Below are 105195 nucleotides of genomic sequence, written 5' to 3'. Positions count from 1 at the left end.
GTTGTCGGTCATCGGTATTGCGCTTGGCGTGGCGGCGCTGATCGTGGTGCTGTCGGTGATGAACGGTTTCCAGCAGGAAATTCGCGGCCGCATGCTGTCGGTGGTGTCACACCTGGAGGTCTCCAGCTACGACGGCCGCATCGGCGGCTGGCAACCGTTGGCCGCCACGCTGGCAAAACAGCCACATGTGCTGGCGGCAGCGCCGTATGTCAGCGCCCAGGGGCTGCTGTCCAGCGGCGGTAATGTGCGCGGTGCCATGGTGCGCGGTATCGACCCTGCGGCCGAGAGCCAGGTGGTGACGCTGGGCAAGCAGATGCTGCGCGGCAAGCTGGCGTCGCTGCAGGGCGGTGACTTCAATATCGTGCTGGGGGTGGAACTGGCGCGCGCGCTGGGGGTGGAAGTCGGCGACAAGGTGACGCTGATTACGCCGCAAGGCAATGTCACGCCGGCCGGCATGATGCCGCGGCTGAAGCAGTTCACCGTCAGCGGTATTTTCAAGGCCGGCATGTTCGAGTACGACGCCTCGCTGGCGATGATCTCGCTGCGCGATGCTCAGGTGCTGTTCCGCCTGGGGCAGGATGTGTCCGGCGTGCGCCTCAAGCTGGATGACCCGATGCTGGCGCCGCAGATGAAAGTCGCGCTGGCGCCGGTGCTGACGGCCAACCAGGTGGCCACCGACTGGACCGACATGAATGCCAACTACTTCCGCGCGGTGCAGATCGAAAAACGCATGATGTTCATCATCCTGACGCTGATCGTGGCGGTGGCTGCCTTCAACCTGGTGTCCACACTGGTGATGGTGGTCACCGACAAGCAGGCCGATATCGCCATCCTGCGGACGCTGGGTGCCAGCCCTGGCAGCATCATGAAGATATTCGTGATCCAGGGCTCGGTGGCGGGGGTGATGGGCACCATTGCCGGTGTCGCCGGCGGCCTGTTGCTGTCGTTCAACCTGGGCACAGTGCAGCATGCGATCGAAAGCGTTATCGGTGCGCGGCTGCTGTCCAGCGATGTGTACATGATCGATTTCCTGCCGGTGGACGTGCAGCCTAACGATGTCATCACCATTGCGGTGATTTCCCTGTTGCTGTCGTTGCTGGCCACGCTGTACCCCAGCTGGCGTGCGGCACGTACCCGTCCGGCGGAGGCATTGCGCTATGAGTGAAGAAGTATTGTCCTGCCGCCAGCTGTCGCGGCGTTACCGCGAAGGCGAGCTGGACGTGGAAGTGCTGCGCGGCATCGACCTCAACGTTGGCCGCGGCGAGCGGCTGGCGATCGTCGGTGCCTCCGGCAGCGGCAAGAGTACGCTGCTGCATCTGCTCGGCGGGCTGGATACGCCCAGCGGTGGCGATGTCCGTCTGATGGGCCAGCCGCTGGCCGACATGTCCGAAGTCGCGCTGGGGCAGTTGCGCAACCGCCATCTGGGCTTCGTCTACCAGTTCCACCACCTGCTGCCGGAATTCAGTGCGCTGGAAAACGTGATGATGCCGTTGCTGATCCGCCGCCTGCCGCGGCACGAGGCGGCGGCGCAGGCCAGCACCATGCTGCAGCAGGTCGGGCTGGGCGCGCGGTTGCAGCACAAGCCGGGCGAGTTATCCGGTGGCGAGCGCCAGCGCGCCGCCATTGCCCGCGCGCTGGTGACCAAGCCGGATTGCCTGCTGGCCGACGAGCCGACCGGCAACCTCGACCGCGGCAATGCCGACGCGGTGTTCCAGCTGATGCTGGAGCTGAATGCCACGCTGGGCACCAGCCTGATCATCGTGACTCACGACCACGAGCTGGCCAGCAAGGTTGGCCGCGTGCTGACACTGGGGCCGGATGGCTTGTCCGCCAGCCATTGAACCCGTACTGACAAGGAAACTACATGCTGGGGCACGGTACCGAACCGCTGACTTTTGATCGCCTGATGGATGCGCTGCAAGGGCCGACCGGCTGGCTGGAGCTGGTTATTGCCGCCGTCTGCGTGTTGCTGTCCTATGTGCTGTCACGCCGTATCTATCGCCGCTATTTCGGCGCGGCCCCGGACAGCTGGGGCTTCGGCAAATATCTTGCTTACCGGCTGGTGTTCCCGCTGTCGGCACAGCTGATGACGCAGCTGGCCGGCCTTGGCTGGCATCTGCAGCAGCACGGCAAGTCGCAACTGCTGGTGGTCATCGCCACGCTGCTGTTCTGGCTGTCGCTGATCCGGGTGCTGACCGCGGTGGTGCGCCATGCGCTGCCGGCCGGCAAGTTCGAACGCAACGGCGAGAACTTTGTCGCCATGCTGTTGTGGCTGGGTTTTGCCAGCTGGGCGACCGGCTTCGACGTGGTGGTGCTGGACTGGCTGGAGTCCATCGACTTCCGGGTCGGCAAAACCGAAATCAATCTGTTGATGATCCTGTCGGCGCTGGTGTGGGTATCTGTGATCATGGTTGGCGCACTGTGGGTCAGCAAGCTCATCGAAGGCAAGGTGATGCGGCTGTCCGAGGTGGATCTCAACCTGCGGCTGGTGTTCATCAAGCTGGCGCGTACCCTGCTGATCATTGCCGCGGTGCTGATCGCGCTGCCGCTGGTCGGCATCGATCTCACCGTGCTGTCGGTATTTGGCGGCGCGCTGGGCGTAGGCCTGGGTTTCGGCCTGCAGAAGATCGCCAGTAACTATGTGTCGGGCTTCATCATCCTGCTGGATCGTTCCATCCGCATCGGCGACCGGCTGATGGTGGAAAACCGTACCGGTTATGTCAGCAAGATCACCTCGCGCTATGTGGTGCTGAAAACCGCCGATGGCTCGGAGGCGCTGGTGCCGAACGAAATGCTGATCGCGAATACCGTGGTCAACCAGTCGTACTCGGACAAGTCGCTGTGGATCAGCCTGCCGGTACAGGTTGCCTACGGCACCGATCTGCCGCAGGCACTGGCACTGCTGCGCCAGGCTGCCGATCATCCGCGGGTGAAGAAAGACCCGGCGCCGGCGGCGTTTGTGGTCACCTTTGCCGATTCCGGTATCAATCTGGAGTTGGGTATCTGGGTGGTAGATCCGGAAAACGGCATGCTGGGGCTGCGCTCCGACATCAATTTGCGGATCTGGCAGCTGTTTGGCGAGCATGGTATCGAGATCCCCTTCCCGCAGCGCGAGGTGCGCCTGCTGGGTGGCTCGGCAGCCGGAGAGGTATGACATGCAACGACTGGCGGTAATCGATGATGATCTGGCGGTGCGGCAGTCACTGCTGTGGTTGCTGGAGTCGCCTAGTCTTGGCGTCAGCGGCTACGACAGCGCCGAAGCATTTCTGGACGGCGCGGAGGCGGCCAACTTCAATTGCCTGATTGTCGATCTGCGCATGGGCGGCATGAGCGGCATCATGCTGCTGGAAAAACTGGCCAGCCAGGACTATTGCCCGCCGGTATTGATGCTGACCGCACATGGTGACGTGCCGCACGCGGTGGCGGCATTCAAACTGGGGGTGGTGGATTTCCTGGAAAAACCATTCGATGACCGTCACCTGCTGAAACTGGTCGAGGAATGTCTGGCGCGAGATACCGAGGCGCGGGGGCGTTTTCTGCGCCGCCGCCAGGTCGCCGATGCGTTGCAGACGCTGACCGAGCGCGAGCGCGAAGTCATGCAGCACATCCTGGCCGGCTTGCTGAACAAGCAGATTGCCGAGGTGCTGAGCATCAGCATGAAGACCGTGGAAGTGCACCGTGCCCGGGTATTCGAGAAAATGGGCGTCAAATCGGCGGTGGAGCTGGCCGGTCTGATTGGCGTGCTGGAAGACAAGGGCGGCAAGTCGTGAAGCCTGCCAAACAGCCGGTATCGGTACTGGTGGTGATTCACACGCCGGATTTGCAGGTGCTGCTGATCGAGCGGGCCGACCGTCCGGGTTTCTGGCAATCGGTGACCGGCAGCCGCGAAGGTGACGAGCAGCTGATCGACACCGCCCGCCGCGAGGTGGCCGAGGAAACCGGCATCGATGCGGCCAACCTGTGTGACTGGCAGCAGCAGAACGTCTACGAAATCTACCCGCACTGGCGCCATCGCTATGCGCCGGGCGTCACCCACAACACCGAGCACGTCTTCAGTCTGGAACTGCCTGCCCCGCAGCCGGTGAAGTTGGCTGCGGGCGAGCACCTCGCCTGGCAGTGGCTGCCGTGGCAACAGGCGGCAGAGCTGGTGTTTTCGCCATCCAATGCTGTTGCCATACGACAACTAGCTAGTCGGTGTTGATTCATTCTTGATTGCTAACAATTCTTGCGGCGATTAATTAGCGCTACCATCATGTAGTAGCGAGTTACGCTTCCGGAAGAATGATGACTATCAATTTCGACAAGCTGCATGTGCTGGTGGTCGATGACCAGCTGCTGGTCCGCACACTGCTTGTCAAGGCACTGCGCGAGATGGGCGTGCGCGACGAGAATATCTACCAGGCTGTCGATGGTGCCACCGCCAAGCGGGCGCTGGATGCCAAGACGGTGGATGTCGTGCTGTGCGATCTGCAGATGGAACCGATCAACGGCATGGATCTGCTGAAGGAAATCCGTTGCGGCATGACCATGAACGTCTCCACGCTGCCGTTCGTCTTCCTGTCCGGTCATGCCGAAAAAACCAATATCGTGTTGGCCGCACGGCTGCATGCCGACGGCTTCATCATCAAGCCGCCCAAGCCGGTGGAGCTGGAACGGCACCTGCTGGAGGCGCTGAACCGGCAGCGGCCGGAGGCCGACCCGTTTGCCTACTGCAACATTCCCACCGGTACCCGTCACGACAAGCACCTGTTCGGCGAAATGATTGCCGAGGCGGCGCTGCGCATGGACGAGAACCAGACACCGGTGGAGAGTGTCGCGCTGGCCGATGTCAAGCCGGGGCGGATTCTGGGGGCGGATCTGCGCAGCCAGAGCGGCCACCTGCTGTTGCAACGCGGTGCCAGCATTACCCGCACCCAGTTGCGGGTATTGCGTGAGTTTTCCGATCGTTTTGGCGTCAGCAGCATCGTGCTGACCCAGCCTGGCGACGAATAAGCTTGCCGCAGTCTGGCAGCGGGGGAGAGGGCATGGATACGCTACCAAGTGGGGGGAACCAGACCGCCGCGATAGGCCGTGCCATCCGCTTGACCGTGCTGGTGCTGGGCGGTTTGCAGTTGCTGGTATCCATGTTATTGCTGTTGTCCGGTTTTCACGGTTACCGCAAGGCCAGCGAGCATGAAGCGCTGAATACGGCCAACCAGGCACTGTTCAGTGCCGGCCAGCAACTGGAGCGGGAAAACAACCAGACGCTGGCGCTATTGCTGGCCGCCACGCCACCGACCGCGGATGCGCTGGCGGAGCTGGCAGCGACCCGGAGCAAAACCGACCGGCTGCTGCAGCAGCAGTTGCAGGACGGAGGTGCGGCACGGCAGCCGGCTGCCGGTGCAATGCTGGCGCGGCTCCAGCAGCATCTTGTCACCCTGCAGAAGCGGCGCCAGCAAGTAGACCAGGACTTGCGGCAACGGCCCTATGTTTTTGACGAAAATGCGCTGTCGTCGTGGAAGCTGACGATCGGCCCGCTGTTCGACACCCTGGACAACCTTCTGGAGCAGGACTCCTTCTGGCTGGTGGACGAGTCCGATCCTGCGCTCAACCGCATGGCGGCGATGAAGTACCAGGTCTGGCAACTGGGCACCATGCTGCAGGCCGAATCCAATGCCTTGCTGCAACGGGCGTATTTCGCCCGGCCACTCAACAGTACCGACGAATACGAATTACTGCGCAAGCAGGAGCAGGGGCAGCTGCTGCTGGGTAACTTGCGTGGTGGCATCCGCTTCCTGGGCGATGCGCAGCTGCAGCAGCAACTGTATCGAGTCAGCGATCTGGTCTGGCGGCTGCGCAGCAGCAGCGAGCAGCAACACAGCCTGTTGCAGCGGGAGGCGGTCGGGCAGTTGCCGGTACAGCAGTACCGGCAGCTGCACCGCGAGGCCCGGCTGCAGCTGGGAGCGCTGTTCAAGGTGCTGACCGATGTCATGGCAACACGGGTAGTCGACTACAAGGCCAATTACCGCCGCGAGCTGATTACCAATGCCGGTATCGCCTTGCTGGCGCTGGGGCTGTACCTGTACTTGCAGCTGCGCATGCGTCACAGCATCCTGCAGCCATTGCAGCGTATGCAGCGACTACTGGATGCCGCTGTCGATGCCATTGTTACCGTCGATGGCGAGCAAAGAATCCGGGTGGCCAACCGTGGTGCCATCGGCATGTTCGGTTATGGCCGCAACGAGCTGCAGGACATGCCGATCTCGCGGTTGCTGCGGTGCGAAGCGCTGCAGCAGCTATGGCACAGCGACAGTACCGGACAGCCTCCACCAATGAGCGGTTACGGCATTCATGCGGATGGCCGCCGCTTTTATGCCACGATCGCGCTCAGCCGCCTGCCCGCCAGTGACGATGGCGGTGAGCGCTATATGCTGATCATCCGCAACGAGCAGGAGCGGCATGAGGCCGAGGAGTCGCTGGCGCACAGCATGCAGTTACTGGGCGCCATCCACCATGTGGAAAGCCTGTTGCTGGCGCGCAGCGCACGGCGCACGGTGTACCACGAAGTGCTGTTCAGCCTGCTGCAGTACTGCGGTTGCAGTGATGGCGTCATTCTGGCGCTGCAAAGCGGTCACGACGGACAGGACTTGTTCCTGCAGCAGGCCAGCATCGGCAGCGCGCCGCGGCCGGCATGGGTCGATGACTTCCTGGCATTGCCGGTGGTGCAGGCGATGCAGCTGGGGCAGCAACACAGCGTATTGCAGCAGGATGGCTGGTGTTTTCTGCTGGTGCACGTCGACAGCCGCACGGTAATGGTGGCCGGACTTGCGGCCAACCTCGATGCCCTGCAACAGGTGGAATTACAGCCCTTGCTGGCAGCCGGCAGCAGCATTGTGCGCTTCTATGCCGAAGAGGACCGCCGCTGGGCGTCGGAGCACCATCTGCGCGAAGTGCTGCAAATGGAGGAGGCCATTTACAGCGCCTCGCCGGTAGGTTTGCTGCGGCTGGACAGTCACTACGACATCGTGCGCGCCAATACGGCCGGCTGCAGCTTGTTCGGCGTGGCCGATGGCGGCCTGCATGGTGTCGGCTTGCGGCAATTGCTGGCCGATGACAGCGGCTGGCAGCAGGTACTGGCCAAGCTGCAGCTGGCCGAGCAGCAAAACAGCCAGATCAGCCTGGAAGTGGAATGCCGGCATTACAGCGGGCAGCATATCTGGGTGCTGGTCAGTGGCCAGTTGCTGCTGCCGGAGATGCCGCAGCAGGGGCTGATCCTGGCCTGTCTGGACATTACCGAGCGCCGTGCCGCGCGCGACGCCCTGAGCCAGGCGCACGACCAGGCGGCAGCCGCCCGCCAGCAACTGGAGGTCGCCATCGAGTCGCTGGAAGAGGCCTTTGCCTTCTTCGATACCGCCGACCGGCTGGTATTGTGCAACCGTCGCTATGCCGAGCTGATCGGCGCCGGCCTGCCGCCTACCGGCCTGCAAGGCTGGCATTTCGAGCAGCTGCTGCGTACCGGGCTGCAGAACCATGAACATCCGGATGACCCGTTCGCCATCGATGACTGGGTGGCCGAGCGCCTGCGCCGCCATGCCAGCGGACAGGCATCGTTCCAGCTCAATATCGGCGAGCGCTGGTACCAGCTCAGCGACCATGCCATTGCCGGCGGCGGCTCGGTCTGTATCTATGCCGATGTCACCGGCCTCAAGCAACAGGAGATGGATTTGCTGCTGGCGCGCGATCAGGCCGAGCAGGCCAACCGTGCCAAGAGCGCCTTCCTTGCCACCATCAGTCACGAAATCCGCACCCCGATGAATGGCGTGCTGGGCATGCTGGAGCTGCTGGCGCTGACACCGCTGGATGCCGGACAGCGTGACAGCATCGACACCATCCAGGATTCGGCACAGACCCTGTTGCGGCTGATCGACGACATCCTCGACTTCTCCAAGATCGAGGCCGGCAAACTGGATATCCAGCCGGAGCCGGCATCGGTCGCCAAGCTGATGCACAAGGTCCACCAGCTATACAGCGACATGGCGCAGCGCAAGGGGTTGGCATTCACGCTGCAAGTCGACCCGACGGTAGTCGGCACGCTGCTGGTGGATCCGATACGGCTGCGGCAGATCCTGCAGAATTTCTGCAGCAACGCGGTAAAGTTCACCGAGCGCGGCGAGATCGTACTGCGCGTGCAGTGTCTGGAGGACAGCGACAACAGCCAGACATTGCGTTTCGATGTGGTCGATAGCGGCATCGGTATCGCCGCAGAGAACCTGTCACGACTGTTCGAGCCGTTTACCCAGGCCGAAAGCACCACCACGCGGCGCTTTGGCGGCAGCGGGCTGGGGCTGGCCATCTGTCGCAGCCTGGCGCGGCTGATGGGCGGGCAGGTGGCGCTGGCGAGCGTGCCGGGCGAGGGCACCACGGCGACGCTGCAGCTGACGCTGGCCAAGACCGATGCCGTGGCCGTACCGGCAGTGCCAGCACCGCAAACGCTGCGGCAGCCGTCCGTGCGGCAACAGCTGCCGGTACTGTTTGTCGAGGACAACCCCACCAACCGCAAGCTCACCATCAAGCAGTTCGGCATGCTGGGCTACCCGCTGGAAGTGGCGGAAAACGGTGTCGAGGCCATGCATTGCTGGCAGCGGCAAGCGTACGCGCTGATCCTCACCGATTGCCACATGCCGCAGATGGATGGCTACGAGCTGGCGCGGACCATCCGCTACTACGAGTCGGCGCTGGACGATGCGCGGCATATCCCGATCATTGCCTGCACCGCCAACACCTCGCAGGAAGAGGTGGAGAAAACTCGCGAAGCCGGCATGGACGACTTCTTGCCCAAGCCGCTGGGGCTGGAGGCGCTGGCGGCCATGCTGGAGAAGTGGCTGCACCATGCCTGGTCACCGGCGGCCGCCCCTGTCAGCCAGGAACAGGTGGCGACGGCCAGCGCGCCGGCGCCAGACATGGAATCACAACCGCTGGATCGCAGCGTGCTGGCGGTATACAGCAGTGGCGACTGGTCGGTGGAGCGCGACATCCTGGACGACTTCCTGCATGGCAACGATGAAGACATGGCGGCATTGCAGCAGGCTGTCAGCGAGGCCAATCCGGAGCGGATTGTGTGGGCGGCGCACCGCATCAAGGGGGCCAGCCGGATGGTAGGCGCCAACCGGCTGGGCGAAGCCGCTGCCGCGCTGGAGGCCGCGGCACATGCCGGCGACCAGTCGCAGATGGCGGCCGCCTGGCCGGCACTACAGCAGTCGCTGCAGCAATTGCGGGACTGGCTACAGGCGCAGCCGGCTTGAGCCGGGCGGTCGAAAGCTTGTGTTGGGTCAGCCGGCGGTGCACGGCGGCATCATGCGGCGCCAGCGCTGGCGTAGACTGCAAGAGAGGACCGGCGTTGGCCGCATAGGCCGCCAGGAACTGTTGCCACGCGTTCAGGCAAGCGCGGCTGCCGGCAAAACCCGCAGCACAAAATGGATGACCATGAAATCAATCTCGGTGGTGACCTACAACCTGCACAAAGGCATGTCGCCGTTGGGACGGCGCGCGCTGATGCCGGAAATTGCCGGCGCCCTGCAGGGGCTGGACCCGGACGTGCTGTTCCTGCAGGAGGTGCAGGGTCGCCATCTGGCACGCGAGCGGCAGCATCGGGGTTGGCCGCAGCACGATTTTCTGGCCGGCGCGTTGGCGCACCACGCCAGCTACGGCATGAACGCGCGTTACGATCATGGTCATCATGGCAACGCGGTGCTGTCTCGCTTCCCGATTGATGCTGCGGCCAACCACGATCTGACCGTCAACCGCCTGGAACAGCGAGGCCTGCTGCATACCCTGATCCAGCCACAAGGTTGGCCGCAGCCGGTAGCCTGCCTGTGCGGCCACTTCAATCTGCTGGCGCGCGACCGCCGCCGCCAGTATCAGGTGCTGCTGCGCTATATCCGCCAGCATATTCCGTCGGACATGCCGTTGATCCTGGCTGGCGACTTCAACGACTGGCAGCGTGAGGCAGACGAACACCTGAAGGCGGCCACCGGTCTCACCGAGGCCTTCGTCAGCCACACCGGCCGCCACGCGCGCAGCTTTCCGGCGCGGCTGCCGCTGTTGTCGCTGGATCGCATATACCTGCGCGGACTGGAGGTGGAGTCGGTGGCGGTATGTCACGGCCAACCATGGTCGCACTTGTCCGATCACCTGCCGTTGCTGGCGCGGGTGCGCTTGCGCAGCCGGCATTGATCGCCGCCAAACACGACGCCCGCCGCAGCAGATCCGGCGGGCGTCGTGTTTTCTGGCGGTTTGATCTGGCGCGTGCAGGTGCAATCCATGCGCTGCGCATGAAACCGATTCCGGGCGTCAAGGCGGGTTCCCTTGTAGCGAAAAGGGCTTTGGGAGGCAGGTGCTGCAAATTGCATAATTTCACCCGAAAAATGCCATTGGTTTTGCCTTTGGGCTGAAAAACCGGCCGGAAACGGCAGGCTGTAACTCCTTGTCGCTTTTTCGTATCGACAATTCTGGCGGATGTCGCCAAGGTGTCGCACCCCCGCAAGCGGGGAGAAAGCGCACACACATGGAGAAAAATAAATGAACACCTCTTACGGTGAAAACGGGCTGCGGCGCGAACTGAAAGCCCGCCACCTGTCGATGATCGCCATTGGCGGCTCCATCGGCACGGGTCTGTTCCTGGCCTCCGGCGCCACTGTCGCCACCGCCGGCCCCGGCACGGCGCTGCTGGCCTACGGCATCATCGGCCTGATGGTGTACTTCCTGATGACCAGCCTGGGCGAAATGGCCGCCTACCTGCCGGTATCCGGCTCGTTCCAGGTCTACGGCTCGCGGTTTGTCGATCCGGCGTTCGGCTTTGCGCTGGGCTGGAACTACTGGTTCAGCTGGGCGGTTACCGTGGCGGTAGAGTTGGCCGCCGCGGCGATCATCATGGGTTACTGGTTCCCGGGCGTGCCGGGCCTGGTATGGAGCGCGGCGTTTCTCGGCGTGGTGTTCCTGTTCAATTACATCTCGGTGAAAGGCTTTGGCGAGTCGGAATACTGGTTCTCGCTGCTCAAGGTCATCACCATCATCGCCTTTATCGTCACCGGCACGCTGATGATTTTCGGCATCATGCACGGCGATCGCCCGGCGGCGTTCGAGCCGGGGCTGGCGGTGTTCGAGACCGGCGATGCGCCGTTTGTCGGCGGCCTGCCGGCCTTCATCTCCGCCGCCATGGTGGTGGGTTTCTCGTTCATGGGCACCGAGCTGATCGGCGTGGCCGCCGGCGAATCCGCCGACCCGGCCAAAACCATTCCGCGCGCGGTGAAGCAGGTGTTCTGGCGCATCCTGATGTTCTACGTGCTGGCGATCCTGATCATCGGCCTGATCCTGCCGTACAACGACCCGTCGCTGCTGAAGACCGGCATGGAAGACGTCGGCGCCAGCCCGTTCACGCTGGTGTTCAAGCGCGCCGGCTTCGCGCTGGCCGCCGGCATGATGAACACGGTGATCCTGACCGCCATCCTGTCGGCCGGTAACTCCGGGCTGTATGCCTCCACCCGCATGCTGCACAACATGGCGCTGCATGGCATGGCGCCGCGCTGGCTGGGCAAGCTGTCGGCGGGTGGCGTGCCGCGCCGCGCGCTGATCGCCACCACGGTGGTGGCCTCGCTGTGCTTCCTGACCTCGCTGGTGGACGAAAAGGGCGTCTACCTGTGGCTGCTCAACGCTTCCGGCATGACCGGCTTCATCGCCTGGCTGGGAATCGCGGTGTGCCACATCCGTTTCCGCCGCGCCTATCTGCATCAGGGTGGCGAGCTGCACGAGCTGCCGTATCGCGCGCGCTGGTTCCCGCTGGGACCGTTGCTGGCCTTTGGCATCTGCATGGTGGTGATGCTGGGGCAGAACTACGGGGCCTTTGGCGGTGAGCACGTCGACTGGATGGGGCTGACGGCTACCTATATTGGCATCCCGCTGTTCCTGGTGTTCTGGCTGGGCTACAAGTGGCGTCACCGCACCCGTGTCGTGGCATTGCACGAAGTCGATCTGGTGACCGGCCGGGTATAAACCGGTATCCGCTAGCAGTGCTATGCGGCCAACCTTGCGGGGTTGGCCGTTTTTATTTCATGCAATGCCATGTCATTTAAAAGGTGAATTATCAAGCTGGTGACATAGACTGATGGAAGGATGGCGGGCGCCAGCAACCCGCCTGCCGACGTAGTTTCCGGGGTGTTCTGGCGGCGAGGAGACAATGATGCGAATCAGACCGGGTAGCTGGGCGCGCACTTGCCTGTGCGGACTGGCGCTGCTGCTATGCCAGCAGGCACTGGCCGATATTGCGGGTATCGGCACCATCAAGACGATTACCGGCGAGGTACAGGTACAACGTGGCGCGGCCACGCTGACGCCGGTTCCCGGCTTCGAGCTGCAGGAACAGGACGTGGTGCGGACCGGTGCTGCCAGCACGGTGGGCATCGTGATGCGCGACAAGACCATCCTGTCGGCCGGTGCTTCGTCCGAGCTGCGGCTGGACAAGTTCAATTTCGATAACAAGACCCAGACCGGCGCCATGCAGACCACGCTGCGCAAGGGGCGGCTGTCGGCGATCTCCGGCGCCATCGTCAAGCATTCGCCGGAAGCGGTGCAGTTCAAGACCTCCACCATGACGCTGGGCGTGCGCGGCACCGAGTTCATCATCGAAACCGAAGGCGGGGGGAGCTAGGTCATGGAAGCAGCCATCTTTGCCATTGCCGTCGGTCTGGCGGCCCTGCTGTACCAGCCGGCGCCGGATAAGGTCGTGTTGCTGCCTGGGCCGGACGGGGCGGTAGGGCGGGTAATCGTCACCACGCCGAAAGGCGAGCAGGAAATCTCGCACGCCTATGAAACCGCCGCGGTGCAGCAGAACGGCCGCGTGGAAACCGGCAGCGCCAGTGCCGAAAGCGTGGCTGAACGCTACGGTGCGCTGCTGCAGGCCCGTCCGGCACGCCCCGCCAGCTACCTGCTGTACTTTGTCAGCGGCAGCGACGAGCTGACGCCGGAATCGCAAACCGCGCTGGCGGCGCTGAAGCAGGATGTCGCCACCCGGCCGGTGCCGGAAATCCTGGTGATCGGCCACACCGACCGGGTCGGCGCCGCCGAAGCCAACGAAGCGTTATCGCTGCAGCGGGCGCAGATGGTGGCCGATTTGCTGCGCCAGCTGGGAGTGCAGCCCAAGTCGCTGGATGTCACCGGCCGCGGCGAGCGCGATCCGCTGGTGCCGTCTGCCGATGGCGTGGACGAGCCGCGCAACCGGCGCGTCGAGGTGTCGGTACGCTAAGCCGGCCCTGTGCGCCGGCTGCCTGATTAACCCCCCATCTGCCGGGTGACACGGTTTGGCGATCCAATTTCCGGGCATCGAACAATCACAGAACTGGCTGCGGCGCTGGCTGGTCGGCTCGCGCGGCCAACCTGTCGCCGCCTTGCTGCTGGTGGCGGTGTTGTTGCTGCAACTCGGTTCCGAGCTGCCGCTGTCCTGGCAACAACGCCTGCCGGCACCGGTACTGCAGACCGTGCAGCTGCTGGCTTCTCCCTTGTCGGCCGCGCGCGGCTGGCTGTTTGACAGCTACCAGCTGCTGTCGCCACGGCAGCCGCGCAGCCAGCCGGTCACCATCGTCGCCATCGACGAGAAAAGCCTGAAGCAGCTGGGGCAATGGCCGTGGCCGCGCGACAGGTTGGCCGCACTGGTGCGCAGTATCAATGCCGGCCAGCCGGCCGCGATCGGGCTGGATATCTACATGCCAGAGGCGGACCAGAGCTCACCGGCACAGTTGGCCGCACGGCTTCCGGCCGCGCAGCAGGCACTGGGCAAGGCGCTGCGCGCCTTGCCCGACAACGACCAGCTGCTGGCTGAGGCGCTGCGCCAGGCGCCGGCGGTGCTGGGCGCGGCCGGTTTCGATTACCGCGCCTATACCACCCGCGAAGGGCTGCATAGCGTGCCCTTGCTGGTGCAGGGTAACGACCCGCTGCCGTATGTCCGCAACTATCCGCACGTACTGGCCAGCCTGCCTGTGCTGCAGGCTGCCGGCCAGGGGCAGGCGTTGCTGAGCATGGAGGCGCATAACGGCAGCGTGCGCCGGCTGGCGCTGCTGGCCGGTGTCAGCGGGCAGCTGGTGCCGTCGATGGCGCTGGAGATGTTCCGCGTCGGCAGCGGCGCCTCCCGTATCGGCGTGCAGAGCGGGCCGCATGGCATCCGCGCGTTACAGGTGGCCGATCTCACCATCCCCACGCTGGGTAACGGCGAAATCTATCTACACTACGCGCCGCTGGCGGCCGGCATGCAGCGCTACGTCTCGGCGGTAGATGTGCTGAACGGACAGGTGGATGCGGCGATGCTGCGCGGCAAGCTGGTGCTGCTCGGCTTGACCGGCTCCGGCCTCAACGACATGCACTACACCGCGTTGCAGGAGCTGGTGCCCGGCACCGAAATCCAGGCGCAGTTGATGGAAGCGCTGTTTGATGGCGACTTCCTGCAGCGGCCGTGGTGGTTCATCTGGGGCGAGGTGGCGCTGGCGTGGCTGCTGGGTGGTCTGCTGTTGTGGCAGATGCCGCGCGAGGACCGGGCGCTGGTGCGGCAGCTCAAGCTGCGCCCGCAGCTGGCATTCGGGCTGGTATTGCTGCTGGCGCTGCTGTTGGCCGCAGCCGGGCTGGCGCTGTTCCACTTTGCCGGCCTGCTGTTCGATGCGGTCGGGGTCAGCATCGCCGTCGCACTGGTGATGATCACGCTGATCCTCAGCAATATGATCGCCAGCCTGGCCGACGCCCGCATGAAGCTGGCCAGCCTGGTGGAAAGCGGCATCGCCCAGGGCAAGCTGCACCAGCGGGCGGCGCTGCTGCGCACCACGCTGGAAGCCGGCTGCGAGATTACTTGCTGCGATGGTGCCGCGGTGCTGTTGAAGGACGCACACAACAACCTGCACTTTGCCCAGCACACCTATCCGGCCGCGTTGCCGGAGCAGGCGCTGCCACTGTCCGGCGATGCCGGTCGCACGGTGCCCGGCGAGGTGGTCAGTCGCGGGCAGTCGCTGTTTATCGACGATCTGGCCAGCGAGTCGGGCGCGCTGGCGGCCAATACCCGCGAGCTGCTGGCCACCGCCGGCATCCGCGCGCATGCCACGCTGGCGGTGCCGATGCGGCTCAGCGAGGGTGACATCATCGGCGTGATGCTGCTGTTCAATGCCCGCGACACCTACAGCAAGGCGCTGATCCCGTTTGACCGCAAGCTGCTGCCGTTCATGGAGGCGCTGGCGGCGCAGGCGGCGGTGGCGATCGAGAACCAGAACCTGGTCGAGGCACAGAAGAACCTGATGGATGCGATGATCAAGATCATCGCCGGTGCCATCGATACCAAGAGCCCCTACACCGGCGGCCACTGCGAGCGGGTGCCGGAGCTGGCCATCATGCTGGCGCAGGCGGCGTGCGAGCAAAATGAAGGGCCGCTGGCCGATTTCAACTTCCGCAACGACGACGAATGGCGCGAGTTCCACATCGGCGCCTGGCTGCACGACTGCGGCAAGGTGACCACGCCGGAATACGTGGTGGACAAGGCGACCAAGCTGGAAACCATCTACAACCGGCTGCACGAAATCCGCACCCGCTTTGAAGTGCTGCTGCGGGATGCCCGGCTGGAGCGCTGGCAGGCCATCTACCTGTACGGCGAGCAGCCCTCCGCTGCCGATGCGCGGCTGGCAGCGCGCGAGGCGCAGCTGCAGGACGACTTCGCCTTTATTGCCGAGTGCAATCAGGGGGGCGAATTCATGGCGCCGGAGCGGGTGGCGCGGCTGCAGCAGCTGGCGGAGCAGACCTGGGTGCGCCATTTCGACGACCGCCTGGGCTTGTCGGCAGAAGAGCAGCTGCGCTGCGCCAATGTGCCGCCGTCGCCTCTGCCTGCCGAGGAAAAGCTGCTGGCCGACAAGCCGCAGCACCTGTTCGAGCGCCTGCCCAGCAAGGCATTCGATGCCCATTACGGCTTCAAGCTCACCGTGCCGCAGTATCTGTATAACCAGGGCGAGGTCTACAACCTCTGCGTCAGCCGCGGCACGCTGACCGAAGAAGAACGCTTCAAGATCAACGAGCACATCATCCAGACCATCGTGATGCTGGAGCAGATGCCGCTGCCCAAGTACCTGAAGCGGGTGCCGGAATACGCCGGCACCCACCACGAAACCCTGATCGGTACCGGTTATCCGCGCCAGCTGGCCGGGGACGAGCTGTCGGTACCGGCGCGCATCATGGCCATCGCCGACATCTTCGAGGCGCTTACCGCCTCCGACCGGCCGTACAAGCCGGCCAAGACGCTGTCCGAGGCCATCCAGATCCTCAGCGGTTTCAAGCAGCGCCAGCACATCGACCCGGTGCTGTTCGACTTGTTTCTCACCTCCGGCGTGTACCTGCAGTATGCGCGGCGCTTCCTGCAGCCGGAGCAAATCGACGAAGTCGACATTGCCCGCTATCTGGGCTAGGTCCACGTTGGCCGTAGCCTCGCCGCCAGGCCGCGGCATTTGACCTGTGTCATGGAGATTGCCGCTATAACACCTAGAGTGAAGAAGCCTCGGCCGGGGTGTGCAACCCGGCAAGGCGGGCAGCAGGGAAAAACCGCAGGTGCCGGCAGGGAACAGGCATCCGGATGCCCGCCGCAGGCTTGCTGGTGATGCCGTGACTTGAGCGGCTTTTGGGCAGGGGGACAGTGTCAGACTCCGGAAAGGAAAGAACATGAAACCCCCGCTTGTTATCTCTGCCATGCTGCTTGCCGGCCTGGCGCTTGGCAGTGGCATCAGCCGTGCCGATACCCTGCAGAAAATCGCCGCCAGCAACCGCATGACCGTTTCCTACCGCGAGGCGGCGGTACCGTTCAGCTACGTGGTGGGTGGCGATCACATCATGGGTTTTGCCGTTGATCTGACCCAGGCGGTGATCGACGATGTGCGCAAACAGCTGGGGCGGCCGGACCTGCCGGTGGCCTATATCCCGGTGACCGGCCAGAACCGCATCCCGCTACTGGTGAACGGCAGCTATGACCTGGAATGCGGCTCCACCACCAATAATGTGGCGCGCAACAAGGAAGTGGCGTTCTCCATCAACTATTTCTATGCCGGCACCCGCGTGCTGGTGAACAAGGCGGCCAACATCCGCAGCTATGCCGATCTGGCCGGCAAAGCGGTCGCCACCACCGCCGGCAGCACCAACGAAAAAGTGATCCGCCAGTACAGCGAGCAGCACGCGCTGGGCATGCAATGGTTGCCGGCCAAGGACTATGCCGACTCGCTGGCCTTGCTGGAAAGCGGCCGCGCTGCCGCGGTGGCGCTGGACGACATCCTGCTGTACGGTCTGCGCGCCAATGCGGCCAACCCTGCGGCGCTGGAAGTGGTCGGCGACACGCTGCAGGTCGAGCCGTACGCCTGCATGCTGCGCAAGGATGATCCGGCCTTCAAGGCGCTGGTGGATGGCGCCATCGCCAAACTGATGCAGTCCGGCCGCTTTGCCCGCCTGTACCACTACTGGTTCGAGACAGCGATTCCGCCCAAGGGCACGGTGCTGGCAATGCCGATGAGCGACGCGCTGAAGGCCAATCTCAAGACCATGAGCGACAAGCCGGAGCGCTAGTTCCGGGGTGGGAGTGGAAGCAACGACAAAGGGGGCCAATGCCCCCTTTGTCGTTGCGGAGCTAGTCCTGGTCGCCGTCCTTGAACCATAGCGCGTCCGGCAGCTGGCCGAACACGCTGCGCAGCCCTTCGCCCCAGCCCTGCCGTAGCGCCAGAAAGTACGGGTCGTCCTCGGTGACGCGGTGGCGTGGCGCAAAGTCGAAGTTGTCACGCAGCTGCCACAACAAATCAATCGGCAGCCCCACCGACAGGTTGGAGCGGATGGTGGAATCGAACGAGATCAGCGTGCACTTGATCGCCTGCGCCAGCGGCGTGTCGTGGCGGATCACGCGGTCGATGATCGGTTTGCCGTACTTGGCCTCGCCGATCTGCAGGTACGGCGTGTCCGGCGTCGCCTCGATGAAGTTGCCCTGCGGGTAGACCTGGAACAGCCGCGGCGGCTCGCCCCTGATCTGGCCGCCGATCAGAAAGCTGCAGCCGTAGTCCACGCCTTGCGACTGGGTCTGGCCGTCGCCGTCGCGGGCGATGACCTCGCGCACGGTGTGGCCGACCAGCTCGGCGGCCTGGTACAGGCTGGTCACGGTATGCAGGTTGGCCGCATCGTGGGTCAGCCGGCTTTTCAGCAGGCTGACCACGCTTTGGGTGGTGGCCAGGTTACCGGCATTGAGCAGCACGATCTGCCGCTCGCCCGGCACCGCAATCACGTTCATTTTGCGGAAGGTGGCGACGTGATCCACCCCCGCATTGGTGCGCGAGTCCGACGCAAAGATCAGCCCGTCGTCCAGCACCATGCCGACACAGTAGGTCATTGCTGGTCTGCCTCCGTTACCCGTGCATGTGCCTGCAGCGCCTCGCTGCCGCCGCCGCGGCGCACGCCGCGTACCGGGCTAGCGTCGGTGTAGTCCAGCCCCACCGCCAGTTTCAGGTGATGGCGATCCGGCAGCATGCGGTTGCTGATGTCGAAGCCCAGCCAGCGGTCGCCGGCATAGACCTCGGCCCAGGCATGGCTGGCGACATGGGCGTCACGGTCGGTCAGCAGATAGCCGCTGACATAGCGCGCCGGCAGCCCCAGGCTGCGGCAGGCGGCGATGAACACGTGGCTGTGGTCCTGGCACACACCGGCACCGAGCGCGAACGCCTGCGCGGCGGTGGTTTCCGCCACCGTGGCGCCGCTGGTGTAGGGCATGGCATCGGCGATGGCCAGCATCAGTGCGCTGAGGCCAGTCTCGGGCTTGGCCGCAATGGCGGCGGCGTGGCTGGCGGCCAGCGCGCGGATGGCGTCGCTGGGCTCGGTCAGTGTGCTGCCGCGCAGGAATACCGCCGCCGGCAGCGCCTCGCTGTCGTCCTCCCTGTCGTCGCAGGTTTCCACTACGCCGTGGGCGCGCAGGCGGATTTCGCTGTGCGGGGTGTCCAGGGTGAGCACGTGCAGGATGTTGCCGTAGGCATCGGTGCTTTCGCTGGCGGCCACCGGCAGCTCCAGCTGCCAGGACAGGATGCGCTGGTGGCTGCTGTCCGGCGGCGTCAGGCGCAGATACTGGGTGCTGTGGCTGACAACGTCGTCGTAGCGGTAGACGGTTTCGTGGTCGATGGTCAGTTGCATGCTGCCTCCTGCGGAGTGTTTAACAGTAATTGCCAGTACACCATGTCCAGCCAGCGGCCGAACTTGCGGCCAACCTGCTGGTAGTGCGCCACCTTGCTGAAGTTGAATGCCTCGTGCAGCCGGTTGCTGGCGTCGTTGGGTTGCGCCACGCCGCTGATCACGGTGTGGATGTTCATGCTGCCCAGCCGCGCCAGCAGCTCGCGGTACAGCAGCTTGCCCAGTCCCTGGCCGACGGCTGCCTGGCGCAGGTAGATGCTGCTTTCTACCGCGTAGCGGTAGGCGCTGCGCTCGCGCCAGCGGGTGGCATAGGCGTAGCCGATCAGCTCGCCGTCCTCGGTTTCCGCCACCAGCCACGGCAGGCCCAGCACCTGCACCTTGGCGATGCGCTCCACCATGCTGGCGGCGCTGACCGGCTGCTCCTCGAACGACACGGTGGTGTACTCGATATACGGGTTGTAGATGGCGCAGATGGCGTCGGCATCGGCCGGGCTTGCCTCGCGGATGATCAGTTCGCTCATGCCGCCTCCAGATAGGCGCCGTGTACTGCATCGCCCAGCGCATGGATCTGGCTGAGGAATTGCGCCAGATAGCTGTGCAGTCCACCCGCGAGAATGTTGTCGATCTGGTCGTAGCTCAGCTCGGCGTGCAGGGTGGCGGCCAACCTTTTGGCGCGGTGGCCGGTGTCGCCCTGGATGCGCGGCAGCAGCTCGGCGATTTCGTCGACGCAGGCGCGCAGCGAGCGCGGCACGTCAGGGCGCAGGATCAGCAGCTCGGCCACGCGCCGCGCGCTGAGGGTGTCGCGGTACAGCTCGTGATAGGCCTCGAAGGCGCCCAGCGAGCGCAGCAGCGCACCCCACAGGTAGAAGTCGGCGGCGCTGTCGTCCAGCTCGTGGCCGATCAGGTGCGATTTCACGTCGATCAGCCGCGCGGTGTTGTCGGCGCGCTCCAGGAAGGTGCCAAGGCGAATGAAAGAAAACGCGTCGTTGCGCTGGATGGTGCCGTAGGTGGTGCCGCGAAACAGGTGCGAGCGCTCCTTCACCCAGTCGAAGAAGCCGGCCAGCGGGCGGCCTTCGCTGGCCATCTGCCGTGCCTCCAGCCAGCTGGCATTGATGCTTTCCCACATCTCGCCGGTGATCTTGCCGCGCACGGCGTGGGCGTTTTCGCGCGCGTATTTCAGGCAGCTGATGATGCTGGCCGGGTTGGCCGCATCGAAGGTCATGAAGTGCAGCACGTCGCTGGCGGCCAGCGCCGGATGGCGCGCGCGGCAGGCGTCCAGCGCGCCGGTAGTAGCCAGCGCGGCGGCAATGTCGGCGCCGCCGCGGGATTGCGGCAACAGCGACAGGCTGTGGGTGACATCCAGCAGGCGGGCCAGGTTTTCTGCCCGCTCCATGTAGCGGCTCATCCAGTACAACTGGGCCGCAGTGCGCGAAAGCATCATCATCAATCCTCCAGAATCCAGGTGTCCTTGGTGCCGCCGCCCTGCGACGAATTCACCACCAGCGAGCCCTCTTTCAGCGCCACGCGGGTCAGTCCGCCGGCCACCATGCTGATCTCGCGGCCGGACAGCACGAACGGGCGCAGGTCGATGTGGCGTGGCGCAATGCCGGCTTCGACGAAGGTGGGGCAGGACGACAGGCACAGCGTCGGTTGCGCGATGTAGTTGGCCGGGTCGGCGAGGATGCGCTGGCGGAAGTCCTCGATCTCGGCACTGCTGGCGGCCGGGCCGATCAGCATGCCGTAGCCGCCGGCGCCGTGGACTTCCTTCACCACCAGCTCGGCCAGGTTGGCCAGCACATGCTCCAGCTCCTTGGGGCGGCGGCACATCCAGGTCGGCACGTTCTGCAGCAGCGGCTCCTCGCTCAGGTAGAAGCGGATCATGTCCGGCACATAGGGGTAGATGGATTTGTCGTCGGCCACGCCGGTGCCTATGGCATTGGCCAGGATCACGCCGCCGCTGCGGTACACCGATAGCAACCCCGGCACGCCCAGCATGCTGTCGGCGCGGAAGGCCAGCGGGTCGAGGAAGGCGTCGTCGATGCGGCGGTAGATCACGTCCACCTGCTTGTGGCCGGCAGTGGTGCGCATGTACACGCGGTTGTGCTTCACGAACAGGTCCTGGCCTTCCACCAGCTCCACCCCCATCTGCTGCGCCAGGAAGGCGTGCTCGAAATAGGCGCTGTTGTGGTGGCCGGGGGTGAGCACCACCACGGTGGGGTTTTCCGCCAGGCTGGCGTGGCGCAGGGTGTTGAGCAGCAGGGTGGGGTAGTGCTGCACCGGTGCCACCGCGTGGCTGGCGAACAGCTCCGGGAACAGCCGCATCATCATCTTGCGGTTTTCCAGCATGTAGGACACGCCGGAGGGCACGCGCAGATTGTCTTCCAGCACGTAGAAGTTGCCGTCGTTGTGGCGGATCACGTCCACGCCGGTGATGTGCGCATAGATGCGGTGCGGCAGGTCCAGCCCCTGCATCGCCGGCTGGTACTGGCTGTTGGAAAACACCTGCTCGGCCGGGATGATGCCGGCCTGCACGATGTGTTGCTCGTGGTAGATGTCGTGCAGGAAGGCGTTCAGCGCGGTGACGCGCTGGCGCATGCCGGCTTCCAGCGTTTGCCAGTCGCTGGCGGGAATGATGCGCGGCACGCTGTCGAAGGGAATCAGCCGCTCGGCGCCGGAATCGTCGCCGTACACGGCGAAGGTGATGCCGACGCGGTGGAACATCAGGTCGGCTTCGGCGCGCTTGCGCGCCAGGGTCTGCGGCGACTGCGAGTGCAGCCAGTGAGCAAAGTCGCGGTAGTGCGGGCGGATACCACCGCTGGCGAGCAGCATTTCGTCGTAGTGGTGCGCTTCGGGCAAGGTCAGGGCATGCATGGCGCGTTCTCCTGCTGTTCATCGTCAGGAATGATTCAGCAAGGGCTGTGCCAGTGGCGGACAGGAAAAAACAATTCAAGTTATGCGGGTTTCGCCCCGAAATAAGGCATGGTTCAGCCCGTCTTTAACGCGGGCGTCATAGTGGTGCGGCATGCCCCCGTTTGGGGCTGCGGATTTGGCCGGTGAGACAGCTTGCCGCGTCAGTTTCCTTCAACGTATATTGATCAAATCCAATTATCGAAATGCCGGCCCATGCTTTCAGCGACCACCGATAGTTCATTACGCGATCAGACTGCGCGGCCAACCGGCTTGTACCAGCCGCTGCCGCTGTCGGCATTGCTGGATGCATCGGTGGGGGCGGCGCGCTGGCAGCTGTTGCTGGCGTGGCTGCTGTCCTTGGCGGCTTGCCTGTGGCTGGCGGTATACGAGCTGAATGCCGGCTGGTACGGCTTTCAGACCCATATCGGCGAGCTGTCCTTCACGCTCAGCATCTACCCGCCGTTGACCATCACCACGCTGTGGGTGCTGTGGTTCGGCTATGCCTGGGGTGCGCCGATGGCGTACCTGTCCACTTTCATCGTCGGCGTGATCTCCGGGCTGTCGCCCGGCTGGTGTGCGTTGTTTGCCTTTGCCAACCCGCTGGGATTGCTGGTGATGACGCTGGTGTACCAGCATGTGCAAGTGCGCTACACACCACGAACCCTGCCGACTTTGCTGTTCTTCATCACCATCTGCTTCATCTCCGGCGTGGCCAGCGCTACCGGTTCTTTCATCTGGAGCTACAGCAACAAACTGTCGGCGCTGGGGGCGTTCCAGGCCTGGCAGGGCTGGTGGACCGGCAACTTTCTGCAGACCGTGGTTAGCTGTGGCCCCTTGTTGCTGCTGTTTTCCGCGCCGGTGCAGCGCTGGCGCCAGCGGCGTTGGCCGCAGCGTGGCGATGCGCGGCCGCTGGAACGGCGCTGGGCCTTGCTGGTGGCGCTGTCGTCGCTGGCGGGGGTGCTTGCCTTCTTGTGGCTGTCGTTTGTGCTGGCGGATCGCAGCGTGTTGACGCTGGGCGGGGATAGCTCCGGAGCCTGGCAGATGCGGGCGATGCTGTACCGCGATTCGGCCATGTCGGTGTATTGGGTGCTGTCGGTGCTGCTGTTCGCGCTGGTGTTCCTCGGCTACCGCTTTTTTACCCTGCGTACCAAGCAGTTGCGCCAGGCGGCAGAGCGGGTGGTGTTCGAGCGCGATCTGGCCTTGCGCCGCCAGGGCGAGGCCGAGGTGGCGCGCAATGCGCTGCACCAGCTGAATCTGGAGTTGGCCGCCCGGATGAGCGAAGTCGAGCAGCTGCAAGCCCAGCTGCGCGAACAGGCTACCCGCGATCCGCTGACCGGGCTGTATAACCGCCGCTATCTGCACCAGCGGCTGCCGCAGCTGTTGCAGCGCGCTCAGCGCAACGGACAGGCGTTGAGCCTGGTGCTGATCGATCTGGATTTCTTCAAGGCGGTCAATGACCAGCACGGCCATGCCTGTGGCGATGCGGTGCTCAAGCTGTTTTCCGGCCTGTTTGCCGGCTTGCTGCGGCCGGAGGATATCGTGGCGCGCTATGGCGGCGAGGAGTTTTGCCTGGTGCTGCCGCAGCGCACGGCGGAAGAGGTGGATGTCCTGCTGCGCGCGCTGCAGGCGAGCTACACCGGCAGTTGTCTGGCGTTTGGCGGTAGCGAGCTGCGCGGGCTGACTTTTTCTGCCGGCATTACCATGGTGCAAGGCGGGCAGGAGAGCGAGGACACCTTGCTGCAGCAGGCGGATACAGCGCTGTACAGTGCCAAGGCTGCGGGCCGCAATTGCTGGCGCGAGTATCAGCCGCTGATGGCCTGAGTCGCGCCGCAAGGCATGGCATCAACCCGCTGCAATCGCCGCGGGTTTTGTTTTTTCTGCGCTACAAGGTTGGCCGCAGCCACAAAAATGCCCCGCACGGGCGGGGCACAAACAGACAGAGAAGAGACGGGGCGGCAGAAGAAACTCTGCCGCGGCAATCACATCAGGCGGCGGCGATGGCGGCCTTGGCGGCAGCCAGTGCGGCTTCGCGGGCGTCACCACCCATGGCCACGCCTTCGGCGCGGATGAACTGCACATCGCTGATGCCGAGGAAGCCCAGTACGGTCTTCAGGTAGTCTTCCTGGAAGTCCATCTGCTGGCCCTGCTCGTTGCTGTATACGCCGCCACGGGACGACACCACATACACTTTCTTGCCGCCGGCCAGGCCGACCGGGCCATTCTCGGTGTACTTGAAGGTGCGGCCGGCTACTGCCACGCGGTCGATCCACGCCTTCAGCTGCGACGGGATGGAGAAGTTGTACATCGGGGCGCCGATGATCAGGATTTCGGCGGCCAGGAATTCGCCGATCAGCTGTTCGCTGCGGGCGGCTTCGGTGCGTTGCAGCTCGCTCCAGTCGGCCTGTTCGGTAAAGGCGGCGCCGAGGATTTCGCCGGACAGATGCGGAATTTCCTGCTGTGCCAGATCGTAGCGGATCACTTCGGTCTTGCCGTGTTTGCTTTGCAGGGCGTCGACCAGGGCCTGGGTCAGACCACGGGATACCGAGTTGGCGGCGAGGATGCTGGAATCAATGTGCAGGATTTTCATGGTGCGGCTCCGTTGGGGGTGATGTGCCGCGCACTGCGGCGATGGGTGTACTGTAAATCCGCTACCAATTCGCCACTAGACGGCTAAAATCGGATTCATTGTTCTACTGGTGGGATAATCTTCATGCAGGACCTCAACGATTTGCTGTTCTTTGCCAAAGTGGTGGAGCACGGTGGCTTCAATGCCGCCAGCCGCCAGCTGGGCATCCCCAAGTCGCGGTTATCGCGGCGGGTGGCGGAACTGGAAGCGCGTATCGGCGTGCGGCTGTTACAGCGCACCACGCGGCGGCTGGCGCTGACCGAGGTGGGCGCGCAGTACTACCAGCATTGCCAGGCGATGCTGGCCGAGGCCGAGGCGGCGGCAGAAACCATCGCCCGCCACACCGCCGAGCCGCGCGGGCTGGTGCGGGTCAGCTGTCCGGAGCTGCTGGCCAAGTCGCTGCTCTCCAGTGTGCTGCCGGAATTCATGGCGCGATTCCCGCAGGTGCGCATCGTGCTGGAAGTAACCGGCCGGCGCGTCGATCTGATCAACGATGGCATCGACGTGGCGCTGCGGGTGCGGCAGAAGCTGGACGACAGCGCCAGCGTAGTGGCGCGGCCGCTATCGCAAAGCGAAAGCGCGCTGGTGGCCAGCCCGGCGCTGGTGGCGCAGCTGGGCGCGCCGCAACAGCCGGGGGCGCTCACCAGTTGGCCGGCACTGGTGATGAGCCGCCCGGATGGCCGTGCCGAGTGGCCGCTGCTGGATGAGGTAGGGCAGCTGTACAAGGTGGATATTCCGGAACCGCGGCTGATGACCGACGACTTGCTGGTGCTGCGCGAGGCGGCGATTGCCGGCAGCGGGGTGGCATTGCTGCCGTTGATGGTATGCCACGACGCGTTGGCCGATGGCCGGCTGCTGCGATTGTTGCCCGGCTACAGTACGCCGGACGGCATCCTGCACCTGGCCTTTACCGGCCGGCGTCACCTGATACCCGCGGTACGTGCCTTTATCGACTATCTGGTCGATGTGGTGCCGTCACGGCTGGCCAGCAGCATGGTGCAGGTGACGGCCTGTCCGCAGTAGCCGGTTGGCTGTCTCTTGGCGGATGTCCGGGTTGGGCGATTGTCTGTAGTGGGCTGGCATTCTTGCCCTATCATGAATATGACAATTCTTGATTGAGCCTTTTACAAATCGGGTGTGGGGCGGGTGGCGGCAAAGTTGGCCGCATCAGTACATCGCAGCCATGCCGGCATTCAATTGGTGTTCGTGATGAACATGGTGTCTTTACAGAATCTTGCGGATTACTGGTCGCTGCAAATGGTGACCACCAATCTGATTGTGTTTCTGAATCTGCTGGGCGCGTTGTTGCTTGGCATGATCGTCGGCTACGAGCGTACCTATCACGGCCGGGCGGCGGGGATGCGTACCTATGGCCTGGTGTGCATGGCGGCCGCAGCCTTGACCTCGATTGCCGGCTTTCCGGAGCTGTGGTTCGGCGGTCACGCGCCCAATGTTGCCACGGCAGATCCGACCCGCGTCATCCAGGGCATTGTCACCGGCATCGGCTTTCTCGGCGCCGGCATGATCATGAAGGATGGACTCAACATCAGCGGGCTGACTACCGCCGCCTCGATCTGGGCATCGTCAGCCATCGGTGTGCTGGTCGGGGTCGGTTTTTATGCTTCAGCCATGCTGCTGACCGGTTTGTCGGTGGTGTGCATGATGTGGATGTCGCGCCTGGAGCAGTGGCTGCCAACGCACCAGGCGGTGTCGATCGGTATCGCGTTCCGCAGCAACTATATCCCGCGGCGGGAAGCGCTCGAAGAAACCATGCGCGAGCTGGGCTATGGCATTGCCTGGGGCTCGCTGACCATCAAATGCGAAGAAGACTGCACGGAGTGGCACTTTGTCGCCGTGGCGCATGGCAAGGATAGTTGTCGTCCCTTGCCGGATATTTCCCGGGCACTGACCGGCCATCAGGCGGTGGAGCGGTTCTCCTTGTCCTATGCGCGCAACTGAAAGTGCGTGTTCTATGGCTGAAGTGGCCGATGGCCGGCCCGCGGTATGGCGATTATTGGCTGGTAGCTGATAGCCCCGATGTCCGCCGCCTTCCCTGATAAGGCCTGATCAGGCAAACGGCGAAACAAGAGGGGAAGGTCGCTTACTCGGCAAAGTAAAACACCTGTGGCGGTTGCTGGTATGCCCCGACGGATACCTTCCGGCTTTGCTGTTGCCCTTCAAACATCGCCGTCACTTTGTAGTTGCCGGCGGGCAGGCGGGCATAGAGGAAGGGGCCATTGGCCACGGTGTCCAGCACGCTGTTTTGCTTGCTATCCGTAATCATTACCCGGACATCTGCCAGGTATTCGCCGCTTTTCGGGCGGGCGAAGGTCAGCCGCAGGTTGTAGCCGCTTTGCACGGCGCTCATGGCCTGTTGTTGCTCATGGCCGATGCCGCCGGCGATGAAGCGGACGCCGGCAGCCGTCGTCTGCGAGCGGGGCAGGTCCGGCATGCTTTCCTGGGCAAACGCGGGCAGGGAAAGTACGCCCACGATAAGAGCGGACAAGATTCTTTGGGCAGGTTTCATGGTGATCTCCTTTGTGCGGACGGGGTCCGTATTCACATCGGTGATGCGTCTCCTAGCTATCGAAGCATAGTTCATGTTTTATGCAAGCGTTTGCGCTGCTGTTGTCGCCAGTAGCCGGCAAGACTGTGCCGGTCGCCGCTGGATGGCCGGTATTTGCTTGTTTTCGCGCCGGAGATGACTTGTGCTGGCTGGCTAAGGATGAAGGCTGTGCGGGGTGGTGTTTGTCGTAGTGGACAGTTGCGGCCAACCTTGCCAAACCCGGGATCGGGCGGTACAACAGCCGTCTTCTTGCTCTTGCTCCGGAAACATCATGCACGCCGACGCCATTCGTTCTGCCGCCATTACCCTTGCTGCCCGTCGCCTGAGTGGCGAGTGCGGCCCATTGCTGCAAGCCGATGCCGCGCCGCAGACTCTGGACGATGCGCTGGCGATTCAGCAGGCGGTGAGTGATCTGCTTGGCAATAGCGTGGGTGGCTGGAAGTGCGGCTTGCCGGATACTGGCAAGCTGGTGCTGGCACCGATCTACAGCAGCACGGTGGCGGAGGTGTCGCCCTGTCCGGCGTGGGTTCGTCATGGTGTGGTGCGCACCGAACCGGAGCTTGCCTTCGTGTTTGCCGAGGGATTGCCGGCGCGCGGCCAACCTTATCGCCGCGACGAGGTGCTGGCGGCCATCAGTGCTGTGCGCCTGGCGCTGGAATTGATCGACAGTCGTTACCATGCCGATCCCAAACCGTCGTTTCTGCAATCGCTGGCCGATGGACTGGTGAACCAGGGGCTGTGGCTGGGGCCGGTGGTGGACAAGGCGCAGGCGTTGGCAGCGGACAAGCTGGCCATCCGCGTGCAGCAGGGCGGGCGTGATGAAATGCTGGCCGGGGTGCATCCGGCGGGTGATCCATTGGCGCCGCTGCTGTGGCTGGTGGAGTTTCTGCGCCAGCGTGGCGAGGGTCTGTTGCCGGGGCAGGTAGTGATCACCGGCTCCTACGCTGGTGTGGTCGAGCTGCAGCCGGGTTCACCGGCGATGCTGCAATTTGGCGAACTGGGCACGCTGGAGGTGAGTTTTTCCGCCCGTTGAGTCGTTTCTGGCGATGCCGGTTGCTGGCTCGGTCGCCAGGTTGGCCGCAGTGCCGGCACTTATTCTGTATACAGTATTTAAATAGCAGAAAATTCTATAAGCCAGATGCTTTACCTTTGGCTGTTATATGGATACTATTTGTCCATTGCAGCGATTGACATAAACGAACAAATACTGTTCAATTGTGATCAATTACTTGATTTAACGCCGATTTGATACAGCTTGCGGGCGTAAAACAGCTAAAGCGTGGGGATTGTCACTAGTGATGATCTACAGCATTTTCGAATTCGAAGATTCCATGCCTTAAAGCCCGCCAGCTCAGCAACGGCGGGCTTTATTGCTTTGGAGTCCCGGATGATTCACCTCAAGAATGTGCACAAACGCTTCAAGAAGCCGGATGGTGGCTGGTTTGATGCCGTGCGTGACACCACTCTCCACATCAAGGAAGGGGAGATTTTCGGCCTGATCGGTTTTTCCGGCGCCGGCAAATCCACCCTGCTGCGACTGATCAATCTGCTGGAGCGCCCGGATAGCGGCGAAGTGAATGTCGATGGCCAGGATCTGACTGTGCTGTCGGCCCGCGAGCTGCGTCGTGCCCGCCAAAACATCGGCATGGTGTTCCAGCAATTCAACCTGATGGCCAACCGCACCGTGGCCGACAACGTGGCATTCCCGCTGGAGATTGCTGGCTGGAGCCGCGCCGAGATCGAACGGCGTGTTGCCGAATGCCTGGACATCGTCGGCCTGGCCGATCGTGCCGGCCACTACCCGGCGCAGCTGTCCGGTGGCCAGAAGCAGCGCGTCGGCATCGCCCGCGCCCTGGCGCCACGCCCGCACGTGATTCTGGCTGACGAGCCGACCTCGGCGCTGGACCCGAAAACCACGCAATCCATTCTCGACTGTCTGCAGGACATCAATGCCCGCTTTGGCGTCACCGTGGTGATCGTTACCCACGAGATGCACGTGGTGCGCTCTATCTGCCATCGCGCGGCCTTGCTGAATGCCGGTGAGGTGGTGGAAACCCTGCTGGTGGACAACAAGACAGTGGCGGCCACGTCCGAGCTCGCCAAGTCGTTGCTGGAGGCTGCGTAAATGGAAGAGCTGACTTTTGCCCAGGCGCTGAGCAATGTGCTGGAAATGTCGCCGGAAATCTGGCAGGCCTGCCTGGAAACCGCGCTGATGCTGGCGATCGGCCTGAGTGCCGCCATTTTCCTGGGTGGCCCGCTGGGGGTGTTGCTGTATCTGACCCGGCCGGGGCAGCTGTTTGCGCATCGCGCCGTGAATGGCGTGCTGGACTGGCTGGTGAACCTGGTGCGTTCCTTCCCGTTCATCATCCTGATGGTGTCGCTGGTGCCGCTGACGCGTGTGCTGGTGGGCTCCACCATCGGCCCGGTGGCGGCCGCGGTGCCGTTGTCGTTTGCCGCTATCCCGTACTTTGCCCGTCTGGTCGAGCAGACTCTGCGCGAGATTCCGCGCGGCGTGGTGGAGGCGGCCGAGGCGATGGGCGCCAGCCCGGCGCAGATCATTTGCAAGGTGCTGATCAACGAGGCGCGCGCCGGCCTGATTTCCAGTCTCACCATCCTGACCATCAGCTTCCTCAGTTACTCCGCCGTGGCGGGCGTGGTGGGCGGTGGCGGTATCGGTGACTTGGCCATCCGCTACGGTTACTACCGTTTCCAGACCGAAGTGATGGTGGCCATGGTGCTGCTGCTGGTGGTGATCGTGCAGATCATCCAGCTGGTTGGTAACCGTTTGGCGGCACGGCTGGATAAACGTTAACCCCCCGACCGGGGCGGGTAGATGCGCCCCACTACAAAGAGATCACTCTCACAAGGAGCTAATAATGCGTCGTTTTGTTCTGAAATCGCTGGCGGTTGCCGCCCTGGGTCTGACTGTTGCGGCCAACGTGCAGGCGGCCGATCCGGCCAAGAAAGAAATCGTGATCGGCACCACCGTGGGCGATTTTGGCGACATGGTGAAGCAATCCATCAAGCCGATTCTGGAAAAGCAGGGTTACAGCGTAAAACTGGTTGAGTTTACCGACTATGTGCGCCCGAACCTGGCGCTGCAGGAAGGCTCGCTGGACGTGAACGTATTCCAGCACAAGCCGTACCTGGACAACTTTGCCAAAGAGCACAAGCTGAGCCTGAAAGAAGTGTTCCAGGTGCCGACCGCACCACTGGGTATCTACGCCGGCAAGCTGAAGGCGCTGAAGGATGTAAAGCCGGGTAGCACCGTTTCCGCCCCGAACGACCCGTCCAATTTTGCCCGCGCACTGGTGATGTTCAGCGATCTGGGCTGGATCAAGCTGAAGAAGGGTATCAATCCGCTGACTGCTTCCGAGCGTGACATCGACGTGAACGTGAAGCAGATCAAGATCGTGCCGCTGGAAGCTGCCCAGCTGCCGCGCTCGCGCAATGACGTGGACTTTGCGGTCATCAACGGCAATTACGCTACCAGCTCCGGTATCAAGCTGACTGAAGCTGTGTTCCAGGAAAAGAGCTATGCCTATGTGAACTGGGGTGTGGTGCGTGCCGCTGACGTGGCCAAGCCGTGGGCCAAGGATGTGATTGCTGCCTACAACTCCAAGGACTTCCGTGCCTGGGCAACCCAGAAGTACGCCGGTTACAAGCTGCCGGCAGCCTGGAAGTAAGTCTTTCCTGCATGGCCGGGCGGGCGGGGTGTACGCAGCGTACAACAGGGACTCTGCCCGCCGGTTGTGCCGGCCGCTTGCGGCCAACCTTTTCCTTGAAACACTCCTGGCATTCAAGGCTTCTCCGCGGACTCTGGTCCGCTTTTTTTTGCCTGCCGATTTTGCGGTGGGTAATAAAAAAGCCCGCAGTGGCGGGCTTGGTGGATGCTGGCGGTTGTCAGGCTTTGACTTCGGCATCGCGCAGTGCGCGGCGCAGAATTTTGCCGACGTTGGTCTTGGGCAACTCGTCGCGGAATTCGACAAACTTTGGCACCTTGTAGCCGGTGAGGTTTTCGCGGCAGTGGTGAATGATGTCTTTTTCGGTAAGCGACGGGTCCTTCCGTACTACGAAGACTTTTACGACTTCGCCTGACTTGTCGTCCGGAATGCCGATGCAGGCGACTTCCAGTACGCCCGGGTGCAGGGCGATCACGTCTTCGATTTCGTTCGGGTACACGTTGAAGCCGGACACCAGGATCATGTCCTTCTTGCGGTCCACCAGCTTGACGTAGCCTTCCGGCGTCAGCATGGCCATGTCGCCGGTGGCGAGGAAGCCCTGGCTGTCGATGACCTTGGCGGTTTCGTCCGGGCGCTGCCAGTAACCCTTCATCACCTGCGGGCCACGGATGCACAGCTCGCCGGATTCGCCGATGGCAACCGGCTGGCCGTTGCTGTCACGGATCTCGATGTCGGTGGATGGAATCGGCAGGCCGATGGTGCCGTTGTATTCCTTCATGTCCAGCGGGTTGATGCAGGCGGCGGGGCTGGTTTCGGTTAGGCCGTAGGCTTCAACCAGCGTGGAGCCGGTAGTCTGTTTCCACTTTTCCGCTACCGCGCGCTGAACCGCCATGCCGCCGCCCAGTGCTAGGCGCCAGGTAGAGAAATCCACGGTCTTGAATTCGGGGTTGTTGAGCAGGGCGTTGAACAGGGTGTTGACGCCGGTAATGGCGGTTACCTTGTATTTTTTCAGCTCCTTGATGAAGCCTGGAATGTCGCGAGGATTGGTGATCAGCACGCTCATGGCGCCAATTTCAGTGAAAACCATCAAATTGGCGGTCAGGCAGAAGATGTGGTAAAGCGGCAGTGCGGTGACGATAACTTCCTGGCCTTCGCGCACGCCGAGCTTGATCCACTCGCCGGCCTGCAGCATGTTGGCGACGATGTTCTTGTGGGTCAGCATGGCGCCTTTGGAGACGCCGGTGGTGCCGCCGGTGTATTGCAGGAAGGCGATATCGTCGTGGCCGAGTTTTACCGGGCTGTACGGTTTGCTGGCGCCAAGCTTCAGGGTGTCGTTAAAGCGAATGTGTCCGGCTATGTGCCACGGCGGCACCATTTTTTTCAGCCTGCGCACTACGAAGTTGACGATCTGTGCTTTGGGGAATCCCAGCATGTCGCCAATGCTGGCGATGATGACATTCTTGACCGGGGTGCGCGGCAGAACCTGCTCTAGCACGTTGGCGAAGTTCTCCAGGATCAGGATGGTGTTGCAGCCCGCGTCTTTGAGCTGGTGCTCCAGTTCGCGCGGCGTGTACAGCGGGTTGACGTTCACTACGGTGCAACCGGCACGAAGGATGCCGAACACGGCGACCGGGTATTGCAGCAGGTTTGGCATCATGACCGCGACGCGGCTGCCTTTTTCCAGTTTTAGCGCGTGTTGCAGGTAGGAGGCAAACTGGGCGGACAGGGTGTCCAGCTCGCCATAGCTGAGGATCTTGTCCATGCAGGCAAGTGCCGGACGGTCGCGGAATTTGGCCGCGCTGCGCTCGAAAACTTCGGTGACCGACTGGAATTCGTTAACGTCGATCTCGTGGGCAATGCCAGGCTGGTAATTCTTAAGCCAGATTTTTTCCATGGCGTTTGGCTTCTCCGTCGTGTTGGATTCGTTGCCGCCCTCTCTGTTTTGGTGAACCGGTTGCGGAGGGTGGTCAGGATTACTATAGGTAATTCTTTTAAAACGCTCGTTTGTCGTGAGCGGGACAACTCTACCCGATGTCGACATTGGTGCAAAGTACGCTCCGAGAGTGCCCCGGGAGTCAGGTTTCCTTTTGCCGTAGAGTGGTTTATAATCGCGGCATTTTAGGGATGGGCGGGTTTCGCCCATTTTTTATTTCTGGAATTGATGCCCATGGATGTACGTTTGCTGCTCGAGAACACGCTGCCCGGTATGGGCTATGAGCTTGTGGATTTTGAACTGACCCCTGGTGGTGGTTTTCGCGTGTTCATGGACAAGCCGGGCGGCATTACCGTTGAAGACTGCGTAGCGGTGAGCAATCACCTGACGCGCCTGTTCATGGTCGAGAACGTCGATTACGACCGACTTGAAGTGTCCTCGCCCGGTCTTGACCGTCCGCTGAAAAAAGAAGCGGATTATGTCCGTTTCAGCGGCAGTCTGGCCAAGATCCGTACCCGTTTGCCCATCGACAACCAGAAGCGTTTCATGGGCCGGATCGTCGGCTTTGCTGATGGCGTGGTGTCGCTTGAGGTGGACGGTCGTACTGTTGCCATTCCCCTGTCGAATATCGACAAGGCCCGGCTGGAGCCGGAGTTCTGATCGTCAGGACGTTGGCCGCATAAAAAAGAATACGAAATTCGGAGGATTGAATGAGTCGCGAGATTTTGTTGTTGGTTGATGCGCTGGCAAGCGAGAAGAACGTCAGCCGCGAGGTGGTTTTTTCTGCACTGGAACTGGCGCTGGCTTCGGCTACCAAGAAGAAATTCAACGATGAGGAAATCGATGTTCGCGTAGAGATCGATCGCCACAATGGCCAATACCAGAGCTTCCGTCGCTGGACGGTGGTAGATGCCGAAGCGCTGGAGTTCGAGGATCGCGAGCTGAGCCTGGAAGATGCTCGCGAACGTGACCCGCGTGCAGAGCTTGGCGGCGTGATCGAAGAGCCGATGGAAGCGGTCGAGTTCGGTCGCATCGGTGCGCAGGCTGCCAAGCAGGTCATTCTGCAGAAAATCCGTGATGCAGAGCGCGAACAGGTGCTGAACGAGTTTCTGCAGCGTCGCGAGAGCCTGATTACCGGCACCATCAAGCGCATCGAACGCGGCAATGCCATCGTTGAGTGCGGCAAGCTGGAAGCCGTGTTGCCACGCGACCAGATGATTCCGAAAGAAAATTTGCGTGTTGGTGACCGTGTCAAAGCATGCTTGCTGCGCATTGACCGCCTGGGTCGTGGCCCGCAACTTATCCTGTCGCGTACTTCGCGCGATTTCCTGGTGAAGCTGTTCGAACAGGAAGTGCCGGAAATCGAAGACGGCATGCTGGACATCAAGGAAGCTGCCCGTGACCCGGGTATGCGCGCCAAGATGGCAGTCAAGTCCAATGACCCGCGCTTGGATCCGCAAGGTACCTGCATCGGTGTGCGTGGTTCCCGCGTGCAGTCGGTAACCCAGGAGCTGGCGGGCGAGCGTATCGATATCGTGCTGTGGGCACCGGACCCGGCACAGTTTGTGATCAATGCGCTGTCTCCGGCAGAAGTTAACCGCATCATGGTGGACGAGGATACCCACACCATGGACGTGGTGGTGGAAGAAGACCAGCTTGCACTGGCGATTGGTCGTGGTGGTCAGAACGTGAAGCTTGCTGCCGAGCTGACTGGCTGGAATTTGAACATCCTGACCGTAACCGAGGCGGAAGAGAAGCACCTGGAAGAAGACGCCAAGCTGCGTGATCACTTCATGCAGCATCTGGGCGTGGACGAGGATATTGCCTTCTCGCTGGTGCAGGAAGGTTTCGCCACACTGGAAGAAGTGGCGTATGTACCTATTGCCGAAATGCTGGAAATTGAAGGTTTTGACGAAGCTCTGGTGAACGAGCTGCGTAGTCGTGCACGTGATGCCATCCTGACTCTGGCGATTGCCTCGGAAGAGAAGGTCGAGGAAGTTTCCGAAGACCTGAAGAGTATGGACGGTCTGGATAGCGAGCTTGTACGCAAACTGGCCGAAAACGGCGTGACCACCCGTGACGACCTGGCGGATCTCGCCGTAGATGACTTGGTCGACATGACCGGCATGGAAGCCGAAGCGGCCCGCGCCTTGATCATGAAAGCGCGCGAACACTGGTTTAACTAACCGGCCGCATATGGAAGATTGCTAGAAGGAATTAGGAATACGCATGGTTTTGACGAATGTAAAACAGTTTGCGAGCGAGCTGAACTTGTCCCCGGAACGGTTGCTGGAGCAATTGAGCAATGCCGGTGTGGGCAAGCGCAGTCTGGACGACGCGCTCACCGAGCAGGATAAGAAACAACTGCTGGACTATCTGAAGTCCTCCCATGGTGCGCGTGATGAAGGAAAAATTACCCTGACTCGCAAGCAAACCAGCGAAATCCATACTGCTGCAGGTAGCACCGTGAAGGTGGAGACCCGCAAGAAGCGTGTGTTTGTACGTCCGGAAGATGATGCCCAGAAACCGGTTGTATCTGCCCCGGTTGTTGCTGAGGCTGCACCGGTGGCGGAAGTGAAGCCGGAGCCAGTAGTGGCGAGCGAGCCTGCCAAAGTAGACGCACCGAAAGTCGCAGAGACCAAACCGGTTGAAGCCAAGCCGGTGGCGGCCAAGGTGGAAAAGCCGGTGGAGGCTAAGGCCCAAGAAGCGAAGGTTGAAGTCAAGGCTGCAGCCGAGGCGCCAGTTGCACCGGTTAAACAGCCGACGTTGAGTCGCCCGGCTTCCATCTTGTCGGATGCGGAAATGGCTTCCCGTGCCGCAGAAGAAGCCCGTCAGGCCGAGTTCCGTGCCCGTCAGCAGGCGCTGTTGCGTGAAAAACAGGAGCGTGAAGCTCGCCGCCTGGCGGCGCGTGCCGAAGCGGCAGCGCCGAAGCCGGTTGCGGCCCCGGCCCCGGCCAAGACCGAAGACCTGCCGCGTTCGGCCAAACCGACTCAGCCGCGTATGCAACCGGCGGATGGTTCTGCTCCGGCGCGCGAACAGGGCGCACGAGATGGTAACCGTTCTGCACGTCCAGGTTCTGCCGGCCCGCGTCCGGCAGGTGGTGCGCCGGCTCGTCCGGGTGCCGCACCGGCTGCGGCACCTGCTCCGGCTGGTGATCGCCCGGGCGATAAGCGTGGTGGCGCAGGCAAGAAAGGCCCAGGCGGTCGTGACAGCTGGAACGATGGCAAGAAGGGCAAGGGTCTGAAGACCCGTGGCGGCGATGCCAGCAACGACTGGAAATCCCGCAAGGGCGGCAAGCACAAGGGCGGCAACAACCAGCATGCCTTCCAGGCGCCGACCGAGCCTATCGTGCACGAAGTACTGGTGCCGGAAACCGTCACCGTTGGCGATCTGGCTCACAAGATGGCCGTGAAGGCCGCCGAAGTGATCAAGACCCTGATGAAGATGGGCATGATGGTGACCATCAACCAGGTGCTGGACCAGGAAACCGCGCTGATCGTGGTCGAGGAAATGGGTCACGTTGGCAAGGCTGCACAGGCGGACGATCCGGAAGCCTACCTGGGTGACGATGCTGCGCTGAGCACTGGTGAAGCGCTGCCGCGTCCGCCGGTGGTAACCGTGATGGGTCACGTTGACCACGGTAAGACCTCGCTGCTGGACTACATCCGTCGCGCCAAAGTGGCGGCAGGCGAAGCCGGCGGCATTACCCAGCACATCGGTGCCTACCACGTGGAAACTCCACGCGGCATGATCACTTTCCTGGATACCCCGGGTCACGAGGCGTTTACCGCCATGCGTGCCCGTGGTGCCAAGGCCACCGACATCGTAGTGCTGGTGGTGGCGGCCGACGACGGTGTGATGCCGCAGACCATCGAGGCGGTGCACCATGCCAAAGCTGCTGGCGTGCCGATCGTGGTGGCCGTGAACAAGATCGACAAGCAGGGTGCCAACCCGGAACGTATCCGTCAGGAACTGGTCGCTCACGAAGTGGTACCGGAAGACTGGGGTGGTGATACCCAGTTCATCGAAGTGTCGGCCAAAATGGGCCTGAACATCGATGCGCTGCTGGAAGCGATTCTGCTGCAGGCCGAAGTGCTGGAACTGACCGCACCGGTAGCGGCACCGGCCAAGGGCATCATCGTGGAGGCGCGCCTGGACAAGGGTCGTGGTCCGGTAGCGACGCTGCTGGTGCAGAGCGGTACCCTGAAGAAGGGCGACATCGTGCTGGCGGGCACCGCCTTCGGTCGCGTGCGTGCCATGATCGACGAAAACGGCAAGGCTATCGACGAAGCCGGTCCGGCTATCCCGGTGGAAATCCTGGGTCTGTCCGACGTGCCGTCTGCTGGTGAAGACGCCATGGTGCTGGCTGACGAGAAGAAGGCGCGCGAAATCGCCCTGTTCCGTGCCGGCAAGTTCCGCGACGTGCGTCTGGCCAAGCAGCAGGCTGCCAAGCTGGAAAACATGTTCGCCCAGATGTCCGAAGGCGAAGTGCAGAGCATGTCGGTTATCATCAAGGCCGACGTGCAGGGTTCCTACGAAGCGCTGGCTGGCAGCTTGCAGAAGCTGTCTACCGATGAGGTTCGCGTCAACATCCTGCACTCCGGTGTCGGTGGCATTACCGAGTCCGACATCAACCTGGCGATCGCTTCCAAGGCCATCGTGGTTGGCTTCAACGTGCGTGCCGATGCCGCCGCCCGCAAGCTGGCGGAAGGCGAGGGCGTGGAAATCCGCTACTACAACATCATTTACGACGTGGTAGATGACGTGAAGGCAGCCATGTCCGGCATGCTGGCGCCGGAGAAGAAAGAGCAGATACTGGGTACCGTGGAGATCCGTCAGGTGATCACTGTGTCCAAGGTGGGCAACATCGCAGGTTGTATGGTGACCGACGGTATGGTGAAACGCAGCGCCTCGGTACGCCTGATCCGCCACAACGTGGTGGTGCATACCGGCGAACTGGACTCGCTGAAGCGCTTCAAGGATGACGTGAAGGAAGTGAAGCAGGGCTACGAATGTGGTCTGATGCTGAAGAACTACAACGACATCCAGGAAGGCGACCAGCTGGAAGTGTTCGAGATCGTAGAAGTGGCCCGCTCGCTGTAAGCGGGGGTCATGCAGGCGAGCGTGTCCGGGTGCCCGGGCGCGCTCGCCTTTGTCATTTGAAACAGGAAACCAGACATGGCAAAAGCCAAAAAGGGCTTCTCCCGCGCAGACCGTATCTCCGAGCAGATTCAGCGCGAGTTGGCCGAACTGATTCGCAAGGGCCTGAAAGACCCGCGCGTAGGCTGGGTCACTATTACTGCGGTTGAAGTCACTCGTGACTATTCGCATGCCAAGGTGTTTTACACCGTGATGGATGACAGTAAGCGCGAAATCACCCAGGAGGCACTGGAAAGTGCCGCTGGCTATCTGCGCAATGGCATCGGCCGTGTGCTGCAGATTTTCACTACTCCGCAATTGCACTTCGTGTACGACGACTCTATTGCTCGTGGCGTGTACATGAGCCGGTTGATTGATGACGTAGTTGGCAATGTGGCCAAGCCGGAAGCCGATGCAGCCGAAGCTGCTGATGAAGATCAGGATGAGGACGCGGATAAGGCATGAGCGCGCCGCGTCGCATCAAGTTGAATATCAATGGCGTGCTGCTGCTGGACAAGCCTTATGGCGCCAGCTCCAATGGTGCGCTGCAAAAGGCACGCTGGCTGTATAGCGCAGCCAAGGCTGGCCACACCGGGGTGCTGGATCCGCTGGCGACCGGCTTGTTACCGGTGTGTTTTGGCGAGGCCACCAAGTTTTCTTCCTACCTGCTGGATGCCGACAAGGGGTATCGCGCCACGATCAAGTTCGGTGCGGTGACGACGACGGGGGATGTGGAAGGCGAGGTGGTGTTGCAACGGCCGGTAACGTTTGACCGCGTCGCGCTGGAGCGGGCCATCGTGGCACACACTGGCGCGATCAGTCAGGTGCCGCCGATGTATTCGGCGCTCAAGCATCAGGGCAAGGCGTTGTACGAATATGCCCGTGAGGGTATAGAGATCGAGCGTGCGGCACGGGAGGTCACGATTCACCGCATCGACCTGGTCGAGTTTGCCGGTGACTGTGCGGTGATTGATGTGCTGTGCAGCAAGGGCACCTATATCCGTACGCTGGCGCAAGATGTCGGCGAAATGCTGGGCTGCGGTGCCCATCTGACCGGTTTGCGGCGCACTACTACCGGCGGCTTCCGTCTGGAGGATGCGCATACGCTGGAGGCCATCGAGGCAATGCCGGTGGCGGAGCGGAGTGCCTTTCTGCTGCCGGTGGATGTGCTGGTCGGTCATTTTCCGCTGGCAACGTTGGCCGCAACCGAAGCTGTGCGTTTTTGTCACGGGCAGGCGGTGCATGCATTGGAAAAGTGTGAGACAATGCTGCGCTTTCGCGTATACCACGCGGATACACAGGAATTCCTCGGGTTGGCCGATGCGACGCCGCAAGGCCTGCTGCAGCCGGTCCGGGTAATGGCAGCGCAAGCTGCAAACTAGCGAAGTGTGGATGGGTTGGCGCCGGTAACGGCGCAGGCTCGCTGCACTTGTCGGGTGCCACTCTGACGGGTGGTGGCCCTAAACCGATATTGGAGTATTTCCAAATGGCAATGACCGCCGAACAAAAAGCACAGATCGTTCAAGACTTCCAGCGCAAGGAAGGCGATACCGGTTCTTCCGAAGTTCAGGTTGCTCTGCTGACCGCTCGCATCAACGACCTCACCCCGCACTTCAAAGCTAACACCAAAGACCATCACAGCCGTCGTGGTCTGCTGAAGCTGGTGAGCCGTCGTCGTCGTCTGCTTGATTACCTCAAGCGCACCGATGCTGACAGCTATCGCGCCCTGATCACTCGCCTGGGTCTGCGCAAGTAATCGGTTTGAATACGGAAAAGTCGCAGCTAGTCTGCGACTTTTCCGTTTCTGCTTCTGCACGTTCTTTATTGTCACAACGGGGGGGAGCCTCTACGAGCTGGCATTGGTCACAGTGACCGCTACGTAGGGGTTCCCGTTGTAATCCAAATGTTCTGTACGAAGGACCTCCATGTTTAACAAGATCACCAAATCGTTCCAGTACGGTCGTCATACCGTGACTCTGGAAACCGGCGAAGTTGCCCGTCAGGCATCCGGCGCCGTCCTCGTTTCCGTTGAAGACACCGTGGTACTGGTGTCGGTTGTCGGCTCCAAGAACGTAAAACCGGGTCAGGACTTCTTCCCGCTGACCGTTGATTACCTGGAGCGTACCTACGCTGCCGGCAAGATCCCGGGCGGTTTCTTCAAGCGCGAAGGCAAACAGTCCGAAAAAGAAATCCTGACCAGCCGCCTGATCGATCGTCCGATCCGTCCGCTGTTCCCGGAAGGCTTCTACCATGACGTGCAGATCGTCGCTACCGTGATGTCGCTGAACCCGGAAGTGGATTCCGACATTCCGGCCATGATCGGTGCCTCCGCGGCACTGGCCATCTCCGGCCTGCCGTTCAACGGCCCGATCGGTGCTGCCCGCGTGGGCTACGCCAACGGCGAATACATCCTGAACCCGACCAAGACCGAGCTGGAAACCTCGGAAATGGATCTGGTGGTTGCCGGTACCGAGCGTGCCGTGCTGATGGTGGAATCCGAAGCCAAAGAGCTGTCCGAAGCCGTGATGCTGGGTGCCGTGGTATACGGTCACGAGCAGATGCAGGCTGCCATCAATGCCATCAACGCCTTCGCCGACGAAGTAAACCCGGTAATGTGGGACTGGGAGGCGCCGGCCAAGAATGAAGCGCTGATCGCCCAGATACGCGACATCTCCGGCGAAGCCATCGCCAACGCTTTCCGCATCCGCCAGAAAGGCGCCCGTTCCGAAGCGCTGAACGCCGCCTGGGCTGCAGTGAAGGCCGCACTGATCACCGAAGACACCGACACCCTGGTGGCCAACGAGATCAAGGGCATCTTCAAGTCGCTGGAAGCCGAAATCGTTCGTGGCCAGATCCTGAACGGCGAGCCGCGCATCGACGGTCGCGATACCCGCACCGTACGTCCTATCGCCATCCGTACCGGCGTACTGCCGCGCGTACACGGCTCCGCGCTGTTCACCCGTGGCGAAACCCAGGCCATCGTGACCGCTACCCTGGGCACCAAGCGCGATGAGCAGATCATCGATGCGCTGGCCGGTGAGTACACCGACCGCTTCATGCTGCACTACAACTTCCCGCCGTACTCCACCGGTGAAGCTGGCCGCATGGGCCCGCCGAAGCGCCGCGAAATCGGCCACGGCCGTCTGGCCAAGCGCGCGCTGGCGCAGGTACTGCCGTCGGAAGCCGACTTCGGCTACACCATGCGCGTGGTGTCCGAGATCACCGAATCCAACGGCTCTTCGTCGATGGCTTCCGTGTGCGGTGGCTGCCTGTCGCTGCTGTCCGCCGGTGTACCGCTGAAGGCCCACGTGGCCGGTATCGCCATGGGCCTGATCCTGGAAGGCAACCGTTTTGCCGTGCTGACCGACATCCTGGGCGATGAAGATCACCTGGGCGACATGGACTTCAAGGTGGCCGGTACTGCCGCAGGCGTGACCGCACTGCAGATGGACATCAAGATCCAGGGCATCACCAAGGACATCATGCAGATCGCACTGGAACAGGCCAAGGAAGGCCGTGTTCACATCCTCGGTCACATGAAAGAAGCGATCGAAGGCCCGCAAGAGCTGTCGACCCACGCTCCGCGTCTATATGTGATGAAGATCAACCCGGAGAAAATCCGCGAAGTGATCGGCAAAGGTGGCGAGACCATCCGTACCATCACCAAGGACACCGGTTGCGAGATCAACATCGAGGAAGATGGCACCATCACCATCGCCTCCGTGTCGAACGAAGGCGCCGAAGCGGCCAAGCAGCGTATCGAAGAGATCACTGCCGAAGTGGAAGTGGGCAAGGTGTACGAAGGTCCGGTGGTGAAGATCCTGGACAACAACGTCGGCGCCATCGTATCCATCATGCCGGGTAAAGACGGCCTGGTGCACATCTCCCAGATCGCCCACGAACGCATCAAGAACGTGAGCGACTACCTGCAGGAAGGCCAGATCGTCAAAGTGAAGGCCATCGAGATGGATGACCGCGGTCGCGTGCGTCTGTCCATCAAGGCGCTGCTGGAAAACCCGGCTGCTGCCGCTCCGGCCGCGGCCCAGGGTGAATCCTCCTTCGGTCTGAAGAACTAAGCCGGCGCCGGATTGATCCGGCTAGTGCGGACAACGCCCGTAGCGCAAGCTGCGGGCGTTTTGTTTTATGGCGTGCGGCCAATGTTGGCCGCAAAAAAAACGCCCCGCCGAAGCGGGGCAGAGCGGGGAATGATGTGACAGCCGGGCCGGCGTCACAGATCGCTGCTCCGCCGCTACCGGGTCATCGCCAACACCCCTGTTGAGATGCGACGACTCCGGCGGCAACGGAACAAACTCGGGGTGGCTACTCGATGGCAGCCGCGGCGTTGGTCTGCTGGCGCAGCAGGAATTTCTGGATTTTGCCGGTGGAGGTCTTGGGAATCGGCCCGAAGATGATGCGCTTCGGCACCTTGAAGCGCGCCAGGTGGGCGCGGCAGTGCTCGATCACCGCAGCTTCGTCACCGGCAATGCCGTCTTTCAGTTCCAGGAAGGCGCACGGCACCTCGCCCCATTTCGGGTCCGGTAGTGCCACCACCGCGGCGGTAATCACGCCGGGGAAGCGGCACAGCACGTCTTCCACTTCCAGCGACGAGATGTTCTCGCCACCGGAGATGATGATGTCCTTGCTGCGGTCCTTGATCTTCACGTAGCCGTCGGGCTGGATCACTGCCAGGTCGCCGGTGTGGAACCAGCCGCCGGCCAGCGACTCCTGCGTTGCCGTCGGATTCTTCAGGTAACCCTTCATCACCAGATTGCCGCGGAACATGATTTCGCCCATGGTCTCGCCGTCGTGCGGTACCTCGGTCATGGAGGCCGGGTCCATCACCGTCATGCCCTGCTGCATGGTGTAGCGCACGCCCTGGCGGCCGTTGCGCTCGGTGCGGCCGCCAATGTCCATGTCGGCCCATTCGTCCTGCTTGGCGCATACCGCCGCCGGGCCATAGGTTTCGGTCAGGCCGTAGACGTGGGTGATGTTGAAGCCCAGTTTCTCCATGCCCTCGATCACCGCCGACGGTGGCGCCGCACCGGCCACCAGGCAGTTCACCTGATGTTCGATGCCCTGTTTGCAGTCGTCCGGCGCGTTGATCAGCATGTTGTGCACGATGGGTGCGCCGCAGTAGTGACTCACCTTGTGTTGCTTGATGAGGTCGAAGATCAATCGCGGGTCGACGCGGCGCAGGCAGACATTGCTGCCGACGTTGGCCGCCATGGTCCACGGGAAGCACCAGCCGTTGCAGTGGAACATCGGCAGCGTCCACAGGTAAGTGGCATGGCGCGGCATACCCCATTCCAGAATGTTGCACACCGCGTTCAGATAGGCGCCGCGGTGGTGGTAGACCACGCCCTTGGGGTTGCCGGTGGTGCCGGAGGTGTAGTTCAGCGCAATGGCGTCCCATTCGTCGGCCGGCAGCTGCCAGTCGTAGTCTTCGTCGCCGCCGGCGATAAAGGCTTCGTATTCGGTACTGCCCAGCAATTCGCCGGGGCCGGCGTATTCCGGGTCGTCCACGTCGATTACCAGCGGCGGGTTGTCCAGCAGCGCCAGCGCCGGGGCGATGGTGAAGGAGAACTCGCGGTCGGTGATCAGCCCCTTGGCCTCGCCGTGGCGCAGCATGAAGGCGACCGCCTCCGGGTCCAGCCGGGTGTTGAGGGTGTTGAGCACCGCGCCGCACATCGGCACGCCAAAATGGCAGTCGAACATCGCCGGGATGTTGGGCAGCATCACCGCCACGGTGTCGCCGCGGGCGATGCCGGCCTTGGAGAGCGCCGATGCCAGCCGGCGGCTGCGGGCGTAGGCTTCGGCCCAGCTGTAGCGGATGGCACCGTGAATCACCGCCGGCCGGTTCGGATAGACGTTGGCCGCACGCTCGATGAAGGTCAGTGGCGACAGGGCCACGAAGTTGGCCGCGGTTTGCGGCAGGTCTTGCTGGTATGCCTGCAGTGACATGCTCTGCTTCTCCTCTGTGTTGTCGCCGTGCCTTGCTGGCCGGTCGCTGCTGTCGTGCTCTCTGTTATGTCATCGATGATTGCCGGCCAACCTTGCACAACTATGTGGCAAATGTAACGAATGATTGCAATGCACCTTGCCGGGGCAGGCTTGCCCTAGAATCGGACTTTTCCGTGCTGTCATCCGGAGGTCATGGCTGTCATGTCCGAAGCGTTTGTTGCCGCAACCGATCCCTCGCCACGGGCGATGCTGCTGTATGGTCTTGACCTGCTGGACCAGGGGGTGACGGTATTCGATGCCGAGCTCAAGCTGGTGGCCTGCAATCTGCGCTTCCTGCAGCTGCTGGATTTTCCTGAGGCGCTGGGGCAGGTCGGCACCCCGTTCGAGGCCTTTATCCGTTATAACGCCGAGCGCGGCGAATATGGCCCCGGTGATGCCGGCCAGCAGGTGGCAGAACGGGTGGCGCTGGCGCGCCGCTTCGAGCCGCACGATACCGAGCGCATCCGCCCGGATGGCTCGGTGCTGCGCGTGCGTGGCGAGCCGCTGCCGGGCGGCGGTTTCATTTCGCTGTACACCGACAAGACCGAGCAGCAGGCGTACGAGCAGCTTTTGCAGCAGCAGAAGCAAGACCTGGAGTGGCATGTGCGCGAGCGTACTGCCGAACTGGAGGCGGCCAACCGCCAGTTGCGCGAGGCGGTAGCGGCCAATGCGCAGATCACCGCCGCGCTCAGCCGCAGCGAGGAGCGGTTGCGGCTGATCACCGATACCATTCCGGCGCTGATCGCCTATTTCGACCGCGACCACATCTACCGCTATGCCAACCGAGGTTACGCCGACTGGTTCGGTCGCCGCAATGAGCACATCGTTGGCCGCCATATCGAGGCGGCGCTGGGCAGCAAGTTCTACGCCGCGGTGGTGGATTATGTGAACGAGGCGTTGTCCGGCAAGCAGGTCACCTACGAATACTCGATGGACAAGGATGACGGCAGCACCATCTTTGCGCGCAGCACGCTGGTGCCTGAAATCGCGCCAGATGGTCAGGTGCTGGGCTGCTTCGTGCTGTCGTTCGATATCACCGAACAGACCCAGACCCAGGCAGCCTTGGTGCAGGCGCAGAAAATGGAAGCGGTCGGGCAGCTGTCAGGTGGGCTGGCGCATGACTTCAACAATATGCTCACCGTGGTGATCGGCAACCTGGCCGAGCTGCGCTATCGCTGCCAGCAGCAAGATGAGGTGCTGGATTATCTGGACCCGGCGTTGCAGGCGGCCGAACGCGGCGTGGCGCTGGTGCGCCGGCTGCTGACCTTTGCCCGTCAGCAGCCGCTGGCGCCGCGCGCGGTGAACATCGCCAGCCTGCTGCAGGACATGCTGCAGCTGATCCGCCGCTCGCTGCCGGAGAATATCGCGCTGCATACCGCGCTGCCGGCCGAGCCTCTGCACGCGCTGGCCGATCCGCACCAACTGGAAAGCGCCATCCTCAACCTGGTACTGAATGCCCGCGACGCTTACATCCCACGCCCACCACCAAGTTCCACACACCGCATTCCGCCGGCCGCCCAAGTTGTGTATAAGAGACGGGTGCAGAAGCGTTTTACCGCCGATGCCGCCCACCAGCTGCGTACGCCGCTGACGCTGCTGAAAACCCAGGCCGAAGTGACGCTGCGCATGGACGATCCGGCCGAGCAGCGCGCCGGGTTGGCCGCACTGGTGCGCGCCACCGACCAGGTGATCCGCCTCGCCAACCAGTTGCTGGCGCTGTCGCGCGCCGAGCCGGGACCCAACCGCCACGACACCCGCGAGCTGGATCTGGCCGAGCTGGCGCGCGCGGTGACGCTGGATTTTGTCACCGTGGCGCTGGGCAAGGCGCTGGACCTCGGCTACGAGGGCGACGAGCACGCCATGCTGTGCGGCCAACCTTTGCTGCTGCGCGAGATGCTGTCCAATCTGGTGGACAACGCGGTGCGCTACACCCCGGCCGGTGGCGAGATCACCGTGTCCGCCTATGGCCGTGGCGACGAGGTGGAGCTGGTGGTCGCCGACAGCGGCCCGGGCATTGCCGCGGCAGAACGCACGCTGGTGTTCGAGCGCTTCTATCGCGGCCAGCAGGCCGGCGGCGATGGTTGCGGACTGGGGCTGGCCATCGTGCGCGAGATCGTGCGCGGCCACGGCGGGCAGATCCGGCTGGAAAACGGCAGTGCCGGTGGCCTGCGGGTGGTCATCACTCTGCCGCGCCACGCCGTGCCGGCGGCGGTCGCCGCGACCTGAGCGGCAGCGCCGGCTGCGGCCAACTACACGCGGATCACGTCGTTTTTCAGCGAATACAGGATCGCCACCACCTCGCCACGGCTGGCATCGTCCACGCCGTGTTTTTGCAGCGCGGCGACGATGTCGTCCATCACGGACAGGTATTCCTGCTCGCTGATATTCATGCCCTGGTGCGCGCTGCGCATGTCCTTGCCTTGGTAATTGTTGGGCCCGCCGCTGCCCATGCAGAAGAACTGGCAGGCCATTTCCTTGAGGTGGTCCAGATCCTTGACGTGCCGGAAGCGGGCGTTGACTTGCGGATTGGCCAGGTGGTTGGCGACGACATCGTCGACGATGCGACGGATGCCCTGCTCGGCACCGAGGCGTTCATACAGGCTAGACATGGTGGACTCCCGATCGGGGTGGGCGCCGCAGGCTGCGGCCATCGGGTCGTCGGGGTGCGGCTGGGACAGGCGCTGCCCGCGGGGGGCGGTGCCAGCTAGTCTTTACCTTAGTCCGCGCTGGCGGGGAGTCAATCGCCGGCTGGCAGCACGTTGCGTGCTAGCAGCAAAAACGCCACCGCACAGGCGGTGGCGTTGTCGGTGTGGCAAGGTTGGCCGCTTAGCGGTTGCCGACCACGATGTCCTTGCTGAATACCTTCTCGCAGTATTTGCACTTCATCTTGGTGTCGTGCTCGGTGACGCGCACGCGGAAGTGGCTCTTGACCGGCTCGACGTGCGACACGCAGTTGGAGTTGGCGCAGGAGAAGATGCCGGTGACTTCTTCCGGAATCGCCAGCTTCTGCTTGCGCACCACCTCGAAGTCCTCGATCACGCTGACAGTGCACTTCGGCGCCAGCAGCGCCAGCTCGTTGGCCTGCTCCTCGCTCAGCACCAGGTTTTCCACCTTGATCAGGTCCTTGGCGCCCATGTGGCCGCTGGACAGGTTGAGGCCGACGGTGACGCGCTCGCCGTACTCGGTGAGCTTGAACAGGTGCAGGATGCGCAGCCCCATGCCGGCCGGAATGTGGTCGATCACGGTGCCGTTTTTCAGGGCCTCGACATTGCGGGCGTAGACTTTTTCGCTCATGGCTTTTCCTTTCACACCGTTTCGTTCAGTACCAGCGACAGCAGTGCCTGCCGTGCGAACACGCCGTTCTTGGCCTGTTCGAAGTAGTAGGCGTGCGGGGTGCTGTCGACATCGGGGGTGATCTCGTCCACGCGCGGCAGCGGGTGCAGGATCTTCATGTTCGGGCGGGCATTGCGCAGCATGTCGGCGCGCAGCACGAACTGGCCCTGGATTTTCTTGTACTCGGCCTCGTCGAAGCGCTCGCGCTGCACGCGGGTCATGTACAGGATGTCGATGTGCGGAATCACTTCCTCGATGGTGGCGGCGATGGTGTAGCTGATGCCGCGCTCGTCCAGCTCTTCGCACAGGTAGTCCGGCATCGCCAGTGCTTCCGGGCCGACGAAGTAGAACTTGGCGCCGAACAGCGACAGCGCCTGCGCCAGCGAGTGCACGGTGCGGCCGTATTTCAGGTCGCCGACAAAGGCCACGGTGAGGTTATCCAGCCGGCCCTGGGTTTCGCGCAGGGTGAACAGGTCCAGCAGGGTCTGCGACGGGTGCTGGTTGGCACCGTCGCCACCGTTGATGATCGGTACGGCGGAGAACTCGCTGGCCACGCGCGCGGCGCCTTCCTTGGGATGGCGCATCACGATGGCATCGGTGTAGCTGCTGATGATGCGCACGGTGTCGGCCAGGGTTTCGCCCTTCTTGGTGGAGGTGCTGGCGGCGTCGGAGAAGCCGATCACATTGCCGCCCAGGCGCTGCACTGCGGTCTCGAACGACAGGCGGGTGCGGGTGGACGGTTCGAAGAAGCAGGTGGCGATCAGGCGGTCCTGCAGCAGGTCGGCACGCGGGCTGGCTTTCAGGCGCGCGGCGGGTTCCACTACCAGTTCCAGTTCTTCACGGCTGAAGTCCGGAATGGAAATGATGTGCTTGCGGTAAAGCGGATTGGCCATGGGATATCGCTCCGGCAATGATGAAACTTAAAAAAAAGCGCCTGAACGGGTCAGGCGCTTTTTTCACAAAAACGGCGAGTCCAGGCCACGCCGCGGCCGCGCTTGGCAATAGCAGCGACACGTACGGCTCGGGCGCACGGTGCTGGCTGGCAAGGGCTGGCGGGCATGGGGTATCTCGCGGACAAAACCGCGGGATTATACGAAATTCGCCCGCCGCGCGGTAGGGCCGCGCCGGCCGCTGCGGCCAACGTTGGCCGCAAAAAAAAACGCCACCTTGCGGTGGCGTGCGGTGCTGCCCGCTGGTTTACAGCCGGAAGTTGCCGACCAGCCGCTCCAGGTTGGCCGACAGTTCGCGCAGCTGTTCCACCTCGCTGCGCACTTCACTGGCGATGTGGCTGTTGTTTTGCGCCATGCTGCTGATGCGCTCCACGTTCTGCGCGATCTCCGAGGCGGCGCTGGACTGTTCGCGGGTCGAGGCGGCAATGTCGCCGATGCCCAGCACCAGCTCGTTGCTCTTGTCGCGCACCTGCTGCATCGCCTGGTTGGCTTCCTCGGCAATGCCGACGCTGACTGCCACCAGCTCGCTGGATTTCTTCACGTTGCTGACCGCTTCGCCGGTCTCGCTGCTGATGGCATTGACGATGCGGCTGATCTCGATGGTCGCCTCGGCGGTGCGGCTGGCCAGGTGGCGCACCTCGTCGGCTACCACCGCGAAACCGCGGCCCATCTCGCCGGCGCGTGCCGCCTCGATGGCGGCGTTCAGCGCCAGCAGGTTGGTCTGGTCGGCAATGTCCTTGATCACGTTGACGATGGTGGTGACCTCGTTGGAGCGTTTACCCAGCGCCTCCATGCGCGTGGCCAGCGCCTGCATGGTGCTGGTCATGCGGGCGATCTCGGCGGTGACTTTTTCCACCGTCGCCACGCTCTGCTCGGTGAGCGTACCGGTGGTGCGTGCCGCCGTTTCGGCATCCTGCGCGGTATTGGCGATGTGGTGCACGCTGACGGTGACCTGTTCCACGCCGGCGGCGGTGGCGCTGGCGGCATCCGATTGCTGCGTCGAGGCCTGCTCTACCTGCACGGCCGATTCGGCCAGCTGCCCGGCGGTGCGGCTGACCGCCAGGCTTTGTTCGCGCACCTCCACGAACATGTCGCGCAGGCTGTCGATGAACTGGTTGAAGGCGGCAGCGGTATGGCCGATCTCGTCGCGGTTGGCCACCTTGATGCGCACGGTCAGGTCACCCTTGCCGGAGGCCAGCTGTTCCATGGTGTCGGCCAGGGTGTTCAGCGGCCGCGTCAGGGTGCGCACCACGGTGGTGAGCACCAGCAGGATGACGACCAGAGCCACTACGCCGATCAGGATCGCCATATTGCGCTGGCTGGCGGCGTCGCTGGTGATGGCGGCGGTGGGGATGGAGACGCCGGCCGACCAGAACTGGCCGGTATCACCGACCTTGATCGGGTAGAAGAAATGGGTGAAGCCGCCGTCCTCGTAGCTGAAGCTTTCGCCCTTCTTGATCTTGTCGAGGTTGGCCGCCAGCGGGTCTTCCTTGGCGATCGGCTTGCCGACCTGGGCGACATCCGGGTTCACCACGTACAGACCGCCTTCGGACACCATGCGCACGTAGCCGGTGTCGTACAGCTTCACGCTGCCGTAGTGTTTTTGCAGCGTATCCAGTGCCAGGTCGGTTGCGGCCAGGCCGATGAATTTGCCGCTGGCATCCTTGATGGCGACCGCCAGCGAGCTTTCCAGTACCTGCTTGCCCTGCACTTCGTACGGGAAGGGTTCGGTGATGGTGTCGCGGTTGCGGCTCTTGGGCACATAGTAGAAATCACCCCAGCCGCTTTTCTCGTAGTCCGGCACGTATTCGGTGAGCTTGTCTTTCCACTCCGGGAATTTTTCCACGCGGTCGGAAGACATCATCACGTCCTGCTGCGCCTTGCCGTCGCTGCCGCGGGTCATGTACGGGGTGTAGCGCCCGGTCGGATCATGATGCGGCCAGTCGAGGCGGAAGTCGTTGTCCTTGCCGTCCAGTGCGTTCGGCTCGTAGATCATCCACAGGCCGATGGCCTGTTTCTCGGCGTCCAGGATGCTGAGTAGGGTGTTGTTGACCACCTTGCGATCCACTGTGCCGGCACGCTGCATGCCGGCCACGCTTTCCGCCAGCAATCGCGGAATGGCAAAGCCGCGGTCCAGGTCACCGGTGACCGAGTCGGCAAAGCGCCCCGCCTGCTCCGATGCCAGCTTGTAGCCCTGCGCCTCGGCGGAGCGATAGCTTTGCCAGGCAATCAGCGAAATCATGCTGGCAAAACCGATAGCGATGGCGATACCAGCCACCAGAATGATGCGGTTACTGAGGTGTCCCCACCTTGCGGTTTGTGCCATGACTGGCTCCCTGTTGTGATCGTTAGCCCGCTTTCAATTTAGGCGCAGCATCGTAGTTTTACGTAGTACTGCCAATGACCTTACTGCGCTGTCGAGCTTCCGGATAGTCGCAGGCAGGCAATTCAGCTATGTGGCAGCTAGGGTTGCATCGGAAACACCACACTCATTCGTATAATGACATCGTCTTTGATGGCCGCTACCGTTGGCCGGCGGGATTGCGGGTCGTCAACATTTTGTACACTTTGCGGACGCTCATCTTGCAGCGGCGTATCATGCGCTTTGTGCAACGGTTTTAGCTGTGTTTTGGCGTTAAGTGGCAACTTCATGATCAAATGTATTGATGTCAGTGACCTCAAGGTCGGGATGTTTATTGAAGACCTGAACTGCGACTGGTCATCACACCCTTTTTTCCGCAAGAGCTTCCTGCTCAAAAGCGAACAGGAAATCGAAAAAATCGTCGCGGCCGGTATCCATGAGATTTACATCGATACCAGCAAGGGCCTGGACGTAAAGCACGCCCGCACCGAGGAAGAAGTGCGGGTCAAGCTCGAGCAGGAAATGATCGAAGTCGTCAGTATGGAACCCGCCATCGATCTGCGGGTGTCCATTGCCGACGAAATGGCTCGTGCCGCACGCATCAAGAACCAGGCCCACGAGCTGGTGAAAACCGTGATGCAAGATGTGCGCCTGGGCAAGGCGGTGGAGCTGGAAAAAGTGGATCCGATGATCGAGGCGATCACCGAATCGGTGCTGCGCAATGGCGGCGCACTGCTGACCCTGCTGCGCATCAAGCACAAGGACGACTACACCTTCCTGCATTCGGTCAGCGTGGGCACGTTGATGATCGCCTTCTGCCGGTCGGTGGGGCTGGACCGCGACACCATCCACCTGGCCGGCATGGGCGGTCTGCTGCACGACACCGGCAAGGCGCTGGTGCCGGACGAGGTGCTGAACAAGCCGGGACGGCTGAGCGAGGAAGAATTCGACATTATCAAGCGTCACCCGCGCGATGGTTTCGACATCCTGTGCCGCACCGAGGGCATCGGCGAGATCCCGCTCGACATCACCCTGCACCACCACGAGCGCATCGACGGCAGCGGTTATCCGCATAACCTCAAGGGCGACACCATCAGCACGCTGGCCAAGATGGCGGCGATTGTCGATGTCTACGATGCCATTACCGCCGACCGCTGCTACCACAAGGGCATGTCGGCCACCGACGCGCTACGCAAGATCTACGAGTGGTCGAAGTACCACTTCGACCCCAAGCTGGTGCAGGCCTTCATGCGCTGTGTCGGCATCTACCCGGTCGGTACGCTGGTGCGGCTGGAGTCCGGCAAGCTGGGGGTGGTGGTGGAGCAGAACGAGGGCAGCCTGTTGCAGCCCAAGATCAAGACCTTCTTCAGCACCAAGAGCGGCGTGTACCTGACGCCGGAGATTGTCGATCTGTCCAAACCGTTGGGTTTTGGCGGCGGTGACAAGATCGTCAGCCACGAGAACCCGGAGAAGTGGCAGATCAACCCGTTGCGTTTCATGTGAAACCGCGGCGCGACAGCAAAAACCAAGCGGCCAACCCGTAACAGGTTGGCCGCTTGGTTTTTGCGCTTCGGTGTTACAGCCGGATCAGCTCGCGGTCGTTGCCGCCGCGCCGTTTGGCGCTGTGCATGGTGCTGACGGCTTGCGGCAGCAGCGCTGGCGGCATGCCGCTGCCGGTACCGAACATCACGATGCCGACTGAAATGCCAAGCTGGTTCGGGAGCGGCAGGCCGTCCAGCGGCGGGCACAGCGCCGCGATCACCTTGCCGGCCACCGCGCGCGCGCCGCTGTCGTTGCTGTTCTCCAGCAGGATGGCGAATTCGTCGCCGCCGGCATGCAGCAGCAGGTCACTGATGCGCACCGCGCTGCGCAAGCGTTGCGCCACCAGCGCCAGCACGCGGTCGCCGACCACATGGCCGTGGGCATCGTTGATGGCGCGGAAACCATCCAGATTGGCATACAGCAGTGCGTAATGGCGCGAGACGCGATCCTTGGCCAGCGTTTCCAGCTTCAGTTCCAGGTAGCGGCGGTTGGGCAGATTGGTCAGCGGGTCGCGGTGGGCCAGCTCGGTCAGCTGCCCCTGCAGCAATTGCAGCCGCTGCTCTTCCTGCTTGCGCGCGGTGACATCGTGGTGGGTTTCCAGCAGCCCTTCCAGCTGGCCATCCTCGCCGAACAGCGGTGCCACGGTGATCTCGACAAAGCGGCCGTTGTGCTGGATGTCACGGCGGAACGGCACGCGGCTGATGGTGCTGCCGCCGGCTTTGGCCTGCTGCAGCAGACAGGGTTGGCCGTCGTGGCAGGGCTGCTCGTTGCCGAGGGTGTAATGGTGGCAACTGACATCCGGCGCCGGGTTGCCGAGCTGCTGGCGCGCGGCGCTATTGGCGAAATCGACGCGGCCATCCGGACGGAACAGCATCACCGGTTGCGGCAACAGATCCAGAATCTGCTGCAGGCGGCGGCTGGCCGGGTTGCTGATTGCGCCGTCGTGAGTGAGGGAGTGTTCCGGATGCGTCATGGCTACCAGGAAAATGTTTGAAAATAAGATGTTAGCAGTTGCTTTAAAACCATGCTTCAAGCATTGCCAATGCCATTGGCTTTTGCGGTTGCGGCTGTTTGCTGATCGGATATTTCAATAAATAACGGCAGCAAATGGCGGCGTATCGGTTTGTTTGCGTCACCATCGCCCGCGCCGTGGCGGCGGCAGGGGCGCGTGTTCAGGCGGCCGGTGGCGGATATTTCTGCGCGTTCTTGGCCAGCTTGTCGCGGGCGGCGGCATCGAGATCGACACCGCAGACATCGGCCAGCCGCACCAGGTACATCAGCACGTCGGCCAGCTCTTCCTGCAGGTGGGTGAACTCGGCGGGGTTGGCCGCCATGCTGGCGGCCTCGGCATCGGTTTTCCACTGGAAAATCTCGGCCAGCTCGCCCACTTCGCCGGCCAGCGCCAGCATCAGGTTGCGCGGCGTGTGATACGGCTGCCAGTCGCGGACCGCGGCGAAATCGCGCTGGGCGGCGATCAGGCCGTCCACGTCTACCAGTTTGCTCATGGCGTGCTCCTGCAAGGTGAAACGGCGATGCTGCCAGAAAGCAAAACACCCCGCACGTGCGGGGTGTGTCGCGGCAGGCGGCTGCTTACAGCAGGCCTTCTTCCTGCATCGCGCGCATCACCGCCGGGCGCTCGCCGATGCGGCCAACGTAGGCCTGCAGCACCGGCCAGGCGTCCAGGCTGCGGTTCAGGTACTTGGTCCACGACAGGCAGGTGAACAGGTAGCCGTCGGCCACGCTGTAGCTGTCGCCCAGCAGGTAGTCCTGCTTGGCCAGCACTTGCGCCAGCATGTCGAAACGGGTGGTCAGTTGCTGCCAGGCCGCCTCTTTCACGGTGTCATCCTGGCTACGGAACAGCGGCGCAAAGCCCTTGTGTACCTCGGTGGACAGGAAGTTGAGCATTTCCTGCAGCCGGTAGCGCGCCATGGTGCCGTTGGCCGGCACCAGCTGACGTTCCGGCACCTGATCGGCGATGTATTGCAGCAGCGCCGGGCCTTCGGTGAGGAACTCGCCATTGTCCAGCTGCAGCGCCGGCACATAGCCTTTCGGGTTCAGCGCGCGGTAATCGGCACCGCTTTCGGTCAGGCGCGGCTCGGCGCGCAGGTTCACCTTCTCGAAGGTGTACGGCAGGCCGGATTCGGCCAGGGCGATATGCGGGGACAGCGAGCAGGCACCGGGGGAGTAATACAGTTTCATCGCGACTCCATGCTGAATGTCGGCGAAGAGCCGAGTCCGGCGTGATGGCCGCCGGGTCGGATCGTCAACGGTTGGGATGGCCTCCGGTTGGGAGGTTCCCGCTGCACATGGTGCCGGATTATGCGTTTTGCAAGAGGCTAGGAACGGCTTTTGCCGGCAAACAGCACGCGGGGTGCCGGGCCACGGGGAGTCGCCGCCGGCTTGGGGCTGACCATGCGCAGGTACAGCGCCTCCACCTGTTCGCGCGCCCACGGTGTCCGGCGCAGGAAGGTCAGGCTGGACTTGATGCTGGGGTCGCTGTTGAAGCAGCGGATTTTCACCAGCTGGCCCAGCTGCGGCCAACCATAGTGGCGCACCAGCTCGGTGAGCTGCGCCTCCAGCGTGATGCCGTGCAGCGGGTTGTTGGCCTGTTTGTCAGTCATGCGTGGCTACCTTGCGGCCATGCGCCGGATTGCGGCGATAGGCGCAATAGCCCGGGCGCGGGCCGATCTTGGGATGGTTGCGACAGGTGTTCGGCCGCTGTTCGTAGATGGTGCACAAGCGGGACTTGGCATCCAGGTACAGGCAGTCGCCATTGGAACGCTGCGCCAGGGTAAACACCCCGTGCTTGAAGTTGAAATGCTGGATGATGCGCTGTTTTTCCAGCCGTTTGGCGATGTTCTTGATCGGTTCATCCAGCTCGAACTCGTCGACCACGCCGATGCGCACCAGGTCCGGCAGCTTGACTTCCACCGGCATGGTGCAGCAGGAGGCCATGCAGTCGCTGCACAGCCCGTTCTTGTACTTGATCCAGGTATCGAGGCGGTCGATATCGGCCACGGCTATCCCTAACGCATTGAATTGGCAACAAATTCCGCCAAAAAAGCGGAAGCCGCGCATTCTACGGGCAGCCGCCAGCGGAAGCAAGCCGCGGCTCAGGCGGTACCGGCACCGGCCACCGGCGGCGGAAACGGCCGCGCGTAGCTGAATGCCCCGGCCGACGGGCCATCACGGCGCAGCTGCGCCAGTTTGTCGGCCGCTTCCTGCAGCGTCGGGATATGTCCGGCCGGCACCCACCACAGCACGCTGGCGGCCTCGGCCATGCGGCTGAACCACTCGCGGCGGCGGCGGAAGAAATCCACGTGCTCGCTGCGGTAGACGAAGTCGCCCAGTGCCTCGAGGCTGTACCACAGCGACATATTCACGATCACCTCGTCGCCGAACGGACGCAGCGCGGTGGCATCGCCGGCTTCGTCCTGCAGCCGCCAGACAAAGCCGGGCGCGCTCTCGCCCAGGCTGTTGATGCGCTGCAGGTTGGCGACGAAATCGGCCAGCTGCGGCGAATCCAGTGGTGCCAGCAGGGTGGCGATATTCAGTTGCGCGAGGTGATAGGCGGACATGGCGAGTTCCTGTGCGGGTGGCTGTCCGCCACAGGTGGAGATGACGTTGGCAAAATGCAAGCGGCCAACTTGTCGAGGTTGGCCGCAGCGAGACACTGCCAGCGGGCTATTGCATGGAATGCAGACCGAAGCTGTTGCCGTCCGGGTCCTGCCCCAGCGCGATGAAGCCGTATTCGCCGATGGCCATCTTGGCCTGCAACAGCTTGCCGCCGCCCGCTTCGATACGGCCCGCTTCTTCGGCGCAGTCGCCGCAGCTGAAATACACCATTACGCTATTGCCGCCGGAGGCGCGGCCCGCCATGTGCACCAGTGCGCCGGAGGCACCCTTGCCATCCGGCAGCATCGGGAAAGTCCACATCGCCATGCCGGGGAAGTTCAGCTGCTCCAGCGGCAGCTGCAGCACGGCCTGGTAGAAGCGCACCGCGCGCGGCATGTCCTGCACGTAGATTTCAAACCAGCCAACCGGGTTGTTCATGCTGCTGACTCCTGTCTGTCCGGCTGCGTGCCGGTAAGACTTCAGCATAGTGGCTGTTGGCAGTGTGGCGGTTGAAAAATACTGATGCTTCAACCGCTTGCGGCCAACCCGGCATGGGTTGGCCGCAAGTTGTGATGACGCTTATTCCGCGTCCGGCGCCGGCTTGCGGCGGCTGCGGGTCGTTGCCGGTTTGGCGGCGTTGCTGGATGCAGGCTTGGCTGCCGGTTTGCTGGCGGGCGGGGCGCGTCTGGCGGCGGGCTGGCGTGCCGGCTTGGGCGCTACGCTGTCGGCCGCAGGCGGGGTCGCCACCGCGGCGGGCGTGGTAGCCGGTTCTGCGCTAGTGGCTGCCTGCTGCACCTCGCCCGCTTGCGGGCTGGGGCCCGCCAGTTGCAGTGCCGCGGCGACGCGCGCCAGCCGTGCCTGTTTTTCCTCGCTGATCTGGCCGGCGATGCCCAGCAGATGCCAGGCCAGGTCCAGCGCGTGCTGGCGTTGCTGTGGTTCGATCAATAGGCTGCCCAGTGTGTCCAGCGCGCGCTCGGCATCGTTGCGCACCAGCCAGGTCTGGCGGCGGATGCTGTCTTTCAGCGCCGGCAGCGCCACGCCCTCGCCCAGCGGCGTTTCCGACATCAGGCGGCGAATGGCGTTGAACGGGCGTACATCCACCACGCCGGTGCCGATGGCGGTGTACACCAGCAGCCGCAGCAGGCCGTCGAACGGCGAGCCGGCGGTGTAGTGCTGTTCCAGCTCGGCGCGCTTCAGGCGCAGCATTTCCTCGCGCTCCCAACGGCCGGATTGCGCTTCGCGCTGCCAGCCGGCTGCCGGCGGCAGACCGACGGCGGCACGCAGCCACGGCGCGCCGTACAGCAGCTGGAAGGTCTGCTCGAAGCAGTGGTCGCGCCACTCGCCCCATTGCTCCAGCGCCTCGGCCACCAGCTTGCTGCCTTGTTGCTGCCATTGCCAGAACAGGTTGTCGGCGGCCACCGGGCGACGCTGGCTGCGCACCTGGGCGGCGGTGCGCGGCAGCCAGGCCAGCCACGGGTTGTAGCTGGACAGCCATAGCCGCTCCTGGCGTGCCGGATGCAGCACGCGCAGCGCTTCGGCCTGCGCCGGCTTGATCAGCGCGCGCAGCCACGGCGACACAAAGCTGTCGTACAGCTGCTGGTTGATTTCGGCGACGCGGCGCACCACCTCGAATGCCTGCTCGTCGTCGCGGCCATCGTCCAGCGCGGCGATGTCGGCAATCTCGCGCGGTTCGAAGCGCACCAGATAGCGGCCCTGCAGGTAGTCCAGCCCCGGCGTTTCCGGATGGGTATCGGTAATCACCGCCTCGTACAGTCCCGGCGGCAGCACGTCGATCAGGTCCAGCGCGCTGGCCAGCTCGCTGTGCTCGCGGTTGGCCACGCCGGCGGAGACGAAGATGCCCAGATGCCCTACCTGCTCGTGCAGGCAGTAGACGATGGTCTGCTCGTTGGCGCGGATCTCGTCGCTGCTGTGATACAGGTCCATCACCCAGTTCAGCGCCTGTTGCGGCGGGGTGATGTTGTCGCCCCAGCTGGCGAACACGATGATCGGGGAGCGGATATTGCGCAGGTCGACGCGGCTATTGCCCTGTTCCAGCTCGATGTCGCCGGCGGCCAGATGGTTGCCGACGAACAGGTTCTGCGTGATCCACTCCATCTCCTGTTTGCCGAGCATGAAATGGCCGCCCCACCAGCGTTCGAACTCCAGAAAACGCTCGCGCTCGCTGTCCACCTGCGCATACAGCCGGTACGGTTTTTTCCACAGCGTGTTGGCCGGGTCGAGGTTCTCGAAGTTGCTGACCAGGTGCGCGCCGTCGAACAGCCCGCCGCCCAGATCACCGGCCAGCGACGCGCCCCAGGTGCCGCCGGTCAGGCCGCCGCTATAGCGCAGCGGGTGCTTGCCCTGCACCCCGGACCAGTACGCCAGCGGCGAACCGGCCAGCAGGATGGGGCCAACCTTGTCCGGCGCGGTGGCGGCCAGCAGCGCCAGCGCCCAGCCGCCCTGGCAGTTGCCGATCACGAACGGTTTGCCGCTGTGGCCGTGGTGCAGGCTGTTGATGCGGTCCAGGAAGGCTTTTTCCGCCTGCAGCACGCACTCGATGGTCTGGCCGGGCTCCGGCTGCGGGAAGAACATTACGAAGTAGCACGGGTGGCCCTGACGCAAGGCGATGCCGATCTCGCTGTCCATCTTGAAGCCGCCGATGCCCGGGCCGTGGCCGGCGCGCGGGTCGATCACCACGAACGGGCGCTTGTCCGGATCGGTGGCCGGGCTGCCGGGCGGCGGCTGGATCGCCGCCAGCGCGTAGTTCACCGGCTGCGGCAGCTTGCGGCCATCCATGATGATGCTGTAGTCGAAGGCCAGCACCGGCGGTTTGCCGTCGGCGTGATGCTCCAGATAGACATCGCCGCGTTCGCGCAGCACGTCCAGCGTCAGGATGCTGCGTTGCCAGGCATCGGCGAGGTAGGCGTTGAGATCGTGGAACAGGGTGGCACTGGGCATGGCTGGCTCCGGAAACGGTTTTTACCAGCATAGCCATAACTTTGTTGCAGTGCAGCTAAGGCGTGCGGCGGAAATGTATCCGCGTGTCCTTGAGCCATGGCGGATCAGCGTTGCGGCCAAGCTGTGTGTTGAGGGGCAGTGGTGTGCGACGCAACAAGCCAGCGCCGGCTCGCAGGCAGCGGCGCGCGTTCCACGTGAAACGCGCGCCACCGCGATGGGCCTCAGCCTTTGCCGAGCTTGTCGCCGAGGTTGACCAGCAGCACGCCGGCGATCACCAGCGCCGCGCCCAGCAGGCGCCAGCTGTTGATCTCTTTCAGCGGCATGCCCAGCCAGCCGTAACGGTCGAACAGCAGCGAGGCGCACACCTGGCCGGCGATGATCAGCGACAGCATCACCGCCACGCCGAGGCGCGGTGCCAGCAAAGTGGTGCCGAACACGAACAGCGCACCCAGCGCGCCGCCGGTCAGCATCCACCACTCGGCCTTGGGTAAGGCGGCCAACCCTAGCCAGCGCTGGCCGGTGAGCAGCGCGGCAAGCACCAGCGTCACCGAGCCGACCAGGAACGACACCAGCGCCGCCAGGATCGGACTGCCGCCGATCAGCAGTTTGAGCTGGTTGTTGATGGCCGCCTGCAGCGGAATCACGATGCCGATGATGAAGGCCAGCGGGAGGTAAAGCGAGTTCAGGGGGCAATCCGGTCGGGTGGGGGCGGCGATGATCCCGCCAATACCGGCAGCATGCAAGCAACGCTCTGTTCCGCGAGTTTGGTCCTGGCTGCCGGGCTGGCCGTGCCAATAGTCCAGGCTCGCCGTGTCGTCGACGCCCTGTCCCAGCTGCGCACGCCACACTCGCCCAGCTGTTGATAACTTACGCCGAAGCGGCTGTCCTGTTGATAACTGTTCCACGGCATGCTGTCGGCGGCGAACGGCTCGCCGGTGCCGGCGGCATGGCGGCTGGTTTACTGCGGCATGCAGTCGAGATCGGGCGCGGCAGTAAAGTCCAGCTGCGGATGCTGCGTACTGGCGGCTCAGATATCCTGGTGCAGCCAGGCCCAGGCTTCCGGCACCTCGGCCAGCGGAAAGCCGCGCACCTCGGCGCGGCTGAACAGCCGTAACAGCCGCACCATCCACGGCATGGAGCGCAGCTCTCCCACCAGCACGATGCGCTCCAGATCAGCGTAGTGCCGGGTGCCGAATTTCAGGTCATCCCAGGCGGCATGCAGGTCCCAGCCGTGAAAGTCTTCAAACTGGATATACAGCCGCGCCAGGCGCTGGTGGTGATGCAGCGCCTTGTCCATCAGCTGCTCCAGCAGCCGGTAATCGGCGTCGTGCAGGGTGCCGCTTACCCGCACGGCAACGATCTGCACCGCCGTGCTGGCCAATTGCTCGATCATGATGCTCTCCTTCCGCCCCGGCGGCGCCTACTGGCTGGCATCGATGTGTTGCTGCAGGTTCTGCTGGTAACTGTCTACCGATTGCTGCACCGCCTTGGCCTTGTCCAGGTCCTGGCGTTGCGGCTCCGCGATCTTGCCGCTGGGGCCGCAGGCGGCAAGCAGAAAAACAGCAAGCAACAGCACAGGCATGATCGGCTCCGCAACAAAGGGGGGTGTTTGCGTTGTAGGCAAACATGCGGCCGGAGGGAAGGAATAATCGGCTATAAGCTTGGCCGCAGCGGGCACTGGCAGGCTTCTTGCATGCGATTTTCAGTAGCGCGGCGCCCTTACCCGGCGCGCCGTTTCTGACCATTCGCTCCACGGTATCCACCCATGACTACCGACTCCCCGCGCCTGACAAGCGGACACAATCCGCTGGCACACAGCCGAGCAGAAGACCTGCTCGCCATCCTGATCGGCACCTCCTTCATCGGCTTCGGCATGGCCATGTTCGTGCAGGCCGGCCTGCTCACCGGCGGCACCGCCGGTATCGCCTTCCTGCTGCACTACCAGGGGCTGGCACCATTCGGCTGGCTGTTCTTCCTGATCAACCTGCCGTTCTACTGGCTGGCACTGCGCCACATGGGCGTGGCGTTTACCGTGCGCACCTTTGTCTGCGTGGCGCTGGTGTCGCTGCTGTCGGGCGAATGCCGCCAGCTGTTTCCGTTTGCCGGCCATCTCAACCCCTATTTCACCGGCCTGCTTGGCGGGCTGCTGCTCGGCATGGGGCTGATCGCGCTGTTCCGCCACAAGGCCAGCGTCGGCGGCATCAACATCCTGGCGCTGTACGTGCAGCAACGCTACGGCCTGCGTGCCGGCAAGCTGCAATTCGGCATCGACCTGCTGATCCTGCTGGCATCGCTGCTGCTGTGCAGCCTGCCGCAATTGATCGGCTCGCTGATCGGCGCTGCGGCGATGAGCCTGGTGATCGGCTTTTATCACCGGCCGGATCGCTACATCGCGGCATCGTAAAAAAGGTTGGCCGCAACGCTATGACGGTTAGCGGCCAACTTTTTTAAGCGTGGTAAACGTTGGGCCCGCAAGCTGCTGTGCTGCTGCGCTTGCTGTGGGATGTCACCCCCTACCTGTACAGTGGCAGCTTGCGCCAGTTGCTGCCGGACTGGCACGGCGCGCTGGCCGACATCTGGGCGCTGTACCCGCCGCGGCTGGGCTTGTCTGCCAAGGTGCGCTGTTTCGTCGATTTTCTGGTGGTGTATTTCGACGCCGCCGCCAACTGGCAGCAGGCATGAAAATGGCCCATGCGTGTGCGGGCCGAGAGTGGGGCTGGCGGGTAGCAAGGTTGGCGGCAATGCAGGAAACCTTTGCGGCCAACCTTGCGGAGACGCGGTAAACGTTGGGCTTCGCAGGCTCAGCCCAACCTACCAGTGCTGACTGAGTTTAATGACAGAATCCGCCTGTCTTATGCGGCTTAATTGTGCGAGATCTGGAGGAATGAATTGGTGGCGATCATACTTGCTTAAACTTGTACACAAATGATACCTCGAATGTCCAATCTCCAGAGGGGACCTCTTTGAAGTAATACGGATCGAAGTAAGATCTGGCAAGATCACATCTACCCTTGATATTGAAGGACGCTTCAGTATTTGAGAGGTAGGTAATGGAAATATCCAGTTGGTCAATATAGTGATTCACGTATGGCCCATCACGCATATCGATGGTGTCGTGATAAAGACCCAGCTTAGGGCCAATAAAACTGTAGCGATCAGTCCCCTTGCGGTTTCTCTCGTTAGGCAACATTACTGCTTTGAACGTGTATAGCTTTATCCGCTCTCGACCGTGGAGGTGGATTTCCAGCGCTTGATAATCAAGTTTTACTCCGGGAATCCCGTGTATGGCCTTGCCATTTATGTGGCAAGTAGCGGGCTCCAATTGTGGCGCGGATGATTCCATAAATCGCTACCTTAATGTAGATGGCGGTTCAATTTTATAACTAAAAACAAAGTACCAGTGTAATCTGTCATATTTAATAATGTTGATTTTTTAAAAGATAATGGACCTGAACATAAATGTACAAGGGCAAGCCATTTGGCTTGCCCTTGTCGTTGGTTATATAAAAACACCTGCGGCCAACGTTGGCCGCAGGGCGTGGCAGGCTAGCCGCCATGATGATTAGCCGCCGGCGGGTATCTCAAACGTTGGCGTTTGGCAGGGGTGTCAGCGTCCCAGTTCTACCCATTGCCGGAATTCCGGCGCTACCACGCGCGCCTTGACCAGGGCGGCATAGACGCCATCCGGGGTTTGTTGCCGCAGCTGTGCCAGCAGGGCATTCATGTGGCGAAGCAATTCCGGGCGCTCCCTGCTGAAATAGAACGCGCGCTCGTCGTTGATGCTGACCTTGAAACCGGGAATCCGTACCAGTTTGCCGCCTATTCGCGTGACGACCGCTTCGGTCAGGAAGGAGAAGGTGAAATCTGCGCGGCGATTGGCAATCATCACCGCCAGTTGTTCTCGCCGCGGGACGGTATGCAGCTGTGCCGGATGCACCCGCTGCATGATCGCCAGGTCGCCTGCCCAGCTATCGACGGTGACGCCGGCCAGCTGTTGAAAGGCCGCGGCATCCCGTATGCCCAGAATCTCGGGGCGGTTGGCGGTGGTGAACACGCCCATCTCGAACTCGCCGCGACGAATCAGGGGGGCACTTTTCAGCATGGTCTGTTCTAGTGCCAGTTCGTGTTCAAGGGGAAGCACATCGCCATCAAACAGCGTCTGTCCCAGCACGTCGATATCGCCCTCTACCAGCATGGCCATGCCACGACGGATGTTGGGGAAGCCAACCAGCTGAATCCGGGCCTGCGGATCGACCTGCTGCAGCATGCGTCCGAGCAGCAGGATTTCCAGCATGGTGCGTTGGCCGCCAGCCAGCTCGGGGCTATCCAGCCCTGGCAAGCTGGATGCGGCAAACAGTGCCCGCTGATCGTGGTGGAAGCCGATACCCAGACGCGGCTCCTGAAACGACTGGTCAACGCCAACTCGCCAGATGGCGGCTGCCGCAAGCGTGCTCCACAGCAAGCTGCAGCACAGCAGCAGTGTCCGAAAGCGCGGCATGGCAAGCCTTTCTGCTCATGGCTTCATCACGCTTCAGCATAGTATCGCGGCGATGGTGAGCAAAGCTGCTGGCGGCCGGCAGGGCTTGTTGCGGGGAATAATGCCGGGGCCTTGTACCACGTGCCCATCATCTGCCACCGCGGCCAACAGGCAGGAGCACGCGTACTGGCTGGCGCTGCTGGCCGCAAGGCGGCTCAATCCAGCCGGTAGTCGAAACTGTAGTGATGCAGGCCATCCACGATATTGATATCCATGGAACCGGTCAGCCCGGCCAGCTCGCCGGTGGCCGAGTCCGGCACCACCGTCAGCGTCAGGATTTTCTCGCCCCGCGTCATCACGCCGCTGTGTTGCAGCAGGAAGCTGCCTTGTCGCCCTGCCAGGCTGCCTTGTACCTGCTCGATGGCGACATAGCCGGCGGAACCCGCTGTCGGGGTGATGGCGTTGAGCATTTCGCCGCGGCTGCTGGCGACAAGATCGCCACTGAACTGCTTGTCGAAGGTCATGCGCCCCAGCTGCATGGCGTCTGTGCCCTGGTAAAAAGCCGGCTGGGCGGTGAGTTGGATGTGGAAAGTACCGATTGCCTGCATGCTGCGTTCTCCTGGCGGCCAGATTTGGCCGCAACTAGTTGATGAAGTAGCCACTTACCCGCCATGTGCCATCCGATTCCCGTTGCGGCGTCACCGTTTCAATGGCGTCGGCACGATTGTCGAAGCGGGCGCGGTAGCGGATGACCACGTAGTCGCCGTTCGGTGCCCCCGGCAAGGCATGAGCCGGCACAGCGGAGGCGAGCACGCGTGATTGCAGCTTGCCCAGCGGCGAGCGTGCCTGTTGCAGCGCGCCTAGCCACTGTTGCTGGCTGATGGATGCCTTGAACAGGCCGGCGGCCTGCTGCCAGCTGGCAGCAAAGTCATTGCCGTCAATCAGGGCGAGCCAGGCGCGGGCGGCAGTATCGACCGCCTGTGTGTCGGGCGTGCTGGCGGCGTGGCCGGCATTGGCGCACAGCAAGCCTGCCAGCAAGGCAGAAAGTAGTCGGCGTTGCATGCGGCGGATTCCGGAACGGTTGTGTGTGGACACGTGGATGGCATGGCCGCCACCATAACCGAATCCACTCCGGTATTCCATCCATTTGGCATTTTTGTTGGTGCTGGAATCGCTGCGTCCCGGCGGGCAATCGCGTTGCGACAGCCGCGTCGGCGTCGCCGTGGCGGACATAGAACAAGGGCAAGCCATCCGGCTTGCCCTTGCTGTTAATCCGCAACCATGCGGCCAACCTTGGCCACATCCCCTGCTAGCTCACGACACAGGCCGCTGCTTGAAGAAGGTAATCGGCGCGGTCGCCGGGATGTCGCTCGGAGGCGCCGACTTCAGGATTTGCTTCTTCATCTTGCCCATCACGTGCATTTCGCACGGCCGGCATTCGAACTTCAGGGTGTAGGTTTCGTCGCCGGATTTCAGCACCATCGGGTCGGCGCGCACCTGACCCATCACGCCCTTCACGCCCTTGGCCTGTTTCGGGCACAGGTTGTAGGAGAAGCGCAGGCAGTGCTTGGTGATCATCAGGCTGACTTCGCCCTCTTCCTGATGCGCTTCGTACGCCGGTTCGATCACTTCCACGCCATGCTGGCGGTAGAACTCCCACGCCTGTGCGTTGTAGACGTTGGCGAGGTAGCTCAGGCTCTGCTCGGGGAAGCGCGGTTTCGGTTCGGCCTCGATTTTACGCGGCGGGCGCACCCATGCGGCCAACCGTGCCGCTTCCAGTTGCTCTACCGCGTCGCGGCGCAGGCCGTTGATCACCGAGGCCGGCACGAACCACGGCTGCGCCAGATTCAGCGCCACGTCGTGGGCGAAGAACAGGGTGTTGCCGAGCTTGGCCACCGCTTCGCGCAGGCTGGCTTCGGCGCGGGCGGCGTCCTTGGCCGGCTCCAGCGCGATGCTGGCGCGAGCGACGGCGCTACAGCCATCGGCGTCGGTCAGGGTGAGCGTCAGGCCGTCGGCCGTGTCGGCCAGCGTCGCCCACACCCCGATGCGGCGCTCGGCGGATTTTTTCAGCAGCGCCAGTTCCCAGGCGTGGTCGCGGTTGCGGCTGATGTCGGTGCCCGGCTTGAGGCCAGCCAGCAGTGCCGGGTCGTTCGGGACGCAATGCCACAACAGCTCGCCGCCCGGCACCTTGCCGATCTGCTTCACGGTGTTGAGCTGCATGCCCACCACTTCACGCTTCTTCATGAAGTTGATGCCGTCGCCGTTGCTCATCTGCTCGCTGGTGGCGATTTCCAGCCAGCCATCGCCCACCTGGTGCACGCTACCCAGCTGCACGCCGACGAATTTGGGCGAATCGAAGGCGCCGATGTCCTGCTTGCGGCCGGTGGCGAAGTAGTCGGTGGCGCCGCGGTGGAAGGTTTTGTCCGGGTCGGGCGTGAAGAAGATTTCGCTGCTGCCGCTGGCAGCCGGCGCCAGCTCCGGGCGGCGCTCGAAGATTTCGTCCAGCAGCAGGCGGTAGTGGGCGGTGATGTTCTTCACATAGCTCACGTCCTTGTAGCGGCCCTCGATCTTCAGCGAGCGCACGCCGGCGTCCAGCAAGGCTTCCAGGTTGTTGCTCTGATTGTTGTCCTTCATCGACAGCAGGTGCTTGTCGAACGCCACCACGCCGCCCTTTTCGTCGGTCAGCGTGTACGGCAGGCGACAGGCTTGCGAGCAGTCGCCACGGTTGGCGCTGCGGCCGGTGTCGGCGTGGCTGATGTAGCACTGGCCGGAGAACGCCACGCACAGCGCGCCGTGAATGAAGTATTCGATGGCGGCCGGGTCATTACCCTCGGCCACCACTTGCGAGATTTTGGCGATCTGCGGAATGGTCAGCTCGCGCGCCAGCACGATCTGGCTGAAGCCGGCATCGGACAGGAAGCGCGCCTTTTCCGGGGTGCGGATGTCGCACTGGGTGGAGGCGTGCAGCTGGATCGGCGGCAGGTCCATCTGCAGCATCGCCATGTCCTGCACGATCAGCGCGTCCACGCCGGCGTCGTACAACTGCCAGACCAGCTTGCGCGCGGCTTCCAGCTCGGCGTCGTGCAGGATGGTATTCAGCGTGGTGAAGATGCGCGCGTGATAGCGGTGGGCAAACTGCACCAGCGCGGCGATGTCTTCCACGCTGTTACAGGCGTTGTGGCGCGCACCGAAGCTGGGGCCGCCGATATACACCGCGTCGGCGCCGTGCAGGATGGCCTCGCGGCCGATGTCGGCGGTTTTGGCGGGGGATAGCAGCTCGACCTGGTGCGGCAACAGACTCATGAATACTTCCTGCGGTGGGTGGGGTGAAGGGGCGGAAGTATAGCGGAATCAGTGGCTTAGGTGTAGCTGCCGCGCGGTGCGGCCAACAGCGCTGGCGCGGCAGCGTCGCGGGGGCCGCCAATCAGCCGAGCAGACGGAAAATTTCCCACTTCTGGGTGCCGGACACCACGTGAGGTTCCAGCTGCTTGCTCCAGGCGGCATGGGTTTCCAGCGTGGCCAGCTTGGCCCAGGCGGTTTCCAGCTCGGCCAGCGAGGCGACGACGATTTCGGACTGGATGGTGGATTCTTTGGCGCCGATCGAACCGGTCAGCAGCCGGGTGTTGTCTTCGGTCCAGCCGACCTGCGAGCCGATCTCGCGCAGCCAGCGGTGCATCTGGTCGAGCACCTCCGACTTGTGGCCAAAGCGGGCTTCAATACTCCAGCGGGCAACGAACATGGTGGCATCTCCTGTCACAACAGGGCGTGCCGGTAGCAAAATGGCCGCGGCCAACGGCTGCCGCAGCAAGCGCGGGGGCCGAGGCGGCGACCGTGTGGCGGGGTAGCCGGGCCGGCTGCACGGCAACAGCAGTGCGCGCATGCCCAGGGTGTACCCCAGCATAGACCATCGTTACGGCGACGGCAGGCTAGCCGGACAGCAGGTTGGCCAGCGCGTCCACCGCCTCCGCCCACTCGGCATCCTCGTCCAGTGACTGCTTCAGAAAGGCGGCCTGCGACGGGCTCCAGAACGGCGCCTCCTCGATATTGGTTTCATGCGCCAGCGGGTGGCTGGCAATAAAGGCGCGGATGGCGTGGGCGTCTGCCGGCAGACCCAGCTGCTTGAACAGGCCCTGCAGATCATGGCTGCTGGTATCCATATGGCACTCCTGTTGGCGGTGATGTCCTGTCCAGCATAGACGGTGGCGGCGGCGATGGCAGTGGCAATTGCCGGAAGCTGCGTTGCTTATCAAGGCTGTTGGGCGTGATGGCCGTGCATGATCGAAAAATGCAAAAAGGTTGGCCGCATCACTGCGGCCAACCTTTTTTGTTTCACGTGAAGCAGACGAGGCTTACACCTTGTCGTACAGCTTGCCGCCGCCCTGCACGAACTCGATGGCCTTCACTTCCATGCCTTTGTGCAGCGCGTCTTGTTCGCTGATGCCCTGTTTGGCGGCGAATTCGCGCACGTCCTGGGTGATCTTCATCGAGCAGAAGTGCGGGCCGCACATGGAGCAGAAGTGCGCTACCTTGGCGCTGTCTTTCGGCAGTGTTTCGTCGTGGAAGTCGCGCGCCTTGTCCGGGTCGAGGCCGAGGTTGAACTGGTCTTCCCAGCGGAACTCGAAGCGCGCCTTGGACAGCGCGTTGTCGCGGATTTGCGCGCCGGGGTGACCCTTGGCGAGGTCTGCGGCGTGGGCGGCCAGCTTGTAGGTGATGATGCCTTCTTTCACATCGTTCTTGTTCGGCAGGCCGAGGTGCTCTTTCTGCGTCACGTAGCACAGCATCGCGGTGCCGTACCAGCCGATCTGCGCCGCACCGATGGCCGAAGTGATGTGGTCGTAGCCCGGCGCGATGTCGGTGGTGAGCGGCCCCAGGGTGTAGAACGGCGCTTCGTGGCACCACTCCAGCTCCTTGTCCATGTTCTCCTTGATCAGCTGCATCGGCACGTGGCCGGGGCCTTCGATCATCACCTGCACGTCGTGTTGCCAGGCGATCTGGGTCAGTTCGCCCAGCGTCTTCAGCTCGCCCAGCTGCGCGGCGTCGTTGGCATCCCAGGCCGAACCCGGACGCAGGCCGTCGCCCAGCGAGAAGGCTACGTCGTAGGCCTTCATGATCTCGCAGATTTCCTCAAAGTGCGTGTAGAGGAAATTCTCTTTATGGTGCGCCAGACACCACTTGGCCATGATCGAGCCGCCGCGCGACACGATGCCGGTCATGCGGCCGGCGGTGAGCGGAACGTATTGCAGGCGTACGCCGGCGTGGATGGTGAAGTAATCCACGCCCTGCTCGGCCTGCTCGATCAGCGTGTCCTTGAAGATTTCCCAGGTCAGGTCTTCGGCCTTGCCGTTGACCTTTTCCAGTGCCTGGTAGATCGGCACGGTGCCGATCGGTACCGGCGAGTTGCGCAGAATCCACTCGCGGGTTTCGTGGATGTTCTTGCCGGTGGACAGGTCCATGATGGTGTCGGCGCCCCAGCGGATGCCCCAAGTCATCTTGTCCACTTCTTCGCTGATCGACGACGTTACCGCGCTGTTGCCGATGTTGCCGTTGATTTTTACCAGGAAGTTGCGGCCGATGATCATCGGCTCGGATTCCGGGTGGTTGATGTTGTTGGGGATGATGGCGCGGCCGGCGGCGATTTCCTGGCGCACGAATTCGGCGGTGATTTCTTCCGGCAGGTTGGCGCCGAAGCTGTGGCCGGCGTGCTGGCGGGTCATCAGTTCCAGCAGGCGATTGTTGCCGGTGGCTTTGAGCGACTCGACATACGCCTTGCGGTTCAGGTTTTCGCGGATGGCGACGTATTCCATCTCCGGGGTGATGATGCCCTGCCGTGCGTAGTGCATCTGGCTGACATTGCGGCCAACCTTGGCGCGGCGTGGCTTGCGGGTCAGGTTGAAGCGCAGCTCGGCGAGTTTCGGGTCGGCTTCGCGGGCGCGGCCGTAGTCGCTGGACAGGCCGGCCAGCAGCTCGGTGTCGTCACGCTCGGCAATCCACGCCGCGCGCAGCGCCGGCAGACCGGAGCGGATGTCGATCTGTGCTTGCGGGTCGCTGTACGGGCCGCTGGTGTCGTAGACGTAGATCGGCGGGTTCTGCTCGCCGCCGAACTGGGTCGGGGTGTCGGCCTGGCTGATCTCGCGCATCGGCACGCGGATGTCCGGGCGGCTGCCTTCGACATAGATTTTGCGGGAGTTGGGGAGCGGCTGGATGGCGGCGGAATCCACCACCATTTGTTCGTTGAGTTTGGCAGGCGCGTTCATCGGGCAGGTTCTCCAGTGCGATGAAACGGCGCAAGGAGCGGCCCGGCATGGCCGGCTGCAGGTTGGCCGCAGACCGGTGCGGGAACGCATGACGATGTGCGGTGTCTGGCAGATTACGCTTCCCTACGCCGGTATTATCCGGGTCAGGTTCGAAGGGTGACTCTCACCCGCCAACCTGCCAGTGTCGTTTGCGCACAACGCTGTGGCATCCTCCACGGCAGGGGCAGGACCCCTAGCGATGCTGTGAAGGTAAGTTAATTGTGGGATAATCGCAAGTTAGGTTGCGCCCGCCGCTTGCCTCGGTCGCCTGTGAAAACTGCATGAAATCAAGCATCAGTGCCGTTTTCAGAGTCGTCCTTCCTTTAGTCTTGAATCCCTCGGAGTTTCCGAATGAATTTCGAACAAGCCCGTTTCAACATGGTTGAGCAGCAGATCCGTCCGTGGGATGTGCTCGACACCTCCATTCTCGATTTGCTGTTTCATGTGAAACGCGAAGATTTCGTGCCGGAAGAAAAGCGCACCCTGGCATTTGCCGACGTACAGCTGCCGCTGGAAAACGGCTGCACCATGCTGGAGCCGAAAGTGGAAGCCCGCCTGCTGCAGGACCTGCAGGTGAAATCCACCGACAAGGTACTGGAAGTGGGTACCGGCAGCGGCTACATGACCGCGCTGCTGGCCGCTGTCAGCCAGCACGTGTACAGCGTGGACCTGGATGCCGAGCAGTCGCAGCGTGCGGCGGCCAACCTGAAAACCGCCGGCATCCGCAACGTGACCCTGTCGGTCGGTAACGGTATCGACGGCCTGGCCTCGCAAGCGCCGTTCGATGTGATCTTCGTCGGCGGCTCGGTACCGGTGGTGCCGGAAGCGCTGAAAGCGCAGCTGGCTATCGGCGGCCGTCTGGCGGTCATCGCCGGCGACGCCCCGGTGATGATCGCCAAGGTGATTACCCGCGTGGCGGAAAGCGCCTACCAGGAAAGCGTGAGCTTCGACACCAACATCGCCCGCCTGCAGCAACTGGACGCCATCGAGCCGTCCCGTTTCAGCTTCTGAGCATGATCAGCGAAATCACTGCCCGCGATCTGGCGGACTGGCTGGCGGACGAATCCCGCGCCAAGCCGCTGCTGCTGGATGTGCGCGAGGACTGGGAACTGGCGCTGTGCCGCATCGACGGCTCGCAGCAAATGCAGATGCACCTGGTGCCGCTGCGCCACAACGAGCTGCCGGACGATGTGCCCATCGTCACCATCTGCCATCATGGCGTGCGCAGTTTCCAGGTCGGCCTGTATCTGCAGAATGCCGGCTTTGAAAACGTGCAGAGCCTGCGTGGTGGCGTGGATGCCTGGGCCAACGAGGTTGACCCGGCGATGGCGCGTTACTAGCCTGCCGCTGGCAGACCACAAGCCGTTCCGTACCGGAGCGGCTTTTTCTTTTCCCATGCCCGCCCCGACCGCTGCCCGCCAGCGCCAGTCGGCGTGTGCTCACCGTTATGGCTCCGACAATGACCTATCTTGCCCCCGCCCTTGCCTCCTTGCCCGCTGCCTGGCGTGAACTGCTGTCCGCGCCGGCCCTGGCGGCGCAGTTGCAGGCCATCGACGCCCGCTTGGCCGCGCGCGCCGCGGACGGCGTGGCGATCTATCCGCCGCGCGAGCTGATCTTCAATGCGCTGCATCATGTGGCGCCGCAAGATGTGCGCGTGGTGATCCTGGGGCAGGACCCGTACCACGGCGCCGGCGAGGCGATGGGGCTGAGTTTTTCGGTGCCGGCCGGGGTGAAGATTCCGCCCAGCCTGCGCAATATGTATAAGGAACTGGCCAGCGATCTGGGCATCGCCCCGGCGGCCAGCGGCGACCTGTCGCACTGGGCGGCACAGGGCGTGCTGCTGCTCAACACCTCGCTGACGGTAGAAGCGGATTCGGCCGGCAGCCACGGCAAGATCGGCTGGCAGGCGGTGACCGACGCGCTGATCGATGCAGTGAATGCGGCCAACCCCGGCTGCGTGTTCCTGCTGTGGGGTAACTGGGCACAGAGCAAGGCCGAGCGCATCGACGCGCAGCGCCACGCGGTGCTGAAGGCGGCGCACCCGTCGCCGCTATCCGCCAGCCGCGGCTTCTTCGGCTGCCGCCACTTCTCGCAGGCCAACCAATGGTTGGCCGCACGCGGCCGTGGCGAAATTGCCTGGGGCACGGCGGCTGCGCAGGACAGTCTGTTCTAGTCATGCTGTGCATGCCGCCCATGCGCACATTTCATCTAGCCGGTAAGCTCGGCGGCGTACTGTTTATCGTCGCGACTTTCCAATGAGTCTTTCCCTTTCCGCCTGGCTGGTCAGCGCCATGGCGATTCTGCTCACCGGCGTGGCCAAGGGCGGCTTTGCTGGTGTGTTCGGCGGCATCGCCGTGCCGCAGATGTCGCTGGTGATGCCGCCGGAGGCCGCCGCCGCGCTGACCCTGCCACTGCTGTACTCGGCTCTGACCTGCCTGCCCGCTTCGTCGGGCCGCCCCATGGTGTAAAGTGCAGCCCAAGGCGGGCGACACCGTCACATCTACAGGGGGAAAACGTGGCAATCACGCTGAAGAACGTGCGCTATTTCGTGGCGGTGGCCGAGGCCGAGTCGATTACCGGCGCGGTGCAGGATCTGAACGTGTCGCAATCGGTGGTGACCGAGGCGATCCGCTCGCTGGAGGCCGACCTGGGCGCCACGCTGTTCCAGCGCCACGCGCGCGGCATGATCCTGACCCACGCCGGTTACCAGTTCCTGCGCCATGCGCACCAGATCCTGGCCTCGGTGCGCAATGCCCGCGAGGCGATGCGCGCGCGGCCGGATACCGTCACCGGCCAGCTCAATATCGGCGTCACCAGTCTGGTGTGCGGCTACTTCCTGCCTTACTTGCTGGACCGCTTCCGCAATACCTTTCCGCTGGTGGACGTGCGGGTGGTGGAAGACCAGCGCGAATACATCGAGCATCTGCTGGTCAACGGCGAGCTGGATGTGGGGGTGCTGATCGTTTCCAATCTGGAAAACCGCCAGGCGCTGGAGGCGGAAACGCTGCTGGAATCCGCCTACCGGCTGTGGCTGCCGGTGAACCATCCGCTACTGGAGCTGGGCACGGTGGCAGTAGGCGAGATGGCGCAGCAGCCGCTGGTCACCCTGAAGCTGGACGAGCTGGAAGACGTGGCCACCGCGCTGTGGCGCAGCCAGGGCTTGCGGCCAACGGTGGCGGTGCGTACCAGTTCGGTAGAGGGTCTGCGTAGCCTGGTGGCTACCGGTGCCGGGCTGGCGGTGATGCCGGATCTGCTATACCGGCCGTGGTCGCTGGATGGCGACCGGCTGGAAGTGCGCCAGCTGATGGAAAAAACGCCCTCGCTACAGGTGGGGCTGGCGTGGCGGCGTGGCGCCAAAGTGGCGGAAACGGCACAGAACTTCCTGACCGTGGCGCGCGAGTACACCCGCAGTCACAATTGATTTGATCAATTTTCTATCCAGAAAACAGATATGTCACCGCAAGCAATCGGTAATAAAGATTGCTTGGCGTGGTCCGGCAGCGATTCATCGCCATTACTGCCATTCCTTGCCATGGCTTGCGGGCACGTAGCGAAAAATGCCAACACTCCGGCATAGCATCCGGTTTTTCCGATAGGTCGTATTGGGCAAGTTGCCTTGGTGGTGCCGAAACGCGGTTCCTAGAATGCAGCACACCACTAAAGACGCAATCAATGCGCCGATCTGCAAAGGAGAACTGTGATGAAGCATCGCCTGCATGTCCTGGCTTGCGCCGCCGTCTGTAGCAGCATGGTCGCCACCCCGCTGTTGGCCGCAACGCCCACCACGCTTGGCACGCCGGAAGGCAAACTCAACATCATCGCGTGGCCCGGCTATATCGAGCGCGGCGAGACCGACAAGAATTACGACTGGGTGACCCAGTTCGAAAAGAACACCGGCTGCCAGGTCAGTGTCAAAACCGCCGCCACCTCGGACGAGATGGTGTCGCTGATGAACTCCCCCAATTACGACCTGGTTACCGCCTCCGGCGACGCCTCGCTGCGCCTGATCTATGGCAAGAAGGTGCAGGAGATCAACCCGAACCTGATTCCCAGCTGGAACACGCTGGACCCGCGGGTGAAAAACGGCAACTGGTACACAGTCGGCGGCAAGGTGTATGGCACGCCGTACCAGTGGGGCGCCAACTTCCTGATGTACAACACCAAGCTGTATCCGACTGCGCCGACCAGCTGGGCCGCGGTGTTCGAGCCGGGCAAGCTGGCCAACGGCCAATCTAACAAGGGCAAGGTGCAGGCCTACGATGGCGCCATCTACATCGCCGATGCCGCGCTGTACCTGATGAGCAAGAATCCGGCGCTGGGCATCAAGGACCCGTACGAGCTGAACGAAACCCAGTACCAGGCCGTGCTGCAGCTGCTGCGCCAGCAGAAACAGCTTGCCCACCGCTACTGGCATGACGTCACCGTGCAGATGAACGACTTCAAGAAAGAAGGCGTCGCCGCATCCAGTGCCTGGGGCTACACCATCAATACCCTGCAGGGCGAAAACTTCCCGGTAGCCGGCGTGATTCCGAAAGAAGGCGCCACCGGCTGGGCCGATACCACCATGCTGCACGCCAAGGCGCAGCACCCGGTGTGTGCCTACAAGTGGATGGAATGGTCGCTGAACAAGAACCTGCAGTCCTCGCTGGCCGAGTGGTTCGGTTCCAACCCGGTGGTGGCCGATGCCTGCAAGACCAAGGCACCGGGCGGCAGCGACTTCTGCAAGAGCAACGGCTTTGACCGCTTCGCGCAGATCCGCTTCTGGAAAACGCCGATCGCTACCTGCAAGACCCAGGGCACTTGCGTACCGTACAGCCGCTGGACCAGCGACTACATCGCCATCATGGGCGGGCGCTAAGCCGGCCATCAGGGTTGGCCGCCGGCATGGCGCTTGCGGCCAACTTGTTACCGCGTTTCAAACGAGCACCGCCATGTCCCGCTGAGGGGCGGGGTGTGGCGGCTGCTCACCCGCAGTACGGCGTGCCCGCCGGGCCGCCAGCCTTGCGCGCTGTTGCCGCGCATTGGAGTGAATCATGTCTATTGCCGTCCAGTTCCATCAGGTCAGCCGCCACTACGACAGCGTGCGTGCGGTTGACGACATCAGCCTCGAGATTGCCGAGGGCGAATTCTTCTCCATGCTGGGGCCGTCCGGCTCCGGCAAGACCACCAGCCTGCGGCTGATCGCCGGTTTCGAGCAGCCCACCAGCGGCTCGATCCGTATCTTCGGCCAGGAAGCCGCCGGCCTGCCGCCCAATCTGCGGGCGGTGAATACCGTGTTCCAGGACTATGCGCTGTTTCCGCACATGAACGTGCTGGACAACGTCGCCTACGGCCTGATGCTCAAGGGCGTGCCCAAGAGCGAGCGCCATCGCCGCGCCGAAGAAATGCTGGAGCTGGTCAAACTGGGCCAGTACGGCAGCCGCCGCCCGTCGGCGTTGTCCGGCGGCCAGCGTCAGCGTGTGGCACTGGCACGGGCGCTGACCCTGCAGCCGCGCGTGTTGCTGCTGGACGAGCCGCTGGGCGCGCTGGATCTCAAGCTGCGCGAGCAGATGCAGACCGAACTGAAATCGCTGCAGCGCCAGCTGGGCATCACCTTCGTGTTCGTGACCCACGATCAGGGCGAGGCGATGTCGATGTCCGACCGCGTGGCGGTGTTCAACAAGGGCCGCATCGAGCAGGTCGCCGCGCCGCAGGTGCTGTACAACCAGCCGGCTACCGCCTTTGTCGCCGATTTTGTCGGGGCGGCCAACGTGTTCGACGGCCCGCTGGCGGCCACGTTGGCCGGGCTGGAGCAGCCGTTCGCGGTGCGCCCGGAACGCATCCGTCCCGCCGGCCAGCTGGACGGCGACGTGGTGCGGGTGCCGGGCAAGCTGCTGGACATCCAGTACCTCGGCGCGGTCAGCCGCTACGAGGTGGAAGTGCTCGGCGAGAAGGTGGTGAGCATGGTGCTGCCCAACGAGCACGACACGCAGGCGGCGCCGGCGGTGATCGGCAGCGCCATCACCCTGGCCTGGCAGCGTCAGGCCATGCTGCCGCTGGCCGGTTAAGGGGGATGCCATGATGACTGCCTCCCTGCCCGTCACCCCCGCCGCCCCGGCCCTCGGCCTGTGGCAACGGCTGGGCGTGGCGCTGTACCGCCGCCCCGGCCTGCAGCTGGGTCTGCTGCTGGGCCTGCCGCTGCTGTGGTTCCTGGTGGTGTATATCGGCTCGCTGGCGACGCTGCTGGCACAGAGTTTCTTTACCTTCGACGACTTCACCATGGAAGTCAGCCGCGAGCTGACACTGGCCAACTACCGGCAATTGCTGCAGCCGGCCAACTTCGACGTGGTGCTGCGCACCCTGCTGATGGCGTCGGCGGTGTCGCTGGCGTCGGCGGTGCTGGCCTTCCCGCTGGCCTATTACATGGTGCGCTACGCCCGTGGCTGGAAGAAGGGCTTCTTCTACGTGGCGGTGATGCTGCCGATGTGGGCCAGCTACATCGTCAAGGTGTATGCCTGGACCGTGCTGCTGGCCAAGGACGGCATGGTGTACTGGGCCTACCAGCATCTGGGACTGGGTGGCGTGATGGACTGGCTGATGACGCTGCCGCTGCTGGGTGGCAACTCGCTGACCACCTCGCACCTGGGCCGCTTCGCCGTGTTCACCTACATCTGGTTGCCGTTCATGATCCTGCCGGTGCAGGCGGCGCTGGAGCGGGTGCCTGCCAACCTGCTGCAAGCCAGCAGCGACCTGGGCGCCAACGGTGCGCAGACTTTCCGCCACGTGATCCTGCCGCTGGCGTTCCCGGGGGTGGTGGCCGGTTCCATCTTCACCTTCTCGCTGACGCTGGGCGATTACATCATCCCGCAGATCATCGGCCCGTCCGGCCTGTTCATCGGCTCCATGGTCTACACCATGCAGGGCTCGATCGGCAACATGCCGCTGGCCGCCGCCTTCACCGTGGTGCCGGTGGTGATCATCGCGCTGTACCTGACCGGCGCACGCAAACTGGGAGCGTTCGATGCACTCTGATCAAGACCGCGCCCCGCTGTGGTTGCGCCTGCTGGCCTACGGTGGCATCGGCTTCCTGTTCCTGCCGATCGCCGTGATCATCATCTATGCCTTCAACGCCGAAAGCGCCGGTTACAGCTTTCCGCCCAAAGGCTTCACCCTGGCGTGGTTTCCGGCGGCGTTTGCCCGCAACGACGTGATGCAGGCCATCGGATTGTCGCTGCAGCTGGCCTTGCTGGCCACGGTGCTGGCGCTGGTGCTGGGCACCTTGGCCGCCGCCGCGCTGTACCGCCGCGAGTTCTTCGGCAAGGACGCCATCACCATGATGCTGATCCTGCCGATCGCCCTGCCCGGCATCATTACCGGCATCGCGCTGCTGTCGGCGTTCCGGCTGGCGGACATCCCGTCCGGCTTCTGGACCATCGCCGTCGGCCACGCCACCTTCTGCGTGGTGGTGATCTACAACAACGTGGTCGCCCGTTTCCGCCGCCTGAGCTACAGCCTGGTGGAGGCGTCGCAGGACCTGGGCGCCGACATGTTCCAGACCTTCCGCTACGTGGTGCTGCCGCAGATCGCTACCGCGCTGCTGGCCGGCGGCATGCTGGCCTTCGCGCTGAGCTTCGACGAGATCATCGTCACCACCTTTACCGCCGGCAACGAAGTGACGCTGCCGATCTGGATGCTGAACCAGCTGACCCGCCCACGCGATGTGCCGATCACCAATGTGGTGGCCATGACCGTGATGCTTATCACCGCGCTGCCGATTCTGGCGGCGTACTACCTGACCCGCGGCACGGAAGACACTGCCGGCAGCGGTAAATGACCGAGGTGTATATGGAAAAGACCCTGCAAACCCGCATGCTGATTGGCGGCGAATTTGTCGACGGCCAAGGCGAGCCGGAGCGTATCGTCAACCCGGCCACTGGCGAACTGATTGCGGAAATCGCCGAAGCCAGCGGCGAACAGGTGCAGGCCGCAGTGGCGGCGGCGCAGCGCGCCTTTGCCGGCTGGGCACGCACCACCCCGCGCGAGCGCAGCGAGAAGCTGCTGGCGCTGGCCGAGGCCATCGAGGCGCGCGGCCCGGAGTTCGTGCGGCTGGAGTCGCTGAACTGCGGCAAGCCGTATCACCTGGCGCTGGCGGACGAGATTCCGGCGGTGGTGGACGTGTTCCGCTTCTTTGCCGGCGCGGTGCGCGCCCAGACCGGTGCGCTGGCCGGTGAATACCTGCCCGGCCATACCAGCCTGATCCGCCGCGACCCGCTGGGCGTGGTGGCCTCCATCGCGCCGTGGAACTACCCGCTGATGATGGCGGCGTGGAAGATGGCGCCGGCCCTGGCCGCCGGCAATACCGTGGTGCTCAAGCCGTCGGAGCAGACGCCGCTGTCCACCCTGAAGCTGGCCGAACTGGCCGCCGCCATCCTGCCGCCGGGCGTATTCAACCTGGTGCTGGGCCGTGGCGAAACCGTCGGCAGCCCGCTGATCTCGCAGCCGGAAGTGCGCATGATCTCCATCACCGGTGACGTGTCCACCGGCCAGCGCGTGCTGGAAACCGCCTCGCGCTCACTCAAGCGCACCCACCTGGAACTGGGCGGCAAGGCGCCGGTGATCGTGTTCGACGACGCCGACATCGCTGCCGCGGTGGAAGGCATCCGTACCTTCGGCTACTACAACGCCGGTCAGGATTGCACCGCCGCCTGCCGCATCTATGTGCAGAAAGGCGTCTACGAGCGCTTCGTCGCCGATCTGGCCGGCGCGGTGTCCACCATCAAGTACGGTCATCAGCACCTGGAAGGTGTGGAGATGGGGCCGCTGATTTCCGAACGCCAGCGCAGCCGCGTCGCCAGCTTCGTCGAGCGCGCCGAGCAGCAGCCGCACATCGAAGTGGTGACCGGTGGCGCCATCGGCAGCGGCGCCGGCTTCTTCTACCAGCCGACGGTGATCGCCGGCGCGCGCCAGGACGACGAGATCGTGCGTCGCGAGGTGTTCGGCCCGGTGGTGTCCATCACCCCGTTCGACGACACCGAACAGGTGATCGGCTGGGCCAACGATTCCGATTACGGCCTCGCCAGCTCGGTATGGACCAGCGATGTTGGCCGCGCGATGAAGGTGTCGGCCGAGCTGCAGTACGGCTGCACCTGGGTGAATACCCACTTCATGCTGGTGAACGAGATGCCGCACGGCGGCATGAAGCGCTCCGGCTACGGCAAGGACATGTCGATGTACGCGCTGGAAGATTACAGCTGTGTACGTCACGTGATGATCAAGCAGTAAGGCCATCCGGTTGGCCGCAGGGCTGCGGCCAACCTCGTTCACATAGGGAGAGACACATGTACACAGGAATCACCCGGCGCGTTGCCCTGGCTACGGTAGTGGGCGGTCTGATGTTGTCTGCCGGCAGCTGGGCGGCGACACCTTTGCAGGTGGTGCAGCAATACATGGCGGGCTGGAACGCGCACGACGCCAACCAGGCGGCGATGGCGATGGACCCGGAGGTGGAGTACTACGACGTGACGGTGGGCGAGTCGCAGTATGGCGTGGTGGTGGCGCGCGACAACGTGATCCGCTTCTTCATGAACAGCTTTCCGGACCTGAAGTGGCAGATGCTCGACAAACCGGTGGTGACCAAGAACGAGGTGGTATTCCGCTGGCGCTTCACCGGCACCAATACCGGGCCGAACATCGATGCCTCCATCAACGAAGGCAAGGCCACCGGCAAGCCGATCAACTTCGAAGGGCTGAGCCTGATCCGGGTGAAGAACAACAAGATCGTGTATCAGGGCGATTTCTACGACGCGCTGTCGCTGAACAAGCAGCTGGGGAACATCAAGTAGGTGCTGATGTGGTGAGGGCAAAGGGCTTGGCCATCCGCGTGCGGATGGCCTTTTTTCATGTGCCAGCCTGGCCGCAGGCTTACAGCGGGCGGATCTGCGCGTCCAGCATATAGCCTTCGCCGCGCACGGTGCGGATCAGCCGCGGGCTGCGCGGGTCGTCGCGCAGCTTGCCGCGCAGGCGCGAGATCAGGATGTCGATGCTGCGGTCGAACACTTCCACCGTGCTGCCGCGGGTCAGGTCCAGCAGCTGGTCGCGGTCCAGCACCGTGCGTGGCCGTTGCAGCATCGCCGACAGCAGGCGGAACTCGGCATTGGACAGTGGCACCACGGTGCCGTCGCGGTCCTGCAGCTGGCGCAGGGTCAGGTGCAGCTGCCAGTCGCCGAAGGACAGCCGGTCCGGCGCGGCCGGCGCGCTGGCTGCCGTCTCGTGCTGCTGCCGGGTGCGGCGCAGCACCGAGTGGATGCGTGCCACCAGCTCGCGGATGTCGAACGGTTTGGTGAGGAAGTCGTCGGCGCCGACTTCCAGGCTGATGATGCGCTCGGTGGGATCGCCGTGGGCGCTGATCATCAGGATCGGCACCGTGGAATGGCTGCGCACGCGCTTGCACAGCGACAGGCCGTTCTCGCCCGGCAGCATCAGGTCGAGCACGATGGCGTCGAAGCGCTGTTCGGCCAGCGCCGCCTGCATCGCTTCGCCATTGGCCACGCCGACGGCACCGATGGCGTAGTTGCCAAGATACTGGCAGATCAGCTCGCGGATTTCGTCGTCGTCGTCCACCACCAGCACGCGGATGGTGCCGGGGTCGCTCAGTTGGGTCGGGGGCGGGTAAATGGCTTGCAGCATGGCGTAATGGGATCGGGCTACCGGGTTGGCCGTATTCAAGCCACAGGGTAGCGGCGCCGTAGTGGGCCAAATATGTGCCGTTTGTAAGCATGTTTCTACAATGCGGCCAACCGGAAGCAACAATGCGCTGGCTAGACTGGTCGCCGAATGCCGCAGTCTATGCGGTCGCTAACCGGCCTTCCGCTCATGAAACGTATCCCGCTTGTCGCCACGCTCCTGCTGACACTGTCCGGCTGCATCACCGTACAGTCGCTGCCCAATCCGACGATGGATATCTTCACCTTCACCTTCTCTACCGCCAGCGAGATGCAGGCGTTCGTGGAGAAGGAGCGGCAGCGTTTCGACCGGCGGCAGGCACCGTACAAGCGCATCTGCATCCAGTGGAACGAGGCGGTAACGGTGCCGGACTTTGTGCGGGTGGTGCAGGACGGCATGACGCGCCGCGGGGTGGCTACCCAGGTGTACCAGCCGGGCACCATGCCACGGGATTGCGTCACCTTCATCTATGCCGCCACCCGGGCCTGGGAGAAGGACCGCGCCTATCTCAATTACGCCACCATGGCGTTGCAGAAGGAAGGGCGCACGCTGGCCAGCGTCGCCTACGAACCGCGGGTGATGGACCGCTGGGCCAGTACCGATGCCAAGCTGATCTTCCTGGTCGACCAGCTGCTGTTCGCGCTGCAGCCGCCGGCGGTGGCGCCCTGAGCCGGCTCAGTACACCATCAGCGCCACGCCGAACAGGAACTGCATCCACGCCACCACGCTGGCATCCAGCGGCATGTCGCGGTTGACCTGATCGAGGCGGGCATTGATCACCTGCTTGGAGGAAATGGAGTTGTCGGCCTGCAGGTTGGCCGGATTCACCACCCCGGTCAGGCGCAGCAACGACTGCTTGCCGTTGATCAGCAGCATCTTGTCGCCACCGATCATCAGGTAGCCGTTGGGCAGCACGTCGATGACCGACGCCATCATATTGCCGGTGATCTTGCTGCTGTTCTTGCGCGACTGGTCCAGCTTGTCCTGCAGGTTGTAGTCCGAATCCACATCGACATTGAACAGCTGCTTCACCATGCCGGGCACGGTATTCAGCGCCGCCGGGCCGTTGACCTTGTTGCTGCCGCTGGATTTGTCGTTCAGCGCCTGCGAGCTGCTGCTGCTCAGGTCTTCCTCGATCTTGATGGTGATGGCGTCGCCGACGTGGGCGGCCAGCCGCGTCTCGAAGAACATGCGCGACGAGCTGGGGTTGAAGATCGAACCGTCCGCCGGCATCGCCAGCACCGGACGCAACTGCGGGTAGGCGCTGGTCGGGGTCTGCACCGCCGTCGGCGTGGTACAGCCGGCCAGCAGCAGCAAGGGAAGGATCAGACGCAGATGGGCCATGGCTTGGGTCGCGGAGCAAGGGGTATGCGGCGATTCAAGCACGCGTATGTAGCGGCAGAACGGCCAGTTGGTAGCCGTTTTGTTGCAGGTCGTTACACAATGGCAATGAATGCCCGCCGCGACGCCATGCCGCGCGGGTCATGATTTCGCTCGGCAGCCGCCACGCTGCGGACTATGCTGCAACCATTGTCGCTACCGGTATCCCCTTGATGACCTCCCAGCCCACCCTGGCAGCATTGCTGCCAGCCTTGCAACGCGATGGCGACGGCCGCTATCAGGCACAGTTTGCCGGCTATCGCCTGCACAGCGTGTTCCAGCCGCTGTTCTACCGCAGCGGCGGCGTGTTCGGGCACGAGGCATTGTTGCGGGTGCAGGATGGCGACGGTCAGCCCTTGCGCCCCGATCTGCTGTTTGCCGCGCTGGACGACGGCGATGCGCGGCAGCTGGATGTGCTGACGCTGTTCATGCATGTGCACAATTTTGCCCAGGCCCGGGTGGAAGGCTGTCTGTCGCTCAACGTGCAGGCGGCGTCATTGCAGCAGGACGGGCTGTTGTCGCTGCTGCAGCAGTTGCTGCCGGCACTGGGGCTGGCGGCGGACAGCATGGTGCTGGAGGTGCTGGAATACGAGCTGGAGCACAGCCCGTTGCAGCTGGCTGGCAGCCTGCGGCAGTTCTCGCAGGCCGGCTTCGGGCTGGCCATCGACGATTTCGGCGCCACCGCTTCCAGCCATGGCCGCACCCGCGCGCTGTGTCCGGACATCATCAAGTTCGACCGCAGCATGCTGCTGGACCAGCAGCTTGGCGACGGCGGCCGGCTGGCCAGCGAATTGCAGCTGGCCTGGGAAATCGGCTGCCGCAGCGTGGTATGCGGGGTGGAAAACGCCGACCAGCTCGCCGCGATGCAGGCGCTGGGGCTGGAGCTGTATCAGGGCTTTCATCTCGGGCGGCCGGCGTTGCTGCCGGTGCGCGAGCTGCTGTAGCGCGGCCAACGTTGGCCGCATGACTGGTCCGCCCCGGTCATGCCGGCGCTGCTTGCCGCTGGCTAGAGGGGCTCGCCGGCCAGTGCCAGCAGCAGTTCGTCGATTTCCTGCAGGTGGGTGGCGTCGTGCGCCACCATGTCGGCGACCAGTTCCGCCAGCGTCAGCCGGCGCACCCCTTCCCAGCTGCCGATGCGCGCCTGCGCGGCGGCATCGCAATCCTGCAACACCGCCAGCAGTGCCTGGCGCGCGCGATCGAAACCGGCAGCCGCCTGCTGGTAATCCTGTGCCAGATAGTCCCGCTCGATCGCCCACTGGCTGCCGTTGACGTCCTGCAGCACCGGCTGCGGCTGCTGCAGCATCGCCTGCACCCGCGGCAGGAAGGCATCGTTATCCAGATCGCGCAGGTGGCACAGGTGCTCCAGCGCGCAGAAGGCGGTGCCGGCCGGGCGCAGCTTGCGTTGCGCCGCCGGTAGTGCGGCCAACCTTTGCTGTACCAGCGCCGGCATGGCGGCCAGCTGTTGCAGCAGTTCGGCGAAGCTGTGGCGGCGAGGTGTCGGCGACCACACCGCACCGTAGCTGAAGTAGCCGCCGGGCACGCGGCCGCGCGGGCGCAGCAGCTCGTGGCCGTGGCGGCGCATCACATCGCCGACCATCGCGCCGCAGAACTGGCGGGCGGTCTGATCGGCGGCAAGCTCCGGAAAACGGCTTTGCAGATCGTGCACGATGGCGGTCACCGCCGGAATTTCGGCGCGCGACAGCGCCGCGTACTCGATATAGCGCTGCGGGCTATCGATCAGCGCTTCCAGCTGGCGGCCCAGGGCGGTGAGGCGGAATTGGTCGAAACGGTTGTGCATGGCGGGCTCGCTAGTAACGTATCGTTTTGATACGTTACTAGCCTTGCCGCGCCTTGTACAGGGTTGTCGCGTTGGCCGCAAGCTCAGTCGAACAGCGCGGCCAGGGCGATGGCGCGTTCGGTAATGCCATCGCCGTCGAACAGGCCGCCGATCACCGCAATGGCGTCGGCGCCGGCGGCGACCACCTGGCCGGCATTGGCGGGGGTGATGCCGCCGATGGCCACGCGCGGCACGCCCAGGTCGGCGCTTTGCGCAAACAGTTCCAGCGGGGCATGCACCGCCTCCGGCTTGGTGCCGGAAGAGAAAACCGCGCCAAAGGCCACGTAGTTGGCGCCGGCAGCCACCGCGGCGCGGGCCAGTGCCAGGCTGTTGTAGCAGCTGGCGCCGATCAGCGCGGCCGGCCCCAGTGCGGCGCGGGCGGCGGCAATGGCGGCATCGTTGCGGCCAACGTGCACGCCGTCGGCGTTCACTGCCCGTGCCAGCTCGATGTCGTCATTGATGATGAACAGCGCGTGCCGGCTGCGTGCCAGGCTGGCGAGGATATTGGCCTGCCACAGCCGGCGCACGGTGTCGTTACTCTTGTTGCGGTACTGCAGTACCCGCGCGCCGCCATCCAGCGCCGCGCTGACCTGTTCGATCAGCTGCTCGGTATCGTCGGTATCGGGGGTGATGACATACAAACCACTAACGTTGGGCATCTTGATCCTTGTTGTCGTCTTCGCCGGCGTCGTCGTTGGCCCAGAACAGCCGGTCGGGAATGTACTGGCCCATGCCGGGGCGGAATCCGTAGCGCAAGGCCTGCCAGGTGTAGTCCTGCGCTTCCTTGACGGCTTCCGGTACTGCCAGGCCGCGCGCCACCAGGCCGGCTACCGCCGAGGCCAGCGTGCAGCCGGAGCCGTGGAAGCTGCCGTTGAGGCGCGGCCAGCTATCCATGCGCACCTCGCCGCTGCGGTCGTAGAGGCGGTTTTCCACGTCGCGGGTGGTTTCGTGGGTGCCGGTGATGAACACGTAGTCGCAGCCCAGCCGCGTCAGGCGTTTGGCGCAATCGGCCAGGGTGATGGCTTCTTCGTCGTCTTCATCGTTGGCCGCCAGCCGGCGCGCTTCCATGCTGTTGGGGGTCAGCACCGTGACTTGCGGCAGCAGCATGTCGCGCAGCACATGGACCAGCTCGTCGCGCGACAGTTCGTCGCCGCGGCCGCTGGCCAGCACCGGGTCGTAGATCAGCGGGATATCCGGGTAGTCGGCGGCCAGCTCGGCAATCGCCACCACGTTGTCGATACTGCCGAGCATGCCGACTTTGAACGCTGCCACCGGCATGTCCTCTAATACCGCACGGGCCTGGTCCAGCACCCACTCGTCGTCGATGACCAGAAAATCCTGCACCCCGCGGGTATCCTGCACCGTCACGGCGGTAATCACCGACAGCGGATGGCAGCCCATGCTGGCCAGGGTCAGGATGTCGGCCTGGATGCCGGCGCCGCCGGTGGGGTCGGAGCCGGCCAGCGTCAGCACGATGGGCGGCAGCTCGATGTCTTGGCTCAAGGTTTATCCTCTTTGTGCAGGAGCATTTACAATGTGTATTTTAACCGTTCGAGAACAGAAACCATGCAAACCTGGATGTGCCTGATTTGCGGCTTTATTTATGACGAGGCCGCCGGCCGCCCGGAAGACGGTATTGCCCCCGGCACCCGCTGGGCCGATGTACCGATGAACTGGACTTGCCCCGATTGCGGTGCGCGCAAGGACGATTTCGAAATGATGGCATTCTGAGCCATCACTTGACGGATGCATAGACAATGAACACCACTCTGCGAGCTTGTAGTGCCGGTCTGCTGGTTGCGGCGGCGCTGGCCGGATGTGTCAACACCACCGCCGGCGGCGAGGTAGGGGTCAACCGCCGGCAGTTCATCCTGCTGTCGCAGCAGGAGGTCGACCAGACCTCGGCCCAGGCTTACACCCAGGAGCTGCAGAAGGCCAAAACGGCCGGGGCGCTGAACAGCAATGCCGTCATCACCCGCCGCGTGCGGACCATTGCCGAACGCCTGATCCGCCAGACGCCGGTGTTCCGCGCCGATGCCCGCAACTGGCAGTGGGAGGTCAACGTCGCCACCTCGCCGGAGCTTAACGCCTACTGCATGGCTGGCGGCAAGATCATGGTCTACAGCGGGCTGGTGGAAAAGCTGGGGCTGAGTGACGACGAGCTGGCGACCGTGATCGGTCACGAGATGGCGCACGCGCTGCGCGAGCATAGCCGCGAGACCATGAGCCAGGCCTACGCGCAGCAGGCCGGCCTCAGCATCGTCGGCCAGCTGGCCGGCCTGTCGCAGGGCTCGATGGAGCTGGCGGCGCTGGCCACCGACGTGGCACTGACCAAGCCGCACAGCCGCGGCATGGAAAGCGAAGCCGACACCATCGGTCTGGAGCTGATGGCGCGTGCCGGCTTCAACCCGCAGGCTTCCATCACCCTGTGGCAGAAAATGCTGAAGGCCGGTGGCGGCAGCGGTCCGGGCTTCCTGTCCACCCACCCGTCCGGCGAAGACCGCATTGCCCAGCTGCAGCGGCTGATTCCCAAGGTGATGCCGCTGTACCAGGCCGCACCGAAGAAGTAAGCGGTTTCACGTGGAACTGACCCCCGCCCGGCTGGACGACTTGCTGCAGTATGCGCGGGGCTTGCCCGGCGCCACGCTGGAGCTGCTGTGGGGTGGCGTGCAGGTGCTGAAGGTAGAGGGCAAGATGTTCGCTACCTTCAGTGCCGCTACGCTGGCCTACAAGGTGGCGGACGAGGATTTTCTCGCGCTGTCCGGCCTGCCCGGCGTGCGTCCGGCGCCGTATCTGGCACGCGCGCGCTGGATCAGCGTCAGCGGCACCGCGGCGCTGGACACCGCCCAACTGCAGCAAGGGTTGGCCGCATCCTGGCAGCTGGTGCTGCGTAAACTCCCCAAGCATGTACGCGCTGCGTACGGACTCTGACATGGCTTATCTCTATCTCAAGGCGTTGCACATTTTCTTTGTGGTGGCCTGGTTCGCCGGCCTGTTCTACCTGCCGCGCATCTACGTCAACCTGGCGCTGGCACAGCCGGGCGCCGAGTTCGATCGCCTGCTGCTGATGGCGCACAAGCTGCTGCGCTTCATGACGCCGCTGGCGGTGCTGGCGGTGGTGTTCGGACTGTGGCTGATGCTCGGCTACGGCATCGGCGGTGGCTGGCTGCATGCCAAGCTCACGCTGGTGGCCGCGCTGATCGGCTATCACGGCTACTGCTTCAAACTGCTGGCCGATTTCCGCGGCGGGCAAAACCGCCGGAGCCATGTCTGGTTCCGCGTCTTCAACGAGCTGCCGGTGCTGGTGCTGCTGGCGGTGGTGATTCTGGTGGTGGTCAAACCGTTCTGATGAAATTCGCCCTTCCCCTCATTCTGCTGGCCGCCCTGCTGGCCGGCTGCAAGCGCCAGGACTGTACCGATGGCGTGTTCGTGCTCAGCGGCCAGGACTACGGCGATGCCCCTGCGGCCAACGTGGCGCCGCTGCCCGGCCGCCTGCCGCCGGGCCAGCTGCCGGCCGGCCTGCAACCGGCTGCCGATGGCCACTATCCCGGCACCAAGGCGTACTGCAGCGTGCTGGCCGCCCACAGCGACTACAGCGACGCGCTGAAAGGCAACCGCCTGCAGCGCGGTAGGCCCTGGTTTGTCTACCGGCTGGATGCCCGTTGGCCGCAGGATGTTTATCCCTATCACGAGGCCGACTGGCGCCTGAAGGCGCCGGCCCGCCTGCTCAAGAAAGAAGAATCGCATGGCAGTGGAAATTGAACGCCGCTTCAAGGTAAACGGTGACAGTTGGCGCGGTCTGGCCGAAGGCGTGCGCTACCGCCAGGGCTACCTGTCGGTGGAAAAGGAGCGCACCGTGCGCGTGCGCGTGGTCGGCGACCAGGCCTGGCTGACGTTGAAGGGCCAGATCAGCGACATCAGCCGTCACGAGTTCGAGTACAGCATTCCGGCCAGCGAAGCGCAGACCATCATGGATGCGATGTGCCCGATGGTGGTGGACAAGCTGCGTTACCGCATCGAATTCGGCGGCTTTATCTGGGAAGTGGACGAGTTCTTCGGCGACAACGGCGGGCTGGTGCTGGCCGAGATCGAACTGCCGTCGGAAGACACGCCGTTCGACAAGCCGGCGTGGCTGGGCGAGGAAGTCACCTTCGACGGCCGCTATACCAACGCCTACCTGTCGAAGAATCCGTTCGGGTCTTGGTGAGCGGTTGAGGCGGCGGCCGAGGTTGGCCGCAAGGTGAGGTGAACAGGGGCGAGCCGGTTGGCTTGCCCTTCTTTCTTTATGTTGATAACGCGGAAAGTCGGATATGTAGGCGGGTGCTGAGCCTGCGAAGCCCAGCGTTTACCGCGAGTGAGTGACCAAAGTTGACCGCAAGCCTTGCTAGGTTTGCGGCCAACCTTGTTTTGTCTGGTGACTCCGCTGCGCGGATTTTTTATCTGCTGCTTCCCGCGTGGCGGCGGGGTACTTTCTTTTGCTTCGCCAAAAGAAAGTACCCAAAGAAAAGGCGACCCGACGGCGCAGGAATTCCCGTAAAACCGGCCGCCATCCCGGCGGCGCTCATACGCTAAAAGGGGCTGCTTATTTCCGGGCTGGCGGCCGTTTTCACGGCCTGCGCCAACGGGGTGGGTGGCGTTGGCCACTCGTAGCCTGGATAAGCCACAGGCGCATCCGGGGGAGGTACTACAAAATACCCGGCACCTTAACGCCATTTGCATATTGCAAAACAGCATTGACATGACGACACTACTGAGTCGTGCCGTAGACGGTGAGTCAAACCTTGGGGTAGCCCATAAACTTTGCATGCTTCAGAAAAAGATCATAAATCATGAACAAACGCTTAATCACTTCCTCAATGCTGCTCATCTTTTGTCTTGCCCTGTCGGCCTGCAGCACACCAGCAGTACCGACACAACTTACCAGCCAACTAGACCAAGATCGCTCTGCTCGTCTTGTCGGTACTTGGCGCTTCAGTAAAAGCGATGATGAATTGTCGCTACAGGGTACGACCACTTTTCGGTCGGACGGCACATTTGCGGGTAGTGGCATTGCTCAAATGAGGCAGCAACAAATACCAATTTCTGTTGCTGGAACCTGGCTGGTCAAGGATGGCTATCTGGTTGAGCGCATCACTGCCATGTCACCGCCCATCTTTCGACCCGGCCATACCATCCGTGACCTGATTCTCGAAATCACCCCCGAGAAGTTCAGTTCTCAAACTGAAAAGGGAGAAATCAATGTGGAGCATCGTCAGGAGTAGCTTGGCTCATTTCTATGCCAGCACGGTGGCTTGGGCTGAGCCTGCGAAGCCCAGCGTTCACCGCGTATGAATTCAAGGTTGGCCGCATCGCCGCGCAGGCATGCGGCCAACCTTGTTTGCGGCGGTGCGAACGGGCACCAGGCTTGCTTGTCTCAAGCATTTTGTAGCCTTGTTGCCGCCCGGTCACGCCGGGGAAAGGAGCGCCGCATGTCCCGTACCGCCCGCTGGCCACGCCTGCTGGCCGCCCTGTGGCTTGCCTCGCTGCCCTCGCTGGCGGCGGCCGGCGCCGGCTCCTATGCCAGCGATACGGTGGGCCCAGGCATTGCCGTGCGCAACCTGCCGTACCGCGCCGCCTTTCCGCTGCAGGGCACTCCGCCGGCGGATGGCCGCATCACCTCGGTGTACTACGCCTGGCATTTCTCGCCGCGCCCGTCCGAGCTGACGGTGCTGCTGTGCCAGGGCAGCCGCTGCGTGAATGTCAGCCAGGACGCCAGCGGCAGCACGGCGGCGTTTCGCGGTTTGAACCCGACGCAGCCGTTTCAGCTCCAATACTTTGTTACCGGCCGCGGCGCGCTGATGCCGGTGCTCAGCGGCAAGCAGCAGCTGGCGGTAAGCTACGAGTTCTAACCGCGTATGCACGCGCTGCTACGCGTCGGCGATACGGCGTTAAAAACGTCTGCGGAATACTCATTTACCACCTGTAAACTCCGTTACTTCCGCCGTTTTCGCCTTGTCTCGCTCTGGCTCGCCAGATCGTGAACCCACTCTGCGCCGGCGACGGCAGCATTTGCCGCTCCGGCCACACTCCGGCGCTAGCCGCAGCGCCGGTATGGATGATCGCATGCCCTATATTGCCCACTACTCTGCCACCGCTCCCGAGCGCGCCGCACTCGACGCCGCTGCCGAACCGTTGCTGCTGGAGTTCGGCGTTGACTGGTGCCCGCATTGCCAGAACGCGCAGCCGGCCATCGAACAGGCGCTGCGCGCCTATCCGGCGCTAGCGCACCTCAAGGTGGAGGACGGCGCCGGGCGCCGGCTGGGGCGCAGCTTCCGCGTCAAGCTGTGGCCAACGCTGATCCTGCTGCGCGACGGCGTGGAGGTTGGCCGCGTGGTGCGGCCGCTGGTCGCGGCCGAAGTGACCGACTTGCTGGCGTTGCTGCCGCCTGCGCCCTGACGCCGGCTGCACGGTTGGCCGCAGGCGGAACACCGCGTTGTTGCGGCCAACTAGCCCGCGGCGGCGATTTGCCGGAAAATCGCGGTCTTGATTTCACGTCGGCGCCCGCAGAAGGCGCCCCGTCTGGACCCAGGTCAACGCCGCGCCGGCCACAACCCGCTATCGTGGCCGACAGGAATTCCCGTCCGGTTGCCGCGCGCAGCCGCTACCGCACCCAATGTGAATCGCAGCCGTCCATGGCTGCCTGAAAGGAAACGCAATGTCCCGCAATCTGGAACTGTTTGAACGTGGCAAGCAAGTGATCCCCGGTGGTGTGAACTCGCCGGTGCGCGCCTTTGGCCAGGTCGGCGGCACGCCGCGCTTCGTCAAGCGTGCCGAAGGTGCCTACTTCTGGGATGCCGACGACAAGCAGTATCTGGACTACGTCGGCAGCTGGGGCCCGGCCATTCTCGGCCACGCCCACCCCGAGGTGATCAAGGCGGTGCAGGAGGCGGCCGTCGGCGGCCTGTCGTTCGGTGCGCCGACCGAAGGCGAAGTCGAGATCGCCGAGGAAATCTGCAAGCTGCTGCCGTCGATCGAGCAGCTGCGGCTGGTGAGCTCCGGCACCGAGGCCACCATGTCCGCCATCCGTCTGGCGCGCGGCTATACCGGCCGTGACCTGATCGTGAAATTCGAAGGCTGCTACCACGGCCACTCCGACAGCCTGCTGGTGAAGGCCGGGTCCGGCCTGCTCACCTTCGGCAACCCGTCCTCCGGTGGCGTGCCGGCCGATTGCACCAAGCACACCCTGGTGCTGCAGTACAACGACGTGCAGCAGCTGGCCGACACCTTCAAGGAGCTGGGCGACAAGATCGCCTGCGTGATCCTGGAGCCGATCGCCGGCAACATGAACCTGATCAAGCCGTCGGCCGAGTTCGTGCAAAGCTTGCGCGCGCTGACCGAACAGCACGGCGCGCTGCTGATCTACGACGAGGTGATGACCGGCTTCCGCGTGGCGCTGGAGTGCGCGCAGGGCCTGCACGGCATCACCCCGGACCTGACCACGCTGGGCAAGGTGGTCGGCGGCGGCATGCCGCTGGCGGTGTTCGGCGGCCGCGCCGACATCATGGCCAGGATCGCACCGCTGGGGAATGTGTACCAGGCCGGCACCCTGTCCGGTAATCCGCTGGCGGTAGCCGCCGGCCTCACCACGCTGAAGCTGATCCAGCAGCCGGGCTTCCACGCCACCCTCGGCGCCCGCAGCGCGCGCCTGGCCAATGGCCTGGCCGACGCCGCGCGTGACGCCGGTGTGACTATGACCACCGACAGCGTCGGCGGCATGTTCGGCTTCTACTTCAGCGACAAGGTGCCGACCAGCTACGCCGAGGCCACCCAGTGCGACATCACCCGCTTCAAGGCCTTCTTCCACGCCATGCTGGACGAGGGTGTGTACCTGGCGCCGTCGGCATACGAAGCCGGCTTCACTTCCATCGCCCACAGCGACGAGATGATCGAACAGACCATCGCCGCCGCCCGCCGCGCGCTGGCGCGCATCTGAGCCTTGCGGCCAACCTTGGCCGCCGCGCTGCACCCCTGCCGTGGCAACGTGGCAGGGGTTTTTCTTTGCCCGCCGATGGCCGCCGGCGGCGCCTTGGCGTAAACTTTCGGGTTCGTTTTGCAAAATAGCGGCGCACAGTCAGCTGTGCGCGGCCAACCCGATTGCCTACATGACCACCTCCGATTCCCTGCTTTCCCTCGACCAGCTGCCGGCGTCGCATCTGGCGGTGCTGCGCGCGCTGGCGCTGCTGCCCAACGGTGAAAACAAGCCCAATCTGCTGATGTTGCTGAGCCTGAACCTGATCCGCGATGCGCAGGGCAAGGCGCTCAACAACGACACGCTGGGGGCGGTGCTGGGCGATCTGGAACATCGCGACGCCATCGTGCGCACCGCCGGCCTGCCGTACCGCGTGGCGCCGCAGGCGCGCAATGCGGTGTTGCTGCAGCTGCTGGACGAGCAGGCCGAGTTGGCCGCGTGGGGCGAACTGCTGTGTGACCACATCCCGCTGCCGCGCGGCACGCCCAGCGCGCCGGCGGTGCAGCTGCGGCTGTGGCTGGCGATCCTGCAGGGCCGCGCCGAAGCCACCGCCGAATGGCTGGCGCTGTACCAGCAGCTGGTGCAAGGCAGCAGCGGTGCGCAGCCGCAGCCGCCGTTCAAGCGGCTGTTCCACACCGCCGCCGGGCGCGCGCTGTTCGACCGGCTGGACGACGACATCCAGGTGCAGTTGCTGATGGACTACCTGCCGGACGCCAACTGGCGGCTGGACCATTTTGCCGACGGTTACCGCTACGCGGTGGCGCGGCTGGAAGACGGCTACCGCGACTGGGACGACCTCACCGCGCAGCTGTTGCAGCAGGCGCTGTGGCGCGGCGACTTCGCGCAGGTCACCCAGCCGGGGGCGGAGGGCGACGGCCTGCCGGTGGCACGGCGCTTCTTCCTGCCGGTGATGCAGGGACGCTACGCCGAAGCGCTGGACGTGGTGGCGGACTGGCTGGCGGATATCCGCCGCGAAACCAAGAAGCGTTCGCTGGACCTGCCGGCGGTGCTGAACGCGTTTTACTGCCTGGCGCTGATCGGCAGCCGCGACGACAAGCGTCAGGCCGAGCTGAAGCAGGCGATCGCCGCCGGCGTGCGCCAGCGTCACGGCCACTGCTACTACGTGCTGCAGCATCTGCTCACCGTGCAGGAAGGCGCGGCGATGGCCGCCGGCGTGCAGCTGCCGGATGCCTCGGTATTGAGCGGCTTCGACGGCCTGCTGCTGGCGCTGGCCGCCTACTGGCTGGACGTGAAGCAGGCGCGCACGCCGGCATGGCAGGCGGCGCTGACGGCGTTCGGCCAGCAACTGCAGGACGAAGGCTATGTCTGGGCGGCGCAGGAAGTGGCGGCGCTGCTGCAGCGCCAGTTCGGCATCGCCCGCGAGCAGCCGGACTGGCATGCCAGCCGCCAGCTGACCGCGCTGGTGGACATCTATCGCCGCCAGGAAGCCTGGCAGCACGCACTCAACGCGCTCAAGCTACTGGGCGCCGGCAAGGAGACTCCGCTTACCGTGGACAGCAAGGATACCCGTCTGGCCTGGTTCATCACCGTGGCCCCGCATGGCGTGCTGATGGAGCCGCGCGAACAGAAACTGGGCGCGCGCGGACAATGGAGCCGCGGCCGTGCGGTGGCGCTGCGCCGGCTGCTGGAAAGCAGCGACGAATTCGATTCCCTCGGCGAGCCGGACCGCCGCATCCTGCGCCAGATCAAGTCGGCGCACGACAGCTACTACGGCGGCGGCAGTGCCTACGAACTGGACGGCGAGAAATCGCTGCCGGCGCTGGTGGGCCACGGCGCGGTGTACTGGGCCGATGCGCCGGACGTGCGCGTGGACGTGCTGGCCGGTCAGGTGACGCTGCAGCTGACCGAGGACGCGCGCGAGATCCGCGTGCGGCTGAATCCGAACAAGATCGTCGCCGACAGCGACGTGGTGTGGGAAAAAGACACCCCGACACGGTTGTCGGTGTACCAGGTTGGCCGCGAGGTGCGTCAGATCGCCGCCATCATCGGCCGCGAGCTGACGGTGCCGCTGGCCGCCAAGGCGCAGCTGATCGACGCGGTGACCAGCGTGGCACCGCTGGTGCCGATCCACTCCGACCTGCCGGAGCTGGCCAGCAACCTCGATAGCATCCCGGCCGATGGCCGCATCTACGCCCACCTGCTGCCGCTGGCGCAGGGCCTGCGGCTGCAGTTGCTGGTGCGGCCGCTGGCCGCGGCCAACTGGTGCAAGCCGGGCAGCGGCATGGAAAGCATCGTCGGCGAGGTGGACGGCCGCACGGTGCAGACCCGCCGCAATCTGGCCGCCGAGCGCGCCGCGCTGCAGCACGTGCTGTCGTCGTGCCCGGCGCTGGCCGCCGCCGACAACGACGGCCAGGAATGGCAGCTGCCGGAACCGCAGCAGGCGCTGGAAGTGTTGTCGGAACTGCAGCAGCTGGAGGCCGGGGTGCTGGAGTGCGTGTGGCCGGAGGGCGAGCGGCTGCGCATCAAGTCGCGGCGCGGCCTGCCGCAGCTGCAATTGAGCGTGAAGCGCAATGGCGAGTGGTTCGTGCTCAACGGCCAGCTGAAGCTGGACGATGGCCGCGTGCTGCAGCTGAAAGAGCTGCTGGAGCTGGCCTCGCAGCAGCAGGGCCGCTTCATCACCCTCGGCGAGGATGACTGGCTGGCGCTGACCGACAGCATGAAAAAGCGGCTGGAAGAGCTGGCGCTGCTGGCCGACCACGTTGGCCGCGACGGCGTGCACTACGCGCAGCTGGCGGCGCCGGTGCTGGCGGAGTTGTCCGGCGAGGTCGGCGAGTTCGATGCCGATGCCGCCTGGCAACAGCAGCTGGCGACGCTGGACACGCTGCGCGACTTCAAGCCGCAGCTGCCGTCCACGCTGCAGGCGTCGCTGCGCGACTACCAGCTGGAAGGCTACAACTGGATGGCGCGGCTGGCGCACTGGGGCGTCGGCGCCTGTCTCGCCGACGACATGGGTCTGGGCAAGACGGTACAGACGTTGGCACTGCTGCTGGCGCGTGCCCCCGGCGGCCCGCAGCTGGTGGTGGCCCCGACCTCGGTGGCGCTGAACTGGCTGTCGGAAGCCGCCCGCTTCGCCCCCACCCTGCGCGTGCGGCCGTATCACCAGTTCCGCTCGCTGGTCGATCTGGGGCCGTTCGATCTGGTGGTGGTGAGCTATGGCCTGCTGCAGCTGGATGCCGACGCCTTTGCCGGCGTGGCGTGGCAGTCGGTGATCCTCGACGAGGCGCAGGCGATCAAGAACGCCGGCACCAAGCGTTCGCAGGCGGTGATGGCGCTGCAGGCCGGTTTCCGCCTGGCCGCGTCCGGCACCCCGATCGAGAACCACCTCGGCGAGCTGTGGAACCTGTTCCGCTTCCTCAACCCCGGCTTGCTGGGCAGCCAGGAGCGCTTCCAGCAACGCTTTGCCGGCCCAGTGGAGCGTGGCGACAAGAACGCGCGCGCGGCGCTGAAGGCGCTGATCCAGCCGTTCATCCTGCGCCGGACCAAGAGCCAGGTGCTGCACGAGCTGCCGCCGCGCACCGAGATCACCCGCAAGGTGCCGCTGTCGGCGGAAGAGCTGCATCTGTACGAGGCAATGCGCCAGCAGGCGGTGGACAAGCTCGACCAGCTGCAGGGCACCGACGGCAAGCAGATGCAGGTGCTGGCCGAGATCACCCGTCTGCGCCGCTTCTGCTGCCACCCGCAGTTGGTGCTGCCGGACAGCGTGATTGCCGGCAGCAAGTTGGCCGCCTTTACCGAGATTGCCGAGGAGCTGGTGGAAAACGGCCACAAGGCGCTGGTGTTCAGCCAGTTCGTCGACCACCTCAAGCTGGTGCGGCAGTGGCTGGACGAACAGGGCATCGCCTACCAGTATCTGGACGGCAGCACCCCGGCGCGCGAGCGCAAGGCGCGGGTGGATGCGTTCCAGCGTGGCGAGGGCGATATCTTCCTGATCAGCCTGAAAGCCGGCGGCACCGGCCTCAACCTCACCGCCGCCGATTACGTGATCCACCTCGACCCGTGGTGGAACCCGGCGGTGGAAGACCAGGCTTCCGACCGCGCCTACCGCATGGGCCAGCAGCGGCCGGTGACCATCTACCGGCTGGTGGCGGAGCACACCATCGAGGAGCAGATCGTGGCGCTGCACGGCGTGAAGCGCGACCTGGCCGACAGCCTGCTGGAAGGCGGCGACGCCAGCGCCAAGCTGGACACCGAGGCGCTGCTGGCGCTTCTCAAGGGCGAGTTGTAAGCGCACTGCGGCCAACCCTGACGCCCGCCCGGCCTTGCCGCGGCGGGCGTTGCCGTTGGTGGCGAGCGTGGTTGGCTGCTAAGGACGTCTTAAGCCGCGACGGCTATGCTGTAACCATACATTGACCCTTGGAGCCGGCTGATGCTTCGCAATTCGCAACATAGTTATGGCGTGCTGGCGCGTGCCTTCCACTGGCTGTCGGCCATCGCCGTGCTGGGCGCGCTGTTCTGCATCGAGATCAACGATTTCTTTCCGCGCGGCTCGGCCGAGCGGCTGCAGCTGCTGCTGTGGCATATCGACGCCGGCCTGCTGACCGCGCTGCTGCTGGTGCCGCGTCTGCTGTGGCGGCTGGGTAACCGCCCGCCGCAGATCACGCCGGCGCCGCAGCCGCTGTTCCAGCTGCTGGCGCATGCCGGTCACTGGGCGCTGTACGGCCTGATGCTGGCGCTGCCGCTGTTCGGCGTGCTGGCGCAGCAGGCGGCCGGCAAGCCGGTGGCGCTGTTCGGCGTGGCGGTGCCGGCGCTGCTGGCGCCGATGCCGGAGTATCGCCACCTGCTGCGGGAAATCCACGAGCTGCTGGGGAATCTGATGATCGCCGCGCTGGCGCTGCACGTGGCCGCCGCAGTCTGGCATCACCGCTTCCTGCGCGACAACACCCTCACCCGCCTGATCGGCCCGCTGCGCTGAGCTGTCCTTCCGGCGGGCTGTGCAGCGGCCGCCGGCTTTCTAGAATGGCGTGGTTCCGTACCGGGGCCACGCCATGTCCGCTTTTCGTCTCGTGCCTGCCAATGTTGTGCCGCCGGCACAATTGCACGCTGCTTTCAGCGCCGCCTTTGCCGATTACCTGATCGGCCCGTTCAACCTGGCGCTGGCGCAGTGGCCAGGCTTTCTTGCCCGGCAGGCGGTGTCGCTGTCGCGCAGCCGGGTGGCATTGCGCGGCGACGAGCTGCTGGCGTTCGCGCTGGTGGCACCGCGCGGCCAACGCTGGCGGCTGGCCGCCATGGGCGCCGTGCCGCAGGCTCGCGGCAGCGGCGCGGCGCCGGCGTTGCTGGACGAGCTGATCGCCCGTGCCCGCGCACATGGTCTGCAGGCGCTGGAACTGGAAGTGTTTGCCCAGAACGAGCGCGCCGCCCGGCTGTACCGCAGCCGTGGCTTTGGCGAAGTAATGCCGCTGCATGGCTATACCCTGGCGGCCGATACTGTGTTGCCGCCCGCGGCGCTTGCCCCGCATGACCTTGGCCGCGAGGCGGCGCAGCACTGGCTGGCGGCGGCCGAGGCCGATGACCTGCTGCTGCCGCTGCTGGTGAGCGCCCCGGTGCTGGCGGTGTCGCCGCTGCCGTGGCAGGCCTGGCAGCACGGCAGTGCCCAGCTGGTGTTCGTGCCGCAGCCGGACGGAATCCAGATCCTGAGTCTGGTGGATCGCCAGCCGGCCCAGCAGGCTGCCCGCGCGCTGCTGCTGGCGCTGCGGGCGGCGCATCCGTCGCTGGCATGGCAGGTACCGCAATTGCAGGCGCCACAGCTGGGCGGCGATGCCCTGCTGGCGCTGGGGGCACGCCGCGAACCGCTGTACCAGTACCTGATGCAGCTACCGTTATCCGCAGGCTGAAGCGGGGTTACAGCCCCAGCGCGCTCAGTCCCGGATGATCGTCCGGGCGGCGGCCCTGCGGCCAACGGAACAGCCGTTCCTCCTCGCGGATCGGCAGATCGTTGATGCTGGCGTGGCGCACTGCCATCAGGCCGTTGGCGTCGAATTCCCAGTTCTCGTTGCCGTAGGAGCGGAACCACTGCCCCTGCGCGTCGTGCCATTCATAGGCAAAGCGCACCGCAATGCGCTGCTCGCCGTAGGCCCAGATTTCCTTGATCAGGCGATATTGCTGTTCCCGCTGCCATTTACGGGTCAGGAAGGCTTCGATCTGGGCCCGGCCGGCCAGAAACTCGTGGCGATTGCGCCAGCGGCTGTCCGGGGTATATGCCAATGCCACCTTCTGCGGATCGCGGCTATTCCAGCCGTCTTCGGCGGCACGGACTTTCTGGATGGCGGTTTCCAGCGTGAATGGTGGCAATGGTGGCCGGCTGGCTTCGGGGATCGGGGTCATGACGGTTCCTGGCAATGGGGAGGTGCTGCGGCTCGGGGCGTGAAGCGGCAGCCTGCTGTTTGGACAACAACGCCCGGGTGCCAGCACTTGCGCGGGCACCCGGAGCATACAGCTTACGCTGCGTGGTGCTGGCCGGCAGTGACTACCGGAAAGTCGATGCTGGTGCGCACCACATTGTTGACATAGTTGGTCAGCACGTTCAGCGCCACCAGCAGCACCAGCTCGATGGTTTCTGCCTCGTCGAAACCGGCGGCACGCAGCGCGGCCAGCTCGGCATCGCTGACATGGCCGCGCCTGGCGGCGACCTGGTAGGCAAACTGCAGTGCGGCGTTGCTGCGGGCATCGGCACTATGGTGGTCACGGGCAGCGTCGATTTCGGCGGCAGAAAGTTTGGCGACATGCTGGCCGAGGTAGCTGTGTGCCGACAGGCAGTAATCGCAGCCGTTGTATTCCGCCACCGCCAGCGCGATGCGTTCGCGCAGTGCTGCCGGCAGCTTGCCCTTGTTCAGCGCGCCATTCAGCGACAGGTAGCCTTCCAGCGCCGCCGGGCTGTGGCCGATGACTTTCATCAGGTTGGGCACCACGCCCAGTTGCTGTTGCACGGCGGCCAACAGCGGCTGGCTGGCGGCGTGGGCATGTTCTACGGTCGGGATGCTGATGCGGTTCATGGTGAAGTCCTTGTCGGGTGAGGGATGTTGCTGCGCATCGCGGGCTGCGGTGCCAGTGACAGCACTGTGACAGACCTCATTTGCCAGAAGAATAGCCATACAATGCAATTGATTGTTCCACTTGGGGGAATGAAGCATGGACAGACTGCACCTGATGACGGTGTTTGTGGCGGTGGGGGACGAAGGCAGCTTTGCCGGCGCCGCCCGCCGGCTGGGCATGTCGCCGCCGGCGGTGACGCGTGCCATTGCCAGCCTGGAAGCCCGGCTGGGGGTCAAGCTGCTGCAGCGTACGACCCGCTATGTGCGGGTGACGGAAGCCGGCCAGCGCTATCTGGATGATGCGCGGCGCATTGTGGCGGAGGTGGACGAAGCCGACGAGGCGGTGGCCGGCATCAATGCCGCCCCGCGCGGCCAACTTGCGGGGACCGCGCCGGGACTGTTCGGCAAGCTGTTCGTGATGCCGGGCATCGTGGCCTATCTGCAGCGTTATCCGCAGGTGACGGTGTCGGCGCTGTTTCTCGACCGGGTGGTGAACATGCTGGAGGAAGGCGTGGATGTGGCGGTGCGTATCGGCCCGCTGCCGGATTCCAGCCTGCGCGCGATCAAGGTCGGTGAGGTGCGGCGGGTGCTGTGTGCGTCACCGGGCTATCTGGCCGCGCATGGCGTGCCGGCGCAGCCTGCCGACCTGCTGGCGCACACCACCATTGCCGCCACCAGCGTGTCGCCGACGGTGGAGTGGAAGTTCGATGCCGCGGACGGTGCCGGGTCCGTCAGGTTGCAACCGCGATTGCTGGTCACCAGCAACGACAGCGCCATCGAGGCGGCCAGGGCCGGCTTGGGCATTACCCGGCTGCTGTCCTACCAGGTAGCCGGGCTGGTGCAATCCGGAGAACTGCAGATCGTGCTGCCGGCGTATGAAAGCGCCCCGCTGCCGATCCATATCGTGCATCGGGAAAGCAAGTACGGCTCGGCCAAGGTACGCAGCTTCATCGACCTGATGGTGGAGCGGCTGCGGGCCGACAAGCATTTGGGCTGAGCCGCCCAGCCGCCGCAAGTCGCAGCGCTGGCGCGGCTTGTTACCAGCTGCCGGTGTGCTGCAGGCTGGGCGACAGCCGGGGAGACTGGCCGCGCAAGGCCAGCGCGCCGCGCCGCCGCCACATCTGTTCGACCGTGAAGTGCCAGGCACGCTCGCAGCCGGCGAATGCGGCCAAGGTGTCGTCCTGCCAGACGATCTCGGTGCGCCCGGTCAGCTGCAGCAGGTCGCCGCTGGCAAAGTCGATGAACAGCAGCCCGGCCTTGGGGTTGAGCAGCAGGTTGCCCAAGGTATTGAAAAAGCGGTTGCCGGAAAAATCCGGAATCGTCAGCCGGTTGCCTTCCACCCGGACGAAGCCCGGTTTGCCGCCGCGATGCGACACATCGACCGAGGCCGCCGGCTGGCTGGCATCGCCGGGAAAGCTGCTGGCGACAAACAGCGTGTCCGCGCCGCTAATCAGCTGCCGCGCGGCTTCATCCAGCGCGCCGTGCTGTTCGGCCGGCGCCGCAGCGCCGGCCGGCAGCGGGACAAGGCTGACATCACGCTGCTGGATGTATTTCGGGCAATTGCCGAACGATTGTGTCACCGCCACCGTCAGTCCGGCAGCCGACACGGTTTGCAGTTCGCCGTTCATGCGGTTGCGGCGGCGGGTCGGCAGCTCGATGCCCAGCACGCCGACCGGGGCGCCGGGTGACAGGCAGGCGCGCAGTGGATCATCGCGTGCCGGCTGGGCGGCTATCGTCAGCAGGCGGGGGTCGGGCGACTGCACAAAGCCGGGAGTCCCTTCCAGGATGCCGGCCCACGGCCAGCCGGCGGCGTCCACGCCGCCAAGCAGCAAGAACGGTAGCTGGGCATAGAACTGCCGGTGCTGCTCGGGCATGTAGTCGCGAATCACGCGCTGGCCGACGGCGGCCATCTGCTCGGCAACGCCCAGCCGTTGCTGCAGCAGCCGTTCGCCACGGTGCCAGGGAGAGGTGCTGTGCATGCTGCGTTCCTTGCCGGTGCGACGCTTAGCCGGCCAGGCCGACAGCCGTGTGCTGCATGCCGACAAAACCCGGCAGGGCTTCGATGCGTGCCAGCCAGGCGCGCAGCTGCGGATAAGCGGCCAGCGAGACATTGCCCTCCGGCGCGTGCGCGGTATAGGTGTAGTTGGCGATGTCGGCAATGCTGGGTTTGTCGCCGGTGAGGAATGGCTGGCGCGTGAGTTCCGTTTCCATCACCGCGAACAGCTTGTGGGCGCGCGCGATGACTTCCTCGGCGTGCAAGCCGGCACCAAATACCGTGATCAGCCGCGCCGCGGCCGGGCCGAAGGCCAGCGGACCGGCGGCCACCGACAGCCAGCGCTGCACCGCGGCCTCGCCCACGGCATCGTTTGGCAACCAGTCGCCATTGCCGTAGTGGCGCGCCAGGTACACCAGGATGGCATTGGAGTCGGCAACGATGGTGCCGTTATCGTCGATGACCGGTACCTGGCCGAACACGTTCAGCTTCAGGAAATCGGCCTGCTTGTGTGCGCCGGCGCGCAGGTCCACCTCGATCAGCTCGGTAGGCACCTTGAGCAAGGCCAGCGCCAGCCGTACGCGATGGGCGTGGCCGGACAGCGGGAAGGTATACAGTTTGACGGGCAGGCGAGCCATATTGATCTCCGGGGCAGTGGCGCATCGCGACAGGATGCGGATGGCGGCACTGTGCGCCTGCCTGGCGGAGAACAGAATGACCGTGGCGGGTAATTGATTATTGCCGGCAGCGGAATAGTACGGCGGGCAAGACGGCGGCCAAGCTGCCGCCGTCGCCGACAGGTTGGCCGCATGTGTCAGCTCGGCACGCGGTAGTGGATTCACACGTGCGGAAACTGCGGGTTCCACGCCACTTCCCACAGGAAGCCGTCCGGATCGCGGAAGTAGCCGCTACGTCCGCCCCAGAAGGCATCCGCCGCCGGTTTGACGATCTCGCCGCCCCGGCTGGCGACTTCGGCCAGCAGCGCATCAACGTCTAACCGTTCGCGCACATTGTGCGCCAGCGAAAAACCGGGAAACGCTGCCGGCGGGCTGTCCGCCACGCCGGCATCCTGTGCCAGCTCGCTGCGCGGGAACAGCGACAGCCAGGTCTTGCCCAGTTCGAAGAAGGCGACGCCGGCGCCCTCCGGCATGGCGATCTGCGGCAGCGCCAGCACGTCGCGGTAGAAGGCGGTGGCGCGCGCCAGATCGGCGACGCCGAGGGTGATGAAACTCAGTCGGGCTTCCATATTGCGGCTCCTTGCGTGGTGGTGGCGGCGGCCAACCAGGTATTGCGCTACGGATTCAAGAGCGGTGCCAGGGCTGGCGCGTCTGCTGTTGCAGCCGCAGGCGGCCGGCGTCACCGGCGCCCGCCTGCTGCAGAAAGCCATCCAGCGAGATGCCGTCCGGCCACGGCAGCTTGGCCGCCTGCTGCGCGGCGATGCGGTCGGTGCGGAAGTGGCGGTAGTCCTGCCGCAGCAGGCACCATGCCGCCAGCGTCCAGTGTTCGCCCCAGAAGAATAGCCCCAGCGGGGCAATATCCCGCAGGCTGCTGTTGCCGGCGGCATCGCGGTAGTGCAGTTGCAGGCATTGCTGCCGCTCGCAGGCGCGGCGCAGCGCGGCCAGCGCCTGTGGCGCCGGTGCCCGCAACGGCGGCACGAATAACGGCGACGGCGTCAGTCCGCTGCTGCCCAGCACGGCATGGATCTTGGCCAGCGCGCTGTGGGCGGCGGCGGCGGTATCGCTGTCGGCGCAGCCGGCCAGCATGCGGGCGCCGGCTTCCAGCGCCGACAACTCGTCGCTGCCGAAACTCAGCGGCGGCGGGGTGAAGCCGGCCTCCAGCCAGTAGCCTTCGCCGGCTTCGCCGTTGAGCGGCGCGCCGCTGGCCAGCAGGTCGGCCATGTCGCGGTACACGGTGCGCGGCGACACTTCCAGCCAGGCGGCCAACTGGGCGGCGGTGGTGCGACGGCGGCCGCGCAACAGCAGCAGGATCTGCAGCAGGCGATCGGCTCGGCGCATCGCATTACTCCGTCAGCATGGAAGCGGGCAGTGTCGCGCCCATCGCCGCCGCAATCAAGCGGAAGTCGGCGGCGCTGATCTGCAGCAGGCCGAAGCGGAATGCCTGGCCCCAGTGCTGCGGGTCCGGAATACAGGCCAGCCGGGTCAGCAGCGGACGGATGACCGCGGCCGTGGCGGGTACGAATTGCACATCGCGCCGCCACGGGGTGAAATCCGCCGCCATCTGCACCTGATACGGCTGGCGCGGCTGCACGATGCCGATGGCGGTGAAGCATTGGCATGGCGTGTCGGTACCGAACACTTCGCGCGGCGAGTAATACACCAGGCCGTCACCCGGCTGCAGGCGCGCCAGCGGCCCCGCCTTGCCGTGGCACAGCTGGGCAAAGCCGCCGGCCACGCCGCGGCCAACGTGGTCGCGGCTGGCAACGCCGATCCAGTAGCGGCTCATGGCGCGCTATGCACGCCGATGATGTTGCCGTCCGGATCGGCGAACTGGCCGATATCGCCCATGCCATCCGGCAGTGCGGTTTTCTCCATCAGCACCTGGCCGCCGGCCGGTGCGACGCGGGCCAGCAGCGCGGCCAGATCGGCGCCGCCATCCAGATACAGCCGGCAACCTTGCGCCGCCGCTTGCAGTCGCGGGCTGTGCAACAGGCTGCCGTGGCTGCTGCCATCCGCCAGGGTGAAGACCGCGTTTTGCTCGCCCATGAAGTGTTCCAGCCGCAACTGCAACTGGAACACTTGCTGGTAGAAGGTGACGGCGCGGGCAAAGTCGGTAACGGGAATTTCGAACCAGTGAACAAACGGCGACATGATGGACTCCTCGGGTTGGCAGCACGGCTGCATGTCGCCAGTATCGACAGGTGCTACTGACAGCCTGCTGTCAGTAGCGGCAAAAACGGGTGGCTAGCGGTGGTATGGCAGCAACAGCTGGCCGCAGGCAGCTGTTAGCGCAGGTGGCGGAATTTCTCAAAATTTGATGCGCTTGCTTGAAGAAGACAGCAGTTGTGGCGCGACCGGTCAGCAGGCGGCAAAAAAACCGGCTATGACGTGTGTAGCCTCTGTTCCGGCGACGAAATAGGCGATATAAAGCAATGCGTTATTGAAATGCCTCCGTTTAATAGCGGTTTGCTTACAGCTTACCGCCAATAAAAAAACAAATGCCAACACGAGTCACGGCTAACGCCATGCATGAGTCACCGCTACCGGCCACGACGCCGGGAACCAGCCGCACTATCTCCCTGCTGCTGCGCCAGGCACGCCGGGCGCGGCAGAATGGCGAGCATCATCTTGGCTGCCAGGCCGCCGCGGATGCGCTGGCGCTGTGCAGCCTGCCGCGCTTTCGTCGCCAGCGCGACGAGGCGCTGGTGTTGCTGGCGCTGCACTCGTTGCGGCTGGGGCGGCTGACCGATGCCGTGCAGTACGGGCTGGAAGCCGCCTCGGTACTGGATTTTGTCAACGACGCCGCCATCCGCGCCGATGTGCTGTGTACCGTGTCGATGGCCTGCAACGAGATGGGGCTGGGCCAGGACGCGTTGAAATACGCGCTGGAGGCGCTGGGCGGCGCCCGCCTGTGCGATGACCCGCTGTTGCTGTCGTGGGCGCTGAACCGTGCCGGTCTGGCCTCGTTCTCCGCGCTGGGCGACCTGGAGCAGTGCGTCGGCCTGCTGCAGCAGGCGGAAAGCCAGGCCAGGTTGGCCGCGGACGATGTCGCCTGTTTCAGTGCGCTGACCAATCTCGGGGTGACGTACCGCGCCGCCGGCCTGCAGCAGGAAGTGCTGGGCAATGGCGACGAGGCGCAGCGGCTGTTCCTGCTGGCGCGCACCCAGTTCGAGCTGGCCGAGCAGCTGGCGCGCAGTGGCAACAACCTGCATTCGCTGGCGACGGCCTCGATCAATCTGGCGGAAATCCACACCAACCTCGGCAACTTTGCCGACAGCAAGGCTGCGCTGGCCCGGGCGCAGACCCTGGCCGAAGAGGGGCACTTTACCCATATCCGCCGCAATGTCGATCTGGCCGAGGCCACCCTGCTGCATCACTGCGGCCAGCACCAGGCGGCGGCCGCGGCGTTGCATGCGCTGCTGGCGCAGAACGATGTGCTGGAGTTCGACATGAAGGTGCTGGCGCACGAGAGCCTGTACCGGCTGTACAAGGAGTGCGGCGAGTTCCAGCAGGCACTGGTGGAGCTGGAGGCGCTGCGCCGCATCGAACAGGAACTAGCCAACCAGCGCAGCAGCACCCAGGGCTGGGCGATCCGCAAGGAGCTGGAAATCACCAGCGCGCAGCTGGCGACCGAGCGCGAGCGCTTGCAGGCGGAGCGCGAACGGTTGCGGGCGGCGCGGCTGGAGGCGGAAAAAGCGGTGGCCGATGCGCGCATGAACGAGCTGGAAAAAGCCGCGCTGGTCGACCCGCTGACCGGGGTGGGCAATCGCCGGTTACTGGATCTGGAAGGGCCGGCGCGGCTGGCGCGGCTCGGCAGCGAGGGCGGCGGGCTGGCGGTGGTAGTGCTGGACCTGGACCACTTCAAGAGCATCAACGACCGCTTCGGCCATGCCGTCGGCGACGAGACGCTGACCAAGGTGGCGCAGCTGATCACCCTGCGCACGCGCAGCAGCGATCTGGTGACGCGCT

104 protein-coding genes and 1 riboswitch (1 of these 105 running past the window's edge) are annotated in these 105195 nt (G+C 63.9%); of the genes, 59 read left to right on the top strand and 45 right to left on the bottom strand.

Going from position 1 to position 105195, the window contains the following annotated elements; translation table 11 throughout:
- The first annotated feature begins 1 nt into the window (after position 1).
- The 13 genes from HU218_RS01315 to HU218_RS01255 all read left to right on the top strand — a co-directional run bounded on the left by HU218_RS01315 (position 2) and on the right by HU218_RS01255 (position 17598).
- The gene (locus HU218_RS01315; protein WP_246210689.1) at positions 2-1165 is read left to right on the top strand and encodes a lipoprotein-releasing ABC transporter permease subunit; all 1164 of its coding nucleotides are present in this window, start codon (positions 2-4) and stop codon (positions 1163-1165) included.
- Positions 1158-1841, top strand: a complete 684-nt coding sequence (gene lolD / locus HU218_RS01310) for a lipoprotein-releasing ABC transporter ATP-binding protein LolD (RefSeq protein ID WP_174873105.1) — start codon at positions 1158-1160, stop codon at positions 1839-1841. Before HU218_RS01315 ends, lolD begins: the two co-directional genes overlap by 8 nt.
- A 23-nt stretch (positions 1842-1864) precedes the next feature.
- Positions 1865-3154 carry a mechanosensitive ion channel family protein gene (locus HU218_RS01305; protein ID WP_174873104.1) on the top strand — a complete coding sequence of 430 codons (1290 nt, stop codon included), beginning with the start codon at positions 1865-1867 and terminating at the stop codon, positions 3152-3154.
- Position 3155: 1 nt separating this feature from the next.
- The gene (locus tag HU218_RS01300; protein ID WP_174873103.1) at positions 3156-3770 is read left to right on the top strand and encodes a response regulator transcription factor; all 615 of its coding nucleotides are present in this window, start codon (positions 3156-3158) and stop codon (positions 3768-3770) included.
- Positions 3767-4201, top strand: coding sequence for a dihydroneopterin triphosphate diphosphatase (gene nudB, locus HU218_RS01295; protein ID WP_174873102.1), 435 nt, complete (start codon positions 3767-3769; stop codon positions 4199-4201). Before HU218_RS01300 ends, nudB begins: the two co-directional genes overlap by 4 nt.
- A gap of 83 nt (positions 4202-4284) precedes the next feature.
- Entirely contained in the window at positions 4285-4992 is a 708-nt protein-coding gene (locus HU218_RS01290; RefSeq protein ID WP_174873123.1) for a response regulator, read from the top strand.
- Between the two features lie 32 nt (positions 4993-5024).
- Positions 5025-9281 carry an ATP-binding protein gene (locus tag HU218_RS01285; RefSeq protein WP_174873101.1) on the top strand — a complete coding sequence of 1419 codons (4257 nt, stop codon included), beginning with the start codon at positions 5025-5027 and terminating at the stop codon, positions 9279-9281.
- A 181-nt stretch (positions 9282-9462) separates the two neighbouring features.
- Positions 9463-10212, top strand: coding sequence for an endonuclease/exonuclease/phosphatase family protein (locus tag HU218_RS01280; protein WP_174873100.1), 750 nt, complete (start codon positions 9463-9465; stop codon positions 10210-10212).
- 345 nt (positions 10213-10557) lie between these two features.
- The gene (locus HU218_RS01275) at positions 10558-12027 is read left to right on the top strand and encodes an amino acid permease (protein ID WP_174873099.1); all 1470 of its coding nucleotides are present in this window, start codon (positions 10558-10560) and stop codon (positions 12025-12027) included.
- Between the two features lie 187 nt (positions 12028-12214).
- Positions 12215-12682 carry a FecR family protein gene (locus HU218_RS01270; RefSeq protein WP_217450671.1) on the top strand — a complete coding sequence of 156 codons (468 nt, stop codon included), beginning with the start codon at positions 12215-12217 and terminating at the stop codon, positions 12680-12682.
- A 3-nt stretch (positions 12683-12685) separates the two neighbouring features.
- Positions 12686-13276, top strand: a complete 591-nt coding sequence (locus HU218_RS01265) for an OmpA family protein (protein WP_174873097.1) — start codon at positions 12686-12688, stop codon at positions 13274-13276.
- Positions 13277-13331: 55 nt separating this feature from the next.
- Positions 13332-16457: a CHASE2 domain-containing protein gene (locus HU218_RS01260; RefSeq protein WP_174873096.1), complete on the top strand. Its 3126-nt coding sequence runs from the start codon at positions 13332-13334 to the stop codon at positions 16455-16457.
- Between the two features lie 250 nt (positions 16458-16707).
- Complete coding sequence (locus HU218_RS01255) at positions 16708-17598, top strand: transporter substrate-binding domain-containing protein (protein ID WP_174873095.1); 891 nt, start codon at positions 16708-16710, stop codon at positions 17596-17598.
- Between the two features lie 61 nt (positions 17599-17659).
- Here the strand turns inward: HU218_RS01255 and HU218_RS01250 are convergent, their stop codons facing one another.
- The 5 genes from HU218_RS01250 to HU218_RS01230 are packed head-to-tail and all read right to left on the bottom strand — an operon-like array spanning position 17660 to position 22065.
- Positions 17660-18406, bottom strand: coding sequence for a proteasome-type protease (locus HU218_RS01250; protein WP_174873094.1), 747 nt, complete (start codon positions 18404-18406; stop codon positions 17660-17662).
- Positions 18403-19197: a transglutaminase family protein gene (locus HU218_RS01245; protein WP_174873093.1), complete on the bottom strand. Its 795-nt coding sequence runs from the start codon at positions 19195-19197 to the stop codon at positions 18403-18405. The genes HU218_RS01250 and HU218_RS01245 overlap by 4 nt, the downstream gene beginning before the upstream one ends.
- Positions 19188-19715 carry an arsinothricin resistance N-acetyltransferase ArsN1 family B gene (locus tag HU218_RS01240; RefSeq protein ID WP_174873092.1) on the bottom strand — a complete coding sequence of 176 codons (528 nt, stop codon included), beginning with the start codon at positions 19713-19715 and terminating at the stop codon, positions 19188-19190. The genes HU218_RS01245 and HU218_RS01240 overlap by 10 nt, the downstream gene beginning before the upstream one ends.
- Positions 19712-20638 (bottom strand): alpha-E domain-containing protein, encoded by a 927-nt coding sequence (locus HU218_RS01235; RefSeq protein ID WP_246210688.1) that lies wholly within the window; start codon positions 20636-20638, stop codon positions 19712-19714. Before HU218_RS01235 ends, HU218_RS01240 begins: the two co-directional genes overlap by 4 nt.
- Positions 20638-22065: a circularly permuted type 2 ATP-grasp protein gene (locus HU218_RS01230; RefSeq protein WP_174873091.1), complete on the bottom strand. Its 1428-nt coding sequence runs from the start codon at positions 22063-22065 to the stop codon at positions 20638-20640. Before HU218_RS01230 ends, HU218_RS01235 begins: the two co-directional genes overlap by 1 nt.
- Positions 22066-22317: 252 nt before the next feature.
- Here HU218_RS01230 and HU218_RS01225 point away from each other — a divergent pair, with 252 nt between their 5' ends.
- Positions 22318-23925 carry a sensor domain-containing diguanylate cyclase gene (locus HU218_RS01225; RefSeq protein WP_174873090.1) on the top strand — a complete coding sequence of 536 codons (1608 nt, stop codon included), beginning with the start codon at positions 22318-22320 and terminating at the stop codon, positions 23923-23925.
- A gap of 163 nt (positions 23926-24088) precedes the next feature.
- Here the strand turns inward: HU218_RS01225 and HU218_RS01220 are convergent, their stop codons facing one another.
- A complete protein-coding gene (locus tag HU218_RS01220; RefSeq protein WP_174873089.1) occupies positions 24089-24691 on the bottom strand; it encodes an FMN-dependent NADH-azoreductase in 603 nt (200 codons plus the stop codon).
- Positions 24692-24814: 123 nt separating this feature from the next.
- On the opposite strand from HU218_RS01220, the gene HU218_RS01215 reads away from it, so the two are divergent.
- Complete coding sequence (locus HU218_RS01215; RefSeq protein ID WP_174873088.1) at positions 24815-25753, top strand: LysR substrate-binding domain-containing protein; 939 nt, start codon at positions 24815-24817, stop codon at positions 25751-25753.
- A 186-nt stretch (positions 25754-25939) separates the two neighbouring features.
- Positions 25940-26689, top strand: a complete 750-nt coding sequence (locus HU218_RS01210; protein ID WP_174873121.1) for an MgtC/SapB family protein — start codon at positions 25940-25942, stop codon at positions 26687-26689.
- Between the two features lie 142 nt (positions 26690-26831).
- On the opposite strand, the gene HU218_RS01205 is transcribed toward HU218_RS01210, so the two are convergent.
- Positions 26832-27257 (bottom strand): carboxypeptidase-like regulatory domain-containing protein, encoded by a 426-nt coding sequence (locus tag HU218_RS01205; RefSeq protein WP_174873087.1) that lies wholly within the window; start codon positions 27255-27257, stop codon positions 26832-26834.
- Positions 27258-27567: 310 nt separating this feature from the next.
- On the opposite strand from HU218_RS01205, the gene HU218_RS01200 reads away from it, so the two are divergent.
- From HU218_RS01200 to HU218_RS01185, 4 genes are all read left to right on the top strand, one after another.
- On the top strand, positions 27568-28329 hold the full coding sequence (locus tag HU218_RS01200) for a 2-keto-4-pentenoate hydratase (protein ID WP_174873086.1): 762 nt from the start codon (positions 27568-27570) through the stop codon (positions 28327-28329).
- A gap of 354 nt (positions 28330-28683) precedes the next feature.
- Positions 28684-29421, top strand: coding sequence for a methionine ABC transporter ATP-binding protein (locus HU218_RS01195; protein ID WP_174873085.1), 738 nt, complete (start codon positions 28684-28686; stop codon positions 29419-29421).
- Positions 29422-30108, top strand: coding sequence for a methionine ABC transporter permease (locus HU218_RS01190; RefSeq protein ID WP_174873084.1), 687 nt, complete (start codon positions 29422-29424; stop codon positions 30106-30108). It abuts the gene before it with no gap.
- Positions 30109-30172: 64 nt separating this feature from the next.
- Entirely contained in the window at positions 30173-30982 is an 810-nt protein-coding gene (locus tag HU218_RS01185) for a MetQ/NlpA family ABC transporter substrate-binding protein (protein ID WP_174873083.1), read from the top strand.
- Positions 30983-31199: 217 nt separating this feature from the next.
- Here HU218_RS01185 and HU218_RS01180 read toward each other — a convergent pair whose 3' ends face one another.
- The gene (locus HU218_RS01180; protein ID WP_174873082.1) at positions 31200-32873 is read right to left on the bottom strand and encodes a long-chain-fatty-acid--CoA ligase; all 1674 of its coding nucleotides are present in this window, start codon (positions 32871-32873) and stop codon (positions 31200-31202) included.
- 273 nt (positions 32874-33146) lie between these two features.
- Here HU218_RS01180 and rimP point away from each other — a divergent pair, with 273 nt between their 5' ends.
- The 7 genes from rimP to pnp all read left to right on the top strand — a co-directional run bounded on the left by rimP (position 33147) and on the right by pnp (position 42127).
- A complete protein-coding gene (rimP, locus tag HU218_RS01175) occupies positions 33147-33572 on the top strand; it encodes a ribosome maturation factor RimP (RefSeq protein WP_174873081.1) in 426 nt (141 codons plus the stop codon).
- Between the two features lie 50 nt (positions 33573-33622).
- The gene (gene nusA / locus HU218_RS01170) at positions 33623-35098 is read left to right on the top strand and encodes a transcription termination factor NusA (protein ID WP_174873080.1); all 1476 of its coding nucleotides are present in this window, start codon (positions 33623-33625) and stop codon (positions 35096-35098) included.
- A 43-nt stretch (positions 35099-35141) separates the two neighbouring features.
- Positions 35142-38015: a translation initiation factor IF-2 gene (gene infB / locus HU218_RS01165; RefSeq protein ID WP_174873079.1), complete on the top strand. Its 2874-nt coding sequence runs from the start codon at positions 35142-35144 to the stop codon at positions 38013-38015.
- Positions 38016-38090: 75 nt separating this feature from the next.
- Positions 38091-38516, top strand: a complete 426-nt coding sequence (gene rbfA, locus HU218_RS01160; RefSeq protein WP_174873078.1) for a 30S ribosome-binding factor RbfA — start codon at positions 38091-38093, stop codon at positions 38514-38516.
- Positions 38513-39433 (top strand): tRNA pseudouridine(55) synthase TruB, encoded by a 921-nt coding sequence (gene truB / locus HU218_RS01155; protein WP_174873077.1) that lies wholly within the window; start codon positions 38513-38515, stop codon positions 39431-39433. The genes rbfA and truB overlap by 4 nt, the downstream gene beginning before the upstream one ends.
- A gap of 104 nt (positions 39434-39537) precedes the next feature.
- A complete protein-coding gene (rpsO, locus tag HU218_RS01150) occupies positions 39538-39807 on the top strand; it encodes a 30S ribosomal protein S15 (RefSeq protein WP_174873076.1) in 270 nt (89 codons plus the stop codon).
- 169 nt (positions 39808-39976) lie between these two features.
- Positions 39977-42127 carry a polyribonucleotide nucleotidyltransferase gene (gene pnp / locus HU218_RS01145; RefSeq protein WP_174873075.1) on the top strand — a complete coding sequence of 717 codons (2151 nt, stop codon included), beginning with the start codon at positions 39977-39979 and terminating at the stop codon, positions 42125-42127.
- 244 nt (positions 42128-42371) lie between these two features.
- Here pnp and HU218_RS01140 read toward each other — a convergent pair whose 3' ends face one another.
- On the bottom strand, positions 42372-44012 hold the full coding sequence (locus HU218_RS01140; RefSeq protein WP_174873074.1) for an acyl-CoA synthetase: 1641 nt from the start codon (positions 44010-44012) through the stop codon (positions 42372-42374).
- Positions 44013-44213: 201 nt separating this feature from the next.
- Between HU218_RS01140 and HU218_RS01135 the strand changes: the two genes are divergently transcribed.
- The gene (locus HU218_RS01135; RefSeq protein ID WP_174873073.1) at positions 44214-46277 is read left to right on the top strand and encodes a PAS-domain containing protein; all 2064 of its coding nucleotides are present in this window, start codon (positions 44214-44216) and stop codon (positions 46275-46277) included.
- A gap of 23 nt (positions 46278-46300) precedes the next feature.
- On the opposite strand, the gene HU218_RS01130 is transcribed toward HU218_RS01135, so the two are convergent.
- The 4 genes from HU218_RS01130 to HU218_RS01115 form a co-directional block, all read right to left on the bottom strand.
- Complete coding sequence (locus HU218_RS01130) at positions 46301-46660, bottom strand: group I truncated hemoglobin (protein WP_174873072.1); 360 nt, start codon at positions 46658-46660, stop codon at positions 46301-46303.
- 217 nt (positions 46661-46877) lie between these two features.
- Positions 46878-47345 carry an aspartate carbamoyltransferase regulatory subunit gene (gene pyrI / locus HU218_RS01125; protein WP_174873071.1) on the bottom strand — a complete coding sequence of 156 codons (468 nt, stop codon included), beginning with the start codon at positions 47343-47345 and terminating at the stop codon, positions 46878-46880.
- A gap of 11 nt (positions 47346-47356) precedes the next feature.
- Positions 47357-48277: an aspartate carbamoyltransferase gene (gene pyrB / locus HU218_RS01120; protein ID WP_174873070.1), complete on the bottom strand. Its 921-nt coding sequence runs from the start codon at positions 48275-48277 to the stop codon at positions 47357-47359.
- Positions 48278-48581: 304 nt separating this feature from the next.
- Entirely contained in the window at positions 48582-50660 is a 2079-nt protein-coding gene (locus tag HU218_RS01115) for a methyl-accepting chemotaxis protein (protein WP_174873069.1), read from the bottom strand.
- 324 nt (positions 50661-50984) lie between these two features.
- Between HU218_RS01115 and HU218_RS01110 the strand changes: the two genes are divergently transcribed.
- Positions 50985-52199, top strand: a complete 1215-nt coding sequence (locus HU218_RS01110; RefSeq protein ID WP_174873068.1) for an HD-GYP domain-containing protein — start codon at positions 50985-50987, stop codon at positions 52197-52199.
- Positions 52200-52272: 73 nt separating this feature from the next.
- Here the strand turns inward: HU218_RS01110 and HU218_RS01105 are convergent, their stop codons facing one another.
- From HU218_RS01105 to HU218_RS01055, 11 genes are all read right to left on the bottom strand, one after another.
- Complete coding sequence (locus HU218_RS01105; protein WP_174873067.1) at positions 52273-53211, bottom strand: GGDEF domain-containing protein; 939 nt, start codon at positions 53209-53211, stop codon at positions 52273-52275.
- Between the two features lie 199 nt (positions 53212-53410).
- Positions 53411-53743 (bottom strand): nucleotide pyrophosphohydrolase, encoded by a 333-nt coding sequence (locus HU218_RS01100; RefSeq protein ID WP_174873066.1) that lies wholly within the window; start codon positions 53741-53743, stop codon positions 53411-53413.
- A gap of 85 nt (positions 53744-53828) precedes the next feature.
- A complete protein-coding gene (gstA, locus tag HU218_RS01095) occupies positions 53829-54437 on the bottom strand; it encodes a glutathione transferase GstA (protein ID WP_174873065.1) in 609 nt (202 codons plus the stop codon).
- Positions 54438-54574: 137 nt separating this feature from the next.
- The gene (locus HU218_RS01090; RefSeq protein WP_174873064.1) at positions 54575-54859 is read right to left on the bottom strand and encodes a VF530 family protein; all 285 of its coding nucleotides are present in this window, start codon (positions 54857-54859) and stop codon (positions 54575-54577) included.
- Positions 54852-55256 (bottom strand): YkgJ family cysteine cluster protein, encoded by a 405-nt coding sequence (locus HU218_RS01085; protein ID WP_246210687.1) that lies wholly within the window; start codon positions 55254-55256, stop codon positions 54852-54854. The genes HU218_RS01090 and HU218_RS01085 overlap by 8 nt, the downstream gene beginning before the upstream one ends.
- A gap of 95 nt (positions 55257-55351) precedes the next feature.
- On the bottom strand, positions 55352-55816 hold the full coding sequence (locus HU218_RS01080; protein WP_174873062.1) for a DUF3291 domain-containing protein: 465 nt from the start codon (positions 55814-55816) through the stop codon (positions 55352-55354).
- A gap of 106 nt (positions 55817-55922) precedes the next feature.
- A complete protein-coding gene (locus tag HU218_RS01075) occupies positions 55923-56291 on the bottom strand; it encodes a VOC family protein (protein WP_174873061.1) in 369 nt (122 codons plus the stop codon).
- Between the two features lie 141 nt (positions 56292-56432).
- Positions 56433-58811: a DUF3141 domain-containing protein gene (locus HU218_RS01070; protein WP_174873060.1), complete on the bottom strand. Its 2379-nt coding sequence runs from the start codon at positions 58809-58811 to the stop codon at positions 56433-56435.
- A 221-nt stretch (positions 58812-59032) separates the two neighbouring features.
- On the bottom strand, positions 59033-59554 hold the full coding sequence (locus HU218_RS01065; RefSeq protein ID WP_246210686.1) for a DMT family transporter: 522 nt from the start codon (positions 59552-59554) through the stop codon (positions 59033-59035).
- A gap of 284 nt (positions 59555-59838) precedes the next feature.
- Complete coding sequence (locus HU218_RS01060; protein ID WP_174873059.1) at positions 59839-60204, bottom strand: SpoIIAA family protein; 366 nt, start codon at positions 60202-60204, stop codon at positions 59839-59841.
- A gap of 27 nt (positions 60205-60231) precedes the next feature.
- Complete coding sequence (locus HU218_RS01055; protein WP_174872967.1) at positions 60232-60393, bottom strand: hypothetical protein; 162 nt, start codon at positions 60391-60393, stop codon at positions 60232-60234.
- Between the two features lie 183 nt (positions 60394-60576).
- Between HU218_RS01055 and HU218_RS01050 the strand changes: the two genes are divergently transcribed.
- On the top strand, positions 60577-61215 hold the full coding sequence (locus HU218_RS01050; RefSeq protein WP_174873058.1) for a YitT family protein: 639 nt from the start codon (positions 60577-60579) through the stop codon (positions 61213-61215).
- A 77-nt stretch (positions 61216-61292) separates the two neighbouring features.
- Complete coding sequence (locus HU218_RS01045; protein WP_246210685.1) at positions 61293-61493, top strand: type 2 periplasmic-binding domain-containing protein; 201 nt, start codon at positions 61293-61295, stop codon at positions 61491-61493.
- 217 nt (positions 61494-61710) lie between these two features.
- On the opposite strand, the gene HU218_RS01040 is transcribed toward HU218_RS01045, so the two are convergent.
- From HU218_RS01040 to thiC, 8 genes are all read right to left on the bottom strand, one after another.
- Complete coding sequence (locus HU218_RS01040) at positions 61711-62154, bottom strand: hypothetical protein (protein WP_174873057.1); 444 nt, start codon at positions 62152-62154, stop codon at positions 61711-61713.
- A gap of 264 nt (positions 62155-62418) precedes the next feature.
- Positions 62419-63309, bottom strand: coding sequence for a type 2 periplasmic-binding domain-containing protein (locus tag HU218_RS01035; protein WP_174873056.1), 891 nt, complete (start codon positions 63307-63309; stop codon positions 62419-62421).
- Positions 63310-63503: 194 nt separating this feature from the next.
- Positions 63504-63896 carry a DUF3224 domain-containing protein gene (locus tag HU218_RS01030; RefSeq protein WP_174873055.1) on the bottom strand — a complete coding sequence of 131 codons (393 nt, stop codon included), beginning with the start codon at positions 63894-63896 and terminating at the stop codon, positions 63504-63506.
- Positions 63897-63930: 34 nt separating this feature from the next.
- On the bottom strand, positions 63931-64350 hold the full coding sequence (locus HU218_RS01025) for a DUF4019 domain-containing protein (RefSeq protein WP_174873054.1): 420 nt from the start codon (positions 64348-64350) through the stop codon (positions 63931-63933).
- Positions 64351-64602: 252 nt separating this feature from the next.
- Positions 64603-66591: a peptidase U32 family protein gene (locus HU218_RS01020; RefSeq protein WP_174873053.1), complete on the bottom strand. Its 1989-nt coding sequence runs from the start codon at positions 66589-66591 to the stop codon at positions 64603-64605.
- Positions 66592-66712: 121 nt separating this feature from the next.
- Positions 66713-67027 (bottom strand): hypothetical protein, encoded by a 315-nt coding sequence (locus HU218_RS01015; RefSeq protein WP_174873052.1) that lies wholly within the window; start codon positions 67025-67027, stop codon positions 66713-66715.
- A gap of 187 nt (positions 67028-67214) precedes the next feature.
- Positions 67215-67445: a DUF2789 domain-containing protein gene (locus HU218_RS01010; protein ID WP_174873051.1), complete on the bottom strand. Its 231-nt coding sequence runs from the start codon at positions 67443-67445 to the stop codon at positions 67215-67217.
- Positions 67446-67637: 192 nt separating this feature from the next.
- The gene (gene thiC / locus HU218_RS01005; RefSeq protein ID WP_174873050.1) at positions 67638-69542 is read right to left on the bottom strand and encodes a phosphomethylpyrimidine synthase ThiC; all 1905 of its coding nucleotides are present in this window, start codon (positions 69540-69542) and stop codon (positions 67638-67640) included.
- 103 nt (positions 69543-69645) lie between these two features.
- Positions 69646-69786, bottom strand: a riboswitch (TPP riboswitch).
- A 146-nt stretch (positions 69787-69932) separates the two neighbouring features.
- Here thiC and HU218_RS01000 point away from each other — a divergent pair.
- The 11 genes from HU218_RS01000 to HU218_RS00950 all read left to right on the top strand — a co-directional run bounded on the left by HU218_RS01000 (position 69933) and on the right by HU218_RS00950 (position 79402).
- The gene (locus HU218_RS01000) at positions 69933-70592 is read left to right on the top strand and encodes a protein-L-isoaspartate O-methyltransferase family protein (RefSeq protein WP_174873049.1); all 660 of its coding nucleotides are present in this window, start codon (positions 69933-69935) and stop codon (positions 70590-70592) included.
- A gap of 2 nt (positions 70593-70594) precedes the next feature.
- Complete coding sequence (locus HU218_RS00995; RefSeq protein WP_174873048.1) at positions 70595-70921, top strand: rhodanese-like domain-containing protein; 327 nt, start codon at positions 70595-70597, stop codon at positions 70919-70921.
- Positions 70922-71040: 119 nt separating this feature from the next.
- A complete protein-coding gene (ung, locus tag HU218_RS00990) occupies positions 71041-71754 on the top strand; it encodes a uracil-DNA glycosylase (protein ID WP_174873047.1) in 714 nt (237 codons plus the stop codon).
- Between the two features lie 82 nt (positions 71755-71836).
- Entirely contained in the window at positions 71837-72049 is a 213-nt protein-coding gene (locus tag HU218_RS00985; RefSeq protein WP_174873046.1) for a hypothetical protein, read from the top strand.
- 47 nt (positions 72050-72096) lie between these two features.
- Entirely contained in the window at positions 72097-73002 is a 906-nt protein-coding gene (locus tag HU218_RS00980; protein WP_174873045.1) for a LysR family transcriptional regulator, read from the top strand.
- A 279-nt stretch (positions 73003-73281) separates the two neighbouring features.
- A complete protein-coding gene (locus tag HU218_RS00975; protein WP_174873044.1) occupies positions 73282-74439 on the top strand; it encodes an ABC transporter substrate-binding protein in 1158 nt (385 codons plus the stop codon).
- Positions 74440-74614: 175 nt separating this feature from the next.
- The gene (locus HU218_RS00970) at positions 74615-75628 is read left to right on the top strand and encodes an ABC transporter ATP-binding protein (RefSeq protein ID WP_174873043.1); all 1014 of its coding nucleotides are present in this window, start codon (positions 74615-74617) and stop codon (positions 75626-75628) included.
- Between the two features lie 10 nt (positions 75629-75638).
- Positions 75639-76592 carry an ABC transporter permease gene (locus HU218_RS00965; protein ID WP_246210684.1) on the top strand — a complete coding sequence of 318 codons (954 nt, stop codon included), beginning with the start codon at positions 75639-75641 and terminating at the stop codon, positions 76590-76592.
- Positions 76582-77394, top strand: coding sequence for an ABC transporter permease (locus tag HU218_RS00960; RefSeq protein ID WP_174873042.1), 813 nt, complete (start codon positions 76582-76584; stop codon positions 77392-77394). Before HU218_RS00965 ends, HU218_RS00960 begins: the two co-directional genes overlap by 11 nt.
- Positions 77391-78842, top strand: coding sequence for a gamma-aminobutyraldehyde dehydrogenase (locus tag HU218_RS00955; protein ID WP_246210683.1), 1452 nt, complete (start codon positions 77391-77393; stop codon positions 78840-78842). The genes HU218_RS00960 and HU218_RS00955 overlap by 4 nt, the downstream gene beginning before the upstream one ends.
- Positions 78843-78898: 56 nt before the next feature.
- Positions 78899-79402, top strand: a complete 504-nt coding sequence (locus tag HU218_RS00950) for an ester cyclase (RefSeq protein WP_174873041.1) — start codon at positions 78899-78901, stop codon at positions 79400-79402.
- Between the two features lie 79 nt (positions 79403-79481).
- Here HU218_RS00950 and HU218_RS00945 read toward each other — a convergent pair whose 3' ends face one another.
- A complete protein-coding gene (locus HU218_RS00945; RefSeq protein ID WP_174873040.1) occupies positions 79482-80246 on the bottom strand; it encodes a response regulator in 765 nt (254 codons plus the stop codon).
- A gap of 186 nt (positions 80247-80432) precedes the next feature.
- Between HU218_RS00945 and HU218_RS00940 the strand changes: the two genes are divergently transcribed.
- Positions 80433-80951 (top strand): hypothetical protein, encoded by a 519-nt coding sequence (locus HU218_RS00940; protein ID WP_174873039.1) that lies wholly within the window; start codon positions 80433-80435, stop codon positions 80949-80951.
- 6 nt (positions 80952-80957) lie between these two features.
- On the opposite strand, the gene HU218_RS00935 is transcribed toward HU218_RS00940, so the two are convergent.
- The gene (locus HU218_RS00935) at positions 80958-81626 is read right to left on the bottom strand and encodes a flagellar basal body L-ring protein FlgH (protein ID WP_174873038.1); all 669 of its coding nucleotides are present in this window, start codon (positions 81624-81626) and stop codon (positions 80958-80960) included.
- A 140-nt stretch (positions 81627-81766) separates the two neighbouring features.
- On the opposite strand from HU218_RS00935, the gene HU218_RS00930 reads away from it, so the two are divergent.
- Positions 81767-82606, top strand: coding sequence for an EAL domain-containing protein (locus tag HU218_RS00930; RefSeq protein WP_217450670.1), 840 nt, complete (start codon positions 81767-81769; stop codon positions 82604-82606).
- A 62-nt stretch (positions 82607-82668) separates the two neighbouring features.
- Here HU218_RS00930 and HU218_RS00925 read toward each other — a convergent pair whose 3' ends face one another.
- The 3 genes from HU218_RS00925 to thiD all read right to left on the bottom strand — a co-directional run bounded on the left by HU218_RS00925 (position 82669) and on the right by thiD (position 85002).
- Positions 82669-83460 (bottom strand): DinB family protein, encoded by a 792-nt coding sequence (locus HU218_RS00925; RefSeq protein WP_174873037.1) that lies wholly within the window; start codon positions 83458-83460, stop codon positions 82669-82671.
- Positions 83461-83543: 83 nt separating this feature from the next.
- Entirely contained in the window at positions 83544-84158 is a 615-nt protein-coding gene (thiE, locus tag HU218_RS00920; protein WP_174873036.1) for a thiamine phosphate synthase, read from the bottom strand.
- A complete protein-coding gene (thiD, locus tag HU218_RS00915; RefSeq protein WP_246210682.1) occupies positions 84145-85002 on the bottom strand; it encodes a bifunctional hydroxymethylpyrimidine kinase/phosphomethylpyrimidine kinase in 858 nt (285 codons plus the stop codon). Before thiD ends, thiE begins: the two co-directional genes overlap by 14 nt.
- A gap of 63 nt (positions 85003-85065) precedes the next feature.
- Between thiD and HU218_RS00910 the strand changes: the two genes are divergently transcribed.
- From HU218_RS00910 to HU218_RS00850, 13 genes are all read left to right on the top strand, one after another.
- Positions 85066-85230: a rubredoxin gene (locus tag HU218_RS00910; RefSeq protein ID WP_174873035.1), complete on the top strand. Its 165-nt coding sequence runs from the start codon at positions 85066-85068 to the stop codon at positions 85228-85230.
- 26 nt (positions 85231-85256) lie between these two features.
- Positions 85257-86069, top strand: coding sequence for a M48 family metallopeptidase (locus HU218_RS00905; protein ID WP_174873034.1), 813 nt, complete (start codon positions 85257-85259; stop codon positions 86067-86069).
- Between the two features lie 10 nt (positions 86070-86079).
- Positions 86080-86430, top strand: a complete 351-nt coding sequence (locus tag HU218_RS00900; RefSeq protein WP_174873033.1) for an MmcQ/YjbR family DNA-binding protein — start codon at positions 86080-86082, stop codon at positions 86428-86430.
- A 1-nt stretch (position 86431) separates the two neighbouring features.
- Positions 86432-86848 (top strand): CopD family protein, encoded by a 417-nt coding sequence (locus HU218_RS00895; protein ID WP_174873032.1) that lies wholly within the window; start codon positions 86432-86434, stop codon positions 86846-86848.
- The gene (locus HU218_RS00890) at positions 86848-87261 is read left to right on the top strand and encodes a DVU_2496 family lipoprotein (protein ID WP_174873031.1); all 414 of its coding nucleotides are present in this window, start codon (positions 86848-86850) and stop codon (positions 87259-87261) included. Before HU218_RS00895 ends, HU218_RS00890 begins: the two co-directional genes overlap by 1 nt.
- Positions 87245-87706: a CYTH domain-containing protein gene (locus HU218_RS00885; RefSeq protein ID WP_174873030.1), complete on the top strand. Its 462-nt coding sequence runs from the start codon at positions 87245-87247 to the stop codon at positions 87704-87706. The genes HU218_RS00890 and HU218_RS00885 overlap by 17 nt, the downstream gene beginning before the upstream one ends.
- Before the next feature lie 622 nt (positions 87707-88328).
- Positions 88329-88760: a hypothetical protein gene (locus HU218_RS00880; RefSeq protein ID WP_174873029.1), complete on the top strand. Its 432-nt coding sequence runs from the start codon at positions 88329-88331 to the stop codon at positions 88758-88760.
- 207 nt (positions 88761-88967) lie between these two features.
- A complete protein-coding gene (locus HU218_RS00875; RefSeq protein WP_174873028.1) occupies positions 88968-89387 on the top strand; it encodes a flagellar protein FlhE in 420 nt (139 codons plus the stop codon).
- 214 nt (positions 89388-89601) lie between these two features.
- A complete protein-coding gene (locus HU218_RS00870; protein ID WP_174873115.1) occupies positions 89602-89934 on the top strand; it encodes a thioredoxin family protein in 333 nt (110 codons plus the stop codon).
- Between the two features lie 259 nt (positions 89935-90193).
- A complete protein-coding gene (hemL, locus tag HU218_RS00865; RefSeq protein WP_174873027.1) occupies positions 90194-91471 on the top strand; it encodes a glutamate-1-semialdehyde 2,1-aminomutase in 1278 nt (425 codons plus the stop codon).
- Between the two features lie 169 nt (positions 91472-91640).
- Positions 91641-95753, top strand: a complete 4113-nt coding sequence (locus tag HU218_RS00860) for a DEAD/DEAH box helicase (RefSeq protein ID WP_174873026.1) — start codon at positions 91641-91643, stop codon at positions 95751-95753.
- A gap of 141 nt (positions 95754-95894) precedes the next feature.
- Positions 95895-96440 (top strand): cytochrome b, encoded by a 546-nt coding sequence (locus HU218_RS00855; RefSeq protein ID WP_174873025.1) that lies wholly within the window; start codon positions 95895-95897, stop codon positions 96438-96440.
- 73 nt (positions 96441-96513) lie between these two features.
- Complete coding sequence (locus HU218_RS00850; protein ID WP_174873024.1) at positions 96514-97359, top strand: GNAT family N-acetyltransferase; 846 nt, start codon at positions 96514-96516, stop codon at positions 97357-97359.
- A 7-nt stretch (positions 97360-97366) separates the two neighbouring features.
- Here the strand turns inward: HU218_RS00850 and HU218_RS00845 are convergent, their stop codons facing one another.
- Complete coding sequence (locus HU218_RS00845) at positions 97367-97849, bottom strand: nuclear transport factor 2 family protein (protein ID WP_174873023.1); 483 nt, start codon at positions 97847-97849, stop codon at positions 97367-97369.
- Between the two features lie 113 nt (positions 97850-97962).
- A complete protein-coding gene (locus HU218_RS00840; RefSeq protein WP_174873022.1) occupies positions 97963-98517 on the bottom strand; it encodes a carboxymuconolactone decarboxylase family protein in 555 nt (184 codons plus the stop codon).
- A 136-nt stretch (positions 98518-98653) separates the two neighbouring features.
- Between HU218_RS00840 and HU218_RS00835 the strand changes: the two genes are divergently transcribed.
- Complete coding sequence (locus tag HU218_RS00835) at positions 98654-99553, top strand: LysR family transcriptional regulator (RefSeq protein ID WP_174873021.1); 900 nt, start codon at positions 98654-98656, stop codon at positions 99551-99553.
- Positions 99554-99593: 40 nt separating this feature from the next.
- Here the strand turns inward: HU218_RS00835 and HU218_RS00830 are convergent, their stop codons facing one another.
- The 6 genes from HU218_RS00830 to HU218_RS00805 are packed head-to-tail and all read right to left on the bottom strand — an operon-like array spanning position 99594 to position 103377.
- Positions 99594-100535 carry a pyridoxamine 5'-phosphate oxidase family protein gene (locus tag HU218_RS00830; protein WP_174873020.1) on the bottom strand — a complete coding sequence of 314 codons (942 nt, stop codon included), beginning with the start codon at positions 100533-100535 and terminating at the stop codon, positions 99594-99596.
- 25 nt (positions 100536-100560) lie between these two features.
- Positions 100561-101415, bottom strand: coding sequence for a glutathione S-transferase family protein (locus HU218_RS00825; protein WP_246210681.1), 855 nt, complete (start codon positions 101413-101415; stop codon positions 100561-100563).
- Complete coding sequence (locus HU218_RS00820) at positions 101388-101795, bottom strand: VOC family protein (RefSeq protein WP_174873019.1); 408 nt, start codon at positions 101793-101795, stop codon at positions 101388-101390. Before HU218_RS00820 ends, HU218_RS00825 begins: the two co-directional genes overlap by 28 nt.
- Positions 101796-101850: 55 nt before the next feature.
- Positions 101851-102564: a helix-turn-helix transcriptional regulator gene (locus tag HU218_RS00815; RefSeq protein WP_174873018.1), complete on the bottom strand. Its 714-nt coding sequence runs from the start codon at positions 102562-102564 to the stop codon at positions 101851-101853.
- Positions 102565-102568: 4 nt separating this feature from the next.
- A complete protein-coding gene (locus tag HU218_RS00810; RefSeq protein WP_174873017.1) occupies positions 102569-103012 on the bottom strand; it encodes an EVE domain-containing protein in 444 nt (147 codons plus the stop codon).
- Positions 103009-103377, bottom strand: a complete 369-nt coding sequence (locus HU218_RS00805; RefSeq protein WP_174873016.1) for a VOC family protein — start codon at positions 103375-103377, stop codon at positions 103009-103011. Before HU218_RS00805 ends, HU218_RS00810 begins: the two co-directional genes overlap by 4 nt.
- 374 nt (positions 103378-103751) lie before the next feature.
- On the opposite strand from HU218_RS00805, the gene HU218_RS00800 reads away from it, so the two are divergent.
- Positions 103752-105195: the 5' portion of a GGDEF domain-containing protein gene (locus HU218_RS00800; protein WP_174873015.1), read on the top strand. It continues 287 nt past the right edge of the window; only the first 1444 of its 1731 coding nucleotides appear in the window; the start codon lies at positions 103752-103754; its stop codon lies beyond the right edge, outside the window.

It is taken from the genome of Vogesella oryzae (assembly GCF_902829295.1).
Taxonomy (GTDB): domain Bacteria; phylum Pseudomonadota; class Gammaproteobacteria; order Burkholderiales; family Chromobacteriaceae; genus Vogesella; species Vogesella oryzae.
This window is presented reverse-complemented; position numbering and strand designations above follow the sequence as displayed.

Bases quoted from the DNA above. Each gene is read 5' to 3' on its own strand.
- lolD (WP_174873105.1), top strand. From the start codon at position 1,158: ATGAGTGAAGAAGTATTGTCCTGCCGCCAGCTGTCGCGGCGTTACCGC.
- HU218_RS01305 (WP_174873104.1), top strand. From the start codon at position 1,865: ATGCTGGGGCACGGTACCGAACCGCTGACTTTTGATCGCCTGATGGAT.
- HU218_RS01300 (WP_174873103.1), top strand. From the start codon at position 3,156: ATGCAACGACTGGCGGTAATCGATGATGATCTGGCGGTGCGGCAGTCA.
- HU218_RS01290 (WP_174873123.1), top strand. From the start codon at position 4,285: ATGACTATCAATTTCGACAAGCTGCATGTGCTGGTGGTCGATGACCAG.
- HU218_RS01285 (WP_174873101.1), top strand. From the start codon at position 5,025: ATGGATACGCTACCAAGTGGGGGGAACCAGACCGCCGCGATAGGCCGT.
- HU218_RS01280 (WP_174873100.1), top strand. From the start codon at position 9,463: ATGAAATCAATCTCGGTGGTGACCTACAACCTGCACAAAGGCATGTCG.
- HU218_RS01275 (WP_174873099.1), top strand. From the start codon at position 10,558: ATGAACACCTCTTACGGTGAAAACGGGCTGCGGCGCGAACTGAAAGCC.
- HU218_RS01270 (WP_217450671.1), top strand. From the start codon at position 12,215: ATGCGAATCAGACCGGGTAGCTGGGCGCGCACTTGCCTGTGCGGACTG.
- HU218_RS01265 (WP_174873097.1), top strand. From the start codon at position 12,686: ATGGAAGCAGCCATCTTTGCCATTGCCGTCGGTCTGGCGGCCCTGCTG.
- HU218_RS01255 (WP_174873095.1), top strand. From the start codon at position 16,708: ATGAAACCCCCGCTTGTTATCTCTGCCATGCTGCTTGCCGGCCTGGCG.
- HU218_RS01250 (WP_174873094.1), bottom strand. From the start codon at position 18,406: ATGACCTACTGTGTCGGCATGGTGCTGGACGACGGGCTGATCTTTGCG.
- HU218_RS01245 (WP_174873093.1), bottom strand. From the start codon at position 19,197: ATGCAACTGACCATCGACCACGAAACCGTCTACCGCTACGACGACGTT.
- HU218_RS01240 (WP_174873092.1), bottom strand. From the start codon at position 19,715: ATGAGCGAACTGATCATCCGCGAGGCAAGCCCGGCCGATGCCGACGCC.
- HU218_RS01235 (WP_246210688.1), bottom strand. From the start codon at position 20,638: ATGATGATGCTTTCGCGCACTGCGGCCCAGTTGTACTGGATGAGCCGC.
- HU218_RS01230 (WP_174873091.1), bottom strand. From the start codon at position 22,065: ATGCATGCCCTGACCTTGCCCGAAGCGCACCACTACGACGAAATGCTG.
- HU218_RS01225 (WP_174873090.1), top strand. From the start codon at position 22,318: ATGCTTTCAGCGACCACCGATAGTTCATTACGCGATCAGACTGCGCGG.
- HU218_RS01220 (WP_174873089.1), bottom strand. From the start codon at position 24,691: ATGAAAATCCTGCACATTGATTCCAGCATCCTCGCCGCCAACTCGGTA.
- HU218_RS01215 (WP_174873088.1), top strand. From the start codon at position 24,815: ATGCAGGACCTCAACGATTTGCTGTTCTTTGCCAAAGTGGTGGAGCAC.
- HU218_RS01210 (WP_174873121.1), top strand. From the start codon at position 25,940: ATGAACATGGTGTCTTTACAGAATCTTGCGGATTACTGGTCGCTGCAA.
- HU218_RS01205 (WP_174873087.1), bottom strand. From the start codon at position 27,257: ATGAAACCTGCCCAAAGAATCTTGTCCGCTCTTATCGTGGGCGTACTT.
- HU218_RS01200 (WP_174873086.1), top strand. From the start codon at position 27,568: ATGCACGCCGACGCCATTCGTTCTGCCGCCATTACCCTTGCTGCCCGT.
- HU218_RS01195 (WP_174873085.1), top strand. From the start codon at position 28,684: ATGATTCACCTCAAGAATGTGCACAAACGCTTCAAGAAGCCGGATGGT.
- HU218_RS01190 (WP_174873084.1), top strand. From the start codon at position 29,422: ATGGAAGAGCTGACTTTTGCCCAGGCGCTGAGCAATGTGCTGGAAATG.
- HU218_RS01185 (WP_174873083.1), top strand. From the start codon at position 30,173: ATGCGTCGTTTTGTTCTGAAATCGCTGGCGGTTGCCGCCCTGGGTCTG.
- HU218_RS01180 (WP_174873082.1), bottom strand. From the start codon at position 32,873: ATGGAAAAAATCTGGCTTAAGAATTACCAGCCTGGCATTGCCCACGAG.
- rimP (WP_174873081.1), top strand. From the start codon at position 33,147: ATGGATGTACGTTTGCTGCTCGAGAACACGCTGCCCGGTATGGGCTAT.
- nusA (WP_174873080.1), top strand. From the start codon at position 33,623: ATGAGTCGCGAGATTTTGTTGTTGGTTGATGCGCTGGCAAGCGAGAAG.
- infB (WP_174873079.1), top strand. From the start codon at position 35,142: ATGGTTTTGACGAATGTAAAACAGTTTGCGAGCGAGCTGAACTTGTCC.
- rbfA (WP_174873078.1), top strand. From the start codon at position 38,091: ATGGCAAAAGCCAAAAAGGGCTTCTCCCGCGCAGACCGTATCTCCGAG.
- truB (WP_174873077.1), top strand. From the start codon at position 38,513: ATGAGCGCGCCGCGTCGCATCAAGTTGAATATCAATGGCGTGCTGCTG.
- rpsO (WP_174873076.1), top strand. From the start codon at position 39,538: ATGGCAATGACCGCCGAACAAAAAGCACAGATCGTTCAAGACTTCCAG.
- pnp (WP_174873075.1), top strand. From the start codon at position 39,977: ATGTTTAACAAGATCACCAAATCGTTCCAGTACGGTCGTCATACCGTG.
- HU218_RS01140 (WP_174873074.1), bottom strand. From the start codon at position 44,012: ATGTCACTGCAGGCATACCAGCAAGACCTGCCGCAAACCGCGGCCAAC.
- HU218_RS01135 (WP_174873073.1), top strand. From the start codon at position 44,214: ATGTCCGAAGCGTTTGTTGCCGCAACCGATCCCTCGCCACGGGCGATG.
- HU218_RS01130 (WP_174873072.1), bottom strand. From the start codon at position 46,660: ATGTCTAGCCTGTATGAACGCCTCGGTGCCGAGCAGGGCATCCGTCGC.
- pyrI (WP_174873071.1), bottom strand. From the start codon at position 47,345: ATGAGCGAAAAAGTCTACGCCCGCAATGTCGAGGCCCTGAAAAACGGC.
- pyrB (WP_174873070.1), bottom strand. From the start codon at position 48,277: ATGGCCAATCCGCTTTACCGCAAGCACATCATTTCCATTCCGGACTTC.
- HU218_RS01115 (WP_174873069.1), bottom strand. From the start codon at position 50,660: ATGGCACAAACCGCAAGGTGGGGACACCTCAGTAACCGCATCATTCTG.
- HU218_RS01110 (WP_174873068.1), top strand. From the start codon at position 50,985: ATGATCAAATGTATTGATGTCAGTGACCTCAAGGTCGGGATGTTTATT.
- HU218_RS01105 (WP_174873067.1), bottom strand. From the start codon at position 53,211: ATGACGCATCCGGAACACTCCCTCACTCACGACGGCGCAATCAGCAAC.
- HU218_RS01100 (WP_174873066.1), bottom strand. From the start codon at position 53,743: ATGAGCAAACTGGTAGACGTGGACGGCCTGATCGCCGCCCAGCGCGAT.
- gstA (WP_174873065.1), bottom strand. From the start codon at position 54,437: ATGAAACTGTATTACTCCCCCGGTGCCTGCTCGCTGTCCCCGCATATC.
- HU218_RS01090 (WP_174873064.1), bottom strand. From the start codon at position 54,859: ATGACTGACAAACAGGCCAACAACCCGCTGCACGGCATCACGCTGGAG.
- HU218_RS01080 (WP_174873062.1), bottom strand. From the start codon at position 55,816: ATGTCCGCCTATCACCTCGCGCAACTGAATATCGCCACCCTGCTGGCA.
- HU218_RS01075 (WP_174873061.1), bottom strand. From the start codon at position 56,291: ATGAACAACCCGGTTGGCTGGTTTGAAATCTACGTGCAGGACATGCCG.
- HU218_RS01070 (WP_174873060.1), bottom strand. From the start codon at position 58,811: ATGCCCAGTGCCACCCTGTTCCACGATCTCAACGCCTACCTCGCCGAT.
- HU218_RS01060 (WP_174873059.1), bottom strand. From the start codon at position 60,204: ATGATCGAGCAATTGGCCAGCACGGCGGTGCAGATCGTTGCCGTGCGG.
- HU218_RS01055 (WP_174872967.1), bottom strand. From the start codon at position 60,393: ATGCCTGTGCTGTTGCTTGCTGTTTTTCTGCTTGCCGCCTGCGGCCCC.
- HU218_RS01050 (WP_174873058.1), top strand. From the start codon at position 60,577: ATGACTACCGACTCCCCGCGCCTGACAAGCGGACACAATCCGCTGGCA.
- HU218_RS01040 (WP_174873057.1), bottom strand. From the start codon at position 62,154: ATGGAATCATCCGCGCCACAATTGGAGCCCGCTACTTGCCACATAAAT.
- HU218_RS01035 (WP_174873056.1), bottom strand. From the start codon at position 63,309: ATGCCGCGCTTTCGGACACTGCTGCTGTGCTGCAGCTTGCTGTGGAGC.
- HU218_RS01030 (WP_174873055.1), bottom strand. From the start codon at position 63,896: ATGCAGGCAATCGGTACTTTCCACATCCAACTCACCGCCCAGCCGGCT.
- HU218_RS01025 (WP_174873054.1), bottom strand. From the start codon at position 64,350: ATGCAACGCCGACTACTTTCTGCCTTGCTGGCAGGCTTGCTGTGCGCC.
- HU218_RS01020 (WP_174873053.1), bottom strand. From the start codon at position 66,591: ATGAGTCTGTTGCCGCACCAGGTCGAGCTGCTATCCCCCGCCAAAACC.
- HU218_RS01015 (WP_174873052.1), bottom strand. From the start codon at position 67,027: ATGTTCGTTGCCCGCTGGAGTATTGAAGCCCGCTTTGGCCACAAGTCG.
- HU218_RS01010 (WP_174873051.1), bottom strand. From the start codon at position 67,445: ATGGATACCAGCAGCCATGATCTGCAGGGCCTGTTCAAGCAGCTGGGT.
- thiC (WP_174873050.1), bottom strand. From the start codon at position 69,542: ATGAACGCGCCTGCCAAACTCAACGAACAAATGGTGGTGGATTCCGCC.
- HU218_RS01000 (WP_174873049.1), top strand. From the start codon at position 69,933: ATGAATTTCGAACAAGCCCGTTTCAACATGGTTGAGCAGCAGATCCGT.
- HU218_RS00995 (WP_174873048.1), top strand. From the start codon at position 70,595: ATGATCAGCGAAATCACTGCCCGCGATCTGGCGGACTGGCTGGCGGAC.
- ung (WP_174873047.1), top strand. From the start codon at position 71,041: ATGACCTATCTTGCCCCCGCCCTTGCCTCCTTGCCCGCTGCCTGGCGT.
- HU218_RS00985 (WP_174873046.1), top strand. From the start codon at position 71,837: ATGAGTCTTTCCCTTTCCGCCTGGCTGGTCAGCGCCATGGCGATTCTG.
- HU218_RS00975 (WP_174873044.1), top strand. From the start codon at position 73,282: ATGAAGCATCGCCTGCATGTCCTGGCTTGCGCCGCCGTCTGTAGCAGC.
- HU218_RS00970 (WP_174873043.1), top strand. From the start codon at position 74,615: ATGTCTATTGCCGTCCAGTTCCATCAGGTCAGCCGCCACTACGACAGC.
- HU218_RS00965 (WP_246210684.1), top strand. From the start codon at position 75,639: ATGATGACTGCCTCCCTGCCCGTCACCCCCGCCGCCCCGGCCCTCGGC.
- HU218_RS00960 (WP_174873042.1), top strand. From the start codon at position 76,582: ATGCACTCTGATCAAGACCGCGCCCCGCTGTGGTTGCGCCTGCTGGCC.
- HU218_RS00955 (WP_246210683.1), top strand. From the start codon at position 77,391: ATGACCGAGGTGTATATGGAAAAGACCCTGCAAACCCGCATGCTGATT.
- HU218_RS00950 (WP_174873041.1), top strand. From the start codon at position 78,899: ATGTACACAGGAATCACCCGGCGCGTTGCCCTGGCTACGGTAGTGGGC.
- HU218_RS00945 (WP_174873040.1), bottom strand. From the start codon at position 80,246: ATGCTGCAAGCCATTTACCCGCCCCCGACCCAACTGAGCGACCCCGGC.
- HU218_RS00940 (WP_174873039.1), top strand. From the start codon at position 80,433: ATGAAACGTATCCCGCTTGTCGCCACGCTCCTGCTGACACTGTCCGGC.
- HU218_RS00935 (WP_174873038.1), bottom strand. From the start codon at position 81,626: ATGGCCCATCTGCGTCTGATCCTTCCCTTGCTGCTGCTGGCCGGCTGT.
- HU218_RS00930 (WP_217450670.1), top strand. From the start codon at position 81,767: ATGATTTCGCTCGGCAGCCGCCACGCTGCGGACTATGCTGCAACCATT.
- HU218_RS00925 (WP_174873037.1), bottom strand. From the start codon at position 83,460: ATGCACAACCGTTTCGACCAATTCCGCCTCACCGCCCTGGGCCGCCAG.
- thiE (WP_174873036.1), bottom strand. From the start codon at position 84,158: ATGCCCAACGTTAGTGGTTTGTATGTCATCACCCCCGATACCGACGAT.
- HU218_RS00910 (WP_174873035.1), top strand. From the start codon at position 85,066: ATGCAAACCTGGATGTGCCTGATTTGCGGCTTTATTTATGACGAGGCC.
- HU218_RS00905 (WP_174873034.1), top strand. From the start codon at position 85,257: ATGAACACCACTCTGCGAGCTTGTAGTGCCGGTCTGCTGGTTGCGGCG.
- HU218_RS00895 (WP_174873032.1), top strand. From the start codon at position 86,432: ATGGCTTATCTCTATCTCAAGGCGTTGCACATTTTCTTTGTGGTGGCC.
- HU218_RS00890 (WP_174873031.1), top strand. From the start codon at position 86,848: ATGAAATTCGCCCTTCCCCTCATTCTGCTGGCCGCCCTGCTGGCCGGC.
- HU218_RS00885 (WP_174873030.1), top strand. From the start codon at position 87,245: ATGGCAGTGGAAATTGAACGCCGCTTCAAGGTAAACGGTGACAGTTGG.
- HU218_RS00880 (WP_174873029.1), top strand. From the start codon at position 88,329: ATGAACAAACGCTTAATCACTTCCTCAATGCTGCTCATCTTTTGTCTT.
- HU218_RS00875 (WP_174873028.1), top strand. From the start codon at position 88,968: ATGTCCCGTACCGCCCGCTGGCCACGCCTGCTGGCCGCCCTGTGGCTT.
- HU218_RS00870 (WP_174873115.1), top strand. From the start codon at position 89,602: ATGCCCTATATTGCCCACTACTCTGCCACCGCTCCCGAGCGCGCCGCA.
- hemL (WP_174873027.1), top strand. From the start codon at position 90,194: ATGTCCCGCAATCTGGAACTGTTTGAACGTGGCAAGCAAGTGATCCCC.
- HU218_RS00860 (WP_174873026.1), top strand. From the start codon at position 91,641: ATGACCACCTCCGATTCCCTGCTTTCCCTCGACCAGCTGCCGGCGTCG.
- HU218_RS00855 (WP_174873025.1), top strand. From the start codon at position 95,895: ATGCTTCGCAATTCGCAACATAGTTATGGCGTGCTGGCGCGTGCCTTC.
- HU218_RS00850 (WP_174873024.1), top strand. From the start codon at position 96,514: ATGTCCGCTTTTCGTCTCGTGCCTGCCAATGTTGTGCCGCCGGCACAA.
- HU218_RS00845 (WP_174873023.1), bottom strand. From the start codon at position 97,849: ATGACCCCGATCCCCGAAGCCAGCCGGCCACCATTGCCACCATTCACG.
- HU218_RS00840 (WP_174873022.1), bottom strand. From the start codon at position 98,517: ATGAACCGCATCAGCATCCCGACCGTAGAACATGCCCACGCCGCCAGC.
- HU218_RS00835 (WP_174873021.1), top strand. From the start codon at position 98,654: ATGGACAGACTGCACCTGATGACGGTGTTTGTGGCGGTGGGGGACGAA.
- HU218_RS00830 (WP_174873020.1), bottom strand. From the start codon at position 100,535: ATGCACAGCACCTCTCCCTGGCACCGTGGCGAACGGCTGCTGCAGCAA.
- HU218_RS00820 (WP_174873019.1), bottom strand. From the start codon at position 101,795: ATGGAAGCCCGACTGAGTTTCATCACCCTCGGCGTCGCCGATCTGGCG.
- HU218_RS00815 (WP_174873018.1), bottom strand. From the start codon at position 102,564: ATGCGCCGAGCCGATCGCCTGCTGCAGATCCTGCTGCTGTTGCGCGGC.
- HU218_RS00810 (WP_174873017.1), bottom strand. From the start codon at position 103,012: ATGAGCCGCTACTGGATCGGCGTTGCCAGCCGCGACCACGTTGGCCGC.
- HU218_RS00805 (WP_174873016.1), bottom strand. From the start codon at position 103,377: ATGTCGCCGTTTGTTCACTGGTTCGAAATTCCCGTTACCGACTTTGCC.